General features: G+C 70.1%; 98 protein-coding genes, 2 tRNA genes, 7 pseudogenes and 1 riboswitch (1 of these 108 running past the window's edge). Of the genes and pseudogenes, 58 read left to right on the top strand and 49 right to left on the bottom strand.

Annotated features, from left to right (window positions below; translation table 11 throughout):
- Window positions 1–90 carry the start of a zinc-dependent metalloprotease gene (locus ABZV38_RS06510; RefSeq protein ID WP_356325154.1) on the bottom strand. Its footprint begins 1,359 nt before the window's first position, so 90 of the gene's 1,449 nt are visible here — the first part of the coding sequence; its start codon is at window positions 88–90; its stop codon lies off the left edge, out of view.
- A 190-nt stretch (window positions 91–280) separates the two neighbouring features.
- Here ABZV38_RS06510 and ABZV38_RS06505 point away from each other — a divergent pair, with 190 nt between their 5' ends.
- The 4 genes from ABZV38_RS06505 (at window position 281) to ABZV38_RS06490 (ending at window position 3,551) form a co-directional block, all read left to right on the top strand.
- The gene (locus ABZV38_RS06505) at window positions 281–1,423 is read left to right on the top strand and encodes an SDR family oxidoreductase (RefSeq protein ID WP_356325152.1); all 1,143 of its coding nucleotides are present in this window, start codon (window positions 281–283) and stop codon (window positions 1,421–1,423) included.
- A 136-nt stretch (window positions 1,424–1,559) separates the two neighbouring features.
- Complete coding sequence (locus ABZV38_RS06500) at window positions 1,560–2,021, top strand: molybdenum cofactor biosynthesis protein MoaE (protein WP_356325150.1); 462 nt, start codon at window positions 1,560–1,562, stop codon at window positions 2,019–2,021.
- Between the two features lie 127 nt (window positions 2,022–2,148).
- Window positions 2,149–2,319: a hypothetical protein gene (locus ABZV38_RS06495; protein WP_176902138.1), complete on the top strand. Its 171-nt coding sequence runs from the start codon at window positions 2,149–2,151 to the stop codon at window positions 2,317–2,319.
- A 143-nt stretch (window positions 2,320–2,462) separates the two neighbouring features.
- Window positions 2,463–3,551 carry a PDZ domain-containing protein gene (locus ABZV38_RS06490; protein WP_356325148.1) on the top strand — a complete coding sequence of 363 codons (1,089 nt, stop codon included), beginning with the start codon at window positions 2,463–2,465 and terminating at the stop codon, window positions 3,549–3,551.
- Window positions 3,552–3,597: 46 nt separating this feature from the next.
- On the opposite strand, the gene ABZV38_RS06485 is transcribed toward ABZV38_RS06490, so the two are convergent.
- Window positions 3,598–4,167, bottom strand: a complete 570-nt coding sequence (locus ABZV38_RS06485) for a PPA1309 family protein (protein WP_356325145.1) — start codon at window positions 4,165–4,167, stop codon at window positions 3,598–3,600.
- A gap of 127 nt (window positions 4,168–4,294) precedes the next feature.
- Between ABZV38_RS06485 and ABZV38_RS06480 the strand changes: the two genes are divergently transcribed.
- The 4 genes from ABZV38_RS06480 to ABZV38_RS06465 all read left to right on the top strand — a co-directional run bounded on the left by ABZV38_RS06480 (window position 4,295) and on the right by ABZV38_RS06465 (window position 9,812).
- Window positions 4,295–7,174 (top strand): UPF0182 family protein, encoded by a 2,880-nt coding sequence (locus ABZV38_RS06480; RefSeq protein WP_356325315.1) that lies wholly within the window; start codon window positions 4,295–4,297, stop codon window positions 7,172–7,174.
- 84 nt (window positions 7,175–7,258) lie between these two features.
- Window positions 7,259–7,332: transfer RNA gene (locus ABZV38_RS06475), tRNA-Met, on the top strand.
- Between the two features lie 213 nt (window positions 7,333–7,545).
- Window positions 7,546–9,615: a sel1 repeat family protein gene (locus ABZV38_RS06470; protein WP_356325143.1), complete on the top strand. Its 2,070-nt coding sequence runs from the start codon at window positions 7,546–7,548 to the stop codon at window positions 9,613–9,615.
- Between the two features lie 123 nt (window positions 9,616–9,738).
- A tRNA-Met gene (locus ABZV38_RS06465) sits at window positions 9,739–9,812 on the top strand.
- Window positions 9,813–9,893: 81 nt separating this feature from the next.
- Here ABZV38_RS06465 and ABZV38_RS06460 read toward each other — a convergent pair.
- Both ABZV38_RS06460 and ABZV38_RS06455 read right to left on the bottom strand, forming a co-directional pair.
- Window positions 9,894–10,415, bottom strand: a pseudogene (locus ABZV38_RS06460) (hypothetical protein); the annotation flags it as partial.
- Window positions 10,416–10,574: 159 nt separating this feature from the next.
- On the bottom strand, window positions 10,575–10,994 hold the full coding sequence (locus ABZV38_RS06455) for a Fur family transcriptional regulator (RefSeq protein WP_356325141.1): 420 nt from the start codon (window positions 10,992–10,994) through the stop codon (window positions 10,575–10,577).
- Window positions 10,995–11,145: 151 nt separating this feature from the next.
- Between ABZV38_RS06455 and ABZV38_RS06450 the strand changes: the two genes are divergently transcribed.
- On the top strand, window positions 11,146–12,615 hold the full coding sequence (locus tag ABZV38_RS06450; RefSeq protein ID WP_356325139.1) for a catalase: 1,470 nt from the start codon (window positions 11,146–11,148) through the stop codon (window positions 12,613–12,615).
- 81 nt (window positions 12,616–12,696) lie between these two features.
- Here ABZV38_RS06450 and ABZV38_RS06445 read toward each other — a convergent pair whose 3' ends face one another.
- Both ABZV38_RS06445 and hisN read right to left on the bottom strand, forming a co-directional pair.
- On the bottom strand, window positions 12,697–13,098 hold the full coding sequence (locus ABZV38_RS06445; RefSeq protein ID WP_356325137.1) for a CBS domain-containing protein: 402 nt from the start codon (window positions 13,096–13,098) through the stop codon (window positions 12,697–12,699).
- A gap of 183 nt (window positions 13,099–13,281) precedes the next feature.
- On the bottom strand, window positions 13,282–14,082 hold the full coding sequence (gene hisN / locus ABZV38_RS06440) for a histidinol-phosphatase (RefSeq protein ID WP_356325135.1): 801 nt from the start codon (window positions 14,080–14,082) through the stop codon (window positions 13,282–13,284).
- 120 nt (window positions 14,083–14,202) lie between these two features.
- Between hisN and ABZV38_RS06435 the strand changes: the two genes are divergently transcribed.
- On the top strand, window positions 14,203–14,811 hold the full coding sequence (locus ABZV38_RS06435; protein ID WP_356325133.1) for a TetR/AcrR family transcriptional regulator: 609 nt from the start codon (window positions 14,203–14,205) through the stop codon (window positions 14,809–14,811).
- Window positions 14,812–14,947: 136 nt separating this feature from the next.
- On the opposite strand, the gene ABZV38_RS06430 is transcribed toward ABZV38_RS06435, so the two are convergent.
- The 4 genes from ABZV38_RS06430 to ABZV38_RS06415 all read right to left on the bottom strand — a co-directional run bounded on the left by ABZV38_RS06430 (window position 14,948) and on the right by ABZV38_RS06415 (window position 18,530).
- Window positions 14,948–15,271: a multidrug efflux SMR transporter gene (locus ABZV38_RS06430; protein ID WP_030915586.1), complete on the bottom strand. Its 324-nt coding sequence runs from the start codon at window positions 15,269–15,271 to the stop codon at window positions 14,948–14,950.
- Between the two features lie 90 nt (window positions 15,272–15,361).
- On the bottom strand, window positions 15,362–16,378 hold the full coding sequence (rsgA, locus tag ABZV38_RS06425) for a ribosome small subunit-dependent GTPase A (RefSeq protein WP_356325131.1): 1,017 nt from the start codon (window positions 16,376–16,378) through the stop codon (window positions 15,362–15,364).
- Window positions 16,379–16,381: 3 nt separating this feature from the next.
- On the bottom strand, window positions 16,382–17,698 hold the full coding sequence (gene aroA / locus ABZV38_RS06420) for a 3-phosphoshikimate 1-carboxyvinyltransferase (RefSeq protein WP_356325129.1): 1,317 nt from the start codon (window positions 17,696–17,698) through the stop codon (window positions 16,382–16,384).
- Window positions 17,699–17,816: 118 nt separating this feature from the next.
- Window positions 17,817–18,530, bottom strand: coding sequence for a M50 family metallopeptidase (locus ABZV38_RS06415; RefSeq protein WP_356325127.1), 714 nt, complete (start codon window positions 18,528–18,530; stop codon window positions 17,817–17,819).
- Window positions 18,531–18,582: 52 nt separating this feature from the next.
- Between ABZV38_RS06415 and ABZV38_RS06410 the strand changes: the two genes are divergently transcribed.
- The 9 genes from ABZV38_RS06410 to ABZV38_RS06370 all read left to right on the top strand — a co-directional run bounded on the left by ABZV38_RS06410 (window position 18,583) and on the right by ABZV38_RS06370 (window position 27,138).
- Window positions 18,583–19,398 carry an SOS response-associated peptidase gene (locus ABZV38_RS06410; protein ID WP_356325125.1) on the top strand — a complete coding sequence of 272 codons (816 nt, stop codon included), beginning with the start codon at window positions 18,583–18,585 and terminating at the stop codon, window positions 19,396–19,398.
- 18 nt (window positions 19,399–19,416) lie between these two features.
- Window positions 19,417–20,070, top strand: coding sequence for an alpha/beta family hydrolase (locus tag ABZV38_RS06405; protein WP_356325123.1), 654 nt, complete (start codon window positions 19,417–19,419; stop codon window positions 20,068–20,070).
- Window positions 20,071–20,416: 346 nt separating this feature from the next.
- Entirely contained in the window at window positions 20,417–21,073 is a 657-nt protein-coding gene (locus ABZV38_RS06400) for a sigma-70 family RNA polymerase sigma factor (RefSeq protein WP_030915605.1), read from the top strand.
- On the top strand, window positions 21,070–21,387 hold the full coding sequence (rsrA, locus tag ABZV38_RS06395) for a mycothiol system anti-sigma-R factor (RefSeq protein ID WP_356325121.1): 318 nt from the start codon (window positions 21,070–21,072) through the stop codon (window positions 21,385–21,387). The genes ABZV38_RS06400 and rsrA overlap by 4 nt, the downstream gene beginning before the upstream one ends.
- 257 nt (window positions 21,388–21,644) lie before the next feature.
- The gene (locus tag ABZV38_RS06390; protein ID WP_356325119.1) at window positions 21,645–23,162 is read left to right on the top strand and encodes an HD-GYP domain-containing protein; all 1,518 of its coding nucleotides are present in this window, start codon (window positions 21,645–21,647) and stop codon (window positions 23,160–23,162) included.
- The gene (locus ABZV38_RS06385; RefSeq protein ID WP_356325117.1) at window positions 23,159–24,424 is read left to right on the top strand and encodes an HD domain-containing protein; all 1,266 of its coding nucleotides are present in this window, start codon (window positions 23,159–23,161) and stop codon (window positions 24,422–24,424) included. Before ABZV38_RS06390 ends, ABZV38_RS06385 begins: the two co-directional genes overlap by 4 nt.
- A 92-nt stretch (window positions 24,425–24,516) precedes the next feature.
- Window positions 24,517–25,509, top strand: coding sequence for a hypothetical protein (locus ABZV38_RS06380; RefSeq protein ID WP_356325115.1), 993 nt, complete (start codon window positions 24,517–24,519; stop codon window positions 25,507–25,509).
- Between the two features lie 73 nt (window positions 25,510–25,582).
- Complete coding sequence (def, locus tag ABZV38_RS06375) at window positions 25,583–26,221, top strand: peptide deformylase (RefSeq protein ID WP_352266390.1); 639 nt, start codon at window positions 25,583–25,585, stop codon at window positions 26,219–26,221.
- A 179-nt stretch (window positions 26,222–26,400) separates the two neighbouring features.
- On the top strand, window positions 26,401–27,138 hold the full coding sequence (locus ABZV38_RS06370; RefSeq protein WP_356325112.1) for a D-Ala-D-Ala carboxypeptidase family metallohydrolase: 738 nt from the start codon (window positions 26,401–26,403) through the stop codon (window positions 27,136–27,138).
- A 134-nt stretch (window positions 27,139–27,272) separates the two neighbouring features.
- Here ABZV38_RS06370 and ABZV38_RS06365 read toward each other — a convergent pair whose 3' ends face one another.
- Window positions 27,273–29,180 (bottom strand): family 20 glycosylhydrolase, encoded by a 1,908-nt coding sequence (locus ABZV38_RS06365; protein ID WP_356325109.1) that lies wholly within the window; start codon window positions 29,178–29,180, stop codon window positions 27,273–27,275.
- A gap of 104 nt (window positions 29,181–29,284) precedes the next feature.
- Window positions 29,285–30,259: a helix-turn-helix domain-containing protein gene (locus ABZV38_RS06360; RefSeq protein ID WP_356325107.1), complete on the bottom strand. Its 975-nt coding sequence runs from the start codon at window positions 30,257–30,259 to the stop codon at window positions 29,285–29,287.
- Window positions 30,260–30,340: 81 nt separating this feature from the next.
- Between ABZV38_RS06360 and ABZV38_RS06355 the strand changes: the two genes are divergently transcribed.
- On the top strand, window positions 30,341–30,595 hold the full coding sequence (locus ABZV38_RS06355; protein WP_356325105.1) for a hypothetical protein: 255 nt from the start codon (window positions 30,341–30,343) through the stop codon (window positions 30,593–30,595).
- On the opposite strand, the gene ABZV38_RS06350 is transcribed toward ABZV38_RS06355, so the two are convergent.
- The 6 genes from ABZV38_RS06350 to ABZV38_RS06325 all read right to left on the bottom strand — a co-directional run bounded on the left by ABZV38_RS06350 (window position 30,547) and on the right by ABZV38_RS06325 (window position 37,834).
- The gene (locus ABZV38_RS06350; protein WP_356325103.1) at window positions 30,547–31,560 is read right to left on the bottom strand and encodes a ribonucleotide-diphosphate reductase subunit beta; all 1,014 of its coding nucleotides are present in this window, start codon (window positions 31,558–31,560) and stop codon (window positions 30,547–30,549) included. The two genes, ABZV38_RS06355 and ABZV38_RS06350, sit on opposite strands and share 49 nt — an antisense overlap.
- A complete protein-coding gene (locus ABZV38_RS06345; RefSeq protein ID WP_356325101.1) occupies window positions 31,560–33,956 on the bottom strand; it encodes a ribonucleoside-diphosphate reductase subunit alpha in 2,397 nt (798 codons plus the stop codon). Before ABZV38_RS06345 ends, ABZV38_RS06350 begins: the two co-directional genes overlap by 1 nt.
- A 141-nt stretch (window positions 33,957–34,097) precedes the next feature.
- Window positions 34,098–34,236: riboswitch (cobalamin riboswitch) on the bottom strand.
- Window positions 34,237–34,276: 40 nt separating this feature from the next.
- Entirely contained in the window at window positions 34,277–34,777 is a 501-nt protein-coding gene (locus tag ABZV38_RS06340; protein WP_356325099.1) for a GNAT family N-acetyltransferase, read from the bottom strand.
- Between the two features lie 153 nt (window positions 34,778–34,930).
- Window positions 34,931–36,586 (bottom strand): monocarboxylate uptake permease MctP, encoded by a 1,656-nt coding sequence (gene mctP / locus ABZV38_RS06335; protein WP_356325097.1) that lies wholly within the window; start codon window positions 36,584–36,586, stop codon window positions 34,931–34,933.
- A complete protein-coding gene (locus ABZV38_RS06330; RefSeq protein ID WP_356325095.1) occupies window positions 36,583–36,795 on the bottom strand; it encodes a DUF3311 domain-containing protein in 213 nt (70 codons plus the stop codon). Before ABZV38_RS06330 ends, mctP begins: the two co-directional genes overlap by 4 nt.
- A gap of 262 nt (window positions 36,796–37,057) precedes the next feature.
- Complete coding sequence (locus ABZV38_RS06325; protein WP_356325313.1) at window positions 37,058–37,834, bottom strand: GntR family transcriptional regulator; 777 nt, start codon at window positions 37,832–37,834, stop codon at window positions 37,058–37,060.
- 305 nt (window positions 37,835–38,139) lie between these two features.
- Between ABZV38_RS06325 and ABZV38_RS06320 the strand changes: the two genes are divergently transcribed.
- The 4 genes from ABZV38_RS06320 to ABZV38_RS06305 all read left to right on the top strand — a co-directional run bounded on the left by ABZV38_RS06320 (window position 38,140) and on the right by ABZV38_RS06305 (window position 42,878).
- Window positions 38,140–39,423: an extracellular solute-binding protein gene (locus ABZV38_RS06320; RefSeq protein WP_356325093.1), complete on the top strand. Its 1,284-nt coding sequence runs from the start codon at window positions 38,140–38,142 to the stop codon at window positions 39,421–39,423.
- Between the two features lie 84 nt (window positions 39,424–39,507).
- Window positions 39,508–40,494: a sugar ABC transporter permease gene (locus ABZV38_RS06315; protein WP_356325090.1), complete on the top strand. Its 987-nt coding sequence runs from the start codon at window positions 39,508–39,510 to the stop codon at window positions 40,492–40,494.
- On the top strand, window positions 40,491–41,321 hold the full coding sequence (locus ABZV38_RS06310; RefSeq protein WP_356325088.1) for a carbohydrate ABC transporter permease: 831 nt from the start codon (window positions 40,491–40,493) through the stop codon (window positions 41,319–41,321). The genes ABZV38_RS06315 and ABZV38_RS06310 overlap by 4 nt, the downstream gene beginning before the upstream one ends.
- A gap of 9 nt (window positions 41,322–41,330) precedes the next feature.
- A complete protein-coding gene (locus ABZV38_RS06305; protein ID WP_356325086.1) occupies window positions 41,331–42,878 on the top strand; it encodes a glycoside hydrolase family 3 protein in 1,548 nt (515 codons plus the stop codon).
- Window positions 42,879–42,958: 80 nt separating this feature from the next.
- On the opposite strand, the gene nagB is transcribed toward ABZV38_RS06305, so the two are convergent.
- Window positions 42,959–43,744 (bottom strand): glucosamine-6-phosphate deaminase, encoded by a 786-nt coding sequence (gene nagB, locus ABZV38_RS06300; RefSeq protein ID WP_356325311.1) that lies wholly within the window; start codon window positions 43,742–43,744, stop codon window positions 42,959–42,961.
- 209 nt (window positions 43,745–43,953) lie between these two features.
- On the opposite strand from nagB, the gene ABZV38_RS06295 reads away from it, so the two are divergent.
- Together ABZV38_RS06295 and ABZV38_RS06290 are read left to right on the top strand one after the other, a co-directional pair.
- Entirely contained in the window at window positions 43,954–45,024 is a 1,071-nt protein-coding gene (locus tag ABZV38_RS06295; protein WP_356325084.1) for an SIS domain-containing protein, read from the top strand.
- A gap of 341 nt (window positions 45,025–45,365) precedes the next feature.
- Window positions 45,366–46,832, top strand: a complete 1,467-nt coding sequence (locus ABZV38_RS06290) for a PAS domain-containing sensor histidine kinase (RefSeq protein ID WP_356325309.1) — start codon at window positions 45,366–45,368, stop codon at window positions 46,830–46,832.
- 171 nt (window positions 46,833–47,003) lie between these two features.
- Here the strand turns inward: ABZV38_RS06290 and ABZV38_RS06285 are convergent, their stop codons facing one another.
- Both ABZV38_RS06285 and ABZV38_RS06280 read right to left on the bottom strand, forming a co-directional pair.
- Complete coding sequence (locus tag ABZV38_RS06285; RefSeq protein WP_003953983.1) at window positions 47,004–47,261, bottom strand: WhiB family transcriptional regulator; 258 nt, start codon at window positions 47,259–47,261, stop codon at window positions 47,004–47,006.
- Between the two features lie 319 nt (window positions 47,262–47,580).
- Window positions 47,581–48,549 carry a diacylglycerol kinase family protein gene (locus tag ABZV38_RS06280; RefSeq protein ID WP_356325081.1) on the bottom strand — a complete coding sequence of 323 codons (969 nt, stop codon included), beginning with the start codon at window positions 48,547–48,549 and terminating at the stop codon, window positions 47,581–47,583.
- Between the two features lie 225 nt (window positions 48,550–48,774).
- On the opposite strand from ABZV38_RS06280, the gene ABZV38_RS06275 reads away from it, so the two are divergent.
- Window positions 48,775–49,152: a hypothetical protein gene (locus ABZV38_RS06275; RefSeq protein ID WP_356325307.1), complete on the top strand. Its 378-nt coding sequence runs from the start codon at window positions 48,775–48,777 to the stop codon at window positions 49,150–49,152.
- Window positions 49,153–49,165: 13 nt separating this feature from the next.
- Here ABZV38_RS06275 and ABZV38_RS06270 read toward each other — a convergent pair whose 3' ends face one another.
- The 3 genes from ABZV38_RS06270 to ABZV38_RS06260 all read right to left on the bottom strand — a co-directional run bounded on the left by ABZV38_RS06270 (window position 49,166) and on the right by ABZV38_RS06260 (window position 51,016).
- Window positions 49,166–50,086 (bottom strand): RNA polymerase sigma factor SigF, encoded by a 921-nt coding sequence (locus ABZV38_RS06270; protein ID WP_356325305.1) that lies wholly within the window; start codon window positions 50,084–50,086, stop codon window positions 49,166–49,168.
- Between the two features lie 23 nt (window positions 50,087–50,109).
- Window positions 50,110–50,523 (bottom strand): anti-sigma regulatory factor, encoded by a 414-nt coding sequence (locus tag ABZV38_RS06265; RefSeq protein WP_030915678.1) that lies wholly within the window; start codon window positions 50,521–50,523, stop codon window positions 50,110–50,112.
- 232 nt (window positions 50,524–50,755) lie between these two features.
- A complete protein-coding gene (locus ABZV38_RS06260) occupies window positions 50,756–51,016 on the bottom strand; it encodes a UBP-type zinc finger domain-containing protein (RefSeq protein WP_356325079.1) in 261 nt (86 codons plus the stop codon).
- A gap of 35 nt (window positions 51,017–51,051) precedes the next feature.
- Here ABZV38_RS06260 and ABZV38_RS06255 point away from each other — a divergent pair, with 35 nt between their 5' ends.
- Window positions 51,052–52,662, top strand: coding sequence for a Na+/H+ antiporter (locus ABZV38_RS06255; protein WP_356325077.1), 1,611 nt, complete (start codon window positions 51,052–51,054; stop codon window positions 52,660–52,662).
- On the opposite strand, the gene ABZV38_RS06250 is transcribed toward ABZV38_RS06255, so the two are convergent.
- The 4 genes from ABZV38_RS06250 to ABZV38_RS06235 all read right to left on the bottom strand — a co-directional run bounded on the left by ABZV38_RS06250 (window position 52,629) and on the right by ABZV38_RS06235 (window position 56,065).
- Window positions 52,629–53,546 (bottom strand): pyridoxal-phosphate dependent enzyme, encoded by a 918-nt coding sequence (locus tag ABZV38_RS06250; protein ID WP_356325075.1) that lies wholly within the window; start codon window positions 53,544–53,546, stop codon window positions 52,629–52,631. The genes ABZV38_RS06255 and ABZV38_RS06250 overlap by 34 nt on opposite strands.
- A gap of 60 nt (window positions 53,547–53,606) precedes the next feature.
- Window positions 53,607–54,197: an N-acetylmuramoyl-L-alanine amidase gene (locus ABZV38_RS06245; RefSeq protein WP_356325072.1), complete on the bottom strand. Its 591-nt coding sequence runs from the start codon at window positions 54,195–54,197 to the stop codon at window positions 53,607–53,609.
- A gap of 139 nt (window positions 54,198–54,336) precedes the next feature.
- Window positions 54,337–55,533, bottom strand: coding sequence for a globin domain-containing protein (locus ABZV38_RS06240; RefSeq protein ID WP_356325070.1), 1,197 nt, complete (start codon window positions 55,531–55,533; stop codon window positions 54,337–54,339).
- An 85-nt stretch (window positions 55,534–55,618) separates the two neighbouring features.
- Window positions 55,619–56,065 (bottom strand): Rrf2 family transcriptional regulator, encoded by a 447-nt coding sequence (locus ABZV38_RS06235; protein ID WP_356325068.1) that lies wholly within the window; start codon window positions 56,063–56,065, stop codon window positions 55,619–55,621.
- 177 nt (window positions 56,066–56,242) lie between these two features.
- Here ABZV38_RS06235 and ABZV38_RS06230 point away from each other — a divergent pair, with 177 nt between their 5' ends.
- From ABZV38_RS06230 to ABZV38_RS06215, 4 genes are all read left to right on the top strand, one after another.
- Window positions 56,243–57,649, top strand: a complete 1,407-nt coding sequence (locus ABZV38_RS06230) for a family 2B encapsulin nanocompartment shell protein (protein WP_356325066.1) — start codon at window positions 56,243–56,245, stop codon at window positions 57,647–57,649.
- Window positions 57,650–57,928: 279 nt separating this feature from the next.
- A complete protein-coding gene (locus ABZV38_RS06225) occupies window positions 57,929–58,975 on the top strand; it encodes a family 2 encapsulin nanocompartment cargo protein polyprenyl transferase (protein ID WP_356325064.1) in 1,047 nt (348 codons plus the stop codon).
- A 161-nt stretch (window positions 58,976–59,136) separates the two neighbouring features.
- Window positions 59,137–59,733, top strand: a complete 597-nt coding sequence (locus tag ABZV38_RS06220) for a GNAT family N-acetyltransferase (protein WP_356325062.1) — start codon at window positions 59,137–59,139, stop codon at window positions 59,731–59,733.
- Window positions 59,734–59,816: 83 nt separating this feature from the next.
- Window positions 59,817–60,488 (top strand): DUF6304 family protein, encoded by a 672-nt coding sequence (locus ABZV38_RS06215; protein WP_356325060.1) that lies wholly within the window; start codon window positions 59,817–59,819, stop codon window positions 60,486–60,488.
- Between the two features lie 117 nt (window positions 60,489–60,605).
- Here the strand turns inward: ABZV38_RS06215 and ABZV38_RS06210 are convergent, their stop codons facing one another.
- Both ABZV38_RS06210 and ABZV38_RS06205 read right to left on the bottom strand, forming a co-directional pair.
- Window positions 60,606–61,061, bottom strand: coding sequence for a group II truncated hemoglobin (locus ABZV38_RS06210; RefSeq protein ID WP_356325058.1), 456 nt, complete (start codon window positions 61,059–61,061; stop codon window positions 60,606–60,608).
- A gap of 199 nt (window positions 61,062–61,260) precedes the next feature.
- Window positions 61,261–61,391 (bottom strand): annotated as a pseudogene (locus ABZV38_RS06205) (snapalysin family zinc-dependent metalloprotease); the annotation flags it as partial.
- 186 nt (window positions 61,392–61,577) lie between these two features.
- On the opposite strand from ABZV38_RS06205, the pseudogene ABZV38_RS06200 reads away from it, so the two are divergent.
- From ABZV38_RS06200 to ABZV38_RS06185, 4 genes and pseudogenes are all read left to right on the top strand, one after another.
- Window positions 61,578–62,581, top strand: a pseudogene (locus tag ABZV38_RS06200) (NAD-dependent epimerase/dehydratase family protein).
- Window positions 62,582–62,729: 148 nt separating this feature from the next.
- Window positions 62,730–63,095, top strand: coding sequence for a DUF952 domain-containing protein (locus tag ABZV38_RS06195; RefSeq protein WP_356325056.1), 366 nt, complete (start codon window positions 62,730–62,732; stop codon window positions 63,093–63,095).
- Entirely contained in the window at window positions 63,092–64,039 is a 948-nt protein-coding gene (locus tag ABZV38_RS06190) for an NAD(P)H-binding protein (protein WP_356325054.1), read from the top strand. Before ABZV38_RS06195 ends, ABZV38_RS06190 begins: the two co-directional genes overlap by 4 nt.
- 85 nt (window positions 64,040–64,124) lie before the next feature.
- Complete coding sequence (locus ABZV38_RS06185) at window positions 64,125–64,742, top strand: amino acid transporter (RefSeq protein ID WP_356325052.1); 618 nt, start codon at window positions 64,125–64,127, stop codon at window positions 64,740–64,742.
- A gap of 54 nt (window positions 64,743–64,796) precedes the next feature.
- On the opposite strand, the pseudogene ABZV38_RS06180 reads toward ABZV38_RS06185, so the two are convergent.
- Both ABZV38_RS06180 and sodN read right to left on the bottom strand, forming a co-directional pair.
- Window positions 64,797–64,982: pseudogene (locus ABZV38_RS06180) on the bottom strand (TetR/AcrR family transcriptional regulator C-terminal ligand-binding domain-containing protein); the annotation flags it as partial.
- A gap of 120 nt (window positions 64,983–65,102) precedes the next feature.
- The gene (sodN, locus tag ABZV38_RS06175) at window positions 65,103–65,498 is read right to left on the bottom strand and encodes a superoxide dismutase, Ni (RefSeq protein ID WP_277328315.1); all 396 of its coding nucleotides are present in this window, start codon (window positions 65,496–65,498) and stop codon (window positions 65,103–65,105) included.
- Window positions 65,499–65,676: 178 nt separating this feature from the next.
- On the opposite strand from sodN, the gene sodX reads away from it, so the two are divergent.
- Window positions 65,677–66,123, top strand: coding sequence for a nickel-type superoxide dismutase maturation protease (sodX, locus tag ABZV38_RS06170; protein ID WP_356325049.1), 447 nt, complete (start codon window positions 65,677–65,679; stop codon window positions 66,121–66,123).
- Here sodX and ABZV38_RS06165 read toward each other — a convergent pair.
- On the bottom strand, window positions 66,027–66,656 hold the full coding sequence (locus ABZV38_RS06165) for a CGNR zinc finger domain-containing protein (RefSeq protein WP_356325047.1): 630 nt from the start codon (window positions 66,654–66,656) through the stop codon (window positions 66,027–66,029). The genes sodX and ABZV38_RS06165 overlap by 97 nt on opposite strands.
- A 93-nt stretch (window positions 66,657–66,749) precedes the next feature.
- Between ABZV38_RS06165 and ABZV38_RS06160 the strand changes: the two are divergent.
- Window positions 66,750–66,947: pseudogene (locus ABZV38_RS06160) on the top strand (SAM-dependent methyltransferase); the annotation flags it as partial.
- Window positions 66,948–67,043: 96 nt separating this feature from the next.
- Here the strand turns inward: ABZV38_RS06160 and ABZV38_RS06155 are convergent.
- The 3 genes from ABZV38_RS06155 to ABZV38_RS06145 are packed head-to-tail and all read right to left on the bottom strand — an operon-like array spanning window position 67,044 to window position 69,731.
- On the bottom strand, window positions 67,044–67,796 hold the full coding sequence (locus ABZV38_RS06155) for an amino acid ABC transporter ATP-binding protein (protein WP_356325303.1): 753 nt from the start codon (window positions 67,794–67,796) through the stop codon (window positions 67,044–67,046).
- An 11-nt stretch (window positions 67,797–67,807) separates the two neighbouring features.
- Entirely contained in the window at window positions 67,808–68,734 is a 927-nt protein-coding gene (locus ABZV38_RS06150; protein ID WP_356325301.1) for an amino acid ABC transporter permease, read from the bottom strand.
- A 40-nt stretch (window positions 68,735–68,774) separates the two neighbouring features.
- Window positions 68,775–69,731, bottom strand: coding sequence for an ABC transporter substrate-binding protein (locus ABZV38_RS06145; protein ID WP_356325045.1), 957 nt, complete (start codon window positions 69,729–69,731; stop codon window positions 68,775–68,777).
- 523 nt (window positions 69,732–70,254) lie between these two features.
- Between ABZV38_RS06145 and ABZV38_RS06140 the strand changes: the two genes are divergently transcribed.
- From ABZV38_RS06140 to ABZV38_RS06125, 4 genes are all read left to right on the top strand, one after another.
- Window positions 70,255–71,478, top strand: coding sequence for an NADP-dependent malic enzyme (locus tag ABZV38_RS06140; RefSeq protein ID WP_356325043.1), 1,224 nt, complete (start codon window positions 70,255–70,257; stop codon window positions 71,476–71,478).
- 215 nt (window positions 71,479–71,693) lie between these two features.
- On the top strand, window positions 71,694–72,659 hold the full coding sequence (locus ABZV38_RS06135; RefSeq protein WP_356325041.1) for a zinc-binding dehydrogenase: 966 nt from the start codon (window positions 71,694–71,696) through the stop codon (window positions 72,657–72,659).
- 68 nt (window positions 72,660–72,727) lie between these two features.
- Complete coding sequence (locus ABZV38_RS06130; RefSeq protein WP_356325039.1) at window positions 72,728–72,937, top strand: helix-turn-helix domain-containing protein; 210 nt, start codon at window positions 72,728–72,730, stop codon at window positions 72,935–72,937.
- A complete protein-coding gene (locus ABZV38_RS06125; RefSeq protein WP_356325037.1) occupies window positions 72,937–73,515 on the top strand; it encodes a Clp protease N-terminal domain-containing protein in 579 nt (192 codons plus the stop codon). The genes ABZV38_RS06130 and ABZV38_RS06125 overlap by 1 nt, the downstream gene beginning before the upstream one ends.
- 84 nt (window positions 73,516–73,599) lie before the next feature.
- Here ABZV38_RS06125 and ABZV38_RS06120 read toward each other — a convergent pair whose 3' ends face one another.
- Complete coding sequence (locus tag ABZV38_RS06120; RefSeq protein WP_356325035.1) at window positions 73,600–74,616, bottom strand: helix-turn-helix transcriptional regulator; 1,017 nt, start codon at window positions 74,614–74,616, stop codon at window positions 73,600–73,602.
- Between the two features lies 1 nt (window position 74,617).
- On the bottom strand, window positions 74,618–75,475 hold the full coding sequence (locus tag ABZV38_RS06115) for a DUF4097 family beta strand repeat-containing protein (protein WP_356325033.1): 858 nt from the start codon (window positions 75,473–75,475) through the stop codon (window positions 74,618–74,620).
- 154 nt (window positions 75,476–75,629) lie between these two features.
- Between ABZV38_RS06115 and ABZV38_RS06110 the strand changes: the two genes are divergently transcribed.
- Window positions 75,630–76,472: a hypothetical protein gene (locus ABZV38_RS06110; protein WP_356325031.1), complete on the top strand. Its 843-nt coding sequence runs from the start codon at window positions 75,630–75,632 to the stop codon at window positions 76,470–76,472.
- Between the two features lie 27 nt (window positions 76,473–76,499).
- On the opposite strand, the gene ABZV38_RS06105 is transcribed toward ABZV38_RS06110, so the two are convergent.
- A complete protein-coding gene (locus tag ABZV38_RS06105; RefSeq protein WP_007266501.1) occupies window positions 76,500–76,685 on the bottom strand; it encodes a DUF6104 family protein in 186 nt (61 codons plus the stop codon).
- Between the two features lie 164 nt (window positions 76,686–76,849).
- Here ABZV38_RS06105 and ABZV38_RS06100 point away from each other — a divergent pair, with 164 nt between their 5' ends.
- From ABZV38_RS06100 to fxsT, 8 genes are all read left to right on the top strand, one after another.
- The gene (locus tag ABZV38_RS06100; RefSeq protein WP_356325029.1) at window positions 76,850–77,428 is read left to right on the top strand and encodes a CU044_2847 family protein; all 579 of its coding nucleotides are present in this window, start codon (window positions 76,850–76,852) and stop codon (window positions 77,426–77,428) included.
- 56 nt (window positions 77,429–77,484) lie between these two features.
- Window positions 77,485–79,509, top strand: a complete 2,025-nt coding sequence (locus ABZV38_RS06095) for a trypsin-like peptidase domain-containing protein (RefSeq protein ID WP_356325027.1) — start codon at window positions 77,485–77,487, stop codon at window positions 79,507–79,509.
- Between the two features lie 115 nt (window positions 79,510–79,624).
- The gene (locus tag ABZV38_RS06090) at window positions 79,625–80,692 is read left to right on the top strand and encodes a MoxR family ATPase (RefSeq protein ID WP_356325025.1); all 1,068 of its coding nucleotides are present in this window, start codon (window positions 79,625–79,627) and stop codon (window positions 80,690–80,692) included.
- A 7-nt stretch (window positions 80,693–80,699) separates the two neighbouring features.
- Complete coding sequence (locus ABZV38_RS06085) at window positions 80,700–84,191, top strand: SAV_2336 N-terminal domain-related protein (protein ID WP_356325023.1); 3,492 nt, start codon at window positions 80,700–80,702, stop codon at window positions 84,189–84,191.
- Between the two features lie 100 nt (window positions 84,192–84,291).
- On the top strand, window positions 84,292–84,495 hold the full coding sequence (fxsA, locus tag ABZV38_RS06080) for an FxSxx-COOH cyclophane-containing RiPP peptide (protein ID WP_356325021.1): 204 nt from the start codon (window positions 84,292–84,294) through the stop codon (window positions 84,493–84,495).
- Window positions 84,496–84,780: 285 nt separating this feature from the next.
- The gene (locus tag ABZV38_RS06075; protein ID WP_356325298.1) at window positions 84,781–85,926 is read left to right on the top strand and encodes an FxsB family cyclophane-forming radical SAM/SPASM peptide maturase; all 1,146 of its coding nucleotides are present in this window, start codon (window positions 84,781–84,783) and stop codon (window positions 85,924–85,926) included.
- Window positions 85,923–87,308: an HEXXH motif-containing putative peptide modification protein gene (locus ABZV38_RS06070; protein ID WP_356325018.1), complete on the top strand. Its 1,386-nt coding sequence runs from the start codon at window positions 85,923–85,925 to the stop codon at window positions 87,306–87,308. Before ABZV38_RS06075 ends, ABZV38_RS06070 begins: the two co-directional genes overlap by 4 nt.
- Window positions 87,309–87,398: 90 nt before the next feature.
- Window positions 87,399–90,392: an FxSxx-COOH system tetratricopeptide repeat protein gene (fxsT, locus tag ABZV38_RS06065; protein WP_356325017.1), complete on the top strand. Its 2,994-nt coding sequence runs from the start codon at window positions 87,399–87,401 to the stop codon at window positions 90,390–90,392.
- A gap of 96 nt (window positions 90,393–90,488) precedes the next feature.
- Here the strand turns inward: fxsT and ABZV38_RS06060 are convergent, their stop codons facing one another.
- From ABZV38_RS06060 to ABZV38_RS06035, 6 genes and pseudogenes are all read right to left on the bottom strand, one after another.
- Window positions 90,489–94,322 (bottom strand): multifunctional oxoglutarate decarboxylase/oxoglutarate dehydrogenase thiamine pyrophosphate-binding subunit/dihydrolipoyllysine-residue succinyltransferase subunit, encoded by a 3,834-nt coding sequence (locus ABZV38_RS06060; protein ID WP_356325015.1) that lies wholly within the window; start codon window positions 94,320–94,322, stop codon window positions 90,489–90,491.
- A 260-nt stretch (window positions 94,323–94,582) separates the two neighbouring features.
- The gene (locus ABZV38_RS06055) at window positions 94,583–95,659 is read right to left on the bottom strand and encodes a HAMP domain-containing sensor histidine kinase (protein ID WP_356325013.1); all 1,077 of its coding nucleotides are present in this window, start codon (window positions 95,657–95,659) and stop codon (window positions 94,583–94,585) included.
- Window positions 95,656–96,393, bottom strand: coding sequence for a response regulator transcription factor (locus ABZV38_RS06050; protein WP_267001914.1), 738 nt, complete (start codon window positions 96,391–96,393; stop codon window positions 95,656–95,658). Before ABZV38_RS06050 ends, ABZV38_RS06055 begins: the two co-directional genes overlap by 4 nt.
- Window positions 96,394–96,629: 236 nt before the next feature.
- Window positions 96,630–97,322, bottom strand: coding sequence for a spermidine synthase (locus ABZV38_RS06045; RefSeq protein ID WP_356325011.1), 693 nt, complete (start codon window positions 97,320–97,322; stop codon window positions 96,630–96,632).
- 113 nt (window positions 97,323–97,435) lie between these two features.
- Window positions 97,436–98,044, bottom strand: coding sequence for a hypothetical protein (locus tag ABZV38_RS06040; RefSeq protein WP_356325009.1), 609 nt, complete (start codon window positions 98,042–98,044; stop codon window positions 97,436–97,438).
- A 7-nt stretch (window positions 98,045–98,051) separates the two neighbouring features.
- Window positions 98,052–98,498, bottom strand: a pseudogene (locus ABZV38_RS06035) (nucleotidyltransferase); the annotation flags it as partial.
- A 161-nt stretch (window positions 98,499–98,659) separates the two neighbouring features.
- Between ABZV38_RS06035 and lon the strand changes: the two are divergent.
- Complete coding sequence (lon, locus tag ABZV38_RS06030; RefSeq protein WP_356325007.1) at window positions 98,660–101,080, top strand: endopeptidase La; 2,421 nt, start codon at window positions 98,660–98,662, stop codon at window positions 101,078–101,080.
- Window positions 101,081–101,220: 140 nt separating this feature from the next.
- On the opposite strand, the gene ABZV38_RS06025 is transcribed toward lon, so the two are convergent.
- Both ABZV38_RS06025 and ABZV38_RS06020 read right to left on the bottom strand, forming a co-directional pair.
- Entirely contained in the window at window positions 101,221–101,901 is a 681-nt protein-coding gene (locus ABZV38_RS06025; RefSeq protein WP_356325296.1) for a polysaccharide deacetylase family protein, read from the bottom strand.
- A 288-nt stretch (window positions 101,902–102,189) separates the two neighbouring features.
- Window positions 102,190–102,432, bottom strand: a pseudogene (locus ABZV38_RS06020) (GH25 family lysozyme); the annotation flags it as partial.
- A gap of 258 nt (window positions 102,433–102,690) precedes the next feature.
- Here ABZV38_RS06020 and ABZV38_RS06015 point away from each other — a divergent pair.
- Window positions 102,691–103,173 (top strand): MarR family transcriptional regulator, encoded by a 483-nt coding sequence (locus ABZV38_RS06015; RefSeq protein ID WP_356325294.1) that lies wholly within the window; start codon window positions 102,691–102,693, stop codon window positions 103,171–103,173.
- A 69-nt stretch (window positions 103,174–103,242) separates the two neighbouring features.
- On the opposite strand, the gene ABZV38_RS06010 is transcribed toward ABZV38_RS06015, so the two are convergent.
- Window positions 103,243–104,028, bottom strand: a complete 786-nt coding sequence (locus tag ABZV38_RS06010) for a hypothetical protein (protein WP_356325005.1) — start codon at window positions 104,026–104,028, stop codon at window positions 103,243–103,245.
- 364 nt (window positions 104,029–104,392) lie between these two features.
- Here ABZV38_RS06010 and ABZV38_RS06005 point away from each other — a divergent pair, with 364 nt between their 5' ends.
- Genes ABZV38_RS06005 through ABZV38_RS05985 form a run of 5 tightly spaced genes read left to right on the top strand, consistent with a single transcriptional unit; the run spans window position 104,393 to window position 110,122 of the window.
- Window positions 104,393–107,314: a nitrate- and nitrite sensing domain-containing protein gene (locus ABZV38_RS06005; RefSeq protein ID WP_356325292.1), complete on the top strand. Its 2,922-nt coding sequence runs from the start codon at window positions 104,393–104,395 to the stop codon at window positions 107,312–107,314.
- Window positions 107,311–107,790 (top strand): roadblock/LC7 domain-containing protein, encoded by a 480-nt coding sequence (locus ABZV38_RS06000; protein ID WP_355945593.1) that lies wholly within the window; start codon window positions 107,311–107,313, stop codon window positions 107,788–107,790. Before ABZV38_RS06005 ends, ABZV38_RS06000 begins: the two co-directional genes overlap by 4 nt.
- Window positions 107,790–108,200, top strand: a complete 411-nt coding sequence (locus ABZV38_RS05995) for a DUF742 domain-containing protein (protein WP_356325002.1) — start codon at window positions 107,790–107,792, stop codon at window positions 108,198–108,200. Before ABZV38_RS06000 ends, ABZV38_RS05995 begins: the two co-directional genes overlap by 1 nt.
- On the top strand, window positions 108,181–108,831 hold the full coding sequence (locus ABZV38_RS05990) for an ATP/GTP-binding protein (RefSeq protein ID WP_356325000.1): 651 nt from the start codon (window positions 108,181–108,183) through the stop codon (window positions 108,829–108,831). The genes ABZV38_RS05995 and ABZV38_RS05990 overlap by 20 nt, the downstream gene beginning before the upstream one ends.
- A gap of 43 nt (window positions 108,832–108,874) precedes the next feature.
- Entirely contained in the window at window positions 108,875–110,122 is a 1,248-nt protein-coding gene (locus ABZV38_RS05985) for a styrene monooxygenase/indole monooxygenase family protein (RefSeq protein WP_356324998.1), read from the top strand.
- Window positions 110,123–110,256: 134 nt separating this feature from the next.
- On the opposite strand, the gene ABZV38_RS05980 is transcribed toward ABZV38_RS05985, so the two are convergent.
- Window positions 110,257–110,583 carry a hypothetical protein gene (locus tag ABZV38_RS05980; RefSeq protein WP_356324997.1) on the bottom strand — a complete coding sequence of 109 codons (327 nt, stop codon included), beginning with the start codon at window positions 110,581–110,583 and terminating at the stop codon, window positions 110,257–110,259.
- Between the last annotated feature and the right edge of the window lie 1,253 nt (window positions 110,584–111,836).

The following is a 111,836-nucleotide window of genomic DNA, read 5'->3' as shown; positions in this document are numbered from 1 at the left end:
CCCACCTCCGGCGGGGTCCTTCTTCTTGCCCTCGTCGCCGTTTTCCGGCTCCTCCGGCGGAAGGCCGAATCCGAATGGGGTGTCACTCACGGGTTTCCTCGGCTCGTAGGGCCGCCGGCTCGAACCGACGGCGACTGCCCGACATCACCATCCAGCGTAGACACCACGCCCGCTCGGGGCCTCAGTGCTCCGCCGACTCCCGGCCTGCGGCAGGATGGACGCCACCTGGTACGTACGCGTCATTCGGGTACGTACTGAAGACAACCGCTGGAGACGCCCGGTGAGTTCCCCAGATCCTCAGGTTCGCGCAGCGCGAAACCTGGCCGACCCTTCGCCCGAGAGCAAACCTTCGAAGAGCCGCTCCAGGAGCCGCGGTCCCGTCGTCGCGGTCACCGGTGCCGCGACCGGTGTCGGTGAGCTGCTCACCGCACGCCTCGCGGCTTCCGAAGAGATCAAGCAGGTCATCGCCATCGACGAGCGCCGCGGCGAGGTCTCCGAGGCGATCTGGCACATCCTCGACGTACGTGACCCCGCCATTGCCGAGAAGCTGCGCGGCGCAGACGTCGTCGTCCACCTGGCACTCGATCTCGATCTGGAGACCGACCCCGCCGCCCGTACCGCGTACAACGTCCGCGGCACCCAGACCGTGCTGACGGCCGCCGCGGCCGTCGGGGTCCACCGGGTCGTGCTCTGCACCTCGGCGATGGTCTACGGGGCGCTTCCCGACAACGACATCCCGCTCGCCGAGGACGCCGAGCTGCGTGCCACGGCGGAGGCCACCGGCGTCGGCGACCTCCTGGAGATCGAACGGCTCGGGCGTCGCGCACCCCGCGCCCACCCCGGCCTGAACGTCACCGTGGTCCGCCCCACCGTCCTGGTCGGCGGCACGGACACGGCGCTGACCCGCTACTTCGAGTCGCCGCGCCTCCTCGTCGTCGCCGGATCGCGCCCCACGTGGCAGTTCTGCCATGTCGACGACCTGGTCACGGCCCTGGAGTACGCCGCGCTGGAGAAGATCGACGGAGAGTTCGCGGTCGGCTGCGACGGCTGGCTGGAACAGGATGAGGTCGAGGAGCTCAGCGGCGTCCGCAGGATGGAACTGCCCTCCGCGGTCGCCCTCGGCGCTGCCGCCCGGCTGCACCGGATCGGCCTCACCCCGTCCCCGGCGGGAGACCTCGCCTACACGATGCACCCCTGGGTGGTCAGCGTGAGCCGTCTGCACGATGTCGGCTGGCGTCCCCACTGGACCAACGAGGAAGTGCTCGCGGCCCTCCTGGAAGAGGTCGAGGGCCGCCACACCGTCGCCGGGCGCAGGCTCGGACGCAAGGACGCCACCGCCGCCGGCGCCGCCGGTGCGACCGTCGCGCTGCTCGGCACCGCCGCCCTGGTCCGCCGCGCCCGCAAGGCCCGCCGCCGGATCTGAGGCAGGTGGCCGCCCGCGGTGGGTCGGACCGGGGCCGGGACGCCCGGGAACTGTAGAAGGCTTCAAGGCGGCCTGCGGCACGCAGGCGGAAATGCGCTATTCCGCGATGTCGGTGCCGTGCGGCACCATGGGCGCCATGGCACCCACCCACGACCACCCCGGTGAGCAGGCGGCGCAGGACCCGATCCGGCTGCTGGAGATCCGGGACACCCCGCTGTCCGTCGACGAGATCTTCCGCGCTGTCGGGGACGACGCCGCGGGGGGCACAGCGCTCTTCGTCGGCACGGTGCGCAATCACGATGGCGGCCAGGACGTCGGCGCGCTCGGCTACTCCTGCCATCCGTCGGCGCAGGACGAGATGCGCCGGGTGGCGGAGAAGGTCGTCGCCGAGTTCCCGGTCCGGGCACTGGCCGCGGTCCACCGGGTGGGTGATCTGGAGGTGGGGGACCTGGCCGTGGTCGTCGCCGTCTCCTGCCCGCATCGCGCGGAGGCCTTCGAGGCGTGTCGCAAGCTCATCGACGACCTCAAGCACGAGGTTCCGATCTGGAAGCACCAGCGGTTCTCCGACGGTACGGAGGAGTGGGTCGGCGCCTGCTGAGCGCAAACCGGACCGGCGACATCCGCCCCGATTTGCGTAACCGCACCCCTGCCGTGAGCGTTGGATCTGCAGAGGGCTAATCTGCTGATCGGTCAGTTGCGGTCGCTCATGGCGTAGGGAGGTCGTGATGGCAGCACTCGCCTGGTTGTTGATTCCCCTTTTCGCTGCTTTCGGTGCTGCGATATGGGGAAGCTGGGCCGCCCGCAATCGCACGACCGGCGATGTCACCGAACTCGCCGGATATGCCCGGTTCCGTGAAGCGATGGAGAGATCGGACTCCGGTTCCGACGCTGCCTGACGCAGCACCGATGTACGCAGTCGCCAATCCGTATCCCGGCGCCGACTGCCTTCGCCACTCGGCACAGCACGACGCCCGGCCCTCCGCCCCGTACGGACCGGCCCCGGCGGTGCACTGACGGACCCTTCCCGTACTGTCGTTCCATGCCACGCCGCACCGCGACGATGCTCGCCTCCACGCTGATCCTCATCGCGCTGCTCTGCGCAGGCGTGCTGATCACAGTGCCGTATTCGGAGATGTCTCCGGGGCCGACCGTGAACACCCTCGGCAAGGTCGACGGCGAGCCGGTCCTGCAGATCTCCGGGCATCCGACGTACAAGACGTCCGGCAACCTCAACATGACGACGGTCAGAGTCACCGGCGCCGACTACAAGATGAACCTCGTCGAGGCCGTCTACGGCTGGCTGGCCCACGACAGCGTCATCGTTCCGCACGACACGCTGTACCCGGGCGGCAAGACCGAGGAGCAGTCGACGCAGGAGAACGCCGAGGAGTTCAGCCAGTCCCAGGAGAGCGCCAAGGTCGCCGCCCTGACCGAACTGGGCATCCCGGTGTCGCCGCGCGTCGTGGTCTCCACGGTGATCAAGGGCAGCCCCGCGCAGGGCAAGCTGCACGCCGGTGATGTGATCAAGGCGGTCGACGGTACGGCGGTCAAGCAGCCCGAGGACGTCGCGAAGCTCGTCACCAAGCACAAGCCGGGGGAGAACGTCACCTTCACGGTGATCCCGGCCAAGACGGCGGCAGCGGCCGAGAAGGCCGGCAAGCAGCCCGAGGGAACCGAGAAGATCACCATCACGACGAAGAAGGCGCCCAAGGAGAACCGGGCGATCGTCGGAATCCAGGCCGGGACGGATCACACGTTCCCATTCGAGATCGACATCAAGCTCGCCGATGTCGGCGGCCCGAGCGCCGGTCTGATGTTCTCCCTGGGCATCGTCGACAAGCTCACGCCCGGGCAGCTGACCGGCGGCAAGTTCATCGCGGGCACCGGCACCATCGACGATCAGGGCAAGGTCGGCCCGATCGGGGGCATCAACATGAAGCTGGTCGGTGCGCGCGACGCGGGCGCCAGGTACTTCCTGACGCCGGACGACAACTGCCGGGCCGCCGCGTCCGACACCCCCAGCAGGCTCACCCTGGTCAAGGTGAAGACGATCGACGACGCGAAGAAGTCGCTGGAGAAGATCCGCACGGGCGACACGGCCGGCCTGCCGAGCTGCTCGGCAGGCTGACCGCGCCGCCCCTGGCGGGAGGGGCGAGCGCCACCGCTCGCTCCGGTCAGGACTCGAACGTGGCGGCCAGCGCCTCGGCCAGCCCCGGCACCAGGCCGGCGCCGGTCAGCACCTCGGTCGGGGAGTCCTTCTCCCGGAGCCGTACGGCCGACTCCCGCGCACCGTTGCGCAGGACGGCCACGGTCATCCGCACCTCCTGACGGTCGGGGTGCTTGGCGACCCACTTGGTCAGCTGGGCGTCACTGAGCCCCTCCGGTACGGAGGACTCGGCGGACGGCGGCAGCATCAGGCGCTCCACCGTCATGGCGCAGCCGACGACCGCGTCGGGCCAGGCGATCGTGGCGAGGAACTCGTCCAGCGCCTTTCCGGGGGGAAGCTCCTCCTGCTCGATGGGGGTGAGTGCGGCGGTCGTCGAATCGGAGCTGTCGAGTCCGAGCTGGGCGGCGAGGCCGGGCTCCTGGACGCGCAGCTTGGCGGTGTCGACGAGCGCGAAGAGCCGGGCCGGCTGGTCCCAGCCGAGGCCGGAGGCGTACTCGTCGATTTCGAGCACGGCGACAGTGAGGGGGCTCGCGGCCATCGGGGGGCCTGAGGGGGAAACGTTGGGCATGCTCAACATCCTGCCTCCTTCCGTCCCGGGAACGGGAACTAGGTAAAGCCTCAGTAAGTTGCATAGGTGGGCCCTACGATCGCTGGGCCTGCTTCACACGACCGCGAACTTCGAGGGGCGCACGTTGGCTTTCCAGATGCCGGACCGCGGCGGAGGCCCGACCGGGCCACGGATCAGAGTCGGCCGCCCGTCCCGGCGCGCCCGTACCCTGCTCATGACACTGGGCGTCCTGGCGATTCTCGCCATGGCGTTCGTCATGTTCGCCGGGTTCTGGACGGACTGGCTCTGGTACCGGTCGGTCGCGTATTCGTCCGTCCTCACCACCACCCTGTGGACCAAGATCGGGCTGTTCCTCGTCTTCGGACTGCTGATGGCGATCGCCGTCGGCGTGAACATCTGGCTCGCACACCGGCTCCGGCCGCCGCTGAGCGCGATGTCGCTGGAGCAGCAGAGCCTGGACCGCTACCGGATGAGCCTCGCCCCGTACAAGCGGTGGGTGCTGCTCGCGATCACCGCGCTCGTCGGGCTGATCGCCGGAGCATCCGCCTCGGGCCAGTGGCGTACGTGGCTGATGTACGTGAACGGCGTGTCGTTCGGACAGAAGGACCCCCAGTTCCACCTGGACGTGTCCTTCTATGCCTTCGACCTGCCGTGGTACCGCTTCCTGCTGGGCTTCGGTTTCGCGGCCACGGTGCTCTCGCTGATCGCCGCGGCCCTGACCCACTACCTGTACGGCGGGCTCCGCATCACCAGCCCCGGCGCGCGGGCGACCGGCGCCGCCACCGGCCACCTGTCGGTGCTGCTCGGCGTCTTCGTCTCGCTGAAGGCCGTGGCGTACTGGCTCGACCGGTACGGCCTCGCCGTGAAGTCCAGCGACTTCAAGGCGACGGACAACTGGACGGGCCTGCGGTACGTCGATGCCAACGCCTATCTGCCGGCGAAGACGATCCTGTTCTGCATCGCCGCGATCTGCGCCGTGCTGTTCTTCGCGACGCTGTGGCGCCGCACCTGGCAGCTCCCGATGATCGGCTTCGGCCTGATGGTGCTCTCGGCGATCCTGATCGGCGGGCTGTACCCGGCGATCGTGCAGAAGTTCCAGGTCCAGCCGAACGAGCAGGCCAAGGAAGCCCCGTTCATCCGGAAGAACATCGAGGCGACGCGTGACGCGTACGACATCGATGACGCGCAGGTGGACGACTACACGGGCAAGAGCACCACGACCGACGAAGCGAAGCTCCGTGCCGGCGCGGACGAAGCGGCAAGCTACCGGGTGATGGACCCCAACGTCGTCTCCCCGGCCTTCCAGCAGCTCCAGCAGAAGCGGAACTACTACCAGTTCCCCAAGACGCTGGACGTCGACCGCTACAAGGACCCCGCCGGCAAGGACCAGGACACGGTCATCGGTCTGCGTGAGCTCAATCTGGAGGGCATCCCCAAGCGCAACTGGATCAACGACCACTTCACGTACACCCACGGCTACGGCGCCATTGCCGCCCGGGGCACCACGACGGGCAAGAACCCGGAGGGCTCCCCGGACTTCACCGAGTCCGGTCTGCCGACCACCGGCGAGCTCGGCTCGTACGAGCAGCAGATCTACTACGGCGAGAAGACCGAGCAGTACTCCATCGTCGGCGGGCCCCAGAAGGAGCTCGACTACGAGGAGGACGGCGAGAAGACCACCAGCTACAAGGGCAACAGCGGAGTCAGTCTCGGCAGCGCCTTCAACCGCGCCGCGTACGCGGTGTCATTCAGCGAGCCGCAGATCCTCTACTCGGGGGCCATCGGCGACGGCTCGCGGATTCTCTACAACCGCACGCCCAAGGAGCGCGTCGAGGCGGTCGCCCCCTGGCTGACCATCGACGGCGATGCCTATCCGGCCGTCGTGAACCACCGCATCCAGTGGGTCGTCGACGCGTACACCACCACCAACGGGTACCCGTACGCCTCGCGTACGACGCTCGGTGACACCACGGCCGACTCGCTGACCACCAACCAGCGCGCGGTCGTCGCCCAGCAGAACCAGGTCAACTACATCCGCAACTCGGTGAAGGCGACCGTCGACGCGTACGACGGCAAGGTCAAGCTGTACGAGTGGGACACCAAGGACCCGGTCCTCAAGACCTGGCGCAAGGCGTTCCCGGGGACGGTGGAGCCGCGGGCCGACATCCCCCAGGACCTGATGGACCACCTGCGGTACCCGCAGGACCTGTTCAAGGTGCAGCGCGAGCTGCTCACCCGCTACCACGTCACCAGCCCCGCACAGTTCTACAGCGGCAGTGACGCGTGGCAGGTCCCGGACGACCCGACCAACAAGGAGTCCGGCGCCGTTCCGCCGTACTACCTGAGCATAAAGATGCCGGACCAGTCGGCCCAGAAGTTCTCGCTGACCACCACCTTCACCCCGAAGGGGCGGCCCGACCTCGGGGCGTTCATGGCGGTGGACGCGGATGCGGCCAGCAAGGACTACGGCACGATAAGGCTGTTGAGAGTCACCACGACGGTGAAGGGACCCGGCCAGGTACAGAGCGAGCTCAACGGCAACGACGATGTCGCCGAGTTCGTGAGAAACCTCAAGGGCACCGACTCCGACATCGAGTACGGCAACCTGCTGACCGTGCCGCTCGACGGGGGCTTCCTGTACGTCGAGCCGGTGTACACGCGCGGTGGCACGCAGAACTATCCGCTGCTGCGCAAGGTCGCCGCCTCGTACGGATCGAAGACCGTCTTCGAGAACAGTCTCGGGGAGGCGCTCAACGCGGTCTTCGGAGTGGAGGACACCGGCACCAGCCAGCCGCCGACGGAGACCACCCGGCCACCGGGCAACACCACGAAGCCACCGGCCACCGGTGACGCCGCGCTGAAGCAGGCGATCGCGGATGCACAGAAGGCCTACACGGAAGGCGAGGCAGCCCTGAAGAAGCAGGACTGGAGCGCCTACGGCAAGGCCCAGGCGGATCTGGAGGACGCGCTGCGGCGTGCGGCGGCGGCCCAGCCCAAGACGGAGAAGGGCAGCTGAGCGGCGGCCGGCAGCGGCCAGTAGTGGCCGGTGGAAACGGGTAAAGCACCACCCCCGCGTCGTGGTACGGTTTGAACACAACGACGCGGGGTGGAGCAGCTCGGTAGCTCGCTGGGCTCATAACCCAGAGGTCGCAGGTTCAAATCCTGTCCCCGCTACTGAAAGACGAAGGCCCGGATCCTTTCGAGGATCCGGGCCTTCGTCGTGTCTCGGAGACTTTCTCGCGCGAAGGGTCTGAAGTGCGGTTCGCAGGGCACGAGTTGGCTCCGAACGTGTTTGACTTATCTCTCTGTGGGCATGTCGACAAAACGCTGAAGTGACCTCACTGGCCGCGATATACCAGGTGTACGCGGGTTGCAGGTGGTGGGACGATGGTATTTATGGGGGACAGGGCAACTCTGTTGGAGACAGGGCGGTTTGTGCAACGACGCGTCCATGAGATGGGAAACATGGCAGATGCGGCTTTTGCTGCCCATGCCGCGGACGACGCCGACGCCGTCCGGGCTGTCCAAACCTTCGAGAACGGTGGGGTGGCCGGGGCCACGGAGCCGTCCCACAGCGTCGAGAACACCCAGAGCGTCGAGAGCACGGAGACCGCTGAGAGCGAGGTGCGGCACCGTCGTGCCGCCGACGCCGGAGACACCGCGTCGATGAGTGTCCTCGGTGCGCTGCTGCTGCGCCGAGGCGATCTGAACGGCGCCGAGCCCTATCTGCGTGCGGCCACCGCCGACGGCGACCGGGCCGCCGCCAACAACCTGGGCGTCCTTCTCCACCAGCGCGGCTACGCCGACGAGGCGGCCGGCTGGTGGCGTATCGCCGCCGTCGCCGGTTCCGCCGCCGCGGCCCACGCCCTGGGCCGCCACTACCGCGAGCGTGGCGATGAGCCGGGCGCGGAGTACTGGCTCCGCCAGTCCGCCGAGCAGGGCCATGCGCTGGGCGCGTACGCTCTCGCCGACCTGCTGGAACACCGCAGCGACGTCGGTGCCGAGCGCTGGCTGCGCGCTGCCGCCGAGCAGGGGCACCGAGAGGCCGCGTACCGCCTGGCACGCACCCTGGAGCGCACGGCCGCCGACGACCCGCACGACGCGTTCGGCCGCCCGGGGGCGGACGGGACGGGCCTGCCTGCGCGCAGTGGCGCCGGCGGCGGCACCGGAACCGGCGCCACTGCGCGGAAGACGGGCCGTGCGGGCGCGCGCAAGGACAACGGACCCGTGGCGGGCTCGGCCACGGGGCGCATCGGTGAGGCCGAGCAGTGGTACCGGCAGGCCGCCGCGCGCGGTCACCGCCGTGCCGCCCTGCATCTCGGGGCCATTCTGGAGCAGCGCGGCGAGCTCAAGGAGGCCGGCCGCTGGTACCTCACCTCCGCCAAGAGCGGCGAGGCCAGGGCGGCCTGCGCGCTCGGCTTCCTGCTGCGCGACGCGGGCGACGAGGAGAGTGCGGCCGTGTGGTGGCTGCGCGCCGCCCAGGAGGGCGACGGCAACGCCGCCAACGCGCTGGGAGCCCTGCACGCCGCCCGCGGCGAGCAGCAGACCGCGGAGCGCTGGTACCGCGCCGCCATGGACGCGGGTGACGTCAACGGTGCCTACAACCTCGGGCTGCTCTGCGCGGCCCAGGACCGTACGCCGCAGGCCGAGCAGTGGTACCGCCGTGCTGCCTACGCCGGCCACCGCGAGGCCGCCAACGCCCTGGCCGTGCTGCTGCTCCAGGCGGGCGACGCGACCGGTGCGGAGCCCTGGTTCTCCAAGGCCGCCGAGGCGGGCAGTGTCGACGCCGCCTTCAACCTCGGCATCCTGCACGCCGGGCGTGACGAGGACCGGGCGGCCCTGACCTGGTACGAGAGGGCCGCGGCCGCCGGGCACACCGAGGCCGCGCTGCAGGTCGGCATGGCCCTGCTGCACCACGGCCAGGAGCAGGAGGCCGAACGCCATCTGCGCTGCGCCGCGGGCGGCGGCAGCGCCGAGGCGGCCTTCCGGCTGGCCGGGGTGCTGGACTCGCGTCAGCCGCCGCCGGGACCGCCCGGGCTCGGCGAGCCGATGCCGGAGAAGACCGAGTGCGAGGCCTGGTACGAGCGGGCCGCCGAACAGGGGCACCGCCGCGCCCAGGTGCGCGTCGGCATGCTCGCCGCCGCCCGCGGCGATCTGGAGAGCGCCGCGCGCTGGTACCGCGAGGCCGCCGAGTCGGGCAGCCGCAACGGTGCCTTCAATCTGGGGCTCCTCCTCGCCCGCGAGGGCAGCGAGCGCGAGGCCGCCCTGTGGTGGAGCCGCGCCGCGAACGACGGCCACGGCCGGGCCGCGCTGCGGCTCGCTCTGCTCGCCGCTCGCCGCGGCGAGCTCACCGAGGGGCAGCGCTGGTGCGCGCGTGCGGTCGAGCTGGGCCCGGCGGAGGTCGCGGAGCGGGCCGCCCGGCTCCGCGAGGCCCTGCACCAGGAGCTGACCGCGTAGCGGTGAGCGGGGTGCGACACGGGGTCACGAGGGTCGCGGGGACCCCCGCGGCACCGCGACCTCCACAGCCTGCAGAAACGGATTTGCGCTGGTCCAGGGCGTCACGTAATGTTGTGTTCACGACGCGGGGTGGAGCAGCTCGGTAGCTCGCTGGGCTCATAACCCAGAGGTCGCAGGTTCAAATCCTGTCCCCGCTACTGAAGACAGAAGGCCGGATCCTTTCGAGGATCCGGCCTTCTGTGCATGCCGTGTGCTGTGCATGCCGTACGGACGTCGCGTCAGAGCCTGTGGCCCACCGCCTCCCCGTACATCGCCCGGTCGACGGCCTTCTCCTCCGGTACCGGCGGCTTGCCCTCCGAAACGCCCGCGTCGCTGTATGCCTGCTGCAGCCGGTCCGTCGTGCCTTTCCGGATCTCCCAGTCCATCCGCATCGACGGCGTCGACCGCAGCGTCGCCTCGTCGCTCTTCATCAGCTTCGCCAGCTCCGTGACGAACGCCGGATCGGACTTGTAGTCCCCGGCGAAGCAGGTGTTCACCGTCCGGATGTAGGCGCGGAGAAAGGCGACACCAGCGTCCGGCTCCTCGGTCAGCAGCGTCGGGCCGAAGAGCAGACCGCCGAGCGGTTCGCCGACCGGCTGGCCGCCCAGGAACGCGTACCGCTTGTCGCCGTCCACCTTGCGCCAGATCGGGTCGAGCAGCCAGGCGGAGTCCACGCCGCCGTTCTGCAGGGCGGTCAGTACGTCCGCGGAGCCGAGCTGCTGAAAACTGATCTTGTCGAGGCCGCCGCCGTGCTTCTTCAGCGTGCGCGGTCGGCGCGCTCCTCCGGCAGGCCCTGCGGTGCTCGCCGAAGAGGCGCTGCGCCGGAAATGGCCGATGAGGTACGCAGTCTCGGTCCCGGTCGGGTGGAACGCGGAAGGGCCCGGTGCGCATGACATGCGCACCGGGCCCTTCGCCCCGTCTCAGGCAGTTGCGGCGCAGTTCGGGCAGATGCCGCGGTACGTCACCTCGACATCGGAGACCGTGAAGCCGAACCGCTCGCCCGTCGGCAGGTCCGCCAGCGGGTCGCCCGCCGGGTGCACGTCACGGATGGCGCCGCACTGGGCGCAGACCAGGTGCTGGTGGGGACGGTGCGCGTTCGGGTCGTACCGCTTCGCGCGGCGGTCGGTGGAGACCTCGATGACCTCGCCGAGCGTCACCATCTCACCGAGCGTGTTGTAGACGGTGGCGCGGGAGATCTCCGGCAGCTTGGCGACCGCCCGGGCATGGACCTCGTCGGCCGTCAGGTGCACATGGTCCCCGTCGAGGACTTCGGCCACGACACGCCGCTGCGCAGTCATGCGCCAGCCACGTCCGCGGAGTCGTTCCAACAGGTCACTCATAAGAGCAAGCCTAACAGCGAGGGGCCCCTTTCCCGAACGGGTGTGACTTTGGATGTTCGCTTGACTTGGACTTAGTCCAATGTAGGATCGGCACGGGCATAGGCCAAGGGACAGGCTGTGCGGACATCAGGACGTTGATGGATGTGCAGGAATGACGCAGGAGGCGCACGTGACGCAGGGACCGCTCACCACGGAGGCCGGCGCGCCGGTCGCCGACAACCAGAACAGCCAGACCGCAGGCGTCGGCGGTCCGGTCCTGGTGCAGGACCAGTCACTGCTGGAGAAGCTCGCGCACTTCAACCGTGAGCGCATCCCGGAGCGCATCGTGCACGCCCGCGGCGCCGGCGCATACGGCACCTTCACGCTGACCCGCGATGTCTCGCAGTGGACGCGTGCGAAGTTCCTCTCCGAGGTCGGCAAGCAGACCGAGACGTTCCTGCGCTTCTCCACCGTCGCGGGCAACCTCGGCTCCGCCGACGCGGTGCGCGACCCCCGTGGGTTCGCGCTGAAGTTCTACACCGAGGAGGGCAACTACGACCTCGTCGGCAACAACACACCGGTGTTCTTCATCAAGGACGCCATCAAGTTCCCGGACTTCATCCACACCCAGAAGCGCGACCCGTACACCGGCTCGCAGGAGGCGGACAACGTCTGGGACTTCTGGGGTCTCTCGCCCGAGTCCACCCACCAGGTGACCTGGCTCTTCGGTGACCGCGGCATCCCGGCCACGCTGCGTCACATGAATGGGTACGGCTCGCACACGTACCAGTGGAACAACGAGGCCGGCGAGGTCTTCTGGGTCAAGTACCACTTCAAGACCGACCAGGGCATCAAGAACCTCACCCAGGCCGAGGCCGACAAGCTCGCCGGCGAGGACCCCGACAGTCACCAGCGCGATCTGCGCGAGGCGATCGAGCGCGGGGACTTCCCGTCCTGGACGGTGCAGGTCCAGATCATGCCCGCGTCCGAGGCGGCCACGTACCGCTTCAACCCGTTCGACCTCACCAAGGTGTGGCCGCACGAGGACTACCCGCCGATCGAGATCGGGAAGCTGGAGCTCAACCGCAACCCGGAGAACATCTTCGCGGAGACCGAGCAGTCGATCTTCAGTCCCGCGCATTTCGTGCCGGGCATCGGTCCGTCCCCGGACAAGATGCTCCAGGGCCGCCTCTTCGCCTACGGCGACGCCCACCGCTACCGCGTCGGCATCAACGCCGACCACCTGCCGGTGAACCGTCCGCACGCCACCGAGGCACGGACGAACAGCCGGGACGGCTACCTGTACGACGGTCGCCACATGGGTGCGAAGAACTACGAGCCCAACAGCTTCGGCGGTCCGGTCCAGACCGGCCGTCCGCTGTGGGAGCCCACCACCGTCACCGGTGAGATCGGTACGCACGAGGCCCCGAGCCACGCCGAGGACAACGACTTCGTGCAGGCCGGGAACCTCTACCGGCTCTTCTCCGAGGACGAGAAGGTCCGGCTGATCGACAACCTCGCCGGATTCATCGCCAAAGTCTCGCGCGACGACATCGCCGAGCGCGCGATCAACAACTTCCGCCAGGCGGACGGCGACTTCGGCAAGCGGCTGGACGCCGCGGTCCAGGCCCTTCGCGGCTAGTACGGACGTCTGCCGACGCCGGTGGGCCGGTCCCCTCCGCATCGAGGGGGCCGGCTCTCCGGCCGTTCGTGCGTGGGGCGGTCAGCCGACCAGTTCCACCGGGTGGCGCCTGGTGGGCGCCCAGCACCGGATGATGTCGCGAACCGAGACGATACCGACGGGTCCGTGGTCGTCCAGCACGATCAGATGCCGGAAGCCGCCGTGCGTCATGGCCTCCGCGGCCTCCTCCAGGGTCCAGCTGGGCGCGGCGAAGACGACATCGGTGGTGGTGTGGGTGGACGCGGTCTCGGTATCGGGGTTCTGGCCGGAGCCGACCGCGTTGAGGATGTCGCGCTCGGTGAGGATGCCGAGTCCGCTGGTGTCCCGGTCGAGGACGACGGCTGCGCCGATACGGCGGGCCGACATCAGCTGGGCCGCCTGGCGGAGCGTATGGGTAGGGCCGATGGTGAGGACCATCGTGCTCATGGCGTCACGGACGAGCATGAAGGGAGCCACCTCCTTCGTGAAGCGACCACGTGAGCCGATTCACAAGTTCACAAGTGCGGAGACTCTCAGCCTTGCATCCTTGAGGGACTCCAACAAGGGGTACGCGGAGAACATTCGAGGGGCGCGCGGAAGTAGACCGCACGCCCCTCGGGAGTCTGTACGCCTTGTAGCGGCGCCGGATCAGTAGCGCTGGTTCAGATATCCCAGCAGTTCGTGGTGGAGCAGCCCGTTCGAGGCTGCCGCGTTCCCGCCGCCCGGACCGGACACCCCGTCCAGGCTGGTGAACCGGCCACCCGCCTCCTGGACGATGATTGCGTTCGCCGCCATGTCCCAGAGCGAGAGCTCCGGCTCCGCGCAGATGTCCACAGACCCCTCGGCGACCATCATGTACGGCCAGAAGTCCCCGTACCCACGCGTGCGCCAGCAGGCCCGGGTCAGATCCATGAACCCGTCGAGCCGGCCCTGCTCCTCCCAGCCGGTCATCGACGCGTACGCGAACGAGGCGTCCGAGATCCGCTCGACCTTCGACACGTGCAGCCGGGTCGCGGAGGTGAGGCTGCGGCCGGAGAACGCCCCCGCACCCTTCGCCGCCCACCAGCGGCGGCCCAGCGCGGGCGCCGACACCACGCCGACCACCGGCTGGAAGCCGTGCTCGCCCGCCTCCATCAGCGAGATCAGCGTCGCCCAGACCGGCACACCGCGCACGTAGTTCTTGGTGCCGTCGATCGGGTCGACGACCCAGCGTCGCGGACCGGTGCCCTCGATCCCGTACTCCTCGCCGAGGATCGCGTCGCGCGGGCGCGCCCGATGGAGGTGACCGCGGATCAGCTCCTCGGCGGCCTTGTCGGCCTCGCTCACCGGCGTCATGTCCGGCTTGGTCTCGACCTTGAGGTCGAGAGCCTTGAACCGGTCCATGGTCGTCGCGTCGGCGGCGTCCGCCAGCACATGGGCAAGGCGCAGATCATCGTGGTAGTCGGGCATGTCGTCACAGTATCGACCGCAGGTGAACAGAGCCACAGGACCCTGAGGCTGCATGAACTCTTGACAGTGCGGGGGAGCGCGTCAACTCTGAACTGCAGGCCCCTGGCGTGGGAGGCGACGATGCCTGCAGCGCGAGAAGCATTGCTGGACGCCGCCCTCTCGGCGCTCGGCACCGTGCCCTGGGCGACGGTGCGGATGGTTGACGTCGCGTCCGCCGCAGGAGTCTCCCGGCAGACCCTTTACAACGAGTTCGGCAGCAAGGACGGCCTGGCCCGGGCTCTCGTCCGACGCGCTGCCGACGGCTACCTCGCCGGTGTCGAACGGGCATTGGAATCGCCTGGCGGTACGGGGGACAGACTGGCCGCCACCGCCGCCTGGACGGTCCGGGCCGCTCGTACGAACATCCTGGTCAGGGCGTTGCTCACGGGTTGCTGGGGAGAGCGGTTACCCCGCCCCGCCCGCCTTTCGGGGCCGCCCTCCTCGCCCGTACCGGCGCAGCGGCGGGCCGATACCGGGCCGCCGACCCCCGCCGAGCTCCTCGGCCTGGTACGCGACCGGGCGGTGGCCGCCCTGGGCGAGGGACGCCCGCCGCACGACCCGGCGGCGCTCGCCGTGACCTGCGAGATCGCGCTGCGCCTCGCCCTGTCGTACGCGGTCGCCGCGTCCGCCGTTCCCGCGGACGCGGCGCCGCTGGTGCGCGAGGTGGTGGAGCGGTGGCCCGCCGGGTGACGGCGGACCACCGGCACGGAGCGACTGCGCGGAACTGGGCGAGGACGAGCGGGAGCGCTGCGAGCGCGACGTACCGCTCGGGGAGGCGGCCGGGCACAGCGTCGCCTGTCACTTCCCCCGGACAACCCTCCGCGGGTCAGTGGGACGAGCCCGACAGCTGCAGCCCGATCACACCCAGGATCACCAGCGAGATCGAGACCAGCTTGAGCGTGGACACCACATCGTCGAGGAAGACCATGCCGTAGATCGCGGTGCCCGCCGCGCCGATGCCCGTCCACACGGCGTAGGCGGGCCCCACATCGAGCTTCTTCAGGGACAGGGTCAGCAGACCGAAACTGCCGAGCGCGAAGATGCAGAAGGCGATGGTCGGCCAGAGCCGGGTGAAGCCGTGCGACAGTTTCAGACAGACGGCGAAGCCGGTCTCCAGAAGCCCTGCGACCACGACCAGCAGCCACGCCATCGTCGGTGCCCTCCCACGTCGGTGACTGCTCCGTCCCGCTGCGTGCGATTATGCACTTACCGGTAGCAGCAGATCGCAAACGTGCCTGGGTCAGTCGCCTTCGCGTCGCTCCCGGGTGGACAGCAGCCGGTGCAGCGAGTCCAGCCGGGCCGGATCGGCATGCCCGGCCGCCACCCAGGCGCCCAGAGCGCATTCCGGTTGGGCGGCGTCGTGGGTGCAGCCCCGAGGGCAGTCCTCGGTGCCGGGCCCCAGGTCGGGGAACGCGTGGATGACCCGCGAAGGGTCGATGTGGTTCAGCCCGAAGGAGCGCACGCCGGGGGTGTCGACCACCCAGCCGCGCCCGTCCGGCAGGGGCAGCGCCAGGGCCGACGTGGTGGTGTGCCGGCCGCGGCCGGTGACCGCGTTGACGACACCCGTGGTCCGCCGCCGGTCCTTCGGCACCAGGGCGTTGACCAGCGTGGTCTTCCCGACGCCGGAGTGCCCCACGAACGCGGTGACCCGGTCGTTCAGCTGCTCGCGCACCAGGTCCGCCGCGTCGCCGTTCTCCAGCTCGTCACGGCTGGTCACGATGTACGGGACACCCAGCGGGATGTACGCCTCCAGGAGCTTGTCCGGAGACGCCAGATCGGATTTGGTGAGGACCAGGAGCGGGCTGAGTCCGCCGTCGTACGCCGCCACCAGGCAGCGGTCGATCATTCGCGGACGGGGTTCCGGATCGGCGAGCGCGGTGACGATCGCCAGCTGGTCGGCGTTCGCGACGACCACCCGCTCGTACGGATCGTCGTCGTCCGCCGTCCGCCGCAGCACCGAGCGGCGCTCACCGATGCGGACGATGCGGGCCAGGGTGTCCTTGTCCCCGGACAGATCGCCGACGATGGAGACGGTGTCACCCACCACCGCGGCCTTGCGGCCCAGCTCGCGCGCCTTCATCGCCATGACCGTACGGCCCTCGACGAGGCAGGTGAGGCGGCCGCGGTCGACGGTGAGGACCATGCCCTCCTCGGCGTCCTCGTGCTTCGGACGGGTATGCGTACGCGGCCGGTTGCCCTTCGGGTTGGGGCGGGACCGGATGTCGTCCTCGTCGGGGTTCTTGCCGTAGCGACGCATGACTCAGACCCCGAGCATTCGGGTCCACATCTGCGGGAAATCCGGCAGGGTCTTGGCGGTTGTCGCCACGTTCTCGATCTCCACTCCGGGGACGGCAAGGCCGATGACCGACCCCGCGGTGGCCATCCGGTGGTCGTCATACGTATGGAAGGTACCGCCGTGGAGCGGGCGCGGCTCGATGTGCAGCCCGTCGGCGGTCTCGGTGACCCGGCCGCCGAGCTCGTTGATCTCCTTGGTGAGCGCGGCCAGCCGGTCCGTCTCGTGCAGCCGCAGATGGGCGACACCGCTGAGCGTGGACGGGGAGTCGGCGAGGGCCGCGATCGCCGCGATGCCCGGGGTGAGCTCGCCGACCTCGCCGAGGTCGACGTCGATGCCGTGGATACGGCCCGAACCGGTGAACGTGAGACCGCGCTCGGCCAGCTCGCAGCTGCCGCCCATCGCGGTGAAGATCTCGCGCAGCGCGTCACCGGGCTGGGTGGTGCGCAACGGCCAGTCGGGGATCGTGACCCGGCCGCCGGTGACCAGCGCCGCGGCCAGGAAGGGCTGGGCGTTGGAGAGGTCCGGTTCGACCGTCAGATCACGGCCGAGCAGCGCCGACGGGGAGACCCGCCAGACGTTCGGCTCGCCGCCCGTCTCCGGCTCGTCGACCTGGGCGCCGACGGCCCGCAGCATGTCGACCGTCATCCGGATGTGCGGCATCGACGGGAGCCGGGAGCCGGTGTGACGCACCTCCACGCCCTGGTTGAAACGCGGCGCCGACAGCAGCAGCGCCGAGACGAACTGGGAGGACGAGGACGCGTCGATCGCCACCGGGCCGCCGTCCAGCGCACCGCCGCCGTGCACGGTCATCGGCAGCGAGCCGCGCCCGTCGTCGTCGATTCTGGCACCGAGCACCCGCAGCGCGTCGATCACGCCGTTCAGCGGCCGCTCGTAGGAACGCGCGTCGCCGTCGAAGTGGATCGGCCCGTCGGCGAGGGTGGCGACCGGCGGCAGGAAGCGCATGACCGTTCCGGCGTTGCCGACGTCGATCGTGGTGGGGCCGTGCAGCCCGGCCGGGATGACCCGCCACGCCTCCCCGGAACCGTCCGGGCCGACGCCCTCCTCGATGCCGACGCCCATCGCGCGCAGCGCCTGCGCCATCAGCAGGGTGTCGCGGGAGCGCAGCGGGCGGCGCAGCCAGCCCGGCTCGGCGGAGAGGGAGGCGAGGACCAGCGCCCGGTTGGTGACCGATTTCGATCCGGGCACCGTGACGGTGGCGTCGACGGCTCCGCTCGCATGGGGGGCGGGCCAGAGGGCGGGGTGCACGGAACTTTCGGTCATGGCCCTCACTTTAGTGGCTCACCGCAAACCCGGATCTTGATCAAACAGGGGGAAACCGGGGCGTAATACAAGCGTGGTACGGACCGCAACGAAGCCGGGGCCGGGTTGGCGCCGTCTCTCACAGGCCGAGCAGCCAGCGGCCGCCGCCGATCAGCGAGCAGAGCGACACCGCGTGGAAGAGGAAGAGCCAGAGCGCGGCCGGGACGTCCGTGAGGCGGGACAGCTGGTCCGCGTCCGAGTCGGGTGCGCCGCCGTGGCGCCGCTTCGACTGGAGTTCGAACGCCGGACGCACACCGCCGAGCAGCAGGAACCACACCACGGTGTATGCGAAAAGCGACTGCACGTCGGGCGGGGCGAGCCAGGACACCAGCAGGAAGGCCGAGCCGGTGAAGATCACCGTGAGCGCCCCGTACACATTGCGGATCATCACCAGCATCACGGCGAGCAGCGCCGTCGCCACCCACAGCAACAGCGTGATCCGGCCGCTGCTGAGCAGCCAGGCGCCGCCGAGCCCCAGCAGCGGGGGCGCGGTGTAGCCCGCCGCCGCGGTGAGGATCATGCCGGTACCGGTGGGCCTGCCACGGCTGACGGTCAGCCCGCTGGTGTCCGAGTGCAGCCGGATGCCCTCCAGCCTGCGCCCGGTGACCAGCGCGATCAGCCCGTGGCCGCCCTCGTGCGCAATGGTGATCGTGTTGCGGGATATCCGCCACAGGACATTCGGCACGACGGCAATGAGCGCGACCGTGGCCGTCACGACCACCAGCCACTGCTCGGGGGCGGGCTGGGTGCCGAATACGCGATCCCACAGATCGCCCAGATCGGTGCTGTCCATGGTGGAGCGGCTCCTTGCGGTCGTGCCGGTGGGTCGTGGCAGTCTGGCACTTATGTGCGGACGGTATGCAGCGAGTCGGCGGCCCGAGAATCTGACCGGACTCTTCGGTGTCGAGAAGTGGGAACCGGCGGAGGCGCTGGAGCCGGACTACAACGTGGCGCCGACCAAGGAGGTCTACGCCGTACTGGAACGCCCGGTGAAAGACGCGGATGATCAACGTCCGGTTCGCCAGCTGCGCGCACTGAAATGGGGACTCGTGCCCTCCTGGGCCAAGTCGCCTGAGGGAGGCGCCCGGATGATCAATGCCCGGGCGGAGACGGTCCACGAGAAGCCGTCGTTCCGCCGCCCCTTTGTCTCACGGCGCTGCATCCTGCCCGCCGACGGCTACTACGAGTGGGTCACCGGCACCGACGAGCGGCAGCTGGAGGAGCAGGGGAGGAAGAAGCGTCCCCGCAAGCAGCCGTACTTCGTGACACTCGCAGACGGATCGGTCTTCGCGATGGCCGGGCTGTACGAGTTCTGGCGCGACCGCACCCTGCCGGACGACCACCCGCAGGCCTGGTGGGTGACCTGCTCCGTGATCACCACCGAGGCGGAGACCACCCCGCTCGCCGTCGCCCCGGCCGAGGGGCCGGCCGCGCTCGCAGACATCCACCCCCGGATGCCGCTGATGCTGACCCCGGACCGCTGGGACGCCTGGCTGGACCCCTCGCACACCGACATCGAGGGACTGCGGGCGCTGCTCGCGCCACCGCCCGGCGGACTGATGCGGGCCTACCCGGTGACCACCGCCGTCAGCAATGTCCGCAACAACGGGCCCGAACTGCTGGAGGAGCTGGCCGCGCCGGAGGTCGGCACGCTCTTCTGACCGGGCAGGATGAGACGCGTGAGTACCGCAGAGACAGCTCGTACGACGACCGAGACGGTCGACACCGACGCCGGGCCGGCCCGGATCACCTGGGTGCCCGCGAAGAAGCCGCGCCTGGTGCTCGCCGCCGGTCATGGCGCCGGCGGCGGCATCGAGGCCCGCGACCTTCAGGCCCTGGCCGCCGCGCTGCCCTCCCACGGGGTGAGCGTCGCCCTGGTGGAGCAGCCGTGGCGGGTCGCCGGGAAGAAGCTCGCACCCGCCCAGAAGACCCTGGACACCGGCTGGCGCGGCCTGTGGCCCGCGCTCACCGCCCCAGGACTCCCGGTCGTCGCCGCGGGACGCAGCGCCGGCGCCCGGGTGGCCTGCCGGACGGCGACCGAGCTCGGCGCCCACGCGGTCCTCGCGCTCAGCTTCCCGCTGCACCCGCCGGGCAAGCCGGAGAAGTCCCGCAAGGACGAGCTGCTCGGCTCGGGCGTGCCCACGCTCGTCGTGCAGGGCGGCCACGACCCGTTCGGACGGCCCGCCGAGTTCCCTCCGGGGGAGTACGAGATCACCGAGGTGCCGTACGGGGACCATGGGTTCGCCGTACCGAAGAAGGCCGACCTGACCCAGGATCAGGCGATGGAGATCCTCACCGCCGCCGTCACCGCATGGCTGGACCGGCTCCCGTAACGCCCGACTCGCCACCCCCGCACGCCCGGCACACCTCCTTCCGGGTGGATCGGATCACCCTCGTGGAGACCGGTCAGACCTGCGGGAATGTTGAGTGGGGGGCCACTGTTGTTGCGGACATCGGTACATCAACGTCGTACGTGGAGAGGGAGTCCGTCGCATGGGTTCGACCATCTGCCCGCGCCGCTCGAACGCCGCTGACCTGGAGTGGACGGTGCTGCATGCGGCGAAGACCACTCCCGAGCGGGCACTGAGCGGATCGGATCGACAGCCCGCGTCGAAGCAAGGTCGACTATTCTCCGATTCGAGCGGGTCCGGTTTCGGATCCGCCACAGCGTTGGAGGAGGTGGGTCCGGTCACCGGTACCGACACAGGGACCGACGACGGCCGCGCGGAGGAGACGACCGCCGAGCGCAACGCGCGCTTCGAGCGGGACGCCCTCGGTTTCCTCGACCAGATGTACTCGGCCGCGCTGCGCATGACGCGCAACCCCGCAGACGCCGAGGACCTGGTCCAGGAGACGTATGCGAAGGCGTACGGCTCCTTCCACCAGTTCCGCGAGGGTACGAACCTCAAGGCATGGATGTACCGCATCCTCACGAACACCTTCATCAACTCGTACCGCAAGAAGCAGCGCGAACCTCAGCGCAGTGCCGCCGAGGAGATCGAGGACTGGCAGCTGGCGCGCGCCGAGTCGCACATGTCGACAGGTCTGCGCTCCGCCGAGTCGCAGGCTCTCGACCACCTTCCGGACTCGGATGTGAAGTCCGCACTGCAGGCGATCCCTGAAGAGTTCCGCATCGCGGTTTATCTTGCGGATGTAGAGGGCTTTGCCTACAAGGAGATCGCGGACATCATGGGGACTCCCATCGGTACGGTGATGTCCCGACTGCACCGGGGCCGCCGCCAACTGCGCGGCATGCTGGAGGACTACGCCCGTGACCGCGGGCTCGTCCCGGCCGGTGCCGGAGAGTCGGACGATCGGAAAGGCTCGGGCTCATGAGCTGCGGAGAGCCGCACGAGACAGACTGCTCAGAGGTCCTCGATCATCTCTACGAGTTTCTCGACCATGAGATGCCCGACAGCGACTGCACCAAGTTCGAGGTGCACTTCGAGGAGTGCTCCCCGTGCCTGGAGAAATACGGCCTGGAGCAGGCTGTGAAGAAGCTGGTGAAGCGCTGCTGCGGTCACGACGACGTGCCGTCCGATCTGCGCTCCAAGGTGATGGGCCGGATCGACCTGATCCGCTCGGGGCAGGCCGTGCCGGATCAGGACGTGGTGGCCGAGGCCCAGCTGCCGACCGCCGCCAGCGAGTGACGGCCGACACGTGAGGGCCGGGGAGTGACGGGCGGCAGCCGCTGAGCGGCGGTACGGCCCGGACTTCCTTCCATCTTCCGTACGCGTGAGGGCGCGCCGCGACTGTCGCGGCGCGCCCTCACGCGTACCACCGGTACGGCGTACACATCACCCGAGCTCACCCGAACGTGCTAATCGAGCCCATCGGCTCTCGATCGCGCGCCCAACTCGCTAACCTGGCGCCTCCATTGAGCATCGTTGGGGGGCGGGTGGGGCGGGTGAGAGCCACACCGTTAGCGGCGCGCGCGCACATTCTGGCCGCCGTGGTCTGCGCCACGCTCTGTGCGATGCCCGCGCTTCGGCCCGGTGCGGGGATCGCGTGGGCCACCGTCGGGCTGCTCACGGCGCTCTATCTGGCGTGTGAGCTTCCCGGCCGCTGCCCCTTCTTCGGCAGCTCCGTGCCGATCAGTGCCGGATCGTTCTTCCCCTTGCTGCTCGCCGCCGCTTTCCTGCTGCCGCCCGCCGCCGCCGCACTGGTCGCGATCCCCGGCTCGCTTGTCGGCCGGGTGGAGCACGCGCCCGTGACGGCCCGTCGCATCTGGCGGGCGGCCCAGCTCGCCCTCACTGTGTGGGCGGCGTCGTGCGTCCACGGTCTGCTCGGCGGCAGCGCCACGCTCGGCGGACCGGGTCCCGAACGGCTGCCCGACTTTCCGTACGCCCTGCTGCCCGCCTGCGCCGCCGCACTGGCCTTCAGCCTCGTCCTGACCGCCCTCGACGGCTCGATCCTGGCCACGGCCGAACGGCTGCCGCTGCGACACGCCTGGAGCGGGCTCCTGCCGCGCTCGCTCGGACCGCACCTGGTGCACGGTCTCGCCGGGCTGATGATGGCCATGCTGTGGCGCAGCTCGTACGGACCCCTGTCCGCGCTCTTCGTCCTGCTGCCGATGTACATCTCCTGCTGGATCTTCTCCCAGTACCATCGCGAGCACGCCGCGCACCGCGCCACCATCAGGGCGCTGGTGCAGGCAGTCGACATCAAGGACACGTACACCCGCGGGCACAGCGAACGCGTCGGGCGGGCGTCCGTGCTGATCGCCAGGGAACTCGGCATGGCGGAGGACCGTCTCGAAGTGCTCCGCTTCGCCGGGATCCTGCACGACGTCGGCAAGCTGTGCGTCCCGACCCGGGTGCTGCGCAAGGACGGACCGCTCACCCCGGAGGAGCGGCGCGTCATCGAACTGCATCCGGAGTACGGGCACGAGATCGTCCGGGGCATCGGCTTCCTGGGCGAGGCGCGCGCGGCGATCCTGCACCACCACGAGCGGCTCGACGGCAGCGGCTACCCGTACGGGCTCAGCGGGCGGGAGATCCCCGAATTCGCGCGGGTCGTCGCGGTGGCCGACGCGTTCGACGCGATGACGTCGACACGGTCGTACCGGAGGGGGAGGCCGGTGCCGGCGGCGGTGGAGGAGCTGCAGCGGTGTGCGGGCACGCAGTTCGATCCGCAGATGGTGCGGGCGCTGGCGCGAGGCCTGGACCGGCACGGGTGGTCGACGGCGTCGACAGTGATGACGGCCGACGAGACGGTGCCGGTGCCGAGGAGGGGCGGGACCGGGGGACCGGGGGCCGGGGCCGTCCGGAGGCCGGTTCGTCCTCAGTCGCCGGACGGCTCTGATGTGGCTGCCGGCCGTGCGGTGTCTGCGGACGGGATCGATGGGGCAGCCGGCCGTACGGTGTCTGCGGACAGGCTCGGGTCGGCTCCCGGGGCGCAGTCGTCCGCGGACCGGGCCCGGTGAGTCGCGATCGGGGCCGGACGCAGCCGCCTCCCGCTGTCCTGGCCGTGCGTGGCGCCGCCGGTGTGCTCGCCGTCGCCGGGCTCGCCCACACCCTCTGGCACGGTCTCCACGAACCCGGGCACGCCCTCGCCTTCGGTGTGCTCATCACCGTCGGTGAGCTGGCCCGCTGGGGTGCCCTGCCCGGTGAGCGGGAGCCCGCGCCGCTCGGCGCCGCCGGAGCGCTCGCGTATGCGCTTCTCGGCCGCAGTGCAGGGGAGCCCACAAGCCACGGAGCCTTCCAGGTCATCGCTGTTCTCGTTGCAGCGCAGCTCGTCGCCGCCGTGCCCCATGTGGCGCGCGGCAGCGGGCCCACCGCCGATCAGGTGGTCCGGCGGATCGTCATCGTCTCCTTCGCCGCCGTGTGCTTCCAGCCGCTCCACAACTCCGGCCGGTCCGCCGCCTGGTTCGGCGACGGCCCGTACTTCGCGCTCTTCCTGCTCGTACTGCTCGGGCTCACCGCCCTGTGCGACGCGGTGCTCGGCGCCCTGCTGCTGAGGTCCGGTACCCCCTTCCCGTACGGGTCACTGCTCCGCGACGAGCTGCGCGCGCTGCTGGGCATCGGTTCGGCGGTCTGCGCGACCGGGGCGGTGATGGCCCTGGGGGTCGCTGTCGCCGGCCTGTGGGCGCTGCCCGTGCTCTGCGTACCGCTGCTGCTGACCCAGGTGTCGTTCCGCCGGTTCGTCGCCGTGCGTACCACCTACCGGCAGACCATCACCTCGCTCGCCCGGTCCACCGAGATCGCCGGCTACACGCCGCACGGGCACGCGCGCAGGGTGGCGATGCTCTGCACGGCCGTCGGCCGGGAGCTGGGGCTCTCCGGGGCCGAGCTGACCGTGCTGGAGTACGCGGCCCTGATGCACGACATCGGGCAGCTCTCCCTCGTCGATCCGGTGCCCGACGGGGCGACCGCCCCGCTGCCCGCCGCCGAGCAGCGCCGGATCGCGCTGCTGGGCGGGGCCGTCGTCCGGCAGACCGGGGTGGACACCGAGATCGCCGTCGTGGTGGAGCGCCAGGCCGACCCGTACCGCGAGCAGCCGCTGCCCGCCCGGATCGTCCGGGCTGTCAACGCATACGACGACTTCTGCGGGGAAGGTCTCAGCGGGCCGCTCGACGCACTGGAACAACTCAGGCTCGGGACCGGCCACGACTATCAGCCGGAGGTCGTGGAATCGCTCGCGCGCGTCCTGGCCCGAGGCGGTCTGACCCCTGTCCCGCCTGGGTAACCCATGGGTAATGAGCGGGCGTCCGGCTGGGCATGGTTGGATGCGAAGAAGACCGGAAAACGAGGGTGTCCGAGTCGGGACAGGCGGGAATCGTGAAGATCTTCGGGAAGGTACGGCATCGGCCCTCCGCCTCGTGGCGGCAGGCCACGGACCGCGCGTTCACGCTGATCGGCGACGGCCGGTACGAGGACGCGGGCGCACTGCTGACACGGGCGGCGGATCTGGAGCCCTGGCTCTCCGAGTCGTGGTTCAACCTGGCGCTGCTGCACAAGTTCCGGCACGACTGGGAACAGGCGAGGGCGGCCGGCCTACGGGCCGTGGCGCTGCTCGACAAGGAGTCCGGCGCCCCCGACTGGTGGAACGTCGGGATCGCCGCCACCGCACTGCAGGACTGGCCGCTGGCCCGTCGCGCCTGGCAGGCGTACGGCCTGAAGGTGCCCGGCGGCGGCCAGCACACCGCGGCGGCCAACAGTGAGCCTGCCGGCATGGAACTGGGCAGCGCGGCCGTACGGCTGTCGCCCGAGGGCGAGGCCGAGGTCGTCTGGGGCCGCAGGCTGGACCCGGCCCGGATGGAAGTGCTGTCGATCCCGCTGCCGTCCTCCGGGCGGCGCTGGGGCGAGGTCGTCCTGCACGACGGGGTGCCGCACGGCGAGCGGGTGACCGCGGCCGGCCCTTCGTACCCCGTGTTCGACGAGATCGAGCTGTGGGCGCCGTCCCCCGTCCCCACGTGGGTGGTGCTTCTCGAAGCCGCCACGGAGGCCGACCGGGACGCTCTCGAGCAGCTGGCGTCCGATGCCGGGTTCGCCGCCGAGGACTGGTCGTCGTCCGTACGGCTGCTCTGCCGGGCCTGTTCGGAGAGCCGGATGGAGAGCGACGAGGGCGACGGCGAGCACCTCGACCCCCACGACCACAGCGAGCCCGGCCATCCGGGCCCGCTGGGCCACCGGACCGCCGGTGAGCTGTGGGTGCCCGAGCGCGAGTGCGGGATAGCGGCGCCGGCGGGACTGGTCCGCGGACTGCTGGACGGCTGGGTGGCGGACAGCCCGGACAGCCGTGAGTGGCGGGATCTCGAAGAAGTCTGCTGAGCCGTGCGTCTGCGGCCCGGCCGTTAGGCTGTACGGGCATCGATTCGGGTTTTGAGGAAGGCGTACGGCGGACATGGCGCAGCAGGAGACGGACGAGCAGATCAGCGTCGACGACGAAGGATTCGTCGTGGACACCGAGGACTGCGAGGCGCGTGAGGCGGCGTACCGCGAGCGTGGGACCTCCCGGCCGATCACGGTCGTGGGCAACCCGGTGCTTCACAAGGAGTGCAAGGACGTCACCGAGTTCGGCGACGAGCTGGCCCAGCTGATCGACGACATGTTCGCCAGCCAGAAGACGGCGGAGGGCGTGGGCCTGGCCGCCAACCAGATCGGCGTGGACCGCAAGGTCTTCGTCTACGACTGCCCGGACGACGACGGGGTGCGGCACGTGGGCGTCGTCTGCAACCCGGTGCTGGACGAGCTGCCGCCCGAGGAGCGCGTCCTCGACGACTCCAACGAGGGCTGCCTCTCCGTCCCGACGGCGTACGCCTCGCTGGCCCGCCCGGACTACGCGGTGGTGCGCGGACAGGACGCCAAGGGCAACCCGATCAAGGTCCGCGGTGACGGTTACTTCGCGCGCTGCCTCCAGCACGAGACGGACCACCTGTACGGCTACCTGTACATCGACCGGCTCTCGAAGCGGGACCGCAAGGACGCGCTGAGGCAGATGGCGGAGAACACGCCGCGCTACGAGATCGTGCCGAACGACTGACGTCCCGGATTCCGTCGAGCGGGCCCGGTCTCCTCCTGCGAAGGGCGACGGAGACCGGGCCCGCTTGCCTTCCGGGATTCCGGAAGGTCGCCAACTGTCGTTTCTCTGCGCGTAGTTGACGCGCGTTGACTCGTCCGACAGGCTCTGCCCTCACGCCTTCGTCGCGGTAGGGAGCCCTCATGCTCAGACGTACGGGAAGACTCCTGCTCGGACTTGTCATGACCATGGCCTTAGTGTTGGGCGGGGCCGTGGCCACCGCCGGCACCGCCCAGGCCGACGGCTGCTACACCTGGACCCGCACCCTGTCCCCGGGCGCCACCGGCAACGATGTCGTCCAGCTCCAGATCCGGGTCGCCGGATACCCCGGCTACAACTCCGTACTCGCCGTCGACGGCTCGTACGGCTCCGTCACCACCGCTGCCGTCAAGCGCTTCCAGGCCGCCTACGGCCTGGCCGCCGACGGGATCGCGGGCCCGGCCACCCAGGCCAAGATCTACGAGCTCCAGGACAACGACTGCACGCCGATCCACTTCACGTACGCCGAACACAACACCTGCAACAGCACCTGGGCCGGTGGCGCCGTCGCGGCCGGCACCGCGAAGGCCAACGCCCTGAGCACGATGTGGAAGCTGGAGGCGCTGCGGCACGCCCTCGGTGACCAGTCCATCCGGGTCACCAGCGGCTTCCGCTCCACGGCCTGCAACAGCGCGGTCGGCGGTGCCTCGAACAGCCGCCATCTGTATGGCGACGCGGCCGACCTCGGGGCCGGGCCGCACGCCCTGTGCACCCTCGCCAAGGAAGCCCGCTACCACGGCTTCAACGGGATCCTCGGCCCCGGCTACCCGGACCACGGCGACCATGTCCATGTGAACCAGGGCCCCAGCCACTTCTGGTCGGCGCCCAACTGCGGTGTCTGACCGAGCACATGGAAGGGCCCCGCGCGCCGGCGATCAGGTGATCCGGCGGGCGGGGCCCCTTTCGGTGCGGCGTCGGGCGGATCGCACCGTCGGCCGGGCGGTCCCGGGCGGGTGGCGCCCTCAGCCAGGTTCCGTCAGGCGGCGCCCGCCGTCAGCCGGGTTGCGCCCGTCGTCTGGATCGCGGCGCCGTCCGACGCCCGCTCCGTCAGATGCAGCTGCGAGATCGCGTTGCGCAGCGTCAGCGCACCTGCCCCGGTGTCCAGCTGCCAGCGCTGCGTACGCGCCGTCGCCGAGCAGGTTCCGAGCGACAGCTCCGCCCCCACCTCCAGCGGCGCGCCCAGATACTTCTTGCCGCGTACCGCGTCCAGGCACTGGCCGTTCTCCGTGGACCGCACCGTGTAATACCCGTCGGCGGTCGCCGTCAGCGCCCAGGAAGCCGCGCTGTCCTCGACCAGGGACACGCCCGCGTCCGCCGCGGGGGCCAGCGCCTTCGCTCCCGCGGTCAGCCGGTACGCACCGTCGGCGAGCGGCGTGCGGTCGGTGTTCTCCCAGCCCGGCGCGTGACCGATCTTCCTGGCGAGCGCCTCGAAACCGGCATACGTCGGGCTCGGCTTCGGGCCGCCCCAGGTCGCCTGCGCCACGAAGCGCAGCGGCATGAAGGTCTTCGCCTCCACCTCGTTCTCCGTCTCGGCCGCCGCACTGTCCGGCCACAGGCTGATCTTCGCGCCGGTGAGGTTCGCCGCCCCCTGGGTGAGCGTCTGGCCCTCGAAACGCAACGGCGTCCAGTCGCTCTCGTACAGCTTCTGCGTCTGCATCGTGAAGCCGCCGCGTACCAGGTAGAGCGAGTAGGCGGAGTTCATCACCGGCCGGCCCTCGGCCAGCAGCGAGGACGGCTGCTGGATGGAACCACCGCCCAGCCAGTGCTCGACGGTGATGTCACGGTCCAGCGGGACGACGGCGTTCTTGCCGACGAGCCCGTCGTTCCAGATCCGCAGCGACCTGCCGTCCGCCTTCACATGCGCGTTGACCTGGTTGATGAAGTCGGTGAAGAGATCGTCGGGAGTGGCCGAGGCGCCGAACTTCGCGGTCGCCGCGGCCTGCAACTGCGGGTAGTCCGGGTAGGAGGAGCCGAGCATGTACTCGTCGGCGCCCATGTGCCAGTAGCGGCTGTCCCAGACCTTCAGTGCCTCGTCGACCATCGAGGTGTAGTACGCCGGCGCCTCGGGCCGGGAGATGTCGAGCCGGGGCGGGGAGGCGACGCCGTTTCGGTCCTTGAGCTGGAGCTCCGGGTGGTTCTCCAGGTAAGTGTCCATGTGGCCGGGGGAGTTGATCTCCGGTACGAGCTCGATGTGGTACTTCCTGGCCATCGCGGCCAGCGTGCGGACCTGCGGCTTGGTGTAGTAGCCCCAGAACGCCGAAGCCGGGTCGGTGTCGCTCTTGACCTTCGCCTCGATCCACAGCTGGTTGAGCTTCTGCGACGCCATGTCCTTCATCAGCCGCTCGAACCACTGTGTCGATATGTTGATGTAGCAGGCGCAGACCCCGACTCCGCGCTCGCGGTACGCGGGTACATCGGTCGCCGAACCCCGTGCGGCGCGGCCGTCGTCGTTCAGCAGCTGGAGGATGGTCCGGGTGCCGTAGAACACACCGGTGGAGGTCGCGGCGGTGACAGTGACGCGGTCGCCGACGGTGAGCCGGTAGCCCTCCGCGCCCAGCACACCCTTCTGGGACGGGTTCTGACGCAGCACGATGTCCCCGGAACGGGCCGCGTGGCCCCGTGACACCGACGCCTTGCCGTTCAGCTCACCGGCGAAGCGGCCCGCGTCGGCGGCCGTACGACTGTCCCGCACCCCGTCCAGCACGATCCTGGCCCGGTCGGTGAGTGTGAACTCGCCCTGGCCGTCGTGCCATTCACGGAGCGTGGGCAGCACCTCGGGTGGGGTCGCAGCGGCCGAGCCGCCCTCGGCCGACGCGCTCTGCCAGGGCAGCAGCGCGGCGGCGAGCGCCGTCACCACCGCTCCGATGGTCCTTCGTCCTGCCATCCGCATGTCCATGCACCAGACCCTTGTGGCAAGCGGGGCCCGTAGTCCATGGACTGATGCGGGAAATGGTTGGATGAATGATCGGAGGTCGGATCTGATGTGGATCAGGCAACCTCGGAGAGGGGCGCCGGGCCGCGGAACGTGCGCCGGTAGGCATTCGGAGTGGTACCAAGGGATTTGACGAACTGGTGGCGCAGTGCGGCCGCATTCCCGAAACCGGTCCGGTCGGCGATCACGTCCATTGTTTCATCGGAGGTCTCCAGCAAGTGCTGTGCCAGCAGGACCCGCTGCCGCAGTAGCCAGCGATACGGGGTGGTGCCGGTCTCCTGCTGGAACCGGCGCGCGAAGGTACGCGGGGACATGTGCGCCTGGGCGGCGAGCTGTTCGACGGTCGTCTCCCGGTCGAGATGACGTTCCATCCAGGCGAGCGTCCCGCCGACCGTGTCGCACGCGGTGCGCGGCAGCGGGCGCTGAATGTACTGCGCCTGGCCGCCGTCACGGTGCGGCGGCACCACCATGCGGCGGGCGATGGCGTTGGCGACATCGGGGCCGTGTGCCTGACGGACCAGATGCAGACAGGCGTCGATCCCGGCGGCGGTGCCCGCCGAGGTGATGACCGACCCCTCGTCCACGTACAGCACATCGGGCTCGACGACGGCCCGCGGGAAGCGCCGGGCCAGTTCGGTGGCGTGGCGCCAGTGGGTGGTGCAGCGGCGGCCGTCCAGCAGCCCGGCCGCGCCGAGGACGTACGCACCGGAGCAGACGCTCAGCACGCGGGCGCCGCGCTCCACCGCCCGGCGCAGGGCGTCCAGGACCTCCTGGGGATACTCCCGGTTCATGAAGTGGCTGCCGGCCGGTACGGCGACGAGGTCGGCCTCCTCCAGCCGGTCGAGACCGTGAGGTGTGCTGATGGTGAATCCGGCATGCGTCTGCAGCACCGGGCCTTCCGCGGAGACCACCGCGAAATCGTGGACCGGCAGACCCTCGTCGCTGCGGTCGAGGCCGAACACCTCGCACAGCACGCCGAGTTCGAACGGGTGGACCTCGTCCAGCAGGAGAGCGGCGACATTCTTCAGCATGAAGCCAGTGTGGCAGTAATTCGATGCTGTGTGGCAGTCCTGCCACTGCCGGATTCCGTCCGCAAGGACGAGAGTAGAGACATGAACACATTCCTGAACTACCTGTCCATAGCCACTGTTTTCGCACTTTTCCTGGTGCCGACTCTGGTCGGCGTCGCTCGCGACCGCCGCATCGACCGCCAGCTCCGCGAGGCGGAACGGCAACGACGGGCCGAATTCCCGGAAACGGCGGGCGCCGCCCGGCCGGTGAAGGCCGAACGGCGCCCGTGGTACGGAGCCCTGCAGGATCAGAAGTCGTCGTCGAAGGCGACCGAGCCCTCCACCGCCACCTGGTAGGCGGACGGACGGCGCTCGAAGAAGTTCGTCAGCTCCTGAACACCCTGCAACTCCATGAACGAGAACGGGTTCTCGGAGCCGTAGACCGCCGGGAAGCCGAGCCGGGTGAGCCGCTGGTCGGCGACGCACTGCAGGTACTCGCGCATCGACTCGGTGTTCATGCCCGGCAGGCCGTCGCCGCACAGGTCACTGCCGAACTGCAGCTCCGCGTCGACGGCCTCCTTCAGCATGTCGGTGACCTGCTGCTGGAGCTCGTCGTCGAAGAGGTCGGGCTCCTCCTTGCGGACGGTGTCCACGACCTCGAACGCGAAGTTCATGTGCATCGTCTCGTCCCGGAAGACCCAGTTGGTCCCCGTGGCGAGACCGTGCAGCAGACCGCGCGAGCGGAACCAGTAGACGTACGCGAACGCGCCGTAGAAGAACAGCCCCTCGATGCAGGCCGCGAAGCAGATCAGGTTCAGCAGGAAGCGACGGCGGTCGGCCTTCGTCTCCAGCCGCTCGATCTTCTCCACCGAGTCCATCCACTTGAAGCAGAACTGCGCCTTCTCGCGGATGGAAGGGATCTCCTCGACCGCGTCGAACGCGGCTGCGCGGTCGTCCGGGTCGGGCAGGTATGTGTCGAGCAGCGTCAGATAGAACTGGACGTGCACGGCCTCCTCGAAGAGCTGCCGCGACAGATACAGCCGCGCCTCGGGGGAGTTGATGTGCTTGTACAGCGTCAGCACGAGGTTGTTCGAGACGATCGAGTCTCCGGTCGCGAAGAACGCGACGAGCCGGCCGATCATGTGCTGCTCGCCGGGCGACAGCTTGGCGAGATCGGCCACGTCGGAGTGGAGGTCGACCTCCTCGACCGTCCAGGTGTTCTTGATCGCGTCGCGGTAGCGCTCGTAGAAGTCCGGGTAGCGCATGGGGCGCAGAGTCAGCTCGAAGCCGGGGTCGAGCAGGTTCTTCTCGGTGGAGCTCATTACTGACAGGCCTCGCAGGACTCGGGGTTTTCGAGGGAGCAGGCGATCGCGTCCGCGTCGGGGCCCGATGGCTGCTGTACGGGAATGGGGGCGGCGGCCGCGGCCTGGCCGGATGCCGCGCGGGCGATCCGGGTCGCCGGGCGCGAGCGCAGGTAGTACGTCGTCTTCAGCCCCTGCTTCCAGGCGTACGCGTACATCGAGGAGAGCTTGCCGATCGTCGGCGTCTCCAGGAACAGGTTCAGCGACTGGCTCTGGTCGAGGAACGGCGTACGCGCCGCCGCCATGTCGATCAGTCCGCGCTGCGGGATCTCCCACGCCGTGCGGTACAACGCCCGTACGTCCTCCGGGATCCAGGCGAACCCCTGCACCGAGCCGCTCGCCTCGCGCAGCGCCTCACGGGTCCGCGCGTCCCACACACCGAGCTTCTTCAGCTCGTCCACCAGATATCCGTTGACCTGGAGGAACTCACCGCTGAGCGTCTCGCGCTTGAAGAGGTTGGAGACCTGCGGCTCGATGCACTCGTACACCCCGGCGATCGAGGCGATCGTGGCGGTCGGCGCGATGGCCAGCAGCAGCGAGTTGCGCATACCGTTCTTCGCGATCCGGGCACGCAACGCGTCCCAGCGCTCCGGCCAGGTCAGCTCGGTGGCGTAGTGGTCGGGGTGCAGCACACCGCGGGCGGCGCGCGTCTCGGACCAGGCGGGCAGCGGACCGGACCGCTCGGCGAGGTCGCAGGACGCCTCGTACGCGGCGAGCATGATCCGCTCGGAGATCTTTGTGGAAAGCGCGCGGGCCTCGGGGGAGTCGAACTGCAGCCGCAGCTGGAAGAAGACGTCCTGGAGCCCCATCGCGCCCAGACCCACCGGGCGCCAGCGGGCGTTGGACCGGCCGGCCTGCTCGGTCGGGTAGAAGTTGATGTCGACGACCCGGTCGAGGAACGTCACGGCGGTACGGACGGTGGAGTCCAGCCGCTCCCAGTCGATCTCCCCGTCGGCCACGAACGCCCCGAGGTTGACCGAACCGAGGTTGCAGACGGCCGTCTCGCCGTCGTCGGTGACTTCGAGGATCTCGGTGCACAGGTTCGACGAGTGGACCACCCGGCCCGGCTCGGCGGTCTGGTTCGCGGTCCGGTTGGAGGCGTCCTTGAACGTCATCCAGCCCTGGCCGGTCTGCGCGAGGGTCCGCATCATCCGGCCGTACAGCTCGCGCGCCGGCATCGACTTGCGGGCCAGGCCCTTGGCCTCGGCGGCCCGGTACGCGGCGTCGAACTCGTCGCCCCATAGATCGACCAGCTCGGGCACGTCGGCGGGCGAGAACAGCGACCAGTCGCCGTCCGCGTCGACCCGGCGCATGAACTCGTCCGGGATCCAGTGCGCCAGGTTGAGGTTGTGCGTACGCCGCTGGTCCTCACCCGTGTTGTCGCGCAGCTCCAGGAACTCCTCGATGTCCGCGTGCCACGTCTCCAGGTAGACGGCGGCGGCGCCCTTGCGGCGGCCGCCCTGGTTTACGGCGGCGACCGAGGCGTCGAGCGTCTTCAGGAACGGCACGATGCCGTTGGAGTGCCCGTTGGTGCCGCGGATCAGCGAACCACGGGCGCGGATCCGGGAGTACGAGAGGCCGATACCGCCTGCGTGCTTGGAGAGCCGCGCCACCTGGTGGTAGCGGTCGTAGATCGAGTCGAGCTCGTCCAGCGGCGAATCCAGCAGATAGCAGGATGACATCTGCGGGTGCCGGGTGCCGGAGTTGAAGAGCGTGGGGGAGGAGGGTAGGTAGTCGAGGCGGCTCATCAGGCGGTACAGCGAGGCGACCTCGTCCAGCGCGCGCGCCGAGTCGTCCTCGGCGAGACCGGCCGCGACGCGCAGCATGAAGTGCTGCGGCGTCTCGATGACCTGACGGGTGTGCGGGTGGCGCAGCAGATAGCGGCTGTGCAGCGTCCGCAGCCCGAAGTAGCCGAACCGGTCGTCGGCGCCGTCGGCGAGCGACTGCTCGACCAGCGTGTCGAGCCGGGCCGCGTGGAGCGCCACGAACGAGGCCGTACGGTCCGCGATCAGACCCTCGCGGTGACCGACGGCGACCGAGGCGGAGAAGGACACCGCGCCCTGACCGGCCGCCTCGTCCGCGACGGCGCGGGTGAGGAGGCGGGCGGCGAGCCGGGAGTACGCGGGGTCCTCGGAGATCAGACCCGCGGCGGCCTCGGTGGCCAGCGAACGCAACTCTGCTTCGTCCGACCGGGCGTTGCGGCCGCGCAGCGCGGCGGCGGCGACGCGACCGGGGTCGGTGTCGGGCAGATCGACGGTGAGGTCGGTCAGGGTCCGCAGCAGTGCGGTCCCGGGGCCGTCGTTCGTGGTTCCCGTGGACTCGGCGACTGAAGCCGGATCGGCTGGCGCGATGGTCATGTGGTGCTCTCCCTCGCTCGGCTCGGGGCCGGGCGGGGAGCGGGGGCAGCCGGGCAGAGGCGTGCCCAGGAGAGGGCAGCACTCCGTGCGGCGTCCACCGGCCCATCCGCGAGGCCCGGACGTCTGGGCGTCCGGATCGGTCGAGCCGGACGCGCTGTCGGCAGGTCCTCGGACTTACAGGGTGCGCAAAAGTACACCGAACACACCGTTGCGGGACAGTTCCGGATTCGCACCGGATTTCCCTGCGGCGACAGCGAGCACGAGCATACATGTGGGGGCCGCCCGATGAGGCGGCCCCCATATGTTGTGTCGTGTGCGGTTTACAGGGTCAGGCTGTACGTGAGCAGCGGAAGGCCCGGAATGGGCTCCCAGTCGCGCTCCGGAGTCCGGACGAAGCCCAGGCGGCGGTAGATCCGGTGGGCCACGAGCATGGTCGGCGTCGTCGACAGGAGGAGCCGCGTGACGCCCTCCGTGCTGCGTGCCCGGTCGATACAGGCCTGTACGAGGGCCTCGCCCGCCCCGAGGCCGCGCGCCTCCCGCGCGACGGCGAGCATCCGGAATTCGGCCTCGTCGGGGCCGGCGATGTCGGCCCACGGGTTGCCGGGCGGGGCGTAGGTCACGCCGCCCAGCACCCGGCCGTCGGTGCCGACCGCGACGAGCACGTCGGCCTCGACGGCGCGGCGTGGCACGTCGCGGAGTTGTTCGAGATACGGGTCGTCGGCGCCGAAGTCGAGCAGGCCGTCGTCGAGGTACGCGTGTGCGGTGATCTCGCCGAGGGCGTGGTGTTCGGTGGGGTCGACGGGCCTGATCGATAGGTCCATGGCGGAAGTGTGCCGTACGGAGGTGGGGCGGTGGGTGCCCGGGTGCGCCCGGGGTGCCGCTCTGTCCTCGATCGCCGGACGGGCTCGGTGTTGCTGATGTGGCCCGCCCGGCGTGGGCCGGGCGGGCCACATTTTCTGGCCGGTGCAGCAGGCCTAGTTGGCGGACGGGCTCGCGTCGGAGGCCGTGGTGGGCTGCGACCTGGCGGACGGGAGCTCCACCTGGACGGCCGGGTCGCCGGCGTCCGCCGTGTAGTCGGCCGGTGACGTCTCGTCGATTCCGGCCGGGGCCTTCAGCGCGTTCAGGACGAACGTCAGCACCACCGTCACCACGGCGTTCAGTACGAACGCCGTCAGGCCGATGTAGCCGATCTCGCCGATCCCCGGGATCTCCTTCGAGGAGCCGCCGAAGTGGGCCTGGGTCGGGCTCGCCACCCCGTACGCGGCGAGCGTGCCGTACGCCATGCCGACCGCCCAGCCGGCGAGCAGCGCCCAGCGGTGGAACCACCGGGTGAACAGGCCGCCGACCAGGGCCGGGAACGTCTGCAGGATCCAGATCCCGCCCAGCAGCTGGAAGTTGATCGCGACCGTCTTGTCCATCGTGAGGACGAAGACGAGCGCGCCGACCTTCACCAGCAGCGACACCAGCTTGGAGACCTTCGTCTCCTGGGCCGGGGTCGCGTCGGGCTTGAGGAAGTCCTTGTAGATGTTCCGGGTGAAGAGGTTCGCCGCGGCGATCGACATGATCGCGGCGGGCACCAGCGCGCCGATCCCGATCGCGGCGAACGCGACCCCGGCGAACCAGTCGGGGAACATGTTCTCGAACAGCTGCGGGATCGCCAGCTGTCCGTTCTGCACCTTGACTCCGGCGGCGATCGCCATGAAGCCGAGCAGGGCCAGCAGGCCCAGCATCAGCGAGTACAGCGGCAGGATCGTGGTGTTGCGCCGGATCACGTCACGGCTGCGGCTGGAGAGCGTCGCCGTGATGGAGTGCGGGTACATGAAGAGCGCGAGCGCCGAACCCAGGGCCAGGGTGGCGTAGCCCCATTGGCCCGGATCGGCCGGCGCGAGGGCGCCGCGCGGCTTGCCGGTTGCGGGGTTGGTCTGCGAGAACGCCTCGCCGGCCTTGGCGAAGATGTCGTCGAAGCCGCCCAGCTTGATCGGGATGTAGATGATCGCCACCACGATGACCAGGTAGATCAGCCCGTCCTTGACGAACGCGATCAGTGCGGGGGCGCGCAGCCCGGAGGAGTACGTGTACGCGGCGAGCACCGCGAACGCGATCAGCAGCGGCAGGTCCTTGATGAACCAGTGCGTGTTCTCGCCGCCGCCGACGCCCATCACGTCCAGCACCGCCTGGATGCCGACGAGCTGGAGCGCGATGTACGGCATCGTGGCGAGGATGCCGGTGACGGCGACCGCCAGCGAGAGCCCCTTCGATCCGAAGCGGCCGCGGACGAAGTCCGAGGTGGTGACGTACCCGTGCTTGTGCGACACCGACCACAACCGCGGCAGGAAGGTGAAGATCAGCGGGTACACGAGGATGGTGTACGGGACCGCGAAGAAGCCGGCCGCGCCGGCCGCGTAGATAGCGGCGGGGACGGCGACGAAGGTGTACGCGGTGTACAGGTCGCCGCCGAGCAGGAACCAGGTGACCCAGGTGCCGAACGACCGTCCGCCCAGCCCCCATTCGTCGAGGCTGGCCTCGTTCTCGGCCTTGCGCCAGCGCGCGGCCATGAAGCCGATGACCGTGACGGCCAGGAAGAAGAAGATGAAGACGCCGAGCGCGACGCCGTTCACGCCGTCCTTCATGCGGAAGCACCCCCCTTGCGGGAGCGCTGGTCACGCTGCCACAGCGTGTACGCGACCATCGTGAGCGCGGTGGAAATCAGCACCCAGAGCATCTGGTACCAGTAGAAGAACGGAATGCCGATGAAGGCCGGGTCCACCTTCGCGTACGAACTCACCCAGAGCATCGCCACGAACGGCGCGATGAGGCAGAGGGCGATGACTACCCTCATAGGTGTGACCGTTGGTGGTTTCGTATCTGTTTCTTCTGGCATATGGCGACTCCGTCCCCTCGCTGACCACCTGTTGTAATGCGCATGAAATCTAGGGGAGAGTTCCGGCCAGCGTCACCCCCTGTCCGTATTTCGGTCCTGCAACGGTGTGGCGGGGCCGGGGAAGAGGATGCTGTCCGGGGGGCCGACTCCTGATACTCCGTCCCTGTTCGGGCAGTCGGCCGTTCGGTAGCCGGCCGGCCAGGAGCCGGGTCCCGCCGTCTCAGTCGGTCGGCCGCTTCAGACGCGCCACGAACTTGTAACGGTCGCCGCGGTACACCGACCGCACCCACTCCACCGGTTCGCCGTGTCCGTCCAGGGAGTGGCGGGAAAGCATCAGCATCGGCAGGCCCACGTCCGTACCGAGGAGTCCGGCCTCGCGCGGGGTGGCGAGTGAGGTCTCGATGGTCTCCTCGGCCTCGGCCAGCCGTACGTCGTACACCTCGGCCAGTGCCGTGTACAGCGAGGTGTACTTCACCAGTGAACGGCGCAGTGCGGGGAAGCGTTTGGCCGACAGATGCGTGGTCTCGATCGCCATCGGCTCGCCGCTGGCCAGGCGCAGCCGCTCGATCCGCAGCACCCGGCCGCCGGTGGTGATGTCGAGCAGCCCGGCGAGAGTGTCGTCGGCCGTGACGTAGCCGATGTCCAGCAGCTGCGAGGTCGGCTCCAGCCCCTGGGCGCGCATGTCCTCGGTGTACGAGGTCAGTTGCAGGGCCTGGGAGACCTTCGGCTTGGCCACGAACGTGCCCTTGCCCTGGATGCGTTCCAGCCGGCCCTCGACCACCAGCTCCTGGAGTGCCTGGCGCACGGTGGTGCGCGAGGTGTCGAACTCGGCGGCCAGGGTCCGCTCCGGCGGCACGGGGGTGCCGGGCGGCATGGTGTCCGTCATGTCGAGGAGATGGCGCTTGAGACGGTAGTACTTCGGCACGCGGGCGGTACGCGTGGCCGCGCCGGTTCCCGTGCCCGTCTCGTTCTCCGAACTGCCCCCGTCGGCACCCATCGCCCGCCTTCCCGACTGCTGCGCTGCTGCCGTCACCGGCTCCTCCATCTGTCGCGGCTCACATGGTGGCACGGTCCGGTCACGGCTCGTCGCCCTCCCTCAGGTGTCGGTCCTATAACGGACGCGAGTGCACTTCTTATACACCCTTGACACCCCTAAAGGTCTAGGCCAAGCTCCCGGTACTGGTCTAAACCATTAAAGACCAGGTCCCAGCCCCACGGGCAGTACCCGTCGTATGCGGTTGTGCGACGGACGGCGATCTCGGGTGGTGGGGGGAATTCTCTTGCATCCCTGAGGAGGGTGTCGTGAAGCGCGGACTCATCGCGGCCATTGGTGTCGTAGCTCTCATGGCCGGTGCCACTGCCTGTGGCTCGGACGACGGCAAGGGCGACAGTGGCAAGAAGACCGGCCCCGACAGCTACAAGGGCCAGACGCTGACCGTCTGGGCCATGGACGGCTCCACGCCTCCCGGCTGGACCAAGGACCTGACCGCGGCCTTCAAGAAGAAGACCGGCGCCACGCTGAAGTTCCAGACCCAGAAGTGGGACGGCATTCAGCAGAAGATCACGACGGCCCTCTCCGAGTCGACCCCGCCGGACGTCATCGAGGTCGGCAACACCCAGACCCCGGCGTACGCGGCCACCGGCGGCCTCGCCGACCTGAGCGGCCTCAAGCAGGAGATCGGCGGCGATTGGGTCGACGCGCTCAACAAGTCCTCGGTCTTCAACGGCAAGCAGTACGCCGCCCCGTGGTACTTCGCCAACCGTGTCGTCATCTACAACAAGAAGGTCTGGGCCGACGCCGGCATCAAGGACACCCCGAAGACGCGCGACGAGTTCTTCAAGGACCTCGACGCCATCAAGAAGAAGGGCAAGGCCGAGCCGATCTACTTGCCCGGCCAGAACTGGTACTTCTTCGACGGCCTGACCATCGGTCAGGGTGCGGACCTCGTGAAGAAGGAAGGCGACAAGTACGTCTCCAACCTCTCCGACCCCAAGGTCGCCGCGGCCATGGAGCTCTACAAGAAGTACCAGTCCTACTCCAAGGCCCCCAAGGACAAGGACGAGGCCACCCCGCAGCAGGCCGAGGTCTTCGCCAAGGGCAACGTCGGTGCCTTCGTCGGCATGGGCTGGGAGGCCGGCACGGCCATCGCGGCCAACAAGAAGATCGAGGGCGACATCGGCTACTTCACCATCCCGGGTGAGACCGCCGACAAGCCCGAGGGCGTCTTCCTCGGTGGCTCCAACTTCGCGGTCGCCGCGGGCAGCAAGAAGCAGGACCTCGCCAAGGAGTTCCTGAAGCTCGCCCTGTCCGACCAGTTCGAGGGCCAGCTGGCCAAGGAGAACGGCGTCATCCCGAACAAGGAGTCGCTCAACTCCAACCTGATCGGCAACGGCGCCGCCGAGGCCGCGGCCCCGGCCGCCGCCGGTGGTGGCACCACCCCGCTCATCCCCGAGTGGGCCGCTGTCGAGAACGCGCCGAACCCGATCAAGAGCTACATGACCGCGGTTCTGAACGGCAAGTCCCCGGCCGACGCCGCCAAGGCGGTCGAGGCGGAGATCAACAAGCGTCTCTCGCAGACGAGCTGACCGCACGCGCCGGGGGGCGGGCGACGACCGCCCCCCGGCGCTCCCGCGTGACTCGACCGTACGGCCCAAGAAGAGATGGCGAGCATGTCAGTGCAGACCGAACAAGTGGACTCGGTCCCGGCAGCCGGTGTCCGCAAGGATGACGCGCCTCCCGGCGGCCCCGCCGCATCGAGCAAGAAGCGGGTCGGTGGCTCGGCCCCGTATCTGCTCCTCCTGCCCGCACTGCTCGCCACAGCGGTGCTCCTGGGCTACCCGCTGGTCAAGAACGGCATGCTGTCGTTCCAGAACCTCAACCCGCGCCAGCTGATCCTCCATCTGACCGAGTGGAACGGCTTCGACAACTACACCGAGGTCCTCGGCAGTTCGGACTTCTGGAAGGTCGTCGAGCGTTCGGTCTTCTTCACTGCGGCCAACGTCGTCCTGATCATGGTGCTCGGGACCCTGGTCGGCCTGCTGCTCGCGCGCCTGGGCCAGAAGATGCGGCTGCTGCTCATGCTGGGCCTCGTGCTCGCCTGGGCGATGCCGATCATCGCCGCGACCACGGTCTACCAGTGGCTGTTCGCCCAGCGCTTCGGCGTCGTCAACTATGTGCTCGACAGCCTCGGCTGGCACTCGATGGCCGACTACAACTGGACGAGCACCCAGTTCTCCACCTTCTCGCTGGTCACCCTGGTGATCGTCTGGCAGTCCATCCCGTTCGTGGCGATCAACCTGTACGCCGCGTCGACGACGATCCCCAAGGAACTGTACGAGGCCGCGTCGCTCGACGGTGCCGGAAGCTGGAAGAGCTTCACGTCGGTGACGTTCCCGTTCCTCAAGCCGTTCCTGCTGGCCACCACGTTCCTCGAAGTCATCTGGGTCTTCAAGTCCTTCGCCCAGCTCTTCGCGATCAACGGTGGCGGCCCGGACCGGCTCACCGAGACCCTGCCCGTCTACGCCTTCGTCGAAGGTGTCGGCAACCAGCACTTCGGCATGGGGTCGGCCATCTCGTTCCTGACGATCATCGTCCTGCTGGCGATGACCGGCTACTACCTGCGCACCGTACTCAAGCACGAGGAGGACGAGCTGTGAGGCGCTCACTGTTCGGCCGGATCTGGCCCAACGCGACAGCAGTCGTCCTCTTCATAGGCTTCGCCTTTCCCGTCTACTGGATGTTCAGCACGGCCTTCAAGCCGACCGGCGACATCATCACCGACACCCCGGTGTGGTTCCCCACCGACATCACCTTCGACCACTTCCAGAAGGCCGTCGCGGCGGACCACTTCTGGACCCTGGTCCGCAACTCGTTCACCGTCACCGTGCTCTCCGTGGTCGCCTCGCTGGTGATCGCGCTGCTGGCGTCCTTCGCAATGGCGCGCATGCGCTTCAAGGGCCGGCGCGGCATCCTGCTGACCTTCATGATCGCGCAGATGGCACCGTGGGAAGTCATGGTCATCGCGATCTACATGCTGGTCCGCGACGCGGACATGCTGAACAGCCTGTTCCCGCTGACGGTCTTCTACATGATGATGGTCCTGCCCTTCACCATCCTGACGCTGCGCGGCTATGTCGCCGCGGTGCCCAAGGAGCTGGAGGAGTCCGCGATGGTCGACGGCTGCACCCGCCCGCAGGCCTTCATGAAGGTGATCCTGCCGCTGCTCGGCCCCGGTCTGATGGCGACCTCGCTCTTCGGCTTCATCACCGCCTGGAACGAATTCCCGCTCGTCCTCATCCTCAACAAGGACATCGAGTCGCAGACCCTGCCGCTCTGGCTCTCCCAGTTCCAGACCGCGTTCGGCGACGACTGGGGGGCGACCATGGCCGCCTCCTCGCTCTTCGCCGTGCCGATCCTGATCCTCTTCATCTACTTGCAGCGCAAGGCCGTCAGCGGTCTTACCGACGGCGCCGTGAAGGGATAACGCCGCCCCATGACCACGTTCACCTCCGCCACGGACACCGTCACGCGCGACGCCCTCGCCGTCCTGCAGCCCGGGTTCACCGGCACCACCGCCCCCGACTGGCTGCTGCGCCGCGTCGGTGAAGGCCTCGCCTCCGTCGGCCTGTTCGGCCGCAACATCGAGACGCCGCAGCAGCTCGCCGCGCTCACCGCCCAGCTCAGGGCCGAGCGGGACGACGTGCTCGTCGCGATCGACGAGGAGGGCGGTGACGTCACCCGACTGGAGGTGCGTCATGGCTCGTCCTTCCCCGGCAACCTCGCCCTCGGCGCCGTCGACGACCCCGGGCTGACCCGCGCGGTCGCCCAGGAGCTCGGCCGCCGGCTCGCCGAGTGCGGCGTCAACCTCAACTGGGCGCCGTCCGCCGACGTCAACTCGAACCCGGGCAACCCGGTCATCGGCGTACGGTCCTTCGGCGCCGACCCGCACCTCGTCGCCCGGCACACCGCCGCGTACATCGAGGGACTCCAGGCCGCCGGGGTCGCCGCCTGCACCAAGCACTTCCCGGGACACGGCGACACCGCCGTCGACTCGCACCACGCGCTGCCCCGCATCGACGTGGACCTCGACACCCTGTACGCCCGTGAACTGGTGCCTTTCCGGGCGGCGATCGCAGCGGGTTCCAAATCGGTGATGAGCGCGCATATCCTGCTGCCCGCGCTCGACCCGGACCGCCCGGCAACCCTGAGTCCGCAGATCCTCACGGGTCTGCTGCGCAAGGAGCTGGGCTACGACGGCCTGATCGTCACCGACGGCATGGAGATGCAGGCCATCTCCGCGACGTACGGAATCGAGCGCGGCTCCGTCCTCGCGATCGCCGCGGGCGCCGACGCGATCTGTGTCGGCGGCGGGCTGGAGGACGAGGCCACCGTGCTGCGGCTGCGCGACGCGCTGGTCGCGGCGGTACGGACCGGCGAACTGCCCGAGGAGCGGCTGGCCGACGCGGCGACACGGGTACGTGCCCTCGCGTCCTGGACGCAGCGGGTCCGGGGGGCTGTCCCGGAGCCGGGCGCGGCAACGCAGGAGGGGACCGCGCCCGGCACCGGTATCGCGTCCGACATCGGCCTCGTCGCCGCCCGCCGCGCGCTGCAGCTGACCGGCACCGCCGAACCGCTCACCGAGCCGGCGTACGTGGCCGCGTTCACCCCCGTCGCGAACATAGCGGTCGGTGACGAGACCCCGTGGGGCGTGGCGGCCGAGCTGGCGCGGGTCCTGCCCGGCACCGCGACCGACACGTACAGCGGTGAGACCGAGGAACCGGCGGCCGCGGTGATGCGGGCCGCGGGGGAGCGGCGCATCGTCGCAGTCGTCCGTGACGCCCACCGGCACGCGTGGATGAGCCAGGCACTCACCACGCTGCTGGCGGAGCGTCCCGACACGGTGGTGGTCGAGATGGGTGTACCGCAGGCGGAGCCGAGGGGAGCGCTGTACATCGTGACCCACGGAGCAGCACGTGTCTGCGGAGTGGCAGCAGCAGAAGCCATCACGGGAACACCCCACTCGACCGCGTGCGGCGACTGAGCCGAACCCGTCCGGCGTTCGAGCAACACGGAAGGGCCGGGACACCGCCATGGTGCCCCGGCCCTTCCGTGTCCGGAGAGCTAGATCCCCTGCCACCCCGGCTTCGCCGCATACGTGGCCCGGAAGTAGTCCGCCAGCTTCAGCTTCGACGCCGCCGCCTCGTCCACCACCACCGTCGCATGCGGATGCAGCTGCAGCGCCGACGCCGGTACGAACGCTGCCACGGGCCCCTCGACCGTCTGCGCCACCGCCTCCGCCTTGCCCTCGCCCGTGGCCAGCAGGATCGGGTGGCGGGACTCCAGGATGGTGCCGATGCCCTGGGTGATGACGTGGTGCGGCACCTGGCTGATGTCGTTGTCGAAGAAGCGCGCGTTGTCGATCCGGGTCTGCTCGGTCAGCGTCTTGATCCGGGTGCGGGACGCGAGCGAGGAGCACGGCTCGTTGAAGCCGATGTGACCGTCGGTGCCGATGCCGAGCAGCTGCAGGTCCACCCCGCCGGCCGCGGCGAGCGCCTTGTCGTACGCCTCGCAGGCGGCCTGCACGTCGTCGGCGGTTCCGTCGGGGCCCATGAAGGACGCCTCGGACAGGCCGAGCGGTTCGACGACCTCGCGCAGCACCACCGAGCGGTACGACTCGGGGTGGCCGGCCGGCAGTCCGACGTACTCGTCGAGCTGGCAGATGCGGGCGCGCGAGGCGTCCACCTGGCCGGAGCGGACCTTGGCGGTCAGCGCCTGGTAGATGGGCAGCGGGGTCGATCCGGTGGCAACGCCGAGAAGTGCGTCGGGCTTGCGGCTGAGCAGGGCGCCGATGGCCCCCGCGATGAGTTCGCCGCCTGCCTTGGCGTCCGGGACGATGACAACTTCCACGCGGGGCCTGCCGATCTGAGGAGATGATGACATGTGGTATAGACCAATCGAGACCTAATCTAGCAGAGCCGGACCACCCTGCGGTGACGTCCGGATGCCGTTCGTGCGCTGTCCGGCCGCGGCCCGCTGGCGGCCCCCGGCTTCCCCGTGGTCGACTTGGCCGGACCGCCGCTCCGGACGCACCGAGACACCTCTGGGAGGCACCCGACATGTCCGCCACGTTTCCGGCCGAAGAGGGCGAGTGGCCGGGCCGCATCATGTCCGGCGAGATGGCCGAGCAGCCCGGGGTGCTGCGCCGCATCCTCGACCGGGGCGCCCCGGAGATCCGGGCGGTGGCCACTGAGATCGCGGCGAAGAACCCGCGCTTCGTCCTTCTCACCGCCCGCGGTACGTCGGACAACGCGGCGCTCTACGCCAAGTATCTGCTGGAGATCCGGCTCGGCCTGCCCTGCGGTCTGGCGTCGATGTCGACCACCACGGCGTACGGTGCCAAGCCGGACCTGCGGGACGTCCTCGTCATCACCGTCAGCCAGTCCGGCGGCTCGCCCGACCTGGTGGCCTCCACCCGGGCGGCCCGCGAGGCCGGCGCAATCACCCTGGCCGTCACCAACAACCCGGACTCGCCGCTCGCCGCCGTCTCCGAGCACGACATCGACATCCTGGCGGGCCCGGAGAAGGCCCTTCCGGCCACCAAGACGTACACCGCCTCGCTGTTGTCCCTCTACCTCTTCGTCGAGGGTCTGCGGGGCGGGGACGGCGCCGCCGCCGCGATCCTGCCGGAGCTGGCCGAAGCGGTCCTGGCCCGCAAGGACGAGATCAAGGGCCTGGCGTCGCGCTACCGCTTCGCCGAGCGCATGGTCATCACCTCGCGCGGCTACGGCTACCCCACGGCCAAGGAAGCCGCCCTGAAGCTGATGGAGACGAGCTACATTCCCGCGCTCTCCTACTCCGGCGCCGATCTGCTGCACGGCCCGCTCGCCATGGTCGACAACATCTCCCCGGTGATCGCCGTGGTCACCGACGGCCGGGGCGGCGAGGCCCTCCAGCCGGTCCTGGACCGGCTGCGCGGCCGTGGCGCGGACCTCTTCGTGGTCGGCCCGAAGGCCCAGGTGGAAGCGGCGTCCGCGGGCTTCGTGCTGCCGACGGCCGGAGTCGCCGAGGAGGTCCAGCCGATCCTGGAGATCCTGCCCCTGCAGATGCTGGCGTACGAGGTGACGATCGCCCGCGGCCAGGACCCGGACGCGCCCCGCGCGCTGGCCAAGGTCACCGAGACCCGCTGAAGGCGGGTCGGCCCGCAGAAACACCCGCGGGCCGCGGCGCCAGGACGGGACCCTCAGCCCGTCCGGCACCGCAGCCCGGAGTTACTCGGCCGGCGGTGTGCGGTGCCCCCGGCCGGGGAGAGGTGCCTGCGCAGTCAGGGCAGAGAGCGCGGGTACCTCGATCCGCTCTCCTGTGCGGGGAGAGCGGAAGCTCTGTCTTGAGCATTGTGGACTAGACCATTCACCTGTGTCCATCCATCGGAGCGCGGCAATTACCGGCCCCTTCCCCCTTGCACGCACGGGCCGGTCGCTCGGTTCGGAACCAGCGCGTATCCACAGGTACGCTCGCACACGTGCCCTCCATGAACGACCTCGTCCGCCAGCACACAGCCCTGAGCGACAGTGACCTCGAGTGGCTGCATCTGCTGGTCTCGGAGTGGCAGCTGCTCTCCGACCTGTCCTTCGCCGACCTGGTTCTCTGGGTCCCTACCCGCGACGGAACCCGCTATGTGTCGGTCGCCCAGATGCGGCCCAACACCGGCCCCACCTCCTACCAGGACGACATGGTCGGCCACCTGGTGCCGCGCGGCCGCCGTCCGCTGCTGGACGCAGCGCTGGACGAGGGCCGGATCGTGCGCGAGGGCGACCCGGAGTGGCGCGAGGAGGTGCCGGTACGGGTCGAGTCCATCCCCGTACGCCGTGAGGGCCGGGTCCTCGGCGTCATCGCCCGGAACACCAACCTGCTGACCGTTCGCACCCCGTCCCGACTGGAGCTCACCTACCTCCAGTCGGCCTCGGACCTGGCTCAGATGATCGCCGCCGGATCCTTCCCGTTCCCCGGCCAGCAGGTCGACATGGATGCGTCGCCCCGCGTCGGCGACGGGCTGATCAGGCTCGATGCCGACGGCGTCGTCCAGTACGCCAGCCCGAACGGACTCTCCGCGTACCACCGTCTCGGCCTCGCCTCCGACCTGGTCGGACACCACCTCGGCCGGACCACCGCCGAGCTCGCCCCGTCCCGCGGCCCGGTGGACGAAGCTCTGGTCAAAGTGGCCAGCGGTTACGCGCCCCGCGAGTTCGAGGTCGAGTGCGCGGGCGGCGTGATCCAGCTCCGGGCGATCCCGCTCAAGCCCAAGGGCGTCCGTATCGGCTCTCTGGTCCTGCTCCGTGACGTGACCGAACTGCGCCGTCGCGAGCGTGAGTTGATCACGAAGGACGCGACCATCCGGGAGATCCACCACCGGGTGAAGAACAATCTCCAGACCGTGGCCGCCCTGTTGCGTCTGCAGGCCCGGCGGATGGACTCCGAGCAGGGCCGCGAGGCCCTCAACGAGGCGGTACGGCGTGTCGGTTCGATCGCCATCGTCCATGAGACGCTGTCTCAGAATCTGGACGAGCGGGTCGAGTTCGACGAGATCGCCGACCGGGTCATCGCGATGGTCGCCGAGATCTCGCCGGGCAAGGTCACCTGCCGTCGCACGGGCCGTTTCGGCATCCTCGATGCGGAGGTGGCCACTCCGCTGGCCATGGTGCTGACGGAGGTGCTGCAGAACGCGCTGGAGCACGCGTTCACCGTCGCCCAGACCGGGACGGTGGAGGTCTCTGCGGTACGCAGCGGCTCCTCGGCCGAGGGCCGGTTGCTGATCACCGTCCAGGACGACGGGTGCGGACTGCCTGAGGGATTCGACCCGCAGCGCACCGGCAACCTGGGGCTGCAGATCGTAAGGACGCTGGTGGAGGGCGAGTTGAGCGGATCGTTCGGCATGGTCCCGGCTCCCGGGCGCGGCACCCAGGTGGTCCTCGACATCCCGGTGCGCGCGGAGAAGTAGCCGGAGCTGTTCCCCGCGGGGACAGCAGTGAGCCCGGACCGTTGTTGACGGTCCGGGCTCACTGGTCATGCATGCGCTTCGGGGGTACTGCGCGCTGCGACTCGGGGGGGCGGGGTGGTGCGTACGCTCTGTACGCGCCGCCTGACTGAGGCTCGTAGCGGTGGCGTCGGATCAGGCGCTGGCGTTACGCGCCCGGTTGCGAGCGGCGCGGCGCTTCATCGCGCGGCGCTCGTCCTCGCTGAGGCCACCCCAGACGCCGGAGTCCTGGCCGGACTCGAGCGCCCACTGCAGGCACTGCTCCATGACGGGGCAGCGACGGCAGACGGCCTTGGCTTCCTCGATCTGCAGCAGCGCAGGACCGGTGTTGCCGATGGGGAAGAACAGCTCGGGGTCTTCCTCACGACAAACGGCGTTGTGACGCCAGTCCATGGCTGCTACCTCTCCTTGGTATTGCATACTGTTGCTTGTGAATGTGAACGCTTTCACGAATCCCCCCACAGGTGACGGGCCGACGCCCAGATGAACTGGTTGTGGTCCTGTGAAGTGAGGAGGGGTTCTGGCTCTCAGCGGAGGCCGTTGTTGCGGGCCGTCCCGATCGCCATGTAGAGATTCGCAAACCTCGGCGGCGGATACAACCCCTTCCGGAAACTTTTTTTTGATTCCTCGGTGTCGGCTAGGTCACAGCCGTACTTCTATGGGGTGGAAGCCAGTCCAAACGTTCGAGTTAAAGGACTTTGGGTTCTTCCGCTCACACAATCACACGCAGTGCACGGCGTACGCCTGTGAACGCCACACTGGTACGCAGGCCCAGGTGGTCACCGTCCATCTGGAACGGCAGTGGAACCTTTGAATGCAAGGTGAAGTCCGTGAGGTCGTGAAGTGAAACGGCGTGCTTGCCGTGTGGACCCTTCTCGGGGCTCGAAGTGAGCAGCTGGGTGCCGTACCGGGCGACCGCGGGGGTGGAGAGGCGCTTCAGCCCGAGGACATCCAGCGCGGTGTCGAACGAGGCCTTCGGGGATGCGTACATCGGACGATTCCCCAGGTAGGTCCAGGGGGCCGTGTTGGAGATTATGGACAGCGCGAGATCGGTGACCGGGTCCGTGCCGGGGGCTTCCAGCGTGATCGTTCCGTGCCGCCGGTGCGGTTCGTCCAGGAACTGCCGGACCACCTGGCGTACGTACAGCGCATGCGTCGACCGCTTGCCGTCCTCGCGCTTCTGTTCGACCCGGCCGACCACGCCCGCGTCGAATCCGAGACCGGCACAGAAAGTGAACCAGCGTTTGGGGACCGACTCGTCCGCGGTGCCGGGTGTGCCGGCCGCCAGTCCCAGGCCGACCGTGCGTTCGGTCCGGTTGGCCAGCGCATCCAGGATCGCGCCGGTCGCCTCCACCGGGTCGTTGGGCAGGCCCAGGGCGCGCGCGAAGACATTGGTGGAGCCGCCGGGCACCACGGCGAGGCTCGGCAGGTTGTCGATGTCGGGACCGTTGTGGAGCAGACCGTTCACGACTTCGTTGACGGTGCCGTCGCCGCCGAGGGCCACGACGAGATCGATGTCGTCGGCGTCGGCGGCCCGCCGCCCCAGGTCCCGGGCGTGCCCGCGGTACTCCGTGGTCACCGCCTCCAGCTTCATTTCGCTGGCGAGTGCATGGATGAGTACGTCACGGGTCCGCGCACTGGTAGTGGTAGCAGCTGGATTGACCACAAGGAGTGCGCGCATGACGGCCAGACTACCTACCCCGTGGTATCGGCCTGAAGTCCTTCCCCCTTGCCTTCACGCTCGGTGACGGGCCGGGCGCGCTGGGCTGGGCCGCGGCGCTCCGATCCCGACCCCGGCTTCGCTTTCGCGGCGGCGGGATGCCAACCTGCAAGGGTGAGTACTCAGCAGAACACGCCGCCCTCGTCGCCCACGGCCGAGCCGACGAAGCCGGCCAGGATCGCCCTCGTGGCCGGACTCAACGCCCTCGAAGGGGCGGCGCTCGCCTTCGGCGGGATCTACATGCTGGTCATGGGCCTGCTCGGCCGGCCGGACAGTCCGGAGCAGGCGGAGATGGGTGGCCTCACGCTGATCGTGCTCGGCCTGATCCCGCTCCTTGCCGCGCGCGGACTGCTGCTGCGGCGCAGCTGGAGCCGGGGCCCGGCGCTGATCACGCAGCTCATGGCGCTGCCGGTGGCCTGGACGCTGCTGCGCTCCCACGGTGCACTGATCCCCGCGGGGATCGTCCTTGCCGCGGTGGCGCTGACCGCGCTGGTGCAGCTGTTCAGGCCGGTGACGAGGGAGGCACTGGGCATCCGGGACCCGCGCGAGACGCCGGAGGCGTAACGCGCGACGCCCGCTACTCCTCGACCAGCAGCCGTTCGCGCAGCTGTGCCAGCGTGCGGGCCAGCAGGCGAGAGACATGCATCTGGGAGATGCCGACCTCCTGTGCGATCTGCGACTGCGTCATGTTGCCGAAGAACCGGAGCAGCAGGATGCGCTTCTCCCGGGGCGGCAGGTCCTCCAGCAGAGGCTTCAGCGACTCCCGGTACTCGACGCCCTCCAGCGCCTCGTCCTCGGAGCCCAGCGTGTCCGCGACGGCCGGGGACTCGTCGTCCGTGTCCGGGACGTCCAGCGAGAGCGTGCTGTAGGCGTTGGCCGACTCCAGGCCCTCCAGGACCTCTTCCTCGGAGATACCCAGCCGCTCCGCCAGCTCATGGACCGTGGGCGACCGGCCGTGCTGCTGGGAGAGCTCCGCGGTGGCCGTGGTGAGCGAGAGCCGCAGCTCCTGCAGCCGGCGCGGCACCCGGACCGCCCAGCCCTTGTCGCGGAAGTGGCGCTTGATCTCGCCCACGACGGTCGGCGTCGCGTATGTGGAGAACTCGACGCCGCGGTCCGGGTCGAACCGGTCCACCGACTTGATCAGGCCGATCGTGGCGACCTGCGTCAGATCGTCCAGCGGCTCGCCGCGGTTGCGGAACCGGCGGGCCAGATGCTCCACGAGCGGCAGATGCATCCGCACCAGCCTGTTGCGCAGCTCGGCCTTCTCCGGCGAACCGTCGGGGAGTTCCCGAAGCTCGATGAAGAGTGCCCGCGCCCCACTGCGGTCGTGTGGATCGTGGTGTCCGTGCTCGCTCATCTGGCCTGCCCGCTCCGCCTGCTCCACCGCGACCGTACGGACCACCGGCCCGTCCGCCCCGTCCTCCGGATGGGGCAGGGCCTGCTGCTCCGGGATGCCTGCTGGTCGCACCACCCCTGGTCGGATCGTCTCGTCCCGCACAGGACCGTCCCCGTTCCCGTTGCTCACGCCGGCCCGGGTCCCGCGCCGCGCTGTTTGTACAGGCTGATGCTGACCGTACGGTCGTCGGCGACCGTGGAGTCGACCTTGCCGGCCAGTGCGGAGAGCACCGTCCAGGCGAATGTGTCGCGCTCGGGGGCCCGGCCGTCCGTCGTCGGGGCCGCTACCGTCACCTCGAGAGAATCGTCGACCAGCCGGAAGACGCAGCTGAGGACGGATCCCGGCACGGCCTGCTGGAGCAGGATCGCGCAGGCCTCGTCGACCGCGATGCGAAGATCCTCGATCTCGTCGAGTGTGAAGTCCAAGCGCGCTGCGAGACCGGCCGTGGCCGTACGCAGCACCGACAGGTAGGCACCCGCAGCGGGCAGCCGGACTTCCACGAAGTCCTGATTCCCGGGCTCGCCTGCGATCTGGGACACCCTCACCTCCAAGGTGGCACAAACTCTTTCGAGGTTCCGGGAAGGGTGCCCCGGAGCCATGCGGTACGTCTTCGGTTCTTGGTCCGGCGACGCTATCGCGATCCATGATGCCGTGTCGCCGGGACCCCATCCCATGACTGTCACTCATGGTAAGCCCATGAGTACACACAGTGGCTAGATGTCTGCGGCGGTCAATTACGAACAACAGGCGCCGGTTTGACGTACCCAGACGTCAGACGATCGAACCGTCCTCGAAGCACCAACGCCAGCTCTCGCCCACCTCGTAGCTCCGCATGACCGGATGGCCGGTCTCCTTGAAGTGAGTCGTGGCGTGCTGCAGAGGCGACGAATCACAGCAGCCGACATGGCCGCAGACCAGGCAGAGCCGCAGTTGCACGGGGTGGGTGCCCGCGGCAAGACATTCGGGACATGTGGCGCTGAGCGGGGCGGGCTCGGGACGCGGCAGTTCGAGAACGTGCAGGCACTCACTCATGATTGTCAGGTTACGACGGATGCGAGGACGGTGACATGGACGTATTGCCGCTGGTGGCACTCGTCGCGGCCAGTGCGGCCATCGCGGGGGCAGCCCGCCGCACCCCGGTGGCGGCCCCGCTGCTGCTGGTCGCCGCGGGGCTGCTCGCCTCCTATCTGCCGGGCGTGCCGTCGTACACCCTGGACGCCCACATCGTGCTGCCGCTGCTGCTGCCGCCCTTGCTCTATACGGCCGCGGTCGACAGTTCGTACCTCGATCTGCGGGCCAATGTCCGGCCGATCGCCCTGCTCTCCGTCGGCTACGTCCTCTTCGCCACCTTTGCCGTCGGCTGGCTGGCGTACTGGCTGGTGCCCGACCTGCCGCTGACGGCCGCACTGGTGCTGGGCGCCGTCATCGCGCCGCCCGACGCCGTCACGGCGGCTGCCATCGCCCGTCGGGTCGGGCTGCCCAGCCGGGTCACGACGATCCTGCAGGGCGAGTCCCTGGTGAACGACGCGACGGCGATCACCGCCTACAAGGTGGTGCTGGCCGCCGCCGTCGGCGAGGGCATCAGCTGGGGCGCGGGGATCGGCGAGTTCCTCGTCGCGGCGGGCGGCGGTGTCGGGGTCGGTCTGGTACTGATGGTGCCGCTGCACTGGCTCCGCACGCACCTCAAGGAAGCCCTGCTGCAGAACACCCTGTCGCTGCTGATCCCCTTCGTGGCGTACGCGGCGGCGGAACGCGTGCACGCCTCCGGAGTGCTTGCCGTCGTCGTCGTGGCGCTCTATCTGGGGCACCGCTCCTGGCAGGTCGACTTCGCCACCCGGCTCCAGGAGGCGGCCGTGTGGAAGATGGTCGCGTTCATCCTGGAGTCGGCGGTCTTCGCGCTGATCGGACTGCAGCTGCCCTTCGTACTGAAGGGGCTCGGTACCTATGCCGTCGGGGAGGCCCTCTGGTACGCGGTAGGGGTGTTCCTCGCCGTCGTCGTGGTCCGCTTCATCTGGGTCTACCCGGCCACGTACCTGCCGCGGTGGCTGTCGAAGCGGATCAGGGAGCGCGAGACCGAGACCAACTGGACCTCGCCCCTGATCGTCGGCTGGGCCGGGATGCGCGGCGTCGTCTCGCTCGCCATCGCTTTCTCGATCCCGACGGCGATGACCAACGGCGAGGACTTCCCGGCCCGCAACCTGGTGCTCTTCCTGACCTTCACGACCGTCATCGGCACCCTGGTCGTCCAAGGGCTCACCCTGCCGCTCCTGGTGCGGGTCATGAAGCTGCCGGGGCGCGACGTGCAGGCGGAGACCCTCGCCGAGGCGCAGGCCCAGAGCGAGGCGTCCGCGGCTGCCGATGCGCGCCTGGAGGAGTTGCTCACCGATCCGCGCAACTGTCTGCCCGGACCGCTCACCGACCGGCTGCGTACGGTCCTGGAGCGCCGCCGCAACGCCGTGTGGGAGCGGCTCGGCGCGGCCAACCCGGTGACCGGGGAGTCGGCCGACGACACCTACCGGCGGCTGGCCGGGGAAATGATCGATGCCGAGCGCACGGTCTTCGTACGGCTGCGGGACGAGCGGCGGATCGACGACGAGATGATGCGGACCCTGCTGCGACGGCTGGACCTGGAGGAGGCGGCGGCCTACCGCGAGGAGTCCGACGCGCCCCAGGGCTGACCGGTGACGACCGCCACGAGCCTGGTTCCCGGGGCGAACGCGCCCTCCTGGGCCAGCACGGTCAGCCCGTACAGCAGTTTGGCGACATAGAGCCGCTCGACGGGCAGCCCGTGCCGGTCCTCGAAGTCGTCGGCGAAGGCGTGCAGCTCCGGGCTGGTGCGGGCGTAGCCGCCGAAGGCGAACCGTTCGTCCAGGGACCACACCCCGGCGGGCCCGCCGAACGCCTCCCGCTGCAGCTCCCGTACCGCGTCCCCCAGGAAGCCGCCGCGCAGTACCTGGATGCCGAGTGCCCGCTGCCCGGGTGCGAGGCCGGCGGCGAGACCGGCGAGGGTGCCCCCCGTGCCGCAGGCCACCGCGACGACATCGGCCTGGCCGTGCAGCTCCCGCCCGAGCGCTGTGCAGCCCTGTGCGGCCAGGGCGTTGCTGCCGCCCTCCGGGACGACACTGCGCGCCCCGTAGGCGCTCAGCAGCCCCTCCAGGACCGCTGGATCGGTCTTCGCGCGGTACGTCGCACGGTCCACGAAGTGCAGGCGCATGCCGTCCTTCGCGCACTGTGCCAGCGACGGGTTGAGCGGCCGGCCGGCCAGCTCTTCGCCGCGTACGACGCCGACGGTGGGGAATCCGAGCAGCCGGCCGGCGGCGGCGGTGGCGCGCAGATGATTGGAGTAGGCGCCGCCGAAGGTCAGCACGGTGCGCCCGGCGGCGGCCGCCACGTTGGGGGCGAGTTTGCGCCACTTGTTGCCCGGCAGATCCGGGTGGATCAGGTCGTCGCGTTTGAGCAGCAGCCGTACGCCGTGCCGGGCGAAGCGCTCGTCCTCGACCGGTTGCAGGGGTGACGGAAGCACCGGCTGCAGCCGGGAGAGGTCGAGTGGGTCGCAGGGCATGCGCCCATTGTCGCCCGGTCTGCCGGCCGGCCCCCCGCCGCCCTGGTGGCGTGCGTGCGGCTACTTCAGGCGGTCGTGGATCCGGGCGCGCATGGACTCCATCGTGAAGCCGCACGGATCGACCTTGCCGGGCTGCCACTCCTTGTGGCCGATGACCGAGCGGGACGTCCAGCCGTGATGGCGGCAGATTGCCGCGGCGGCCCTCTCGACGGCTTCGAGCTGGGCCTCGGGCCAGGGGTCCTTGCCGTCGCCGAGGTTCTCGCACTCGAAGCCGTAGAAGTGCCTGTTCCCGTCGGTGTTGGCCTCGTTGTCGGACGGGAGGCGCTTCTCGGCGACGACGGCGCGCAGGACGTCGTCGTCGCCGAGGCCGGCGTGGTTGGTGCGGCCGTGGCCGACCAGGTGGACCCGGCCGTCCTTGGCGATCACGCCGTGGCACAGCGGGCCGGGCAGCTCCGGGTGGCCGGCGCGGCAGATCCGGACGGTGGCCGCGGTGCCGCTGGTGACCGTGTGGTGGATCATCACCCCGTGCACGGGGCCCCAGGGGCCTTTGTGATTGCGGTTGTGCGTCCTCCAGTCGCCGACCTGGACGACGGTGAGTCCTTCGTTCATCAGGGCGTCGAGGAAGGTGCTCGCGGACATGGGTGAGGACATGGCCGACTCCTTATGCGCGTGGGTGGATCGAATCCTTGGAGCGCTTGTACCGGAGCGCCGGGCTCCGGGGCATTCCCGGGCCCTTTGTTCGGGCGGTGTGCGAGCCGATCCGGTCAATTCCGCGAGCACCTGCCGCGGTTCAGCCCTGGGCGAGCCACAGGTCGGGGCCGAACACCTCGTAGTGGATGTCGGCCGCCGGGACACCTTTGGCCAGCAGTTGGGTGCGCACGGCCCGCATGAAGGGCAGCGGACCGCAGAGGTACGCATGCGTGCCGGGCCGGACCGGGATGCTGCCCAGATCGACCAGGCCGGTGCGGTCGGCCGGGTGACCGGGCTCCGGGTTCTCGTACCAGAAGTGCGCTGCGGCGTCCGGGAGTTTGGCGGTGAACTGCGCATGGTCGGTGCGCAGGGCGTGGTCGGCGGGGGAGCGGTCGCCGTGCACGACGGTGACCGGGGCCCGGTGGCCGGTCGCCGCGAGATGCTCCAGCATCGACAGCATCGGGGTGCATCCGATGCCCGCGGAGGCGAGCAGCAGCGGGGCGTCGACGGCGTCGAGGACCAGATCGCCGTACGGGGCGGAGACGCGCAGCAGGTCACCGGCCCGGATGGCGGCGTGCAGGTGCGCCGAGACCTCGCCGTCGGGCGAACCGCCGCCGCGCACCCGCTTGACGGTGATCGAGTGCAGCCGGGAACCGGGACCACCGGAAAGGCTGTACTGCCGTATCTGCCGGGCCCCGTCGGGCAGTTCCACCTGCACGGAGACGTACTGGCCGGGCCGGAAGGCGGGGGCCGGCGCGTCGTCGGCCGGGCGCAGCTGGAAGGTGGCGACGTCGTCGTTCTCCTCGATCCTCGCGACCACCTCCCACTCGCGCCAGACGTCACCGGCGACGAGGCCCTGCTGGGCGTAGAGCCGGCCCTCGATGGCGATCAGGGCGTTGGCCATCAGCCAGTAGACCTCGTCCCAGGCGGCCGCGACCTCGGGCGTGACCGCGTCGCCGAGCACCTCGGCGATGGCGGCGAAGAGATGGGTGTGCACCACCTCGTACTGTGCGGCGGTCACGCCGAGCGAGGCGTGCTTGTGGGCGATACGGCTGAGCATCACGTCGGGACGGGTGTCCGGGTGCTCGACCAGCTGGGCCGCGAAGGCGGCGATGGACCCGGCGAGGGCCTGGCGCTGTGTGCCGGAGGCCTGGTTGCCGCGGTTGAAGAGGTCGCGCAGCAGCTCGGGGTGGGCGTCGAAGAGCTTGCGGTAGAAGAGATCGGCGATGTCCCCGATGGCTGCGCCGACGGCGGGGAGGGTGGCACGGACGGCGGCGGTCGACGGCTCGGAAAGCATGGGGCGGACTCCTCAGGGGATTTAATTGGTATGTGAGATGCGTATTTTTGGACAGAGGTGAGGCCGGGTTGGGCCGGGCGGGGATTCAGTCGGCGGGACGGCTGCTGCTGATGCCGATCAGCAGGGGGCCGGTGGGGGAGGTGACGAGTTCGGCGACGGTGATCGGGTCGAGCGAGGCGTAGAAGGCCTCCTGTGCCCGGTGCAGGGCGCTGCGCAGCCGGCAGGCCGAGCGCAGCGGGCAGGGGGTGGCGCCCTCGCACTCGACGACATCGCCGGGGCCTTCGAGCTCGCGGACGAGTCCGCCGATCGATGCGGACCGGCCGGATCCGGTCAGGGTGAGCCCGCCGCCGCGGCCGCGGCGCGCCTCGATCAGGCCGAGGTGCTGGAGCCGGGCGACCACCTTCGCGGTGTGGGTGTACGGCACCTGCATGGTCGCCGCCACCTCCCGGGTGGTCGGCGGATCCTCGTTCTCTACGACGGCGAGGCGCATCAGTACGCGCAGCGCCACGTCGGTGAATCTCGTCAGCCGCATGACCGTAAAGCTAGATAACTTGCATCGAGGATGCAAATTAATGAGTCCGCGGACATCGGGGAGCGTCGTGCCCAGCCCAAAGCCCGATTAGTCACACTCTTTTGTGTAATAGCGTGCTGCGTCCCCACGCTGAAAGGCTTCTTCTCGCAGGTCAGCCGATGATCGAGAGGACGTCAGATGTCCGTTGGTGAAGAGGTTCAGAACACGCAGGCACCGTCGCAGCAGAGTCTGGGCACGGCAGCTGCGCGGAACCTCGCGACGACCACCAAGTCCGCTCCGCAGATGCAGGAGATCACCTCGCGGTGGCTGCTGCGCATGCTTCCATGGGTGCAGGTGCAGGGCGGCACATACCGGGTGAACCGCCGGCTGAGCTACTCGGTCGGAGACGGCCGGGTGACGTTCGTGCAGACCGGCGACCGGGTCACGGTGATCCCCGCGGAGCTCGGCGAACTGCCCGCCCTGCGGGACTTCGGCGACGAGGAGGTGCTCGCCGAGCTGGCCCGGCGGTGCGAGCAGCGCGAGATCGCCGCGGGGCAGGTGATCGCCGCCTCCGGCGAGCCGGCGGACCGCGTCTTCCTGCTGGCGCACGGCAAGGTCGAGAAGGTCGGCACCGGTCCCTACGGCGACGAGGCGGTGCTCGGGGTGCACGCCGACGGGGCGTACTTCGGCGACCACTCCCTGATCGAGGGCGACGCGGTCTGGGAGTACACGGCCCGAGCCGTCACCGCGTGCACCGTGCTCACGCTGAGGCGGGCGGATGTGCTCAACCTCGCCGAGCGGGCGGACGAGCTCCGCGCGCATCTCGCCGGGCTGCTCAACATCCCGCACCAGCGCACCAACAAGTACGGCGAGGCGGAGATCGACCTCTCCGCCGGCCATGTCGGCGAGGCCGTCGTCCCGCACACGTTCGTCGACTACGAATCGGCCCCCCGTGAGTACGAGTTGAGCGTCGCCCAGACCGTGCTGAAGGTCCACAGCCGGGTCGCCGACCTCTACAACCAGCCGATGAACCAGACCGAGCAGCAGCTGCGGCTCACGGTCGAGGCGCTCCGTGAGCGCCAGGAGCACGAGCTCATCAACAACCGGGAGTTCGGTCTGCTCAACAACTGCGACTACGACCAGCGCCTCCAGCCGCACGACGGGGTGCCCAGCCCCGACGACATGGACGAACTGCTGTCGCGCCGCCGCGGATCGAAGCTGTTCCTCGCCCACCCGCGGGCCATCGCCGCGTTCGGCCGCGAGTGCAGCAGGCGCGGGCTGGTGCCGGAGAGCGTGGAGATCGGCGGCCACCATGTGCCCGCCTGGCGCGGTGTGCCGATCTTCCCGTCCAACAAGATCCCGGTCACCGACGCCCGCACCACGTCGATCATCTGCATGCGAACCGGCGAGGCCGAGCAAGGGGTCATCGGGCTCCAGCAGACGGGCATCCCCGACGAGATCGAGCCGAGCCTCTCGGTCCGCTTCATGGGCATCGACGAGCAGGCGATCATCTCCTACCTGGTGACGGCCTACTACTCGGCGGCGGTGCTGGTGCCGGATGCCATCGGGGTCCTGGAGAACGTCGAGGTCAGCCGCTGGCGCTGAGGTCCGCGGGACCCGGACCGGCACCGTCCGGGTCCCCCGCCACGCTCGGTCCCGAGGCCGCCGATCCGGGGCACCCCGGGGCGGTTCGCTCCGCCCCCGGGCCCGGAACCGGCGGCCCGGCCCGGTTCGCTCGGACGGGCGCCTGGATCGCTCCGATCGGGGCGGCCCATGGGCCGGGTCGACCTGTGGCTGCCCATGGAAACCACCCACTCACCGCACCACCCACGTCCCCGGCCGGGTTGCGCCGGACCTGGGTGACCCAAGGGAGCGACTGTGACCATGATCAGTACGGACACCGCCACCACCGAGGGCCACGAGGCCGTGGCACTCCTGGAGCGCACCCGGAGCCTCGTCGATCCGCACCTGCGGGCCGCGGTCGAATCGCTGCCCGGGTCCATCCGGCGTGTCGCGATGTACCACTTCGGCTGGCAGCACGCCGACGGTACTGCCACCGCAGGGCAGGCCGGCAAGGCGATCAGGCCCGCGCTCGTCCTCGCCGCGACCCGTGCGGTGGGCGGCGACGCGGAGCATGCGGTACGGGCAGCCGTCGCCGTGGAGCTGGTCCACAACTTCAGCCTCCTGCACGACGACGTCATCGACGAGGACCGGACCCGCAGGCACCGGCCCACGGCCTGGACGGTGTTCGGCATCCCGGCCGCCGTCATCGCGGGCGACGCCATGCTCGCCCTGGCCCACCGGCTGCTCGCCGAGGACACCCGCCCGGCGTCCGCGCGCGCCTCGACCCGGCTCGCGAACTGCGTCATCGAGCTGTGCGCGGGACAGCAGGCCGACTGCTCCTTCGAGGAGCGCGGCCCCGACGAGGTCTCGCTCGACGAGTGTCTCGCCATGGCCACCGCCAAGACCGGCGCCCTCCTCGGCTGCGCCTGCGCGCTCGGTGCGTTGTACGCCGGCGTGGACGAGCGGTCGGTCGGCGCGATGGACGGCTTCGGCCGGGAGGCGGGCCTCGCCTTCCAGCTCATCGACGATCTGATCGGCATCTGGGGGGATCCGGTGCAGACCGGGAAGCCGGTCGGGGCGGATCTGACCGCCCACAAGAAGTCCCTGCCGGTGGTTGCCGCGCTGACCTCCCACACCCCGGCGGCGGCCGAACTCGCCGCGCTCTACCGGGGTTCCCTGCGCACACCCGGCGAGGTGAGCCGCGCCGCGGACGCGGTCGACCGGGCCGGCGGCCGGGACTGGGCGCAGGTCGGCGCGGCGGACCGGATGGCCCGCGCGGTCCACCATCTGTCCCGGGCGGTGCCCGACCTGGCGGCGGCGGGCGATCTGCTGACCCTGGCGGAGTTCGTCACCCGCCGGACCCACTGAGCGAGGAGAGGAGGAGAAGCGAAGTGGCCGTCACCCGCAGGACGCGCTGAGACAGGAGAGGAGGGAAGGAGGAGCGACCGGCTCCCGCCGGACCCGTACCGCATCAACTCTAAGATCTTGTACGTCGGTTGAGGTGGTGCGAGCGAGAGCGGGAGCCGGACATGGGCGTACGGATACGGCAGGCGGACGCGGCGGACCGGGAGCAGGTCGTACGACTCCTGGACGAGGCGTTCCACCACGACCCGGTCAGCGGCTGGGTCTTCCCCGACGAGACCCACCGTCGGGCCGTGCACGGAAAGTTCCTCGGCGTCTTCGTCGACGTCACGCTCGCCGAAGGTCGTATCGACCTGCTGGAGGACGGCACTGCCGTGGCTCTGTGGCTGCCCGTGCCCGCGGGCGCACCCACGGAGGAGGACACCACCCCCGCCCTGATGCGGGCGACCGCGGACCCCGACAACGAGCGGGCCGAGCTGGTGGGGAGACTCACGGGCGCGATCCACCCGCACGACCGGGCCCATGAGTATCTGCTCATGATCGGGGTGTCCCCGGACCGGCAGGGGGAGGGGATCGGTGCGGCCCTGATCGCCGATGTGCTGGAGCGCTGCGACCGCGACGGCGTCGCCGCCTATCTGGAGGCGAGCAGCGCGCGCAGCCGCCGGCTCTACGAACGGCTGGGCTTCACCTTCATGGGCACGGCCGTCGAACTCCCGGACGGTCCGTCGATGTGGCCCATGTGGCGGGACCCGCAGATCGGCTGAGGTCACGGAGCCCGCGACGCCCGCGGCGGCGAAGTGGAGGGCGGCCGGGGGACGGCGATGGGCACGGGCTACAGTCCGTGCCCATGACAGACGAGTCATGGGCAGGGTGGTACCGGGACCGGCAAGGTTCCGAGGCCGTCATCCTCACCACCGATGGACAGCAACTCCGCATCCGGATCAGAGGCGTCGATTTCGAGGGCGAAAGCTTCGACGACCTCGCTCCGGTGGCCGGCATGCCGCCGGAGAGCGGAATGTTCGCCCTGGCGGACGGCGCGCTCACCGACTGCGTGCTGGAGTGGGACCTGCCGCTTCCGGTCGTCGCGGACGGTACGGTCCACCAGGCCACGCTCGGCTGCCTGTTGTCGCTGCGCCGCCCGGACGCCGATCTCCACCTGGAGCTGCACTTCGGCGGCGCGGTCTACGGGTCGCGCCGGGCCGAGTGCGACTTCGCCACCGCGCTCGCCATGATCCAGCGGTCCCTCCCGCCCGGAGTCCGTCTGCAGACGTGCATCGCCTGCGCGTTCTCTGACTACTTCCCGGCGACGTCCGACCGCGGACTCTCCGGCGGCCTTGCCTGCTTCCGGGGTGCCAAGGACGCGTACCGCGGGGCGGCGGGGGAGGACGATGTGCTCGATCTGTGGGACCGGCGGACCGGGTTCGTCCAGGAGATCTGGAGCTGCCGCGAGTTCGAGGCCCGCCCGGCGGAGGGCGCGGGCACCGGTCACCGGGGCGCGTTCCCGCTCGAACTCGCCTGAGGGCCCGGAGACACCCAGGACGAGCTGCTGGTGCTGGTCCGTACCGAACTCGGCAGCGCGTAACCGTCATACGCGCCGGGCGTCGGCGCGCACCGGTCATGCGCGCGCCGCCCGTCGTCAGCGCAGGCCCTCCCAGCCCCAGCGCGGCGTCGGCCCCGGATCGCCGAGGTCCGCACCGGCCGGGGACGCCGAGACGTCGCGCGCGATCCTGGTGCCCCAGTCGAAGTACTCCCGCACACGGCGGCGCAGCAGATCGTCGTCCGGCAGCTCCTTGTCGACCGCGGCTGTCATCAGCTCCATCCAGCGCAGCCGCTGCGGCTCGGTGATCCACAGCCCCAGATGGGAGCGCAACAGGAACTGATGGCCGCCGAGCTTCCCGGTGTAGTCGGAGGGCCCGTCGAAGATCTCGGCCAGCCACACGGCGACATGTTCGACATGGGCCGGAGTGAAGTCCGCGAACACGGGGGCGAGCAGCGGATCCGCCAGCGCCTTGTCGTAGAAGGTGGTGCTCAGCCGGCGCAGTACGTCGATACCACCGATGGCCTTGTACAGCGTTTCCGGACGCTCGCTCACGCGGCTACCTCCCTGGCCGGACCCGGACCTCCCCGGGCCGCTGGGCCCAGCATCCATCAGGGGGGCGGCCACGCCGGGACCGTTCGCTGCCGGCGGACCAAGCGGGGGCACGGGTTCGGCCCGCCGTGATCCCGTGCCGCAAGGGGCCACCCCGAGGCGCGGAGTGGCCCCTTGCAGCATCGGGGAGGGGTGGCACCGATCAATGCAGGGTGGCCGCGAAGCCGGACTGCCACAGGTAGTTGACCTGGCTGCGCTCGTTCGCGTCCGGGTACGGGTTGGTGCAGGACGGGCGGGGCCGCCGCCCGACACCAGCTCACTGCACGGCCCCGAGGCCACCAGGTGGCTGCTGCGCCATCGGAGCCCGCTCGCGCGCACGCCGTGAGGCCCGGGCGCACGCCATGAGTCCGCGGCGCACCCTCGGAGGCCTGTGAGGCATACCGCGGCCACCAGAGCGGCCGATTCCGCCCAGAGCGAGGAGCTGTTCCCAACCGCCCTGCCCGCGGGCAGAGTCGGCCCATGAGACTCCTGATCCTGGGCGGTACGGAATTCGTCGGGCGCGCCGTCACCGAGGCGGCGCTCGCACGGGACTGGCAGGTCACGGTGTTCCACCGCGGACACCACGCACCCCCGCCGGGCACCGCCGAGCTGTTCGGCGACCGCACCACCGCCGACGGCCTCGCGGCGCTCGCCGCCGCCACGGGGGAGGGCGGCTGGGACCTGGTCGTCGACACCTGGAGCGGCGCGCCCTCGGCGGTGCGGGACGCGGCCCGGCTGCTGGCGGACCGGGCCGGGCGGTACGTGTACGTCTCCAGCCGTTCGGTGTACGCGTACCCGGCTCCGGCCGGACTGCCCGAGGACGGCCCGCTGGTGGCCGGCGCCTCGCCGGACGCCGGGGCGGAGGTCTCGTACCCGTTGGCCAAACGCGGTGGCGAACTGGCCGCGCTCGACGCCTTCGGCGACCGCGCCCTGCTGGCCCGCGCCGGACTGATCCTCGGCCCGTGGGAGAACATCGGCAGGCTGCCGTGGTGGCTGCAGCGGATCGCCCGCGGTGGACTCGTGGTGGCCCCGGGTACACCGGACACCCCGCTCCAGTACATCGACGCCCGCGACCTGGCGAACTGGCTGCTGGACGCGGCGGAGCGGGGCCTGCACGGACCGTACAACCTGGTCAGCCGACCGGGGCACACCACCATGGGTGAGCTGCTGGACGCCTGTGTGCGCGCCACCGGCTCCGACGCCGTGCTGCGCTGGACGGCCACCGAGAAGATCCTCGCGGCGCGGGCGTCGAGCCATGGAGCGACCTGCCGGTCTGGCTGCCGCCGGGCGAGCTGCACGACACCATGCACCGCGGCGACGTCAGCAAGGCATACGCGGCCGGGCTGCGTTGCCGGCCGATCGGGGAGACGGTCACCGACACCTGGAACTGGCTGGGTGAGCTGGGCGGCGTGGCACCGCAGCGGCCGGACCGCCCCGTGGTGGGGCTCGACCCCGAGACCGAGGCGAAGCTGCTGACGGAGTAGGGGCGCGGGGAGGCGGGCCGGCGGGGCACGCGTCGGGGCCCGTCCGGCTCCATCCGGCGTGACATGTCATCGGCGGGATCGCGGCGGCGCTGCTCGCGACCGGATCGGCGACCACGCCGGCGGCCGGAAATCCCCTAGTTTGGGCCCCATGGTCGAAGAACTGCTGCTGCACCTCACCGAAGGCCCCCTGTGGGAGGCGGCCCGCGGGACCGGGACGTACGAGATGTCCACCCGCGGCCGCACTCTGCACGAAGAGGGCTTCATCCACTGCTCGTTGCCCCACCAGCTCCCGGGCGTGGCCGAGCTGCTGTACGGCTCCGGAGCCCCGGCCGGCGCCGAGGGCCCGGTGGAGCTGGTGGTACTCGTCATCGACCCCGCACGGCTCTCCGTACCCGTGCGGTACGAGGCCCTCGCGCCGGGCGGCGAGGAGTTCCCGCACATCTACGGACCCGTCCCGGTGGACGCGGTCGTGGACGTGCGTCCCTGGCTGCGCAAGGAAGGCAACCCCGCATGAACACCACACCCCCCACGAACCACACGAACCCCGGAGACTTCACCGCCGTCAGGGACGCCCCGATCATCGCGGTGACCGGGGCGAGCGGCGCGGTCGGCGGCCGTGTCGCACAGCGGCTCGCGCGCGCCGGTGTCCCCGTACGTCTCCTCGGCCGCGACCCGTCCCGGCTGCCGGACCTGCCCGGTGCGGTCGCCGCACCGCCCGCCGCCTACGGTGACGGGGAGGCGATGCGCCGGGCCCTCGCCGGGGCGCACACCCTGTTCCTCGTGTCGGCGCACGAGAGCCCGCACCGGGTACTCGAGCACACCACCGCCGTGGACGCGGCGGTCGCCGCCCATGTCGAACGCATCGTGTACGTGTCCTTCCTCGGCGCCGCGCCGGACGCCACGTTCACCTTCGGCCGCGACCACTGGCACACCGAGGCGCACATCCGTGTCTCCGGTGTGCGCCACACCTTCCTGCGCGACAGCTGGTACCTCGCGGGTATCCCAGCGATGACCGGGGCCGACGGGGTGCTGCGCGGCCCGGCCGGCGACGGCCGGGTGGCGGCGGTGGCGCACGACGACATCGCGGACGCGGCTACAGCCGTCCTGCTGGCCGACACCGAGAGCGACGACACCCGCCACGACGGGGTGACGTACGACCTCACCGGACCCGAGGGGTTCAGCCTCGCCGAAGCGGCCGAGGAACTGAGCCGGGCCACCGGACGCACCATCACCTACCGCCCGGAGACCCGGGAGGAGGCCTACGCCTCACGGGCGCAGTACGGTGCCGAGGAGTGGGAGGTCGCCGGCTGGGTGACGTCGTACGAGGCCATCGCCACCGGCGAGATGTCCACGGTGTCGGACGCGGTGACGCGCCTGACCGGCCGCCCGGCGAAGAGCCTCGCCGCATACCTCGGCGAGAATCCGGACAGTTACCGCCACCTGCTGAGGACCGGCTGACCCTCCGACGGCGCGACCGATGACCAAGGGACCGTCGGCGAAAGGGCCGGCGGTCCGACCGGACCGAAGGGACGGAACGACAGCCGTGCGCACGGAATCCCCCTGGGGTCCCTGGGACCCGGCCCCGCTCGCCGAGGTCGCCCGCCGCTTCGCCTCCCTGCGCACCCCCTGGTGGATCGCAGGCGGCTACGCGGTCGAGCTGGCTGTCGGTCACGCCTACCGGGACCACGCCGACATCGACGTCATGCTGCTCCGCCGTGACCAGCTCACTGCCCAGCAGGTGCTGGCCGGCTGGGAGTGGTGGGCCGCCGACCCGCCCGGCACCCTGCGCCCGTGGCTCGCCGGCGAGATCCTCCCGCACGCGGTCCACGACATCTGGTGCCGGCCGGGCCCCGACGAGCCCTGGCGCATCCAGCTCATGCTCGACGAGGCGGACGGCACCGACTGGGCCTTCCGCCGCGACACCCGCATCCGCCTCCCGCTCGACCGGCTGGGCCGGGTCTCGGAGGACGGCATCCCGTACCTGGCCCTGCAGGTGCAGCTCCTGTACAAGGCGAAGTCCCGGCGTCCCAAGGACGAAGAGGACTTCACGACGGCGCTGCCGGTCCTGACCGCCGACCAGCGTGCCTGGCTGACCGAGACCCTCACTCTGGCGTACGGCGCCGACCACCCCTGGGCGGCACGTCTGCGCAGGTACCGGTGACGACGGCCCCTGACTGACGCGCACCGCGCACCGCGCACCGCGTCATGCGGGGCCTCACCTCACGTACACCCCCGCCCGTGCCGCCGCGGCCGCCGCCTCGGCCGCGCGGTCGGCCGCCGCCATGTCGAGCGGGCCGCCGCCGGCCAGCAGGCGGTAGTAGAGCGGTGCCGAGACGGCGCGGATCACTTCGCCGGGGTCCGTGCCTCGCGGGCACGTTCCTCAGGAGAGAGAGGCGCACCCCCTGATCCTGTCTCCCGAGCGGTCTGCGCATTGCAGAAGGGCCCGACCGGCAAGACCGGTTGGGCCCTTCTGTTCGCTGCCTCGGCCTGCGTGGCAGGTCGAACCGCTCGGAAGCGGCGATCAGGCCTTCTTGGTCTCCCAGAAGATCTTGTCGATCTCGGCGATGTAGTCCAGCGCCTTCTGGCCCGTCGCCGGGTCGGTGGAGGCCTTCGCGGCCGACAGCGCCTTCAGGGCGTCGTTGACCAGCTGGTGCAGCTCCGGGTACTTCTCGAAGTGCGGGGGCTTGAAGTAGTCGCTCCACAGCACCGAGACGTGGTGCTTCGCGAGCTCGGCGCGCTGCTCCTTGATGACCACCGCGCGGGCCCGGAAGTGCGGGTCCTCGTTGGCCTGGAACTTCTCCTGGACGGCCTTGACGGACTCCGCCTCGATGCGGGCCTGGGCCGGGTCGTACACGCCGCAGGGCAGGTCGCAGTGGGCGCTGACCTTCACCTTGGGGGCAAACAGGCGGGAAAGCATTGAGCTGTCCTTCCTCGTGATCGTCTTCTCAGGTGGGACATTACTCCGTGAGGGACGCGTTTTTGTGGGTGCCCCCATGGGCTTAGGCCAAAAGTCCAGGGTGAGGATGGGACCAGTGGCCGAATGTACGGAACGGTATGCGGGACGGTGTACTGAACGGACCGGGGAGGTGCCGGAAATGCCGGAGGGGCCGGAGCTGACACAGGAGCCCGCGCACGGGCTGGCGGCGCGAGTGTCGTTCCAGGTGGTGGAGGTGACGGGGCCTTCGATGGTGCCCACGCTCCACCACGGGGACTGGCTGCTGGTGCAGTACGGGGCGCCGGTGCGCCCGGGTGATGTGGTGATTCTGCGCCATCCGTTCCAGCAGGACCTGTTGGTCGTCAAACGGGCCGCCGAGCGCCGAGCGGGTGGCTGGTGGGTGCTGGGCGACAATGCGTTCGCGGGCGGGGACAGCACGGATTACGGGACGGTGCCCGAGGAGCTGGTGCTGGCCAGAGTCCGGGTCCGCTACCGGCCGCTGAGGAAGGATCAGCGCTCGGCGCTCGGGCTGCTGGGCTGGGCGGTGACCGCGCTGCGGCCGGTGTCGGCCGTGCGCTCCGCCTCCAGGCGTTTGCGGGCCCGGTAGGCGGCCACGTTGGCGCGGGTCGCGCAGCGGTCCGAGCAGTAGCGGCGGGACCGGTTGGTCGAGGTGTCGAGATAGGCGTTGCGGCACGGCGCCGCCTCGCACAGGCCGAGCCGGTCCACGCCGTACGACGTGAGGTGGAAGGCGAGCCCCATCGCCGCGATGGCGGTGTATCCGGCCGTCGCGTTCGACGGGTGGTCGGCCAGGTGCATGTGCCAGTCCGGCTTGCCGTCATCGTCACGTGTGTCGTGGCCGGAGATCTGCGGGCTGACCGGGAACTCCAGCAGCAGCGAGTTCAGCAGGTCGACGGCGAGTGTCTCGTCGCCGCTGTCGGCCGCTTCGAAGACGGCGCGCAGCCGTGCCCGTACCGACCGGAAGCGGGTCACGTCCGCATCGGTGGCGCGCCGCGCGGCCTGCCCGTTGGCGCCGAACAGGTCGCGGACCGCCTCGACGGAGGTGAGGACGTCCTTGTTGCGGACCGGCTCCTCGGTGTTGACCAGGCGCACCGCGTAGTCCGAGTAATAGGCCAGTTCCACTTGTAGTCCTTACTGGGTCGGTCCAGGGTCATCGTACGGCGATCGGAGTAATGGGCGGTTGCGGTTTAAGGGTATTACATTGGAGGGATTCTTGTGACGGAGACGGCAGCAGGCACCGACTGGCAGGCCTGGCAGGAGAGCTGGGACCGGCAGCAGGAGTGGTACATGCCCGACCGCGAGGAGCGGTTCCGAGTGATGATCGACATGGTCGAGGCCGTGGTGGGGCCCGAACCACGGGTGCTCGACCTCGCGTGCGGTACGGGAAATATTACGGACCGGCTCCTCAAGCGGTTGATGCTCAGTCCGGAGCTGCTGAAGAGGTAGCAGGTACGAAGAAGGGCGGTACGGACCTCACGTCCGTACCGCCCTCTCGTCATGCCCGTACCGCTACAGCACCTTCGACAGGAACGACTTCGTCCGGTCGTGCTGCGGGTTGGTCAGTACGTCACGCGGGTGGCCCGACTCGACCACCACGCCGTCGTCCATGAAGACCAGCGCATCGCCGACCTCACGGGCGAAGCCCATCTCATGGGTCACGACGATCATCGTCATGCCGTCCTCCGCGAGACCGCGCATGACGTCCAGGACCTCGCCGACCAGCTCCGGGTCGAGCGCAGACGTCGGCTCGTCGAAGAGCATCAGCTTCGGCTCCATGGCCAGGGCACGGGCGATGGCCACCCGCTGCTGCTGGCCGCCGGAGAGCTGCGACGGGTAGTTCTTCGCCTTGTCGCCCAGGCCGACCCGGTCCAGGAGCCGCTCCGCGCGGGCCCGGGCCACGGCCTTCGCCTCGCCCTTGACCTGGACGGGTGCCTCCATGACGTTCTCGATGGCCGTCATGTGCGGGAACAGGTTGAAGCGCTGGAAGACCATGCCGATGTCCCGGCGCTTCAGGGCGACCTCGCTGTCCTTGAGCTCGTAGAGCTTGTCGCCCTTCTGGCGGTAGCCCACCAGATGCCCGTCGACGGAGAGCCGCCCGGCGTTGATCTTCTCCAGGTGGTTGATGCACCGCAGGAAGGTCGACTTGCCGGAACCGGACGGGCCGATCAGGCAGAAGACCTCTCGCGGGGCGACCTCCAGGTCGATGCCCTTGAGAATGTGCGCGGCGCCGAAGGACTTGTGGACGCCCTCGGCCTTCACCATGGCGTGCGTGGTCACTTGGCCACCTCCGAACGGCGGAGCATGTTCAGGTTGGCCCGCAGACGCTGCAGCGGGGTGGGCGGCAGGGAGCGCAGTGCCCCGCGGGCGTAACGGCGCTCCAGGTAGTACTGGCCGACGCTGAACACGCTGGTCAGGGCCAGGTACCAGATCGAGGCGACAAAGAGCATCTCCATCACCGCGAACGAGGTGGACGCGATGTCCTGTGCGCTGCGCAGCAGATCCTGGTACTGCACGGCCACGACCAGCGACGAGGTCTTGAGCATGTTGATGAACTCGTTGCCCGTCGGCGGGATGATCACCCGCATCGCCTGCGGGAGCACCACTCGCCGCATGGTCTTCGCCTGCGTCATGCCCAGTGCGTGGGACGCCTCGGTCTGGCCCTCGTCGACGGACTGGATGCCGGCCCGGACGATCTCCGCCATGTACGCGCCCTCATTGAGGCCGAGCCCCAGCAGGGCGGCCAGGAAGGGGGTCATGACATCGGTCATCTCGTCCCGGTAGAACCCGATGTCGAAGATCGGGAAGATCAGGGCGAGGTTGAACCAGATCAGCAGCTGCACATAGACCGGAGTGCCGCGGAAGAACCAGATGTACAGCCAGGCCACCCAGCCGGTCACCGGGTTCTTGGACAGCCGCATCACAGCGAAGACCACACCGAGCACCAGGCCCAGGACCATGGAGGCCACGCTGATCAGGACGGTGTGCCACAGGCCGGTGAGGATGCTGGAGTCGAACAGCTTCTCCGGCACGGTCGCCCAGCGCACATTGCCCTGCGAGAAGGCGTACCCGAGGGCCGTAAGGACGGCGACCACGACCAGCCCGCTGATCCAGCGCCCGACATGACGCACCGGGATCGCCTTGTTGGCCACAGGGGTGATCAGGTCCGGGGTGGGGGCCGCCCCGGACGGAACCTTGTCGATCTTGTCGTTCACAACGACTGCCCTTCAGCCGGTGCGTGGTTCACTTGCCGCCGTTGACGGCAGCTGCGGTGATGGCACCGTCGGCGGCGCCCCACTTGTCGAGAGCGGCCTTGTAGGTCCCGTCGGCGATGATCGCGTCCAGGGCGGTCTTGAGGGCGTCGCGGAGCTGCGTGTTCTTCTTGTCCACCGCGATACCGAACGGTCCGGCGTCCGACTTGTTGGCGACGGCCTCGAAGTCGTTGCCGCCGCCCGCAGTCTTGGCGATGTAGGCGGCGACCGGGGAGTCGTTCAGGTCGGCGACAGCGCCACCGGACTTGACGCGGGTCTGGGCCTCGGCGTCGCTGGAGAAGGCCTCGATGGAGATCTTCGTCTTGCCGTCCTTGGCGCACTTGGCCGACAGGTCCTTGGCGGCCTGCTCGTACGTCGTGCCGCGCTGGACAGCGAGCTTCTTGCCGCAGAGGTCCTCGACCGACTTGATGCCTTCCGGGTTGCCCTTCTTGACCAGGATGCCAGTGCTGGCGGTGAAGTAGTCGACGAAGTCGACACCGGTGCCGGTCTTCTTGCCCTTGTCGTCCAGACCCTCCTGGCGGGCCTTGGTGTCGCTCATGGCGGACATGACGGCGTTGTAGCGGCCGGTGGGCAGAGCGCCGAGCAGGGTGTCGAACGTTCCCGAGGTGAACTCGATCTTCACACCGAGCTGCTTGCCGAGGGCCGCGGCGATGTCGGGGTCGACGCCGACGATCTTGTCGCCCTGCTTGAACTCCATCGGAGCGTACGTGGCGTCCGTGCCGACCTTGATGACACCGGCCTTCTGGATGTCCGCAGGCAGCTTGTCGAAGAGCGGAGCGGTGCTCTTGGTGCCGCCCTCCGTCTTCGTGGCGCCCGAGTTCGTCTGGTCGCCGCAGGCGGTCAGCAGCATGGTGCCGGCGACCGCGATGGCGCCGACCGCAGCAATCCGGGACTTTGCGGTCGTACGACGAGTGGTGCGTGCGGTCATGATCGGGTTCCTCCGGCAGGTGTGGGTGGAGTTGCCAGGCGGTATGGCACACATCGTCGGATGTCGCCGCCTCGTGTGATTAGGGGCATCTTGCCATTCGGACTAGCCCATCCAGGGTGCCAGTCATGTCAAAATCGGGTAACGGGCGATCCCCGAACCTCAAGAGGCCGGTACACCAAGACCGGACCTTCTCTGGGGTTTCCCTCTTCCGGCCGGAGAATCTTCGGCGCGTCTCACATGGTGGCCCATATTTCGCGCATCAGCGGACTTGTCCAGATTTTCGACTATGAGGCACGTCACCGCGTCGGTGTGGACTCGTCCATGACGCGGTCCGTCCGGTAAGAAAGACGTTTACACCCCTCATCCGGGGCCCAGGGCGCGTGTGCGGCGCGCCCGCGCGTACGTACCTCCCCCTGCCGGGGCGGGCCAACCGCCCGGCGCAGGGACGTACACGGTGCCCGCCCACCCCTCCTCAATCAGGAGTGGCCACCCTCAAACGTTGAAGACTTAAGGGGTCAACACCATGGCAGCGGAGATCGTCAATCCTCGCAGCGACAGCAACACCGACAACAGCACCGGCAGCGCCACCGATGAGCCGTTCGATGCGGCCTTTGCGCTTCACCGCGGCGGGAAGATGGCCGTGCAGGCCACCGTCCCCATCCGGGACAAGGACGACCTGTCCCTCGCGTACACGCCCGGCGTCGCCAGGGTGTGCAGCGCCATCGCCGAGAACCCCGAACTGGTCCACGACTACACCTGGAAGTCGCAGGTCGTCGCCGTCGTGACGGACGGCACCGCGGTGCTCGGGCTGGGTGACATCGGCCCCGAGGCGTCCCTCCCGGTGATGGAGGGCAAGGCGATCCTCTTCAAGCAGTTCGGCGGCGTCGACGCCGTGCCGATCGCGCTCGCGACCACCGACGCGGACGAGATCGTCGAGACGGTCGTCCGCCTCGCACCGTCCTTCGGAGGGGTGAATCTGGAGGACATCTCGGCGCCCCGCTGCTTCGAGATCGAGCGCAAGCTCAAGGAGCGGCTCGACATCCCGGTCTTCCACGACGACCAGCACGGCACCGCCATCGTGACGCTGGCGGCCCTGCGCAACGCCGCGAAGCTGTCCGGACGGACCCTCGGCGACCTGCGCGGTGTCATCTCCGGCGCCGGTGCGGCCGGGGTGGCCATCGCGAAGTTCCTGCTGGAGGCGGGGCTCGGGGATGTCGCCGTGGCCGACCGCAAGGGCATCGTGAGCCGGGACCGTGAGGACCTGACGGACGTCAAGCGCGAGCTCGCGGAGCTCACCAACAGGGCAGGCATCTCCGGACCGCTGGAGACCGCACTGGTCGGCGCGGACGTCTTCATCGGTGTGTCCGGCGGTACGGTGCCGGAGTCGGCGGTCGCGTCGATGGCGCCCGGTGCGTTCGTCTTCGCCATGGCCAACCCGGACCCGGAGGTCCACCCCGACATCGCGCACAAGTACGCGGCCGTGGTGGCGACGGGGCGCTCCGACTACCCGAACCAGATCAACAACGTGCTGGCGTTCCCGGGCATCTTCGCGGGGGCGCTGCAGGTGCGGGCGTCCCGGATCACGGAGGGCATGAAGATCGCCGCGGCGCACGCGCTGGCGGATGTCGTGGGTGACGAGCTGGCCGCGGACTACGTGATTCCGTCGCCGTTCGACGAGCGGGTCGCTCCGGCCGTGACGGCGGCGGTTGCCGCGGCGGCGCGGGCGGAGGGCGTGGCTCGACGCTGAGGCTCGGGGGCGGGGCGGGGGCGCTTGTGGGGCCCGTTCCCCGACCCCGCCCCTTTTTTGCGTCCGGGGCGCCGTGCCCGGACCCCGCGCCCCGGACGCCGGCGAGGCCCGGATCTCCGCCTGCGAAGGTCCGCCGCAGGCGACCCGCACGCGCGGTACGTGTCACACCCGTGATCGGTTACGTCAGCGCGCCCCCCCGGCCTATCGTCAGGGCCATGTTCGCCGCCTACGCATCCCGCATCGACCGCGACCAGCCCCTCAACGGCCTTGAGCTGGGCGAGCGCCCCGCCCCCGAGGCGCGTCCCGGCTGGACCACCGTCAACGTCCGCGCCGCCTCCCTCAACCATCACGACCTCTGGTCGCTCCGTGGTGTCGGCCTCGCCGAGGACAAGCTGCCGATGATCCTCGGCTGCGACGCCGCCGGCATCGACGAGGACGGCAACGAGGTCGTCCTGCACTCCGTCATCGGCCAGACCGGGCACGGCGTCGGCCCGAAGGAGCCCCGCTCCATCCTCACCGAGCGCTACCAGGGCACCTTCGCCGAGCAGGTCACCGTTCCCAGCTGGAACGTGCTGCCCAAGCCGAAGGAGCTCACCTTCGAGCAGGCCGCCTGCCTGCCGACCGCCTGGCTCACCGCGTACCGGATGCTCTTCACCAATGCCGGGGTACGGCCCGGGGATTCGGTCCTTGTGCAGGGTGCGGGCGGCGGTGTCGCGACCGCCGCGATCGTCCTCGGCCGCGCCGCGGGCCTGCGCGTCTACGCAACCAGTCGCGACGAGGCCAGGCGCAAGCGGGCCGTTGAGCTCGGTGCGATCGAGGCGTACGAGCCGGGCGCGCGGCTGCCGCAGCGCGTCGACGCCGTCATCGAGACCGTGGGCGCCGCGACCTGGTCGCACTCGGTGAAGTCGCTGCGCCCCGGCGGCACCCTGGTCATCTCCGGTGCGACCAGCGGTGACCAGCCCTCGCACGCCGAGCTGACCCGGATCTTCTTCCTGGAACTGAAGGTCGTCGGTTCGACGATGGGGTCCAAGGACGAGCTGGAGGACCTGCTGGCGTTCTGTGCGACGACCGGTGTGCGGCCCGTCATCGACGAGGTGCTGCCGCTGGACCGGGTCCGTGAGGGGTTCGAACGACTCGCCGCGGGCGACCAGTTCGGGAAGATCGTACTCACTGCCTCCTGAAGCGGAGCACGGCCCGGAGCGTGTCAATCGTGGTTGACGCGGGTGTGATGTCAACGTAAGTTGACATCATGACCGAAGCAACGGATCTCGCCGCACGCGCCGGCGATCGTGACCCGCGCGTCGGGCTACGGGCCGTCGTCGCGCTGCGGCGGCTGCTGGAGCAGCTCGAAGCCGTCCAAGTCGGAAGCGCCCGCGTCCAGGGCTGGTCCTGGCAGGAGATCGCCGCCGAACTGGGCGTCAGCCGACAGGCCGTGCACAAGAAGTACGGGAGGAATTGATGTTCGAGCGATTCACTGCCGGTGCCCGCGCCACCGTGACCGGAGCCGTGGACCAGGCCCGAAGGGCGGGCTCCCGCTCCGTCACCGAGGAGCACATGCTGCTCGCCCTCCTGGATCGGCCGGGCAGCGGCCGGGCCTCCTTCGCCGTCACCGCGCTCGGCCTCACCGACCGTCGCGCCTCGGTGGAGGCGGCGCTCGCCGACGCGGCCCGCCGCGGCGGCCTGACCAAGGCCGATACGGACGCACTCGCCGGTATCGGCATCGATGTGACGGAGATCGTCGCCCGGGTCGAGGGCGCCCACGGTGAAGGTGCGCTGGCGGGCGACCGGAAGGACCGCCGCGGGCGGTCCGGGCGACCGCCCTTCAACCGTGGCGCGAAGACCGTCCTGGAGAAGTCCCTGCGGATCGCGCTCGGGCGCGGCGACCGGTTCATCGGCGAGGAACACATTCTGCTGGCGTTCACCGTCATCCCCGGTGTGGTCGCCGATGTGCTGGCGGAACACGGGGCGACGCAGGGGACGGTGACGCGTGCGCTCTACGGGGACGGGGGAGCGGAGGGGCAGGCCAAGGCAGGCTGAGGGGCGGGAGGGGCTGGGTTTTCCTCCGGCGGTGCGGGTGACCACGAGGTGGCATGCCCCGTCCGGCATGCCACCTCGTCCCGCTCACTGGGAGGCGTCGGGGCCCTTGCTGCCGGGGCCCTTGGTGTCGGTGTTCTTCCGCAGCAGTGCGCCGATGTGGGCCGCCGCCGTCGACAGGTGGCGGCGGGCCTCCGTCAGCTGGGTCTCCGTGACGCCCCGGTCCCGGGCCGCATCGCGGATGTCGTCGCGGAAGCGGTCCAGCAGACGGTCCAGATCACGGGCCGGGTCGCCCGTGCCGGCCGTGTCCTTGCTCCATTCGGGGTCCGCGTCGGCCGGATCCGGCTTGATGTACGGGGGCCAGCTGCCCGTTGCGGCGAAGCCGCCGAGGCGGCCGGTGATCTCGGCCAGGCCTTCCCGTACGCCGGTGGGCCAGTCGCCACGGGCGAAGTGCTCCTGGACCTGCCGGGCCGCGTTCTGCATCTGCTCGCGCGCCTTGTCCTGGGCCTCCTTGGCCTGGCGGCGGGCCTGCTGCGCCTCCTCGCGGGCGCGGCGCGACTCGTCCTTTGCCCGGCGGGCCTGCTCCTTCCACTCCTGCTTGGCCTTGCGCAGCTCCTCCTTGGCGGTGCGCCAGGCCTCGTTGTCGCCGAAGTCGCCGAAGTCGCCGAACGGGGATCCCCGGTCGCCCTTCGCGCCGGCCCCGGCGGCGGCGGTGTGCCGGGTCTCGCCGGCCGCCGCCCGCATCTCGCTGCGCAGCTTGCCCGCCGCGCCGCGCACGTCGTCCCGCATCTCGGCGGCCAGTTCGGAGACCGATTCGCGGATCTCCAGCTCCAGATCGGCCAGTTCGCCGGTGCGGCCCGCCAGTTCGGCGCGGCCCGCGTCGGTGATCGAGTAGACCTTGCGGCCGCCCTCGGTGGCATGCGTGACCAGGCCCTCGGCCTCCAGCTTGGCCAGCCGCGGATAGACCGTGCCCGCCGATGGTGCGTACAGGCCCTGGAAGCGTTCCTCCAGGAGCCGGATCACCTCGTAGCCGTGACGGGGGGCCTCGTCCAGGAGCTTCAGCAGATAGAGGCGCAGGCGCCCATGGGCGAATACGGGAGGCATGTCAGAGCACCTTTCCGGTCGGTTCGGCGTCGTGCGGATCTTCCTCGGCCGGTGGGCGGCGGAGTACGGCGATCGATCCCGAGACGGTCGTGGCCTTCAGCGTTCCCGTGCCGGCGCCCAGCGTGCCGGTGATTTTCTTCGCCCCCCACTGACCACTGACCAGCAGATCCTCGAAGCCGTTGGAGACGGCGCCGCTCGCCGTGCTCGCCTCGACCCTCGCGTCCGCCGGGTGCGGCAGCCGGATCGCCACCTCGCCGGAGACCGTGGTCAGCCGGATGTCCGTGGGCTTCCCGGTCGGGTCCAGGTCCAGCACCATGTCGCCGCTGACCGAATCGGCCCGTACGGAGGCCCCGGCGCCTTCGATGACCGTCAGATCGCCGGAGACCGACTTAAAGCGGAGGTCGCCGGTGACGGCCTGGGCCTCCACATTGCCGGAGACCGTGTCCGCGCGGACCGTGCCGGCGAGGCCGGCGAGTGTGGTGTCGCCGCTGACGCCGCGCACGTCCGTACGCCCTCGGATGCCGGAGACGAACGCCTGGGCGCCGACCACGCCGACCTCCACCGTCGACCCGGCGGGCACCGCGAGCGAGACGACCGCGCTGCGGTGCCATTCCTTGCGGTCGAACCACTTCAGGAAGCCGTGCCAGGGCAGGTCCTCGTAGGCGACGGAGAGGGCGCCGCCCTGCTGCGTCACGATCAGGGGTGGGCCCTCGACTCCGGAGATCTCCAGCCGGGCGGTCGGCTCCTCGGTGCCCACGACATTGACCGTGCCGTTGACGATGCGCACATTGAGCGACGTCACCGGCTCGTCGAAGGTCAGCTTCTGAGGCTCGGTGATGGCCCACGTCGACACAGGCATGGATCTGACCTCCCGGGGAACGCACCGCGACGCAACATATCGCGTCTCTTGCAGAACACGATATATCGCGAATTGGAGAAGTCAAGAGAGGATGGGATGGCCTGGATAGATCAAAACGCTCCAAATGTGGGCAAATGGCCCTACCGTGTGGGACATGAACGCGACGTCCGTGGGCGCGCTGCTGCTGTGCCGGGCCGAGCCCCGGTCCGTGCGGCCGGTAGCCCACATGCTGCGCGAGCGGATGCTGCTCGCACCCGCCGGGGACGAGTGGAGCGTCCTCGTCCCGGAGGGCACGCCCTGGCAGGACAGACAGGAAACTGGGAGCGGAGCCGACACGGAGGGGGACCAGCCGGTCGACAGTGTGCTGGGGGGCTGGGCCACCGCACTCGCGGTCGGTTCCACCTGGCCGGTCCTCGCGCTGTGGTGGGACGGTGACCGGGTCGGCTACACACTCGCGTCCGGCTTCCGGCGGCCCGTCGGCTACGTCTGGCTGGTGGACGGCACCCCGGCCGGGGAGGACGAGGCGATGCGCACGTTCGCCGCGCGGCTCGGCCTCGATCCCGTGCTGGACATTCAGGGACTCGAAGCGCTGACCCGCCCCGACCCCGAAGCGGACGCCCGCACCCGGCTGCGCGGGCTGCTCGCCGTCCTCGCCCGCATCGGAGTGACGCTCCCGCCGGGCCTCGAACCCGGCGAACCTGCCGACCGGCTGCACACCGCGGCCGACAGCCGGCCCGAAACGCAACGGATCGCGTGGGCGGGCTGGCGCGATGCGGTGGAGCTGGAACTCGACGCGGTCGAGAGCAGCGGCCTCGGCCCGTGGGTGCGCGGTACCAGGGCCCGTGCGCTCGCCGTCGCCCAGCTCGCCGCGGGTCTCCCACTCGTCGCCTGGGGGATCGGGCGCCGCAGCGGAGGGTGGGCCTGCGCGGGGACGCTGCTGCTCGTGCACGGTGCGGCCGGTCTTGCGTACAACCGGATCCGGGACGCCGGATCCTAGAGTCCGGGCGTCGCCCTACTCGTCGCCCTACTCGTCGTCCTCGTCCTCGTCGTCCAGCCGGGCCAGCCAGGTGGCGAGGCGCTCGACGGGCACCTCGAAGTCGGGGTTGAGATCGACGAAGGTACGCAGCTGCTCGGCGAGCCACTCGAAGGTGACCTCCTCCTCGCCACGTCGCTTCTCCAGCTCCTCGATGCCACGGTCGGTGAAGTACATGGAGGCAAGTTTAATGCCTGGTGAGCGCCCCCGAGCGGGCCGGGCGGGACTGTGCGGACGCCCCCCGGAACCGTCCTGTCCCGTCCCGGTGTCATGACCGATGTGCCTCGCGTCGGGCACGTACTGCCGTTAGCCTGCGGGGAGTTCGGGGAACGGGGGGTGTCATGAGCGACAGCGGGGCCCGTATTACGCGCATTGAGCTGCCGGACGGTACGCCGGTCTGGGCGCGCATCTCCGGGGCCGAGGAACTTGAGCGGCGGCCTGCCGGGAACGGACTGTCCTATACGGACACCGGCTTCCCGGACTTCGCCGACCAGGTGCAGGCCCGGGTGGAGAGCCTGCAGGGGGTGGTGATCGGCGTCGCGCGGTCGCTCGCCGAGCCGCTGCGGGCCGTGCGGCCGGACGAGGTCAGCGTCGAATTCGGTATCGAGCTCACCGCCAAGGCGGGCAAGGTCGTCGGGCTCCTTGCGGACGGGGAGGCCAAAGGCGCCATCAAGGTCACGCTCACCTGGAATGGCGGCGGACCGCCCGTCACGCCTCAGGTGCCCGCGCAGGCCGCCGCACCGGCCACGCCCCCGATCCCGTCCGCACCCCCGGCACCCCCGGCACCCCCGGCGCCTTCGGCTCCACCGGCTCACCCCGTACAACCGGAGCCCGCGCCCCCGTCGCCGTCCGCCGGGGCACCCACCCGCGCACCGGCGCATCCCGGCGGGGCCGCGACCGCTGACGGCGGCGGGTCATGACGCAGGAGACCGGCGGGGGCGCAGAGGGGGGTCCGGGCCAGGCGGAGGCTGCGCTCATGGACCTCGTGCGGGACGCCACCGTACGCATCCATCGCCCGGGTGCCGGGTATGCCACTGACGGACCCGGCCAGGGCTTCCTGGGAAGCGGCTTCTTCATCGCCCCGAGCTGGGTGCTCACGTGCGCGCATGTGGCCATGCGGGGGGAGGGGCGCGAGGTGAACGTGTTGTTCAGGGCCGATCCGTACAGCACCGAACTGACCGAGGTCCCCGGCATGGTGCTCGCCGCGCTGCCCGAGATCCGGCCGGCCGGGGCCATCGGCTGGCCCGCGCCCGACCTCGCGCTCATCCAGCTCCGGCGGCCCGTCGAACACACCTGTGTGTACGTCACCGAGCGCTCGGAAGCCATGCTCCGCGGCCGCAAGGTCCGCTGCGTGGGCTGGGCGCCCTCGCCGGGCGGCGGGCTGACCACGCTCAGCGGTGACTGCGAGGTGAAGGGCACATACGGCGGCTGGGCCGACGCCGACCAGCAGATCCGGCTCGACGGGGACTGGCTGGAGCTCGGGATGTCCGGCGGCCCCGTCGTGGACGTGGCCCGGGGCGAGGTCGTCGGCGTGATCAAGTCGCGGCTCGACGACCACCAGGGCGGCACCGCCGTCGGGATCGAGCGGCTGCGCTCCCTGACGGTGCCCGCCGGTCCCGTGGAGACCGAATCGGACGACACGTACCAGGCTGTCTTCCACGCCCACGACCGCTACCACGCCGACCGGCACAACAGCCCCGCCTCCACCGAGCGGACCTGGGCCGATGTGCAGAGCGACCTCCCCGGTCCGCCCGGCCGGGTGCTCAGCCCCAAGCGGCGGATCGACCTGCTGGGCAGGCTCGCCGAGTTCCCGCCCCCGGTCAGCACCCGCAATCTGCTGGCGCTGCTCGACGGCCTGCCCAACGTCCATGCGCGCGACCTCCGTCCGGCGCCGCGCGGCTGGCGCGACGGGCTGGGCGCGCTGTACGACGCCCGCGTCCGCGACCGTGACGCCGCGCTCGAACTGATCCTGCGCTACTGCATGGGCGTCCTCGCCGCCGAGCGCCCCTTCGACGTCCCCTCCACCCGGGCCGCCACGAAGTCGCTCTGGGAATGGGTGAAAAGGATCGCCGACGAGGACCTCTCCCGGGACTTCCGGCAGGAACTCGTACTGTACTGGCGCGCCGTCCGGCAGCGCCGGGACCAGGAGCACCAGCGGGCCACCGCCCCGACGGGCGGGCCGGCCCGGTACGGCGAACGCGCCTTCGTCCTGCTGGAGCTGGAGCCGCGCGGCTGGGAACGGGACCTGTACGACTGGCGGATCGGTGTCGTCCGCCCCGGCGGGGAGGTGCTGCCCGTCGCCGAGGACAGCCAGGGCACGGCGCTCGGCGCCCTGCCCGACCGGCTCGCCGCCCCGCTCGCCGAGGCGTTCCGGCGGTGCGACGAGCCGGACAGCCCCGCCGTGCTCCAGGTCGCGGTCGTACCCGCGCTGCTCGGCCTGGACGTCGACCGCTGGCAGGTGACCCCCGACGGGCTGCCGCTCGGGGTCGTACGCCCGGTGGTCGTCTGCCGCTCGGACCAGGGACCACCGACCGACGAGCTCGACCGGCTGCGCAGGATCCGCTGGAACAGCATCAGGAGCGCCGTGATGCAGGCCGAGGTGATCGACTGCGAGGACGGCATGGGGGTACGCGTACCGGAGGTGACGGCACTGCACACCCTGGCGCACGAGACTGTGCCGGTGCTCTGCCGGTACGGCGACCGGCCGGACCCCGAGACCACGGCCGGACTGGTGCGGGTGCTCGAAGGCGGCTTCGGCGTGGCCCTGTGGCGGCGGCGGACGGGGGAGACCGACGCGGTCTGCACGGAGTTCCACCGGCGCGCCGCCGACACCGTCGCGGAGGTCCGCACCTGCGACCGGCTGCCGCAGAAGATCCACGAACTGAGACAGGGTGTGCGCGCGGGGCGTACCGAGACGTACTGGTCGGACGGTATTGCCCTGTTCTATGACGATCCGCACCATTCGCTGCCCGGCTCGGGCCAACTCCTGGAGGCGCCGTGAACGGCCGCACCGATGCGCCCCTTACGGGGAAGTGCCCGGATCGCTACCGTGAGGCACGTTCGACGGCTGCCCCTCAGACAGGCCCTGGCGGACGAGTGACGACGAGGAACACGCTATGAGTGAACCCAGCGAGTGGCTCATCTACCGAGGGGCCGGCGAACCGCACGAGGGCATCGAACAGCTGCCGCCTCCGCCGCCCTGGCGTGACTTCGCAGGCCGCGGCGGACCGGACCCCGACGAGGACAGCGGCGACGGCGCGGACGGCGACGGCGGGGGCCCGCACACGGACGGCTCCGCCACCCGGCGCCTCGGCGGCCACCGGCACATCGCCGAACTCCACCGGCCCGGCGCCGAAGAGCTCGAAATGATCAACGCTGCGCTCTATCTGCGCCGTCCGCTGCTGGTCACCGGAAGCCCCGGCGCCGGAAAGAGCACGCTGGCCCATTCCGTCGCCCATGAGCTGAGGCTCGGCAGGGTCCTGCGCTGGCCCATCGTCAGCCGCTCCACCCTTCTCGACGGCCTCTACCACTACGACGCGATCGCCAGGCTGCAGGACGTGCAGATCGCCGCGCACCGCGCCGCCGCCGGAACGGCCGGGGCCGACGCGGCGGACAACGTCGGCAGCTACATCCGGCTCGGCCCGCTCGGTACCGCGCTGCTGCCCTCGGACCGGCCCCGGGTGCTCCTCATCGACGAGCTCGACAAAAGCGACATCGACCTGCCGAACGACCTTCTCAATGTGCTGGAAGAAGGCGAGTTCGGCATCCCCGAGCTGGAACGGATCGCCGACCGGCTTCCCGACGGCGAGGCCGAGGTGCTGACCGACGACGGCACGAAGGTGACGGTCAAGGGCGGCCGGGTGCAGTGCGCGGCCTTCCCGTTCGTCGTGCTCACCAGCAACGGCGAGCGCGACTTCCCGGCCCCGCTGATGCGCCGGTGCATCCACCTGGAGCTGGGCCGTCCCGACCATCAGCGGCTCGCCACCTTCGTGCGGGCCCACCTGGGGGACGAAGCGGCGCGCTCCGGGGACGACCTCATTGCCCATTTCCTGGAGCGGTCGCGCAGCGAACTCCTCGCCACCGACCAGTTGTTGAACGCGATCTACCTGACCGACGCCGCCGCCCCGGCCGGTCGGGACCGGCTCGCCGACCTGCTCATCCAGCGACTCGACCGGCCGAGGTGATGCGCTGATGCCGGACGCCGCGGCACGGCACGGGCCGGACAGCGGCCCACTCCCGGGCTCAGGAACCGGCCCGGTACCGGAAGAGGGTGCGCCGGAGCCGTACGACGGAGGTCTGCTGCCCGCGCTCGTCGCCCGGCTGCGCGAGGCCGGGCTCGACCCGGACGCCGAACAGCTCTGCGACGCCCTCTGGCTCGCCCGGTGGACCCGCCGGGCCGACGGACCCGAGGGGGAGGAGGGGCAGGACAGCGCCACCGGCGGTTCCTCGCGCGACCGGCTGCCCGGCGAAGGGCCGGCCACGCCGACTGCCCGGCCCGCGACCGGCAGCAGCGCCACCGCGGACACCGCACCGGACGACGGCCGCACGGAACAGGAGGACCCCGGTGACGCCGGCCGCCGCGTCGCCCTGTACCCAGTACCGCTGCCGCAGGCCGCGGTGGAGGGCGAAGGGCGCACCGGCGAGGAGGACGGTCCGCGCGGCCGCCGACGCCGCAGCGCCGCCCCCCTCACTCTCGGCGTGCCCGCCGCCCCCGCGCTCCCTGCACCTCTCGAACTCCAGCGCGCTTTACGCCCGTTGCAGCGCTACCGCCCTGCCGTGCCACCCGCGCGCCGCATCCTGGACGAGACGGCCACCGCCGAATTGAGCGCACGCGCGGGCGGGTTGATCATTCCGGTGTTCCGAGGAGTCTCCCGGGCCGACGCGCTCCTGCAGTTCGTCATGGACGCCTCGTCGTCGATGCGTGTCTGGGACCGGATGTTCGTTGAACTCCAGCAGATCTTCGGACAGTTGGGGGCTTTCCGGGATGTACAGGTGCGCTATCTGCACCGCGGGCCCGATGGCTCCTGTGCGGTCAGTCGCAGTGCCGACCCGGCCGCCGCACCGTTGAACTCGGCGGACCGGCTCAGCGATCCGACCGGCCGCCGCGTCACCGTCCTCGTCAGCGACTGCGCCGGACCGCTCTGGCACAGCGGACGCGCCCACCGACTGCTGCACCAGCTGGCCCGGCAGGCCCCGACCGCCGTACTGCAGCCGCTGCCGCAGCGCATGTGGAACCGCACCCGGCTGCCGGTCACCTACGGCGCGCTCTCCCGCGGCGAAGGGCTCTCCGGCGCCGCGACCCTCAAGATCACCGAGGAGTCCGGCGGTGTGCCCACCACCCGTCCCGGCGCCCTTGCCGTCCCTGTGCTCCCACCGGTGGCGGGCGCGTTGGCCGCCTGGGCGAGGCTGCTCTCCGGCACCGGCGCGGGCCGGATCTCCGGAGCGGTCGGCTGGGTCAGGGCCGACCAGCCTGCGGCCCCCACGCTGCGCCCCGGCGACCGGTTGTCCTCGCTCCAGCTGGTCAGCCGCTTCCGCTCGGCGGCCTCCCCGGTTGCCGGACAACTGGCGGTCTATCTCGCCGCGGCCCCGCTCTATCTGCCGGTGATGCAGCTGGTCCAGCGGACGATGCTGCCCGACTCGGGCCCCTCCGAGCTTGCCGAAGTGCTGCTCAGCGGACTGCTGTCGCGCAGCAGGGCCGACGGTCCGGGCAGTGGGCAGTGGTACGGGTTCGCGCCCGGCGTCCAGGAGGCGCTGCTCGGCCCGCTGGGCCGGGACGAGGCGTTGCTCGTGCTCAAACACTGCTCGGAGTATGTGGAGCAGCGGTTCGGCAAGGGCGGGCCGAACTTCCCCGCACTGGCCTTCGCACAGCTCGGGGAGAGCCGGGGCGCCTCCTCGTACGTCACGGACATCGGGCCGCGCACGCACGACAGCAGCTTCGGGGCATTCGGCGGTAACGGGGAGAACGGCGAGAACGAAGAGGGGGACGAAAACGGGGAGAGCGGTGGAAGCGGGTCGCGCGTCCCGCACCCCTTCGCCGAGGTAGCGGCCCGCGTACTGGAGCGATTCATGCCACTGCCCGAGCAGTTCGCGCTCTACGGCGAGCACGCAGGCACCGATGCCACCGACCGCACGACGAACGCGGCGGTGCAGAGCGCCCGCGCGCTCCTGCGGCAGTTCGAGTCGGACAGCATGGTGCAGTACCTGATCGACGCGGTGCAGCTGCTGCGGGGCGCCGCTGAACGCGAGCCGTACCCGGGCGCCGACCCCGAGCTGTGGGCCGAGTACGCCCGCTGTGTGCTGCGGCTGTGGGAGTTTCAGGGCGGCGGCGACCTGCTGCGCGAGGCCGAGCATGCCGCGGAACTCGCCGCCGAGCAGCCCGGGGCGGTACGCGAACGGGCTGTACTGGCCAAGGTGCTGCACGCCGCGGCCGACGACCGGCGGCGGCGCGGCGACCGGCGCGGGGCGCTGAGCCTCCTGCGCCGCGCCGACGCCGAGTACACGGTCGCCTGTGCGGCGCCCGGACTCGACCCCGCCGAAGCGCTGCGGCTCACTCTGGAGCGGGTGCGGGCGATGGAGGCGCAATGGCGGCTCAGCGGCGACAGCTCCCTGCTGCAGGGGGCGGTCGGCATGCTGGAGGCGTTCGCCGATGTCTGGCCCGACCAGGAGAACCGCCCGATGAGCCTGCCGCTGGCGCACGGCCGCACGCTGCTGCACCTGGCCCGGGCGACCGCCGACCCCGAGCAGTCCCGGCTCTATGCGGGACAGGGGGCCCGCTCGCTGCGCAAGGTGCTCGCCGGGGAGGGGGGCGCGCAGACCACGGGCACGCAGACACGGATCCTGCTGGACCTGGTGGATGCCCTGCTGGCCTCGGGCGCCGAGCCCGACGAGGCAGAGACCCTGGTCGAGCAGGCACTGGCAACCGTACGCGACCAGCGCACGCGCGCCTTGCTGCAGCTCAGAGCGGGCCGGGTCTGCGTGGCCCGGTACGAGCACACCGGTGACGCGGACGAACTCGGCCTCGCGGCAGAGTGGTTCGGCCGGGCCGCCCGCGGTATGCCGCGGGACTCCCGGGCCCACGCGGATCTGCTCGCCGAATGGGGCGAGATCATGCTGCGCCGCGCCGAACTGCCCGACGGGCGGCCGTACATCGGCACGGCAGTGCGCATCCTGCGCGACTGCCGCACGGAGACCCCTTCGGACAGTAACAGCCAGGCGGGCCGGCTGCTCATGCTCGGCCGGGCCCTCATGCTGCGGCACCGGGCCACCGAGGACCGGGTCGATCTGCGGGAGGCCGAGCATCTCTTCGGGCTCGCGGCCCGGGAAGCACGCGATCCGCTGACCGCCGCCCGCTGCCTGCTGGAACTCGGCCGGTCGCACGTCGACGCGTACCACGTGCTGCACCGGCCGACCCGTCTGGACGAGGCGGCCGAGGCGTTCCGGGACGCCGCCGAATCGGCCCGGACGGCCGCAGCCGAGCAGGAGAATCCGCAACAGTTGCTACAAGCAGTGGAGTTGAGTGCTCAGGCCAACCACTGTCGGGGTATGACGTATGAAGAAGCAGGCCGGCCCCGAGCGGCACGCGAGGCCTACCGGGCGGCCGCCCAGGAGTGGCGCACGATGCCGGACGGCGGCGGCGCGGCGGCTGAGTCAACCGCAGCCCGCCTTGCCGAACTTGAGCGATGAGCGCACAACGGTGTGCGCTCGAAGCCGGAACACCAGGTGCCTTGCGCCCACGGACGAGCGCAGGGCAGTGAGCCGAGTACGACGGTAACCGGGAGCGGTGATGAGCGTGTCCGCACGCAAGGACGAGGCAAGCCCGATGCAGGCGCCGGAGGGCGGCACAGGGGTCCTCCCCGACCTGCTGGAGATCGATCTCGAGACGCTGCGCACCGTGGACCATCCGGTCCTCAGGGCGGTGATCGAGGACCTGCGCGGTCGTTCCGAACGGCCGGGGGAGATGCTGTGGGGTTTCCAGAGCGCCCTTTGAGCGGTCGGGCCGGGCGCCCCGGCAGGGAAGCCGACCCGTGCCGGGCGGGCGACCCGGCCGGTTTCGGCCGTCCACCCCAGCGAACAGGGCAACCTCGCCGCGGCGGTGTTTGCGGTACCGCCGGGCCAGAGAGACTCCCCTCGACGGCGGGGGCCGTCCGGCAGGGCGTGCCGTGGGTCGCACAGCGAGGGGGCCGGCGTGTCTCGACAGACGACCACGCGCGCGCCGTCTGACACCTGGCCCGAACGCCACGACGCGGTGCCCTTCGGGCAGTTCATCGTCAAGATGCACGGCCGCTGCAACCTCGCCTGCCGGTACTGCTACCTGTACGCGGGTCCGGACCGGACCTGGCGGGACCGCCCGGCCGCGGCGCCGGCCGATGTCCTGGAGCGCACCGCGTCCCGCATCGCCGAGCACGCCGCAGCCCACCGGCTGACCGAGGTGGCCCTCGTCCTGCACGGCGGCGAACCCCTGCTGGTCGGCGCCGAACGGCTCGCGGCCTTCACCGACCGGGTCCGTGAGGGGCTTCCCGAAGGCTGCGTCCTGCACACCACCGTGCAGACCAATGCCACGCTGCTCACCGACGCCGGGATCGCGACCCTGGCCGGCGCGGGCATCCGGGTCGGCATCAGCCTCGACGGAGGTCTGCCCGCCCACAACACCCAGCGCGTCGACCATGCGGGCCGCCCGTCCTGGCCCGCCGCCCTGCGGGGCGCACGCCTCCTTGCCGACCACCACCCCGAGGCCTACGCAGGCATTCTCACCGTGGTCGACCTGCAGAGCGATCCCGTCGAGATGTACGCCTCGCTCCTCGACCTTCGCCCGCCCACCCTGGACCTGTTGTTGCCGCACGGGAACTGGTCAGCTCCGCCCCCCGGTCTGACCGGCGTCCGGCCGCAGGACGCCACGGCAGCGAGAGTGCAACGGACCGGCGGCCGGCCCACCCCGTACGGCGACTGGCTGTGCGCCGTCTTCGACCGCTGGTGGCCGGCCGGACGACGCGAGACCCGGATACGGCTCTTCGAGGAATGTCTCGCGCTCCTGCTCGGGCTGCCGGCCGCGGCCGAGGCGCTCGGACTCGACTCGCTCAACGCCGTGGTCGTGGAGACCGACGGCTCGATCGAACAGGTCGACTCCCTCAAGTCGGCCTACGACACGGCAGCCGCCACCGGACTCGACGTCTTCCGGCACAGCTTCGACCGGGCCCTGCGCCACCCGGGGGTCGCCGCACGTCAGGCGGGCGCCGGTGCACTCGCCGCCACATGCCGTTCCTGCCCCCTGCTCACAGTCTGCGGCGGCGGTCACTACGCCCACCGGTACCGCGCCGGACACGGCTTCATCAACCCCTCCGTCTACTGCGCCGACCTCGACCGGCTGATCCGCCATGTCGCGGCCGGGCTGTCCGGTGCGACCGCGGGAGCCCCCGCATGACCTCCGCCGTCCCCGACCGGTTCCTGCGCGAGCTGGGCCGGACGGGGGGAGGGCCTGAGGCGCTCGATCTGCTCGCCCGGGACCAGTACACCCGCAGGCTCGCCTCCCTGCGGGCGCTGCTCGACGCCGCCGGACAGGCGCCCGCGGACGTCTGCCCCGCCGACCGGCTCGACCGGCTCCACGCACACTGGACGCTGCTGGCGGCGGCGGAGCGAGCCGACCGGGACGCCGCGCGATCAGTGCTCTTCTATCCGCTGGTGGGCCCATGGGTCCGCGGTTGCCTGTACGGTCTGCTCTCCGGACGGGGCGGACCGGTGCTGCGAGCGGATCTCTCGCACCTGGGAGCCGTCGCCGCGTCGGCGGCCATCCGGTCCGCGCTGCCCTTCACCGCTCGGCTCACCGCCGTCGCCACCACGCTGCCGCTGCCGACGCTCGGCTCGTTGCGCACGCTCCCGGGCGAGGCCGACCTCCACTTCGACGGAGAGCGGCTGACGGTACGACAGAGGGACGCGACGGACCTTGTCGTCCGGTTCGGCGGCCGCGCGGCCGAACCAGCCGACCCGCGCTGGCTGCCCCTGCTCGCCCTTCCGGCCCTGGTGGCGGGCGGTGTCCTCGTGCCGCTCGACGACCTCGACCCCTACCGCACGTCCGGCAGCGGGCAGCGCCGCCACGGTCTCGGCGACGCCGCCCCGCGGGACACCGGGGAACAGGGCGCCTGGGCGGCGTCCTGGTCGCGCGTGACGCCCCTGCTCCGCATCGGGGGCGCTCACCGGCTCGCCGAGGCGGCCGCCCTGCTGCGGTCTCTGGTCCCCCTCACGCCGCCGCCCGGATCCGGCGGTGCCGGTGACGGGGCCGCCCACTGCAGCGGTACCCGCCGCGAGGCGTTCGGCGCCGTCCTGAGCAGCAGGCCGGCCTCCCCGGTCCTGCTGGCCTCGACGCTCGTGCACGAACTTCAGCACACCAAACTGGCCGCGCTCGCCGCGCTGGTTCCGCTGCACCGCGAGGACACGGCCCCGCGTCACTTCGCGCCCTGGCGACCCGACCCCCGGCCCTTCGACGGGCTGCTCCAGGGCGCGTACGCCCATCTCGCGCTCGCCGACTTCTGGCAGCGGTGTGCACTCGGCGCGCAGAGCACCGGGTTGCGTGACCTCGCCTGGACCGAACACACACGCAGCCGGGAGCAGAGCGGTGCGGTTCTGCCGGTCCTCGCCGGGTCCGGCGCGCTCACCCCGGAGGGAAGGGTCGTCGTCAATGAACTGATCACGCTCTACCACCGTCTGGCGGATTGTCCGCCGCCGACAGGCCATCTGGCCCGCGCGCGCGCCTATGTGAGCACGGCCCGCGTGATATGGCAGCAGAGGAACGACTCCGGTCGTGTGTGACGGCGGCCCCCGCGTGGCAGTGATTCACCGTCACCGACCTTTCCTGATGATAAGTTGGTAGGGCTTGTAATGATGCAGGGAGACGGCTGAATGCCCCTAGCAGGTAAGCAAGTTGAAGCATCGGGGACGCAATCTGTCACGATCAGTTTCGCCGGATTCAACCGAGCCTGGGCAGCCTGGATCGGGGACCGTCTCGAACGGCGCGGAGTGCGTGTCTTCTATCAGCGCTGGGATCCGCAGGACGATGCCACGCTGGAGGAATCGCTCCAGGACCTGATGCTTGCTCCGGGGCGCATTCTCGTCGTCCTCAGCGAGTGGTACTTCCAGCTCGGTCCCCGGAGCCATGACGAGTGGAACAGGGCGCTGCGGAACGTCGTCGCACTCGACCGCGAGCGCTTCGCGGCGGTCTCGCTCACCACGGCGGCGCTGCCTGCCGCCACCTCCGTCTTCGGAGCCGCCGATCTCACCAACGTCGGCGCCGCCGAGGCCGAACGCCGCATGCTGGTCAGTCTCTCCCTGCCCACGGACCCGCTGCCCGACCAGGCGGACACCAGGCCCGGGCCGCGTTTCCCGGCGGACACCCCCGAGGTCTGGGGCGGAGTTCCCCGCCGCAACACACGCTTCACCGGACGCGAGCGCCTGTTGGGCGACACCTATCACGCGTTCCAGGGCGCCGGGCGGGGCGCCGGTGTCGTCACGTTCCACGGGATGTCCGGCGTGGGGAAGACGCAGCTGGCCGCCGAGTACGTCTACCGGTTCGGCTCCGAGTACGACGTGGTCTGGTGGGTACCGGCCGACCGGCGGGCCCTGTACCGCCAGAAACTCGCCGAACTCGCCCCCGAACTCGGTCTGCCCACCGGCGCCGAGTACGGCGAGCGGCTCCGGGCGGTCCGCGATTCCCTGCGGCGCGGCGATCCGCATTCCCACTGGCTGCTCGTCCTGGACGGCGCCGACGAACCCGAGCACATCTGGGACCTGGTACCGACCGGCCCCGGCCATGTGCTGATCACCTCGCGCAACCCGGAGTGGGGCGAGCACAACAGCAATCTCGTCGAGGTCCCGGTCTACAGCAGGGACGAGTCGGTCTCGTTCATCCGCCGCCGTGCACCCCGGCTGACCCCTTCCGACGCGGACCGGCTCGCCGAGGCCCTGGAGGATCTGCCCCTCCTGCTCGACCAGACGGCAGGCTGGCTCAACGACTCCGACATGTCGGTCGAGGAGTACATCGAACTCCTGGGCGGAGGCATCGACCAGGATGTGGTCAAGGTGTCCGCGGACTTCCCGCTGGCCTTCCAGACCGCCTGGTCGATACTGCTGAACAAACTCAGGGAGACCGTCCCCGAGTCCGTCGACCTGCTGCGCCTGTGCAGCTTCTTCGCGCCCGGTTCGATTCCGGTGCGGCTGCTGAAGGACATGCCCTCGGGCGATCTGCCCGAGCAACTGGCCGGGCTGATGAACGACCCGCTGCTGTGGAACCGTGCCATCAGCCAGCTCCGCCAGTACTCCGTGGTCCGCCTGGAGTCCCACGAGTCCTCGGACGACGAGGTGTCCATCGCCGGGGAATCGGTCTACCTGCACCGCATGGTGCACCAGATCATCGGCAAGGACATGCCCGAGCGGGACCGGGAGGAGTTCGCCGGCGTCGTACGGCGCGCGCTCACTGCGGCGGACCCCGGCCGGCCCATCGACTCCCGGCAGTGGCCCGCCTACGCCGAGATCACACCGCACCTCAAATGGGCCGATGTCCTGCGCAGCACCGATCCTGCTGTGCACACCCTGGTGCTCAACTGCCTGCGTTACATGTACTTCTCCGGGGAGTACCGGGCGGGCATCAAGCTGGCCGGGCGGGCCATGACCGCCTGGAAGGAACTGCTCGGCGAGAACCACCCGCGGATCTGGGACCTCAGCTACAACTACGCCAACCTGCTGCGGTCCGTGGGCAACTACGCGGAGACCGCAGCCATGGAGCAGGCCGCGGTGGATCATCTGCGCAGGGAGCGGGGCGAGAAGGACCTGGAGTTCCTGCGGGCCTGCAACGGCCTCGCCGCGGATCTCCGAGGGCTCGGCAGGTACGTGGAAGCCTGGGAGATGTCCCAGCGGCTGCTGGAGTCCTACCGCGAAATCCTCGGCGAGGACTCCCGCACCATCACCGCCCAGAACAACCTGGCCATTTCGCTCCGTCTGCTCGGCCGCTACGAGGAATCGCGGGACCTCAACCGGAGCACCCTGGACAAGCACAGGGACCGCCTGGGACACCGCCACGGCTGGACGCTGAGCTCCGAGATCAACTACTCGACCGATCTGCGGCTCCTGGGCCGGTACGCCGAGGCCGAGTCCCTCCAGACGCGAAGCACCCGCATGCACCACATTGTCCTGGGCCAGGACAATCCGCAGACGCTCCTGTCCGAACACAATCTGGCCCTGTGCCTCTACCGCGGTGGTGACCGGACCGCAGCGGCGTCCCTCTTCACCCGCGTACTCGAGCGCAGCGAACGGGTGCTCGGCGAGGACGACCCCCTCACCATGATGTTCGCGGCCGGACAGAGCTGCTTCGCACGCGAGCACGCGGACATCGACCAGGCGAGGGCGATAAGCGAACGCGTCATCGACGGGTACGTACGGATGCTCGGCGAGAACCACCCGTACGTAGCGGGGGTCCGTTCCAACCATGCCCTGATCCTGCGCAACGTCGGAGAACGGGAGCAGGCGCACGTCCTGGGCGAGAACGCGCTCCTGGACATGACGCGCGCCGTCGGTGAGAACCACCCGTGGACCCTCGGCGTCGCCATCAATGCCTCGGCGCTGCGCAATCTCGTGGGTGAGCCGGAGTCCGCGGCGGCCCTGACGGAATCGGTCATCGTGCGTGCGGCCGAGGCGCTCGGCCGCACGCATCCGCTCAGCCTGTCCGCCCGCATCGCGTACGCGGCGGATCTGCGCGGCACCCGGGACCGGCGGCGGGCCGACAAGGTGGAGAGCGAAGCGCTGGGCGACCTGGTCTCGACGCTGGGGGCGCAGCACGTGCACACGGTCTCGGCGCGTTCACGCAACCGGCCCTTCTGGGATTTCGAGCCGCAGCTGATCTGACGTCCCGCCGGAGACCGCCGCACCCCGCACAGACCGAAGGGCCCGGCACCGCGAGACGATCGCGGTGCCGGGCCCTTCGGTTCGTACGTCTGCCGGTCAGGCCTCGAAGACCTCGGCGACCAGCTGAGCCTGCTCCGCCTGGTGCCGCTTGGCCGAGCCGACCGCCGGGGACGAGCCGTGCGGCCGCGAGATGCGGCGCAGGCGCTCACCGTGCGGGACGTCGGCGCCGACGGCGAGGTCCAGGTGGTCGATCAGGTTCAGGGCGATGAACGGCCAGGCACCCTGGTTGGCCGGCTCCTCCTGGGCCCACAGGTACTTCTCGGCGTTCGGGTACTTGGCGATCTCGGCCTGGAGCTCGGCACCCGGCAGCGGGTACAGGCGCTCCAGACGGATGATCGCCGTGTCCGTGACACCGCGCTTCTCGCGCTCGGCCTCCAGGTCGTAGTAGACCTTGCCGGCGCAGAAGACAACCTTGCGGACCGCATTCGGGTCGACCGAGTCGTCGCCGATCACCGGGCGGAAGCCGCCGGTGGTGAACTCCTCCGCCTTCGACGCCGCCGCCTTGAGGCGGAGCATCGACTTCGGGGTGAAGACGATCAGCGGCTTGTGGTGCGGGTTGTGCACCTGCCACCGCAGGAGGTGGAAGTAGTTCGACGGCAGCGTCGGCATGGCGACCGTCATGTTGTCCTGCGCGCACATCTGGAGGAAGCGCTCCGGGCGGGCGGACGAGTGGTCCGGGCCCTGGCCCTCGTGGCCGTGCGGCAGCAGCAGCGTGACGCCGGAGGTCTGGCCCCACTTCTGCTCGGCCGAGGAGATGAACTCGTCGACGACGGTCTGCGCGCCGTTGACGAAGTCACCGAACTGGGCCTCCCAGATGACCAGCGACTCCGGGCGGGCCAGCGAGTAGCCGTACTCGAAGCCCATCGCCGCGTACTCGGAGAGCAGCGAGTCGTAGACGTTGTAACGGGCCTGGTCGTCGGTCAGGTAGAGCAGCGGGGTGTAGTCCTCGCCGGTCACCTGGTCGACGAGGACCGCGTGACGCTGACCGAAGGTGCCGCGGCGGGTGTCCTGGCCGGCGAGCCGGACCGGGGTGCCCTCCATCAGCAGCGAGCCGATGGCCAGGGTCTCGCCCATGCCCCAGTCGATTGTGTCGTTCTCCACCGAGGCGGCACGGCGCTGCATCTGCGGCATCAGGCGCGGGTGGACCGTGATCCGCTCCGGGATGTTGACCTGGGACTCGGCGATCCGCTTCACGACCTCCTGGGAGACCGCGGTGGTGACGGCGACCGGGAATTCGGGCTGTGCCTCCGGGACATGGGTCTGAGCCGGGTGCGAGGATGTGGCTTCGCGGACCTCCGCGAAGACCTTCTCCAGCTGGCCCTGGAAGTCCTGGAGCGCCTGCTCGGCCTCTTCCAGCGTGATGTCGCCGCGACCGATGAGGGACTCGGTGTAGAGCTTGCGCACCGAGCGCTTCTTGTCGATCAGGGTGTACATCTGCGGGTTGGTGAACTCCGGGTTGTCGCCCTCGTTGTGACCGCGGCGGCGGTAGCAGATGAGGTCGATCACGACGTCCTTGTTGAACGCCTGGCGGAACTCGAAGGCGAGACGGGCCACCCGGACGACGGCCTCGGGGTCGTCGCCGTTGACGTGGATGATCGGCGCCTCGATCATGCGCGCCACGTCGGTGGCGTACATCGAGGAACGCGACGACTCCGGGGCGGCGGTGAAGCCGACCTGGTTGTTGATCACCACGTGCACGGTGCCGCCGGTGCGGTAGCCGCGCAGCTGCGACATGTTGAGCGTCTCGGCGACGACGCCCTGGCCCGCGAAGGCCGCGTCGCCGTGGAGCGCGACGGGCAGGACCGTGAAGTCCGTACCGCCCTTGTTGATGATGTCCTGCTTGGCGCGGGCGATGCCCTCCAGGACCGGGTCGACCGCCTCCAGGTGCGAGGGGTTGGCGGCCAGCGAGACCTTGATCTGCTCGCCGTCCAGACCGGTGAAGGTGCCCTCGGCGCCCAGGTGGTACTTCACGTCGCCGGAGCCGTGCATCGACCGCGGGTCGAGGTTGCCCTCGAACTCCCGGAAGATCTGCGCGTACGACTTGCCGACGATGTTCGCCAGGACGTTCAGCCGGCCGCGGTGGGCCATGCCGATGACGACCTCGTCGAGGCGGGCCTCGGCGGCGGAGTCGATGACGGCGTCGAGCAGCGGGATGACGGACTCGCCGCCCTCCAGCGAGAACCGCTTCTGGCCGACGTACTTGGTCTGCAGGAATGTCTCGAACGCCTCGGCGGCGTTGAGGCGGCGCAGGATCCGCAGCTGCTCCTCGCGCTCCGGCTTCGGGCGCGGACGCTCCACCCGGTCCTGGAGCCACTTGCGCTGCTTCGGGTCCTGGATGTGCATGAACTCGATGCCGGTGGTGCGGCAGTACGACTCACGCAGCACACCGAGGATGTCGCGGAGCTTCATCATCGTCTTGCCGGCGAAACCGCCGACCGCGAAGTCCCGCTCCAGGTCCCACAGGGTGAGGCCGTGCTCGGTGATGTCCAGGTCGGGGTGCTTGCGCTGGCGGTACTCCAGCGGGTCGGTGTCGGCCATGACGTGGCCGCGGACCCGGTAGGAGTGGATCAGCTCGAAGACCCGCGCGGCCTTGGTGACGTCGTCGTCGTGCGAGGCGTCGATGTCCTTGAGCCAGCGGACCGGCTCGTAGGGGATGCGCAGCGCCTTGAAGATCTCGTCGTAGAACTCGTTCTCGCCGAGCAGCAGCTGGGCCACGATCCGCAGGAACTCGCCGGAGGCGGCGCCCTGGATGACCCGGTGGTCGTACGTCGAGGTCAGCGTCATGACCTTCGAGATGCCCAGCTTGTTCAGGGTGTCCTGGGACGTGCCCTGGAACTCCGCCGGGTAGTCCATCGCGCCGACACCCATGATGAGGCCCTGACCGGGCATCAGGCGGGGCACCGAGTGGACGGTGCCGATGCCGCCGGGGTTGGTCAGCGAGGCGGTGACTCCGGTGAAGTCGTCCATGCCGAGCTTGCCGATGCGGGCGCGGCGGACGATGTCCTCGTACGCCTGCCAGAACTCGAAGAAGTTGAGCGTCTCGGCCTTCTTGATGGCCGCGACGACCAGCTGGCGGTCGCCGTTCGGCTTCACCAGGTCGATGGCCAGACCGAGGTTGACGTGCTCCGGCTTGACCAGGGTCGGCTTGCCGTCCTTCTCCGCGAAGGAGTAGTTCATCGACGGCATGGCCTTGAGGGCCTGCACCATCGCGTACCCGATGAGGTGCGTGAAGGAGATCTTCCCGCCGCGGGCGCGCTTGAGGTGGTTGTTGATGACGATGCGGTTGTCGAAGAGCAGCTTCACCGGAATGGCGCGGACGGACGTGGCCGTCGGCAGTTCCAGCGAGGCGTTCATGTTCTTCGCAACGGCGGCGGACGGACCGCGCAGCGTCACGTACTCGGGGCCCGCGGCCACCGCGGTGGCCGGGGCCGCCTTGGCGGGGGCCTTCGCGGCCGGAGCGGCGGGCGCCGCGGGCGCGGCCTTCGCCGGAGCGGCCGGAGCGGCAACCGCAGGGGCCGCCGGGGCGGCGGGTGCGGCAGCCGGGGCCGGAGCCTGGGCCACGGGCTGCGCAGGAGCGGCCGGCGCGGCGTGGTTGGTCAGGGCCGGTGCGGTGGCGGCCTGGGCCGGAGTCACCGCAGCCCCCGCGGCTGCGGCGCCGGGAACGGGCTTGTCCGCCGTGCCGGACGTACCCGGCTTGTAGTCGGCGAAGAAGTCCCACCAGGCGCGATCGACCGAACTGGGATCCTGGAGGTACTGCTGGTAGATCTCGTCGACGAGCCACTCATTGGGGCCGAACGCGGCAGCCGGGTTCGAGCCCGGGCTGGCTTGGTCGGTCGAGATGCTCGAGTTACTGGGGGACTGAGACGACACGGCGGCAACCGCCCTCTTCCGCTTCACAAGGTGATGGACAGCGGAAATCAAGGCTACGCCTCCTTGACCGTTCCATGCAGACCGGGCCGGTCTTCGTCGTGCAAGTCACATCAAAGAGCGGGTTTCGGCGCTGGAAATGGCGGGAAAACAAGCGTGGTTCCGCTTCACTCCGGGTACGCGTGGCCGCGGCTACGGCCACGTGGACCATATCCCCTCGTGGGACGACACGTAGAACGTGCCCTTCCGGTTCGAACCCTAAGTCAACTGCGCGGTTGAGGGATCCCCGGAAGAGTGACCTGGATGCGGCAACCGCGAGCCGATTCGGCCACTCCGATGCGACCGCCGTGCAGATCCACGGCCCAACGGGCGATCGCCAGGCCCAGACCCGTACCGCCGTCACTGCCCGGACCGTGCGGGGACGGCACCTCGCCACGGTTGAAACGCTCGAAGACCCGGTGCCGCTCGGACTCCGGAATGCCCGGACCCTCGTCCAGGACCTCAAGATCCAGCGACTCCGGCAGTGCGCCGCGCCGCGCCCGCACCGTGACCCGGCCGTGCGGCGGACTGTGCTTGACCGCGTTGTCGATCAGATTGGCCACCACCTGGTGGAGCCGCTCCGCATCCGCGTGCGCGGTCAGCTCGGGCGGCGACACGTCCAGATGGAGATGTACGTCGTTACGGGTGTGGTTCCCGGAGCCGGAGGACAGCCGGCGGTGCGAGGCGGCGAGGTTCGCTTCCTTCAGCACGCCCGAGAGATACGGCCACACCTCGAAACGGCGGGCCTTGAGGGTGACCACCCCGTTGTCCAGCCGGGACAGGTCCAGCAGCGTCTCCACCAGCCTGCCGAGCCGCTCCGTCTGCTTCAGCGCCGTGCGCATGGTCTCCGGATCGGCGGCGGAGACCCCGTCCACGACGTTCTCCAGGACGGCTCTCAGTGCCGCGATGGGAGTGCGCAGCTCATGCGAGACATTGGCCACCAGCTCCTTGCGGTGCAGGTCCACGGCCTCCAGGTCGTCCGCCATGAGGTTGATCGTCTGCGCCAGATCGCCGAGCTCGTCGCGCCGGCCGGCGCCCCGCACCCGCCGGGTGTAGTCGCCGTGCGAGATCGACCGGGCCACCCTCGTCATCTCGTCCAGCGGAGCCGTCAGCCCGTGCGCCACGAACTGGGTGATCAGCAGCGTCGCGATCACCGAGAACACCGTGATGAACCGCAGCTCGGTCCTGGTGCGCACCGCCACCATCAGCAGTCCGGTCGTGATGAACACCGAGACCACGACGAGCGTGCCCAGCTTGGCCTTGATCGAGAAAGGGCGCAGTCCGGACCCGGGCCGGGTCATGGCGCCGGGGTCTCCAGGGCGTAGCCGACACCGTGCACGGTACGGATCCGTTCCGCACCGATCTTCCGGCGCAGCGCCTTGATGTGGCTGTCGACGGTACGGGTGCCGGAGGCGTCCGCCCAGTCCCAGACCTCCGCGAGCAGCTGCTCCCGGGAGAGCACCGCGCGCGGTGTGTTGGCCAGGCAGACCAGCAGGTCGAACTCGGTCGGCGTCAGGTGGACGTCCTCCGCGCGGACCCGGACCCGGCGCTGCGCGTGATCGATCTCCAGCTCGCCGAGGCGCAGGATGCCGCTGCGCGGCGTCACCGCGGCCAGCGCCGCGCGCTCGACCCGGCGCAGCAGCACGTGCACCCGGGCCGCCAGCTCACGCATGGAGAACGGCTTGGTCATGTAGTCGTCGGCGCCGACACCGAGGCCGACCAGCATGTCGGTCTCGTCGTCCCGGGCCGTCAGCATCAGCACCGGCACCGGCCGTGTGGCCTGCACCCGGCGGCACACCTCCAGGCCGTCGAAGCCCGGAAGCATGATGTCGAGCACCATCAGGTCGGGCTGCCAGGCCTCGGCCGCATCCACGGCCGCGGGGCCGTCGAGCGCGGTCTGCACCAGAAAGCCCTCGGCCCGCAGGCGGGCGGAAATGGCGTCGACGATCGTTGCGTCGTCCTCGACCACCAGCACCCGGCGCTGAGCGCCCGGGGTGGCCGCGACACCGTTGTGGGTGGTGTGTGTCTGTTCCATCGCCCCGCCCCTGCCCGTTCTCGCGGGGGTCATTCCCCCGGACGCACGGTCTTCGCTTGTGAATTTCGTGGGTGATCCCGTTTGCCGTTCAGCAGCGTAAAGCCAGCAGACTGTTCCCGGCTACGCAGGGTGTAACGGCACGGGAACGGGTTGGACGCGAGCAGGTGGCAGAGTGTCTGCCTTGTGGCGCTTGGCCCCCGGGCGTCCAGGGGCCCCGGATACCCGGTGGGGGAACCTCAGCCGTCCCGAAGTGCGAGATGAACCACGTCGGGCACACCTCGGGCAACACGCACCTCTTCCGTCCTTACCTCACTGAATCCGGCATTCTGCAGGGCCTGTTCAAAGGCGGCGGACGGCTGCGCCGACCACACCGCCAGCACCCCACCCGGATTGAGCCGCTCCCGGCAGTCCGCCAGGCCGGAAGCGGAGTAGAGACTTCCGTTGTCCTCGGTGACGGTCCAGTCCGGTCCGTTGTCGATGTCCAGACACAGTGCGTCGTAACGGTCAGTAGTCGTACGCAGATACGTGACGAGATCCGTCGCCAGGATCGCCGTCCGTGGATCGGCGAGCGCCGCACCGGAGATCCGGGCCAGCGGCCCGTCCAGATGCCAGTCGATGATCGCCTTCTCCCGCTCGACCACCGCGATGCGCCCCCAGCGCGGCTCAGCGGCGGCATGCGCCAGCGAGAAGCCGACCCCGAGCCCCCCGACGAGCACGGCCGGATCCGTCCGCCCGGCGGGCAGTGCGGCGAGTGCGGCATCGATCAGCAGCCGTTCGGAGCGCCCGTCTGCGGTGTCCATCAGAAAGCACCCATTGGCGATGATCTCGAAGTCGTCCCCCCGCTCGCGCAGGACGACCTCCCCGTACGGTCCTTCGCGGCGGTCGAGTGTGACGGGGCTGTGAGCGGTGCGGCGGTCGGCGGTCGGCATGTCCTCGGTCTCCGGTAGGAGGCGGGCGGATTCCCACCATCCTCGCCGGACGGCGCCGCCGGGGCCAGGGAATCAGTGGATCAGGGCGGGGCGTGAGGAGTCGAAGGGTGTGGTCACCGGGGCTCCGGCCGTGCGCCGCGCACCACCAGGAGCGCCACCCCGGCCAGGTACGCCGCCACTGCCACCACCCACGCAGCCCCCTGCGGCCCCGGCTGCATCGGCCAGGCCCAGACGGCGGCCGCGCCGCCCGGGGTGCGGGGCGCCGTCAGGTAGACCGCTCCGCCGTAGACCGTCATCGGCAGCCAGCTCGGCCGGGCACCGATCAGCGTCACCGACCCGGCCGCCACTCCGGTCGCCCCGAGCACGTTGCGCACCATCCCCGGCGCGCCGAACGCCTCAGGATGCCCCGGCACCGCCAGCGCGAGTGCTCCGGCGGCGAACACGGTCAGGGTCAGCAGGTGCAGCAGCCGGCGCGGCCACCAGGGGCGTACGGCGGTCCGGTCCAGCTCGGCGGTGTACGCGTGCATGCCGGTGGAGATCGCGGCGGAGGCGAGCAGCGGAGCGAGCACCAGGACCGGGACGCGCCCGGTGTGGCTGAAGTGGTCCTGCAGCCGGTCCGCGGCCCAGGCGGCGACGAGCACGATGGCGGTCAGGGCGGCGGTGGTCTGGGGGAGGGCGCGGGAGCGGATGTAGAGGAGCGGTCCCTGCGCGGTGCTGTTCACAGGGCCGGCGGTAGCGGGGCAGCCGGGGAGTGAGGTCGTCGCCCAGGAGAGGGGTGCAGAGGCAGGCGAGGAAGAACCCGAGGTCGTTGCGCTCGAGTTCGCTGAGCAGGGTGTCGGCGCCGAAAAGGAGGATGCCGACGCCTTCGATCACGTCGAACGAGGCGTCGAGAGCGGCTTCGACGGTCCGGGCGGCGGCCCGGTCGGTCTCGGCAGGCTCGGTGTGCAGGGCGAGCAGCAGGTCCAGGTCGGAGACGCCGGGAATGGCCGTGCCCCGCGGAATGCTGCCGTAGAGGTAGGCGCTGTGCAGCCGCGTGGCGTCGAACGCGTCGGTGATCCGGGAGCGGGTCGCCTCGACCACGGGGGTGAACGCTGCCGGCACGCGGCTCAGCGAGCCTTCACGTCGGATCGTCCCGTCCTCGGCCAGGCCCCTGTCGGCCACGCGTGTGTCACCCATGCGGGCACTCTCCCCCGTGCGCAGGGCAGCGGCGAACGGATTATGCAGGTGGCGGGCGCGGCGGAAGGAAGATCGCTGAGAGCGAACGCAGCCCCGGGAACATTAAGTCGCTGAGGAGCATTGAGTCTGCATAGCTCAACTTGAATGCCGAAGGGGAGATCATGGCTACTGAGTCCCACGCGGTCACTCCGCTGACCTTGCCTGTGCTGCCGCTCGACGACGAGGTCGTGCTGCCCGGAATGGTGGTTCCTCTCGACCTGTCCGACACCGATGTGCGGGCGGCTGTGGAGGCCGCGCAGGCTGCCGTCCGGCCGGGTGGCGGCAAGCCCGAGGTGCTGCTCGTGCCGCGGATCGACGGGACGTACACCGGCACAGGTGTGCTCGGTACCGTCGAGCAGGTCGGCCGGCTCTCCGACGGAGACCCCGGCGCGCTCATCCGCGGCCGTGACCGGGTGAGGATCGGCGCCGGGACCACCGGACCCGGGGCCGCGCTCTGGGTGGAGGGGACACGCGTGGACGTGTCCGTCCCCGAGCCGCTTCCCGGTGTCGCCGCCGAGCTGGTCAAGGAGTACAAGGCCCTGGCCACCAGCTGGCTGAAGAAGCGCGGCGCCTGGCAGGTCGTGGACCGGGTCCAGCAGATCGAGGACATCTCGGCGCTCGCCGACAATTCCGGTTACTCACCCTTCCTGACCACCACCCAGAAGGTGCAGCTCCTGGAGACCGCCGACGCGGTCGCCCGGCTGAAGCTCGCCATCCAGTGGCTCGGCGAACACCTCGCCGAACAGGATGTCGCCGAGTCCATCGCCAAGGACGTCCAGGAGGGTGTCGACAAGCAGCAGCGCGAGTTCCTGCTGCGGCGCCAGCTCGAAGCCGTACGCAAGGAGCTGTCCGAGCTCAACGGCGACCCGGAGGACGAGTCCGACGACTACCGGGCGCGCGTCGAAGCCGCCGATCTTCCCGAGCACGTCCGTGAGGCCGCGCTCAAGGAGGTCGACAAGCTGGAGCGCTCGTCCGACCAGAGCCCCGAGGGCTCCTGGATCCGGACCTGGCTGGACACCGTTCTCGAACTGCCGTGGGCCGAACGGACCGAGGACGCGTACGACATCCGCGCCGCCAAGGAGATCCTCGATGCCGAGCACGCGGGCCTGGAGGACGTGAAGGAGCGGATCACCGAGTACCTCGCCGTGCGCAAGCGCCGTGCCGACCGCGGCCTCGGAGTGGTCGGCGGGCGCCGCGGTGGTGCGGTGCTGGCCCTCGTCGGGCCTCCCGGCGTCGGCAAGACGTCCCTCGGTGAGAGCGTCGCGCACGCCATGGGGCGCAAGTTCGTCCGCGTCGCGCTCGGTGGTGTGCGGGACGAGGCGGAGATCCGCGGCCATCGGCGTACGTACGTCGGTGCGCTCCCCGGACGCATTGTCCGCGCCATCAAGGAGGCCGGTTCCATGAACCCGGTCGTCCTGCTCGACGAGATCGACAAGGTCGGCTCCGACTTCCGCGGCGACCCGGCCGCGGCGCTCCTCGAAGTCCTCGACCCGGCGCAGAACCACACCTTCCGCGACCACTACCTGGAGGTCGAGCTCGACCTCAGCGACGTCGTCTTCCTGGCCACCGCCAATGTCCTGGAAGCCATCCCGGAGGCACTGCTCGACCGCATGGAGCTGGTCAGGCTCGACGGCTACACCGAGGACGAGAAGGTCGTCATCGCCCGCGACCACCTGCTCCCGCGCCAGCTGGAGCGGGCCGGTCTGGAGAAGGACGAGGTCACCCTCGACGAGTCGGCGCTGCGCAAGCTGGCCGGCGAGTACACCCGCGAGGCGGGCGTACGCAACCTGGAGCGGGCCGTCGCCCGGCTGCTCCGCAAGGTCGCGGCCCAGCACGAGCTGGGCGACCGCGAGCTCCCGTTCACCGTCACCGACGAGGACCTGCGGGGTCTCGTCGGAAGGCCGCACCACGTCCCCGAGTCCGCCCAGGACCCGGCCGAGCGCCGCACCGCGGTGCCGGGCGTGGCGACCGGACTCGCGGTGACCGGTGCCGGAGGCGACGTGCTGTTCGTGGAGGCGTCGCTGGCCGATCCGGAGACCGGTGCCGCCGGACTGACCCTCACCGGCCAGCTCGGCGACGTCATGAAGGAGTCCGCGCAGATCGCACTGAGCTTCCTGCGGTCGCACGGCGCCGAGCTGGAACTGCCCGTCGCCGACCTCAAGGACCGGGGAACGCACATCCACTTCCCGGCGGGCGCGGTCCCCAAGGACGGCCCCAGCGCCGGTATCACGATGACGACGGCACTGGCTTCGCTGCTCTCCGGACGGCTGGTCCGTACGGATGTGGCGATGACCGGTGAGGTGTCGCTGACCGGACGGGTGCTGCCGATCGGCGGCCTGAAGCAGAAGCTGCTGGCCGCTCACCGGGCCGGGATCACCACCGTGGTGATCCCGAAGCGGAACGAGGCCGACCTGGACGACGTCCCGGCCGAGGTCCTCGACAAGCTGGAGGTCCACCCGGTGACGGATGTCCGGCAGGTGCTGGAGATCGCTCTCGCTCCGGCTTCGGCCAGGGCGGAGGAGAGGATCCCGGCCGCGGCGTGAGCGCCATGGCGTGACGGGCGTGGCATGACGTGCGCGGCCGGTCGGACGGCCCGTACCCCCGAGAGGGCGGTGCGGGCCGTTCCGCATGTCGCCGCGTATCCGCGTATCTGCGTATCCGGGCATCCGGTGGCGGGCCGTGCTCAGGGGCGGTAGATGGTGCCCGGTTCCGGCTGGGCCGGAGCCATCAGCTGAGGGACCGTCACAAAGGTGTAGCCGCGCTCCTTCAGCGCGTCGATGATGCCCGGCACCGCGGGCACGGTCCCTTTGTAGATGTCGTGCAGCAGGATGATGCCGTCCTTGCTCGCCTGGTCGAGTATCCGCTTCTTGATCAGCGCGGAGTCGGTCGTCGAGTAGTCCTTGGCGGTGGCGCTCCAGAGGATCTGTGCGAGCCCCAGATCCTTGCTGATGCCGGAGACCGTGTCGTCGGTCCGGCCCTGCGGCGGGCGCATCAGCCGCGGTTTCCTGCCGGTGATCTCCGCGATCGCGTCCTGCGTCTTCTCCAGCTCGGCGCGTATCTCGGCGGGCTTCCTGTCCGTCAGGATCTTGTGCGACCAGGTGTGGTTGGCCACCTCGTGGCCCTCCGCCTGGAGGCGGCGCACGGTGTCGGGGTGCTTGAGCACGTGGTCCCTGCCCAGCAGGAAGAACGTGGCGTGCACCTTCTTGTCCTTGAGGATGTCGAGGAGATGCGGGGTGTCGTCGCCCGGACCCGCGTCGAAGGTCAGCGCTATGCACTTCGCCTTGCGGCAGTCCACCGGGCCGAACGAGCCCTTGGCGTCGGATGCCGCGTCCGCCCGTTGTGAGGCCGGGGCGACGGTCTGCATCGAGCAGCCTCTCAGCGCCAAGGTGAGCGCCGTCACAAGAGCGGCGGCCAACCCCGTGCCGATCGACTTCGTCTTCCTGCGCAAGGCGGATCACTCCCTCGTGGTTGAACGGTGCGCACGGCGTGGGACAAGCAGGGACTATACATGCGGTGTATACATCGAATGCATAGGGGGCTCGGGATCCTGCTTGCGACGTGTGGTGCCCGGCCGGTGCGGGGCCTGTCGGTGCGGTGGACGCGACTGAGCCCCGGCGACGGGGTGCGTCACCGGGGCTCAGCGGGGCGGGGCTCAGCCGTTGGCGAGTGCCTGTACGCGGTCGAGGGCGCCGTTGAAGTGGTTGTGGTCGCCGACGTACGGGCCGGACGACGTGTACTGCCAGATGGTGTAGTAGCTCCAGCCGGCCGGGAGTTCGCCCACGGTGGTGTTGTAGCGGGCCACCCAGAGCGGGTCGGTGGTGGCGAAGCTCGAGTTGTTGCCGGTGCAGGTCTGCCACCAGCTGGTCGCGGTGTAGATGACCGCGTCGCGACCGGTGGGATCTGTGCACGGGCATTGCGTGCCTCCGAGGTCTCGGTGGGGGGATCTGCCGACTCAGGGGGCGGCTCGGCGCGCCCCTGTGACAAGTGATGGTGTGGACATGTCATGAGAGACGCTACGCACGTAGACCCGTGCGGCGGAAGGGGGCCTGGGCGCTGCCGTTGGTCTACGCCTGCGAAATACTGGCGGAGCTGCGGCGATGACCAGCGGTGAAAGAAACTTTCAGCGGCAGGAAAGCTCATGAGGGGTGTTGACGTGCACGGGAGCGAAAGCGGTAGTGGGCCCGGCGCGACCGGGGCAAGTGGTGTGGACCAAGAATTCCTGGCACTGGAGCGGGAGTTGGCCGTCTTCCTGCGCCGGGCACGGTCGAGCTCCGGCGAAATGGCACGCGAGGTCCACCCCGAACTGGAGGCCGCGGCGTACGGGCTCCTCGTACAGCTGGAGTCGGCCGGACGGCAGCGGGCCACCGATCTCGCGGCGTACTTCGGGGTCGGCAAAGCGACCATGAGCCGTCAACTGCGTGCCCTGGAGGACCTCGGACTGGTGGCGCGCGAGCCCGATCCGGCCGACGGGCGGGCCTCCCTCGTCCATCTCACCGACGAGGGACTCGCACGCTACCGCAGCGTTCGCGACGCCCGCCGCGAGCGGTACGTGCGCAAGCTCGCCGACTGGGACCGGGCCGAGGTGGCGGAACTGGCCCGGCTGCTGCACCACTTGAACGCCCGCGCCGAGGAGTGAACGCGGGCCGCCGCCGAACCGGGCCCCGAACCGGACGCGAGGCCCCGGGGCAACCCCTGCCCGAGTGGCCTACAGCAGCGCGTAGACCGCCGTGGCATCGTCGTGCGTCTTGCCGTGCCGCAGATACGCACGCTCCGCGTCCGCACCCTCCAGTGCCCTGACCCGGTCGATCAGCCCCTGTGCGCCTTCCTTGTGGAGCACCCCGAGGCAGGCCGCCCAGCCGCCTTCGCTGAACATCTCCGTCCAGCGGCTCGCCCCGTCCGTCAGCGCGGCCATCGCTCGCACCTCCGCGCGCGGCGTCCGCCCGGTCACCGCGCGGGCCGCCACCGAGGGGTCGGCAGCGGCGGTGAAGAAGCCGCCCTCCTTGTTCCGCACCTGCGCGTCGGCGATCGCCTCGGTGGCCAGGGAGCCCGGCGGCAGCCGGTCGAGCCGGTCGTCGAGCAGCGCGCGTACCGAGCCGTCCGTCGACTCGATCAGCAGCGCCGAGTCGGAGAGCACCAGGTGTTCGATCTCGTGTTCGTCCCAACGCGCCATCACGACGGTCGCCTGCGGCGTACGCACGTGAGAAAGGTCACAGCAGGAGCGGTGTGCGTCGGCGGTGCGCCGGATGGACTCGGCGAGGATCTCCGTGAGGGCCAGATCTCGCCGCGAACCCGACAGTTCGACCAGGGAGCCGCCCAGCCGTGCGGTGAACCACGGGACGGAGTGCACACAACCGTCGTCCCCCTGCGGCGGAGTGACGCCGTCGAGCAGGACCAGCGTCCCGCCCTGGCCGGAGGCGGGAAGTGCGGTGGCTGCCCAGTCCTCGTTGGGGCGCTCGGGGCTACCGGGGACGGTGGCGAGTTCGATACGCATACGGCCAGTCTGCACGATGCCTTCACCGACCCTGCACGCGCGCGGCGTTGGGCCGTACGAGCAGGTCAGCCGTCCCCCGTGAGCGGAAGGAATGGCTCCGAGCGGGGTGCGGGCGGGCATCCTGCCAAAGCCTGCGCGGAAGTTCCAGCCCACGGCCCGGGTGTGCGCGACGATGCGCGTGGAGAGACTTGTTCGTCAACTCTGGAGTGATGTTCACTCGTTCAGGTGGCGGAGCGGTTGATGCGGGCCCCCCTCTCAAAAGCACTGGAATGGTCAGAAGCCGTACCAGGGGTCGGGGTGCCGCTCCATGTGACCGAGCGTCACCTCTGCTTCAAGGGTGGACGAGTCAAGATTGCGAGCACCGGTGCAGAAGAAGCGGCCTCGGAGCAAGGGCAGCAAGCGAAGCGGTTCCGGGGCGACACCTCTGCCGCCGGCCGAAGGTGAGCCCACCCGGCGCACCGTACGCGTACGCAGCCGGCTGGTCGCCGGTGTCGCGGTCGTCGGTATCACCGTCATTGCCGCGGGCGCGCCCGCGGCGCTCGGCGCCTCAGCCGAACTGAACGAGTCCCAGCGGTTGGTCACGCTCGCCGAGCTGAATCAGCAGGCGGTGGCGCTTGCGCACGCCCTCGCGGACGAGCGCGACGAGGTCACCGCCTACATCGCGAGCGGCCGGGACGAGAAGTCCGGCCCCAAGAGCGACGGACCCAGCAGCCGCAGCGCCCGCGTCGACCAGCAGGTCGACGAGATCCGCGCCACGGCCCCCGCGGGGCTGCGCCGCGACCTCTCCACGATCCCCTCGCTGCGCCGCACCGCGCTCACCGGCAAGGGCTCGGCGCTCGCGGCCCATCAGGCGTACTCCGAGGTCGTCGCCAAGCTGCAGGACCTCGCCGACGAACTCGCCGAGAAGACCCCGCCGCGGGCCGCCGAGGCCACCCGTGCGCCCCTTGCCCTCGGCCAGGCGGCCGAGCAGGCCTCCGCCACCCGCGGGCTGCTGGTCGCCGCGCTGTCGGTTCCCCGCGCAGTGGCCACCGTCCCGCAGATCGACCCGTTCACCGGGCTGCCCGTGCAGACCCAGGACGAGGGCCCGAGCGAGGACGACCGCAACCGTGACGAGCTGAGCGCCGCTGCTCAGCAGGCCAGGGTCCGCGAGCTCGCTGCGCTCGCCGACTTCGACCAGGCCGCGGGCTCCACCGCCCGCGAGAAGCTCTCCTCCACCGTCACCGGGCCCGAGGTCAACAGCGCGGAGAAGTACCTCGCCGCGCTCACCGACCGCCCCGAGCTGTCGGACTCCGACCAGCGGGCCGACCGGAAGAAGGTCGAGGCGGCGCTCTCCGCCCGCATCGACCGGATGCGCAGCGCCGAGTCCGCACTCGGCACCGCCCGGATCCAGCGACTGGAGCAGCTGCGCGACGACGACGTCACCGCGCTCGAACTGCACATCGCGCTCCTCGGTGGCTGTCTGCTGATCGCCGTCGGCGTCTCCACCGCCGTGGCCCGCACGCTCACTCAGCCGCTTGCCGTCCTGCGGATCGGCGCCGCCCGCCTCGCCGCCGAGCCCGGCACCGCCGAGCCGGTCCGTTACACCGGCCGCAACGACGAGTTCGCCCAGGTCGTACGGAACCTCAACGCTCTGCACGGCAAGCTGCAGGGGCTGCTCCACGAGTTCAACGGCCGGTTCGAGAACCTGGACAAGGAGCGCGGCGAACTCATCGCCGGGCACGAGACCCTGTCCCTCCAGCGCGCCGAACTCCAGGTCCGCACGGCCGACCTGGCCGCCCAGCTGGAGCGGATGAAGAACACGGTCCACCACACCTTCGTCAACCTTTCGCTGCGCACCCTCGGCCTCGTCGAGCGCCAGCTCGGCGTCATCGAGAGCCTGGAGGAGCGCGAGCAGGACCCGGAGCGGCTCTCCACCCTCTTCAAGCTCGACCACATGGCCACGGTCATGCGCCGCCACAGCGAGAACATGCTGGTCCTCGCGGGCGCCGAGCACGGCCACGGACACTCCGGCCCTATCCCTCTGGTCGACGTCCTGCGCGCGGCCATCAGCGAGATCGAGCGGTACGAACGGGTCACCATCCAGTCGCTGCCGCCGCACGCCCAGCTCGCCGGCTTCGCCGCCGACGACCTCAGCCACCTGATCGCCGAGCTCCTGGAGAACGCGACCTCCTTCTCGCCGCCGGATTCCCATGTCCAGCTCTCCGGCTGGCTGCTGGAGTCCGGCGAGGTGATGCTCTCCGTGCAGGACGAGGGCATCGGGATGTCGTCCGTACGGATGGGCGAGCTCAACGCCCGGCTGGCCGACCCGTCCTCGTTCGAGGCGGGCCAGCAGAGCGCGGACGGAGCGGGCCTCGGACTCCAGGTGACGTCGCTGCTGGCGGCGCGGCACGGGGTGCGGGTCCAGCTGCGTGAGCAGAAGGGCAGCGGTGTGACGGCGGTCGTCGTGCTGCCGCAGGCGCTGCTCCCGAAAGCGCCGCCGACCGCCACCCCGCCGCCGGTACGGGTGCCGGGGGAGGCGCCCGCGCTCAACCTGCCGGGATCGGTGGCCGAGGCCAACTCCAACTCCCTGCCGGGCCGGACGCTCGCGCTGCCCGGTGACCGGCTGATCGCCGCGGCCGAGCAGTCGATCCGCGACGCGGGAGCGGAGCCCGGCACCGAGCCGGTGGCCGCGCCTGCACCGGGGCCGGCCGTAACCGGGCCGGTGGCCGCCGAGCCGCCTGCACCTGAGCCGGTCGCTGCCGAGACCGAGGCCGAGACCACGATGCAGTTCCGGCTCCCCGAGGTCCCGGAGACCTTGCCGGCCCCGGCGGCGTCCGACCCGTACGCCATCGGACCGGACCGCCACGAGCGCACCGCGGACGCGAGCCAGGAGCCCTTCGCCGTTCCCGCCCCGGCCGTCACCACCGTCGCGGAGGCCATCCCCGGCCCCAGGGAGCCGGAACCACAGCAGCAGCCGCAGGGTGTCCGCATCACCGACAAGGGGCTGCCCAAGCGCACCCCCAAGGTCGTGAAGCCCGCTTCCGCCCCGGCCACCGAGCGCAAGGGCAGCCTGGACAAGGAAGCGCTGCGCCGTCGCCTCGGCGGCTTCCATCAGGGCGCGAAGGACGGCCGCCGCGATGTCGAGGCGGAGATCGCCGAAGGCGTCGGCAGTGCCGTCGGCGTCGACCCGGCCCTCGACGTCGACCGGGGCGAACGCACCGTACAGACCGAGTACACCGAGCTGGCAGACCGTTCCGGCGGTCGAACCGATGACACGGGGGACACAGTCGAGGAGGCACGCAGTTGACTGCGCCCAGCACATTCGGGCTGAGTACCGAAGCCCGGAACCTTCACTGGTTGCTGAGCAATCTCGTCGAGGAGGTGCCAGGGGTCCACTCGGTCACGGTCGTCTCGTCCGACGGACTGATGCTGCTCTCCTCCGACCCCGGCCACCACGCAGCCAGAGTGACGGGTCGGCAGGACGGCCCCAGGGGCTCCAGCGCCGACCTCGCGACCATCGTCTCCGGCATCGGCTCCCTCACCATCGGTGCCGCGAAGCTGATGGACAGCGGAGGCGTCAAGCAGACCATGGTCGCCATGGACGAGGGCAGCGTCTTCGTCATGTCGATCAGCGACGGATCCCTGCTCGGCGTGCACGCCACCCCCGACTGCGACATGAGCGTCATCGCTTACCACATGGCGCTCTTCGTCGGCCGTGCCGGACACGTACTCACCCCCGAACTCCGCAGTGAACTGCGCAAATCGATGGAGAGCGCCCAGTGATGCCCGCTGCTGAACCCGCCCGCAGGCTCCCCGTCCGCGGTTCCGACCGACGGCCTGCCCGGGTCCGCCCGTACTCGCTCACCGGCGGCCGCACCCGCTTCGGTCACGTCCTCCTCGTCGAGACGTTCGTGGCCGCGCTCGAAGCGCCCGAGGAGCGCCGCGAGCTCACCAACGGCAACCTCGCCACGCGGGTGATGCCGGAGCTCCAGGCCATTGTCGAAATCTGCCGCCGCATGCGTACGGTCGCGGAGATCTCGGCCCTGTTGAAGATGCCGCTCGGCGTGGTCCGAGTGCTGCTCAGCGACTTGGCCGACCAGGGAAAGATCCGTGTGTACGGGACCGGTCACGGCACCGGCCAGCCCGACCGCGCACTGCTCGAAAGGGTGCTGAATGGACTCCGCCGTCTCTGACTCGCTGCTGTCCGTCCCGCGTCAGCCGGGACCGGAGAGCCAGACCGAAGAGTCACTGCAGGCATGGCAGCTGGACCACACCAGGGCTCCCATAGCCACGAAGATCGTGGTCGCGGGCGGGTTCGGCGTGGGCAAGACGACCTTCGTGGGATCGGTCTCCGAGATCACCCCGCTGCAGACCGAAGCACTGATGACCCAGGCCAGCGAGGAGACCGACGACCTCACCGCGACGCCCGACAAGGTCACCACGACCGTCGCGATGGACTTCGGCCGTCTGACCCTCGACGACGACCTCGTGCTGTACGTGTTCGGGACTCCCGGACAGCAGCGCTTCTGGTTCATGTGGGACGACCTGGTGCGCGGCGCGATCGGTGCGGTCGTGCTCGCCGACACCCGGCGGCTCTCCGACTGCTTCCCCGCGCTCGACTACTTCGAGAGCTGTGGACTGCCCTACATCGTGGCCGTCAACCACTTCGAGGGAACACCCGGATTCGAGCCGGAGGACGTCAGGGAGGCCCTGACCATACCCCCGCACGTACCCGTTGTGATCATGGATGCGCGTAACAGGATCACTGTCGTCGAGTCGCTGCTGGCCCTTGTGGGCCACGCTCTTGACGCCACACCCGCATAGACACGACACGCGCACGTACACGTAGACGTAACGGAGAACCGCGATGCGGAAGATACTCATAGTCGGAGCCGGCCAGTCCGGTCTTCAGCTCGCCCTCGGACTGCAGTCCAGTGGGTACGAAGTCACCCTGATGTCCAACCGCACGGCCGACGAGATCCGGTCCGGCCGGGTCATGTCGACGCAGTGCATGTTCGACACCGCGCTGCAGCACGAGCGCGACCTCAAGCTCAACTTCTGGGAGTCCCAGGCCCCGCGCATCGAGGGCCTCGGCGTCTCGGTCGCCGCCCCCGACTCCTCGCGCGCCATCGACTGGGTCGGCAAGCTGGACGGCTTCGCCCAGTCCGTCGACCAGCGCGTGAAGATGGCCGGCTGGATGGAGACGTTCGCCCAGCGCGGCGGACAGCTCGTCATCCACGGTGCGGCCGTCTCCGACCTCGACTACTTCTCGCGCACCTACGACCTGGTGATGGTCTCCGCGGGCAAGGGCGAGCTGGTCTCCATGTTCGGCCGGGACGCGTCCCGTTCGCCGTTCGACGCCCCGCAGCGGGCGCTGGCCGTCGCGTACGTACACGGCATGGGCCCGCGCCCCGAGCACCCCGAGTTCGACGCGGTCCGCTGCAACCTGGTCCCGGGCGTCGGCGAGCTCTTCGTGATGCCGACCCTGACCACGTCCGGCCGCGCCGACATCCTGTTCTGGGAGGGCATCCCGGGCGGCCCGCTGGACGTGTTCCAGGGCATCAAGGACCCCTCCGAGCACCTCGCGAAGACGCTGGAGCTCATGGAGCAGTTCACGCCGTGGGAGTACGCGCGTGCCACCAAGGTCGAACTGACGGACGCCAACGGCACTCTGGCGGGCCGTTACGCCCCGACCGTCCGCAAGCCGATCGGCCGGCTGCCCGGCGGCGGTCTGGTGCTCGGCGTGGGGGACGTCGTCGTCGCCAATGACCCGATCACCGGTCAGGGCTCCAACTCGGCCTCCAAGTGCGCCGACGCGTACCTTCGGTCGATCATCGAGCACGGCGACCGTCCGTTCGACGCCGACTGGATGCAGTCCACCTTCGACCTCTACTGGGACACCGCGCAGCACGTCGTGAAGTGGACGAACGCCATGCTCGGCGTACCGCCGGAGCACGTGCTGAACCTGATCGGGGCCGCCGGTCAGCTCCAGCCGGTCGCCGACCGCTTCGCCAACGGGTTCGACAACCCGGCGGACTTCGACAACTTCTTCTTCGACCCGGAGAAGACGAACACGTACCTGGCTCAGGTATCCGGGGCCGCGTCGGCCGCCTGACCTGCGAAGCAGCGGTTAGCGTTGGTCAACGCTGGTGGTTGTGGGCCGTCCTCGGACGGCCCACAGACGACCCGAAGGGAGAGCTCAGCCAGCAAGCGGCACCGGGTGCGGAACAGCTGGAGTACTAAGGGGCGCTAATAGAACCGGTCGAAAGCCCGGCTGTAGCCCTCGTCGTAGCCGTCAGGGAAGCCCCGCGCCCACTTAGCGTCCCTCGCGCTGTAGCCGTAGCCCTGGTTTCGATACCTGGAACTGCGGTCGCAGTCGTCCTTCGCATCGGAGTATCCGTTGCGGAAGTCCTGCCGGTAGCCGTCCTTGTAAGGACGGGCGACGGCGTCGTGCTCGGCTGTTGCCTGCGCAGGTTTGGGAGCGGCTGACGCCTGTGAGATGACCGCTGGCACGAATGTCAGGCTGCCGGCGAACAGAGCTGAGCAGAGAGTCGCGAACGCCTTGTTGGTGCGCATAGGATTCTCCTTCGGTCTGCGAGTATTGGCATGCGCTTTCATGCTTCTCCGGGCCTGACCCCGGCGCGACATCAGCTAGGTTCCGCATGCGAAAGGCCCGTGACTGGTCATCAGTCACGGGCCTTGATGGCGTTGGTGCGTTCCGCACCGGCTTTCAGACGCATTCCGTCACGTCTCGCCTTTGAGGGCCCGCACTACTTTCGTGCCACGTCCGCCACCGCGTCATGGGCAGTCGAACGCCTAGCGGAAGAAAAAGCGACCAGGTAAAGACATCGATGGATCCACCTGAGGCAAGCTCATCGGCAAAGGCTAACTCCGTTAGTTGAAGTCGGCAGTGCCGCCGAAGAAATCCGCGCCGCCGAGGGGTGCTGCCCGCGCTGGACGCCCCCATCTCCCCCCATCTCCCTGTCAACCTGATATCACACGACATCACCAAGGAATCCGAATTCCTCATGAATGCCTATGCGATGGGCCTCTCGTTTGACAACGAGAGCTCAGAGTCGTCCTCTGGGATGAAGAGGCGCGTGAACGTGCCGCCGCTGCGAGCAGTCGATGCCGACCGATGAGCTTTACCTCGTGGTGTTTCCGAGATCGATCCCTTGACTGGAGGCTGTCATGCGTTGCAAGTCGACACTCATCTTGCTCGGCCCGGCACTCCTCGCCTCACTCACGCTTTCGCAGGTGACGGGCGCCGGAGTCGCGCTCGCCGAAACGCCGGCGAGCAAAACCTCGAGCGCCGCCCTCCCGGCCGTAGGACAGCGATGTGAAGATCTCAAAGCGGCAATGAATCATGCTGCCGCGATGCTAGATCATCTGGGGGAGGGCGGACTCACGTCTGACGAAGTGGCGTACAGCGACCAATGGGGTGCTGCATATATCATTGCCTTGATGGCATATAACCGAGAATGTAAGGGCTATAACCCCTACCACCCGGGCCACCACTTCGAGAAGGACCCACCCAAGCTCAAGGCGCCAACCGCAACCCGAGTCAACTAGCCTCGATCTTTCGTGACGGCCCGTCGAATTCTTCGACGGGCCGTCACGAAAGATCGAGGCTAACTTCCCGACTTCGAACGCGACTCGAACTTGACCAGCGTTTTCTCAGTTAAGCAAAGCGACCGCGCAGGCATGGGAGAGTAATGCTCAAGCCCTGTCGATGCAAACATTCAGTGCGACCGCAGCGTGTGACGGTTTCGGGTGTGTGGTGACGGCTGGTGACCGAGTGGTCAGCGGCTGTCGGAGCGGGGGTGTCA

Source organism: Streptomyces sp. NPDC005181 (genome assembly GCF_040608395.1).
Classification (GTDB): domain Bacteria; phylum Actinomycetota; class Actinomycetes; order Streptomycetales; family Streptomycetaceae; genus Streptomyces.
This window is presented reverse-complemented; position numbering and strand designations above follow the sequence as displayed.

Coding starts and splice junctions, on each gene's coding strand:
- ABZV38_RS06220 (WP_356325062.1), top strand. CDS start 59,137: ATGGGCGTACGGATACGGCAGGCGGACGCGGCGGACCGGGAGCAGGTC.
- fxsT (WP_356325017.1), top strand. CDS start 87,399: ATGCCCCTAGCAGGTAAGCAAGTTGAAGCATCGGGGACGCAATCTGTC.
- ABZV38_RS06140 (WP_356325043.1), top strand. CDS start 70,255: ATGGCAGCGGAGATCGTCAATCCTCGCAGCGACAGCAACACCGACAAC.
- ABZV38_RS06345 (WP_356325101.1), bottom strand. CDS start 33,956: ATGACCATCGCGCCAGCCGATCCGGCTTCAGTCGCCGAGTCCACGGGA.
- ABZV38_RS06290 (WP_356325309.1), top strand. CDS start 45,366: ATGAACGACCTCGTCCGCCAGCACACAGCCCTGAGCGACAGTGACCTC.
- sodN (WP_277328315.1), bottom strand. CDS start 65,498: ATGCTTTCCCGCCTGTTTGCCCCCAAGGTGAAGGTCAGCGCCCACTGC.
- ABZV38_RS06285 (WP_003953983.1), bottom strand. CDS start 47,261: ATGGACTGGCGTCACAACGCCGTTTGTCGTGAGGAAGACCCCGAGCTG.
- fxsA (WP_356325021.1), top strand. CDS start 84,292: ATGAGCGTGTCCGCACGCAAGGACGAGGCAAGCCCGATGCAGGCGCCG.
- ABZV38_RS06075 (WP_356325298.1), top strand. CDS start 84,781: ATGCACGGCCGCTGCAACCTCGCCTGCCGGTACTGCTACCTGTACGCG.
- ABZV38_RS06455 (WP_356325141.1), bottom strand. CDS start 10,994: ATGAGTGACCTGTTGGAACGACTCCGCGGACGTGGCTGGCGCATGACT.
- ABZV38_RS06130 (WP_356325039.1), top strand. CDS start 72,728: ATGACCGAAGCAACGGATCTCGCCGCACGCGCCGGCGATCGTGACCCG.
- rsgA (WP_356325131.1), bottom strand. CDS start 16,378: ATGCGTCGCTACGGCAAGAACCCCGACGAGGACGACATCCGGTCCCGC.
- ABZV38_RS06325 (WP_356325313.1), bottom strand. CDS start 37,834: ATGGGTGCCGACGGGGGCAGTTCGGAGAACGAGACGGGCACGGGAACC.
- ABZV38_RS06430 (WP_030915586.1), bottom strand. CDS start 15,271: ATGGCGTGGCTGCTGGTCGTGGTCGCAGGGCTTCTGGAGACCGGCTTC.
- lon (WP_356325007.1), top strand. CDS start 98,660: ATGGCTACTGAGTCCCACGCGGTCACTCCGCTGACCTTGCCTGTGCTG.
- ABZV38_RS06095 (WP_356325027.1), top strand. CDS start 77,485: ATGGACCTCGTGCGGGACGCCACCGTACGCATCCATCGCCCGGGTGCC.
- ABZV38_RS06445 (WP_356325137.1), bottom strand. CDS start 13,098: ATGCTCGTCCGTGACGCCATGAGCACGATGGTCCTCACCATCGGCCCT.
- ABZV38_RS06360 (WP_356325107.1), bottom strand. CDS start 30,259: ATGCTGAAGAATGTCGCCGCTCTCCTGCTGGACGAGGTCCACCCGTTC.
- ABZV38_RS06110 (WP_356325031.1), top strand. CDS start 75,630: ATGAACGCGACGTCCGTGGGCGCGCTGCTGCTGTGCCGGGCCGAGCCC.
- ABZV38_RS06100 (WP_356325029.1), top strand. CDS start 76,850: ATGAGCGACAGCGGGGCCCGTATTACGCGCATTGAGCTGCCGGACGGT.
- ABZV38_RS06145 (WP_356325045.1), bottom strand. CDS start 69,731: ATGACCGCACGCACCACTCGTCGTACGACCGCAAAGTCCCGGATTGCT.
- ABZV38_RS06155 (WP_356325303.1), bottom strand. CDS start 67,796: ATGGTGAAGGCCGAGGGCGTCCACAAGTCCTTCGGCGCCGCGCACATT.
- ABZV38_RS06495 (WP_176902138.1), top strand. CDS start 2,149: ATGGCAGCACTCGCCTGGTTGTTGATTCCCCTTTTCGCTGCTTTCGGT.
- ABZV38_RS06485 (WP_356325145.1), bottom strand. CDS start 4,167: ATGTTGAGCATGCCCAACGTTTCCCCCTCAGGCCCCCCGATGGCCGCG.
- ABZV38_RS06115 (WP_356325033.1), bottom strand. CDS start 75,475: ATGCCTGTGTCGACGTGGGCCATCACCGAGCCTCAGAAGCTGACCTTC.
- ABZV38_RS06490 (WP_356325148.1), top strand. CDS start 2,463: ATGCCACGCCGCACCGCGACGATGCTCGCCTCCACGCTGATCCTCATC.
- ABZV38_RS06355 (WP_356325105.1), top strand. CDS start 30,341: ATGAACACATTCCTGAACTACCTGTCCATAGCCACTGTTTTCGCACTT.
- ABZV38_RS06250 (WP_356325075.1), bottom strand. CDS start 53,546: ATGCCCTGCGACCCACTCGACCTCTCCCGGCTGCAGCCGGTGCTTCCG.
- mctP (WP_356325097.1), bottom strand. CDS start 36,586: ATGAAGGACGGCGTGAACGGCGTCGCGCTCGGCGTCTTCATCTTCTTC.
- ABZV38_RS06025 (WP_356325296.1), bottom strand. CDS start 101,901: ATGCAGACCGTCGCCCCGGCCTCACAACGGGCGGACGCGGCATCCGAC.
- ABZV38_RS06480 (WP_356325315.1), top strand. CDS start 4,295: ATGCCGGACCGCGGCGGAGGCCCGACCGGGCCACGGATCAGAGTCGGC.
- ABZV38_RS06330 (WP_356325095.1), bottom strand. CDS start 36,795: ATGAGGGTAGTCATCGCCCTCTGCCTCATCGCGCCGTTCGTGGCGATG.
- ABZV38_RS06245 (WP_356325072.1), bottom strand. CDS start 54,197: ATGTCCTCACCCATGTCCGCGAGCACCTTCCTCGACGCCCTGATGAAC.
- hisN (WP_356325135.1), bottom strand. CDS start 14,082: ATGCCCGACTACCACGATGATCTGCGCCTTGCCCATGTGCTGGCGGAC.
- ABZV38_RS06215 (WP_356325060.1), top strand. CDS start 59,817: ATGACAGACGAGTCATGGGCAGGGTGGTACCGGGACCGGCAAGGTTCC.
- ABZV38_RS06260 (WP_356325079.1), bottom strand. CDS start 51,016: ATGAGTGAGTGCCTGCACGTTCTCGAACTGCCGCGTCCCGAGCCCGCC.
- ABZV38_RS05980 (WP_356324997.1), bottom strand. CDS start 110,583: ATGCGCACCAACAAGGCGTTCGCGACTCTCTGCTCAGCTCTGTTCGCC.
- ABZV38_RS06055 (WP_356325013.1), bottom strand. CDS start 95,659: ATGACCCGGCCCGGGTCCGGACTGCGCCCTTTCTCGATCAAGGCCAAG.
- rsrA (WP_356325121.1), top strand. CDS start 21,070: ATGAGCTGCGGAGAGCCGCACGAGACAGACTGCTCAGAGGTCCTCGAT.
- ABZV38_RS06240 (WP_356325070.1), bottom strand. CDS start 55,533: ATGCTTTCCGAGCCGTCGACCGCCGCCGTCCGTGCCACCCTCCCCGCC.
- ABZV38_RS06295 (WP_356325084.1), top strand. CDS start 43,954: ATGTCCGCCACGTTTCCGGCCGAAGAGGGCGAGTGGCCGGGCCGCATC.
- ABZV38_RS06045 (WP_356325011.1), bottom strand. CDS start 97,322: ATGCCGACCGCCGACCGCCGCACCGCTCACAGCCCCGTCACACTCGAC.
- ABZV38_RS06235 (WP_356325068.1), bottom strand. CDS start 56,065: ATGCGGCTGACGAGATTCACCGACGTGGCGCTGCGCGTACTGATGCGC.
- ABZV38_RS06010 (WP_356325005.1), bottom strand. CDS start 104,028: ATGCGTATCGAACTCGCCACCGTCCCCGGTAGCCCCGAGCGCCCCAAC.
- ABZV38_RS06255 (WP_356325077.1), top strand. CDS start 51,052: ATGGACGTATTGCCGCTGGTGGCACTCGTCGCGGCCAGTGCGGCCATC.
- ABZV38_RS06350 (WP_356325103.1), bottom strand. CDS start 31,560: ATGAGCTCCACCGAGAAGAACCTGCTCGACCCCGGCTTCGAGCTGACT.
- ABZV38_RS06120 (WP_356325035.1), bottom strand. CDS start 74,616: ATGCCTCCCGTATTCGCCCATGGGCGCCTGCGCCTCTATCTGCTGAAG.
- ABZV38_RS06195 (WP_356325056.1), top strand. CDS start 62,730: ATGGTCGAAGAACTGCTGCTGCACCTCACCGAAGGCCCCCTGTGGGAG.
- ABZV38_RS06305 (WP_356325086.1), top strand. CDS start 41,331: ATGACCACGTTCACCTCCGCCACGGACACCGTCACGCGCGACGCCCTC.
- ABZV38_RS05990 (WP_356325000.1), top strand. CDS start 108,181: ATGGACTCCGCCGTCTCTGACTCGCTGCTGTCCGTCCCGCGTCAGCCG.
- ABZV38_RS06125 (WP_356325037.1), top strand. CDS start 72,937: ATGTTCGAGCGATTCACTGCCGGTGCCCGCGCCACCGTGACCGGAGCC.
- ABZV38_RS06105 (WP_007266501.1), bottom strand. CDS start 76,685: ATGTACTTCACCGACCGTGGCATCGAGGAGCTGGAGAAGCGACGTGGC.
- ABZV38_RS06470 (WP_356325143.1), top strand. CDS start 7,546: ATGGTATTTATGGGGGACAGGGCAACTCTGTTGGAGACAGGGCGGTTT.
- ABZV38_RS06340 (WP_356325099.1), bottom strand. CDS start 34,777: ATGGACCTATCGATCAGGCCCGTCGACCCCACCGAACACCACGCCCTC.
- ABZV38_RS06070 (WP_356325018.1), top strand. CDS start 85,923: ATGACCTCCGCCGTCCCCGACCGGTTCCTGCGCGAGCTGGGCCGGACG.
- ABZV38_RS06415 (WP_356325127.1), bottom strand. CDS start 18,530: ATGGACAGCACCGATCTGGGCGATCTGTGGGATCGCGTATTCGGCACC.
- ABZV38_RS06090 (WP_356325025.1), top strand. CDS start 79,625: ATGAGTGAACCCAGCGAGTGGCTCATCTACCGAGGGGCCGGCGAACCG.
- ABZV38_RS06050 (WP_267001914.1), bottom strand. CDS start 96,393: ATGGAACAGACACACACCACCCACAACGGTGTCGCGGCCACCCCGGGC.
- ABZV38_RS05995 (WP_356325002.1), top strand. CDS start 107,790: ATGCCCGCTGCTGAACCCGCCCGCAGGCTCCCCGTCCGCGGTTCCGAC.
- ABZV38_RS06280 (WP_356325081.1), bottom strand. CDS start 48,549: ATGCGCGCACTCCTTGTGGTCAATCCAGCTGCTACCACTACCAGTGCG.
- aroA (WP_356325129.1), bottom strand. CDS start 17,698: ATGACCGAAAGTTCCGTGCACCCCGCCCTCTGGCCCGCCCCCCATGCG.
- def (WP_352266390.1), top strand. CDS start 25,583: ATGGCGCAGCAGGAGACGGACGAGCAGATCAGCGTCGACGACGAAGGA.
- ABZV38_RS06435 (WP_356325133.1), top strand. CDS start 14,203: ATGCCTGCAGCGCGAGAAGCATTGCTGGACGCCGCCCTCTCGGCGCTC.
- ABZV38_RS06370 (WP_356325112.1), top strand. CDS start 26,401: ATGCTCAGACGTACGGGAAGACTCCTGCTCGGACTTGTCATGACCATG.
- ABZV38_RS06450 (WP_356325139.1), top strand. CDS start 11,146: ATGACGCAGGAGGCGCACGTGACGCAGGGACCGCTCACCACGGAGGCC.
- ABZV38_RS06230 (WP_356325066.1), top strand. CDS start 56,243: ATGTCCGTTGGTGAAGAGGTTCAGAACACGCAGGCACCGTCGCAGCAG.
- sodX (WP_356325049.1), top strand. CDS start 65,677: ATGCCGGAGGGGCCGGAGCTGACACAGGAGCCCGCGCACGGGCTGGCG.
- ABZV38_RS06135 (WP_356325041.1), top strand. CDS start 71,694: ATGTTCGCCGCCTACGCATCCCGCATCGACCGCGACCAGCCCCTCAAC.
- ABZV38_RS06225 (WP_356325064.1), top strand. CDS start 57,929: ATGATCAGTACGGACACCGCCACCACCGAGGGCCACGAGGCCGTGGCA.
- ABZV38_RS06085 (WP_356325023.1), top strand. CDS start 80,700: ATGCCGGACGCCGCGGCACGGCACGGGCCGGACAGCGGCCCACTCCCG.
- ABZV38_RS06500 (WP_356325150.1), top strand. CDS start 1,560: ATGGCACCCACCCACGACCACCCCGGTGAGCAGGCGGCGCAGGACCCG.
- ABZV38_RS06410 (WP_356325125.1), top strand. CDS start 18,583: ATGTGCGGACGGTATGCAGCGAGTCGGCGGCCCGAGAATCTGACCGGA.
- ABZV38_RS06190 (WP_356325054.1), top strand. CDS start 63,092: ATGAACACCACACCCCCCACGAACCACACGAACCCCGGAGACTTCACC.
- ABZV38_RS05985 (WP_356324998.1), top strand. CDS start 108,875: ATGCGGAAGATACTCATAGTCGGAGCCGGCCAGTCCGGTCTTCAGCTC.
- ABZV38_RS06365 (WP_356325109.1), bottom strand. CDS start 29,180: ATGGCAGGACGAAGGACCATCGGAGCGGTGGTGACGGCGCTCGCCGCC.
- ABZV38_RS06315 (WP_356325090.1), top strand. CDS start 39,508: ATGTCAGTGCAGACCGAACAAGTGGACTCGGTCCCGGCAGCCGGTGTC.